General features: G+C 70.5%; 107 protein-coding genes, 4 tRNA genes and 1 other RNA gene (2 of these 112 running past the window's edge). 43 read left to right on the forward strand and 69 right to left on the reverse strand.

Annotated features, from left to right (window positions below):
* A protein-coding gene (locus CSIV_RS10985) for a sugar-transfer associated ATP-grasp domain-containing protein (RefSeq protein WP_077051468.1) crosses the window boundary here: on the forward strand, positions 1-858 show its 3' portion. It extends 177 nt beyond the left edge of the window; only the last 858 of its 1035 coding nucleotides appear in the window; its start codon lies beyond the left edge, outside the window; its stop codon occupies positions 856-858.
* A 36-nt stretch (positions 859-894) separates the two neighbouring features.
* Here the strand turns inward: CSIV_RS10985 and murJ are convergent, their stop codons facing one another.
* From murJ to CSIV_RS11005, 4 genes are all read right to left on the reverse strand, one after another.
* Positions 895-2487, reverse strand: a complete 1593-nt coding sequence (murJ, locus tag CSIV_RS10990) for a murein biosynthesis integral membrane protein MurJ (protein ID WP_077051469.1) — start codon at positions 2485-2487, stop codon at positions 895-897.
* A gap of 10 nt (positions 2488-2497) precedes the next feature.
* A complete protein-coding gene (locus tag CSIV_RS10995) occupies positions 2498-3199 on the reverse strand; it encodes a coenzyme F420-0:L-glutamate ligase (protein WP_077051470.1) in 702 nt (233 codons plus the stop codon).
* Positions 3196-4518, reverse strand: a complete 1323-nt coding sequence (locus tag CSIV_RS11000; RefSeq protein WP_077051471.1) for an RNA polymerase sigma factor — start codon at positions 4516-4518, stop codon at positions 3196-3198. The genes CSIV_RS10995 and CSIV_RS11000 overlap by 4 nt, the downstream gene beginning before the upstream one ends.
* A 297-nt stretch (positions 4519-4815) precedes the next feature.
* Positions 4816-5742 (reverse strand): proteasome assembly chaperone family protein, encoded by a 927-nt coding sequence (locus CSIV_RS11005; RefSeq protein WP_077051472.1) that lies wholly within the window; start codon positions 5740-5742, stop codon positions 4816-4818.
* An 85-nt stretch (positions 5743-5827) separates the two neighbouring features.
* On the opposite strand from CSIV_RS11005, the gene CSIV_RS11010 reads away from it, so the two are divergent.
* Genes CSIV_RS11010 through sucB form a run of 3 tightly spaced genes read left to right on the forward strand, consistent with a single transcriptional unit; the run spans position 5828 to position 10469 of the window.
* Positions 5828-7294, forward strand: a complete 1467-nt coding sequence (locus CSIV_RS11010; RefSeq protein WP_077051473.1) for a leucyl aminopeptidase — start codon at positions 5828-5830, stop codon at positions 7292-7294.
* On the forward strand, positions 7291-8664 hold the full coding sequence (gene lpdA, locus CSIV_RS11015) for a dihydrolipoyl dehydrogenase (RefSeq protein ID WP_077051474.1): 1374 nt from the start codon (positions 7291-7293) through the stop codon (positions 8662-8664). Before CSIV_RS11010 ends, lpdA begins: the two co-directional genes overlap by 4 nt.
* A 53-nt stretch (positions 8665-8717) precedes the next feature.
* On the forward strand, positions 8718-10469 hold the full coding sequence (gene sucB, locus CSIV_RS11020; RefSeq protein ID WP_077051475.1) for a 2-oxoglutarate dehydrogenase, E2 component, dihydrolipoamide succinyltransferase: 1752 nt from the start codon (positions 8718-8720) through the stop codon (positions 10467-10469).
* Positions 10470-10486: 17 nt separating this feature from the next.
* Here sucB and CSIV_RS11025 read toward each other — a convergent pair whose 3' ends face one another.
* Positions 10487-11578 (reverse strand): hypothetical protein, encoded by a 1092-nt coding sequence (locus CSIV_RS11025; RefSeq protein WP_077051476.1) that lies wholly within the window; start codon positions 11576-11578, stop codon positions 10487-10489.
* Positions 11579-11698: 120 nt separating this feature from the next.
* On the opposite strand from CSIV_RS11025, the gene CSIV_RS11030 reads away from it, so the two are divergent.
* Complete coding sequence (locus CSIV_RS11030) at positions 11699-12409, forward strand: DUF4191 domain-containing protein (protein WP_077051477.1); 711 nt, start codon at positions 11699-11701, stop codon at positions 12407-12409.
* Between the two features lie 44 nt (positions 12410-12453).
* Here CSIV_RS11030 and CSIV_RS11035 read toward each other — a convergent pair whose 3' ends face one another.
* Positions 12454-12882 (reverse strand): RDD family protein, encoded by a 429-nt coding sequence (locus tag CSIV_RS11035; protein ID WP_238592367.1) that lies wholly within the window; start codon positions 12880-12882, stop codon positions 12454-12456.
* Between the two features lie 132 nt (positions 12883-13014).
* Here CSIV_RS11035 and glnA point away from each other — a divergent pair, with 132 nt between their 5' ends.
* From glnA to CSIV_RS11055, 4 genes are all read left to right on the forward strand, one after another.
* Positions 13015-14439, forward strand: a complete 1425-nt coding sequence (gene glnA / locus CSIV_RS11040; RefSeq protein WP_076490424.1) for a type I glutamate--ammonia ligase — start codon at positions 13015-13017, stop codon at positions 14437-14439.
* A 155-nt stretch (positions 14440-14594) separates the two neighbouring features.
* On the forward strand, positions 14595-14957 hold the full coding sequence (locus tag CSIV_RS11045) for a DUF6507 family protein (RefSeq protein WP_139340689.1): 363 nt from the start codon (positions 14595-14597) through the stop codon (positions 14955-14957).
* A complete protein-coding gene (locus tag CSIV_RS11050) occupies positions 14957-16921 on the forward strand; it encodes an alpha/beta hydrolase (RefSeq protein WP_077051480.1) in 1965 nt (654 codons plus the stop codon). Before CSIV_RS11045 ends, CSIV_RS11050 begins: the two co-directional genes overlap by 1 nt.
* 185 nt (positions 16922-17106) lie before the next feature.
* Positions 17107-17580 carry a hypothetical protein gene (locus CSIV_RS11055; RefSeq protein ID WP_077051481.1) on the forward strand — a complete coding sequence of 158 codons (474 nt, stop codon included), beginning with the start codon at positions 17107-17109 and terminating at the stop codon, positions 17578-17580.
* A gap of 3 nt (positions 17581-17583) precedes the next feature.
* On the opposite strand, the gene CSIV_RS11060 is transcribed toward CSIV_RS11055, so the two are convergent.
* Complete coding sequence (locus CSIV_RS11060) at positions 17584-17898, reverse strand: DUF2277 domain-containing protein (RefSeq protein WP_077051482.1); 315 nt, start codon at positions 17896-17898, stop codon at positions 17584-17586.
* Between the two features lie 116 nt (positions 17899-18014).
* Here CSIV_RS11060 and CSIV_RS11065 point away from each other — a divergent pair, with 116 nt between their 5' ends.
* Positions 18015-19709, forward strand: coding sequence for a long-chain-fatty-acid--CoA ligase (locus CSIV_RS11065; protein WP_077051483.1), 1695 nt, complete (start codon positions 18015-18017; stop codon positions 19707-19709).
* Between the two features lie 6 nt (positions 19710-19715).
* Here the strand turns inward: CSIV_RS11065 and CSIV_RS11070 are convergent, their stop codons facing one another.
* From CSIV_RS11070 to CSIV_RS11080, 3 genes are read right to left on the reverse strand one after another with little or no spacing between them, the layout of a single operon-like run.
* Positions 19716-22706 carry a bifunctional [glutamine synthetase] adenylyltransferase/[glutamine synthetase]-adenylyl-L-tyrosine phosphorylase gene (locus CSIV_RS11070; RefSeq protein ID WP_077051484.1) on the reverse strand — a complete coding sequence of 997 codons (2991 nt, stop codon included), beginning with the start codon at positions 22704-22706 and terminating at the stop codon, positions 19716-19718.
* Between the two features lie 10 nt (positions 22707-22716).
* Positions 22717-24057: a glutamine synthetase family protein gene (locus CSIV_RS11075; RefSeq protein ID WP_077051485.1), complete on the reverse strand. Its 1341-nt coding sequence runs from the start codon at positions 24055-24057 to the stop codon at positions 22717-22719.
* A 27-nt stretch (positions 24058-24084) separates the two neighbouring features.
* Positions 24085-24291: a hypothetical protein gene (locus CSIV_RS11080; RefSeq protein ID WP_077051486.1), complete on the reverse strand. Its 207-nt coding sequence runs from the start codon at positions 24289-24291 to the stop codon at positions 24085-24087.
* A gap of 98 nt (positions 24292-24389) precedes the next feature.
* Here CSIV_RS11080 and ppgK point away from each other — a divergent pair, with 98 nt between their 5' ends.
* A complete protein-coding gene (gene ppgK / locus CSIV_RS11085) occupies positions 24390-25175 on the forward strand; it encodes a polyphosphate--glucose phosphotransferase (protein WP_077051487.1) in 786 nt (261 codons plus the stop codon).
* 62 nt (positions 25176-25237) lie between these two features.
* Here ppgK and rnpB read toward each other — a convergent pair.
* The 3 genes from rnpB to CSIV_RS11100 form a co-directional block, all read right to left on the reverse strand.
* Positions 25238-25602, reverse strand: an RNA gene (gene rnpB, locus CSIV_RS11090) — RNase P RNA component class A.
* A gap of 28 nt (positions 25603-25630) precedes the next feature.
* Entirely contained in the window at positions 25631-27340 is a 1710-nt protein-coding gene (locus tag CSIV_RS11095; RefSeq protein WP_077051488.1) for a bifunctional 3'-5' exonuclease/DNA polymerase, read from the reverse strand.
* 6 nt (positions 27341-27346) lie between these two features.
* Positions 27347-28075 carry a zinc ribbon domain-containing protein gene (locus CSIV_RS11100; protein ID WP_077052624.1) on the reverse strand — a complete coding sequence of 243 codons (729 nt, stop codon included), beginning with the start codon at positions 28073-28075 and terminating at the stop codon, positions 27347-27349.
* A 91-nt stretch (positions 28076-28166) separates the two neighbouring features.
* On the opposite strand from CSIV_RS11100, the gene CSIV_RS18410 reads away from it, so the two are divergent.
* The 7 genes from CSIV_RS18410 (at position 28167) to CSIV_RS11130 (ending at position 30797) form a co-directional block, all read left to right on the forward strand.
* Positions 28167-28310 (forward strand): hypothetical protein, encoded by a 144-nt coding sequence (locus tag CSIV_RS18410; protein WP_160897387.1) that lies wholly within the window; start codon positions 28167-28169, stop codon positions 28308-28310.
* Positions 28307-28636: a hypothetical protein gene (locus CSIV_RS11105; RefSeq protein WP_077051489.1), complete on the forward strand. Its 330-nt coding sequence runs from the start codon at positions 28307-28309 to the stop codon at positions 28634-28636. Before CSIV_RS18410 ends, CSIV_RS11105 begins: the two co-directional genes overlap by 4 nt.
* Complete coding sequence (locus tag CSIV_RS11110) at positions 28633-29907, forward strand: hypothetical protein (RefSeq protein WP_077051490.1); 1275 nt, start codon at positions 28633-28635, stop codon at positions 29905-29907. Before CSIV_RS11105 ends, CSIV_RS11110 begins: the two co-directional genes overlap by 4 nt.
* Positions 29908-29944: 37 nt before the next feature.
* Positions 29945-30017: transfer RNA gene (locus CSIV_RS11115), tRNA-Val, on the forward strand.
* 29 nt (positions 30018-30046) lie between these two features.
* Positions 30047-30226, forward strand: a complete 180-nt coding sequence (locus CSIV_RS11120; RefSeq protein ID WP_077051491.1) for a hypothetical protein — start codon at positions 30047-30049, stop codon at positions 30224-30226.
* 44 nt (positions 30227-30270) lie between these two features.
* A complete protein-coding gene (locus tag CSIV_RS11125; protein WP_077051492.1) occupies positions 30271-30543 on the forward strand; it encodes a hypothetical protein in 273 nt (90 codons plus the stop codon).
* Entirely contained in the window at positions 30540-30797 is a 258-nt protein-coding gene (locus CSIV_RS11130) for a hypothetical protein (protein WP_077051493.1), read from the forward strand. Before CSIV_RS11125 ends, CSIV_RS11130 begins: the two co-directional genes overlap by 4 nt.
* Before the next feature lie 61 nt (positions 30798-30858).
* On the opposite strand, the gene CSIV_RS11135 is transcribed toward CSIV_RS11130, so the two are convergent.
* From CSIV_RS11135 to CSIV_RS18420, 4 genes are all read right to left on the reverse strand, one after another.
* Complete coding sequence (locus tag CSIV_RS11135; protein ID WP_160897389.1) at positions 30859-32934, reverse strand: acyltransferase family protein; 2076 nt, start codon at positions 32932-32934, stop codon at positions 30859-30861.
* Between the two features lie 122 nt (positions 32935-33056).
* Positions 33057-33752: a DUF1345 domain-containing protein gene (locus CSIV_RS11140; protein ID WP_077051495.1), complete on the reverse strand. Its 696-nt coding sequence runs from the start codon at positions 33750-33752 to the stop codon at positions 33057-33059.
* A gap of 4 nt (positions 33753-33756) precedes the next feature.
* On the reverse strand, positions 33757-34839 hold the full coding sequence (locus CSIV_RS18415; RefSeq protein ID WP_160897390.1) for an acyltransferase family protein: 1083 nt from the start codon (positions 34837-34839) through the stop codon (positions 33757-33759).
* Complete coding sequence (locus tag CSIV_RS18420; RefSeq protein ID WP_160897391.1) at positions 34824-36839, reverse strand: hypothetical protein; 2016 nt, start codon at positions 36837-36839, stop codon at positions 34824-34826. Before CSIV_RS18420 ends, CSIV_RS18415 begins: the two co-directional genes overlap by 16 nt.
* Before the next feature lie 355 nt (positions 36840-37194).
* Here CSIV_RS18420 and aceE point away from each other — a divergent pair, with 355 nt between their 5' ends.
* The 6 genes from aceE (at position 37195) to CSIV_RS11180 (ending at position 44828) form a co-directional block, all read left to right on the forward strand.
* Positions 37195-39921: a pyruvate dehydrogenase (acetyl-transferring), homodimeric type gene (gene aceE / locus CSIV_RS11155; protein WP_077051497.1), complete on the forward strand. Its 2727-nt coding sequence runs from the start codon at positions 37195-37197 to the stop codon at positions 39919-39921.
* 4 nt (positions 39922-39925) lie between these two features.
* On the forward strand, positions 39926-41197 hold the full coding sequence (locus CSIV_RS11160; protein ID WP_238592368.1) for a PucR family transcriptional regulator: 1272 nt from the start codon (positions 39926-39928) through the stop codon (positions 41195-41197).
* An 82-nt stretch (positions 41198-41279) separates the two neighbouring features.
* Positions 41280-42200 (forward strand): ACP S-malonyltransferase, encoded by a 921-nt coding sequence (locus CSIV_RS11165; RefSeq protein WP_077051498.1) that lies wholly within the window; start codon positions 41280-41282, stop codon positions 42198-42200.
* Complete coding sequence (locus CSIV_RS11170) at positions 42197-43201, forward strand: beta-ketoacyl-ACP synthase III (protein WP_077051499.1); 1005 nt, start codon at positions 42197-42199, stop codon at positions 43199-43201. The genes CSIV_RS11165 and CSIV_RS11170 overlap by 4 nt, the downstream gene beginning before the upstream one ends.
* A 74-nt stretch (positions 43202-43275) precedes the next feature.
* Positions 43276-43524, forward strand: coding sequence for an acyl carrier protein (locus CSIV_RS11175; protein ID WP_022880558.1), 249 nt, complete (start codon positions 43276-43278; stop codon positions 43522-43524).
* 65 nt (positions 43525-43589) lie between these two features.
* A complete protein-coding gene (locus CSIV_RS11180) occupies positions 43590-44828 on the forward strand; it encodes a beta-ketoacyl-[acyl-carrier-protein] synthase family protein (RefSeq protein WP_077051500.1) in 1239 nt (412 codons plus the stop codon).
* Positions 44829-44972: 144 nt separating this feature from the next.
* Here the strand turns inward: CSIV_RS11180 and CSIV_RS11185 are convergent, their stop codons facing one another.
* From CSIV_RS11185 to CSIV_RS18425, 3 genes are all read right to left on the reverse strand, one after another.
* Positions 44973-45476 carry a DUF3145 domain-containing protein gene (locus CSIV_RS11185; RefSeq protein ID WP_077051501.1) on the reverse strand — a complete coding sequence of 168 codons (504 nt, stop codon included), beginning with the start codon at positions 45474-45476 and terminating at the stop codon, positions 44973-44975.
* A gap of 116 nt (positions 45477-45592) precedes the next feature.
* Positions 45593-46516, reverse strand: a complete 924-nt coding sequence (locus CSIV_RS11190) for a hypothetical protein (RefSeq protein ID WP_077051502.1) — start codon at positions 46514-46516, stop codon at positions 45593-45595.
* A 70-nt stretch (positions 46517-46586) separates the two neighbouring features.
* Complete coding sequence (locus tag CSIV_RS18425) at positions 46587-47144, reverse strand: hypothetical protein (protein WP_077051503.1); 558 nt, start codon at positions 47142-47144, stop codon at positions 46587-46589.
* Positions 47145-47291: 147 nt separating this feature from the next.
* On the opposite strand from CSIV_RS18425, the gene CSIV_RS11200 reads away from it, so the two are divergent.
* A complete protein-coding gene (locus tag CSIV_RS11200) occupies positions 47292-47966 on the forward strand; it encodes a response regulator transcription factor (protein ID WP_077051504.1) in 675 nt (224 codons plus the stop codon).
* Complete coding sequence (locus tag CSIV_RS11205) at positions 47963-49420, forward strand: sensor histidine kinase (protein ID WP_077051505.1); 1458 nt, start codon at positions 47963-47965, stop codon at positions 49418-49420. The genes CSIV_RS11200 and CSIV_RS11205 overlap by 4 nt, the downstream gene beginning before the upstream one ends.
* On the opposite strand, the gene CSIV_RS11210 is transcribed toward CSIV_RS11205, so the two are convergent.
* Positions 49390-49716, reverse strand: a complete 327-nt coding sequence (locus CSIV_RS11210; protein WP_077051506.1) for a DUF7882 family protein — start codon at positions 49714-49716, stop codon at positions 49390-49392. The genes CSIV_RS11205 and CSIV_RS11210 overlap by 31 nt on opposite strands.
* A 265-nt stretch (positions 49717-49981) precedes the next feature.
* Between CSIV_RS11210 and CSIV_RS11215 the strand changes: the two genes are divergently transcribed.
* Both CSIV_RS11215 and CSIV_RS11220 read left to right on the forward strand, forming a co-directional pair.
* Positions 49982-51385 carry a hemolysin family protein gene (locus tag CSIV_RS11215; RefSeq protein WP_077051507.1) on the forward strand — a complete coding sequence of 468 codons (1404 nt, stop codon included), beginning with the start codon at positions 49982-49984 and terminating at the stop codon, positions 51383-51385.
* A complete protein-coding gene (locus tag CSIV_RS11220) occupies positions 51382-52389 on the forward strand; it encodes a CNNM domain-containing protein (protein WP_077051508.1) in 1008 nt (335 codons plus the stop codon). Before CSIV_RS11215 ends, CSIV_RS11220 begins: the two co-directional genes overlap by 4 nt.
* Before the next feature lie 114 nt (positions 52390-52503).
* Here the strand turns inward: CSIV_RS11220 and CSIV_RS11225 are convergent, their stop codons facing one another.
* The 4 genes from CSIV_RS11225 to CSIV_RS11240 all read right to left on the reverse strand — a co-directional run bounded on the left by CSIV_RS11225 (position 52504) and on the right by CSIV_RS11240 (position 55032).
* The gene (locus CSIV_RS11225; RefSeq protein ID WP_077051509.1) at positions 52504-53370 is read right to left on the reverse strand and encodes a zinc-ribbon domain-containing protein; all 867 of its coding nucleotides are present in this window, start codon (positions 53368-53370) and stop codon (positions 52504-52506) included.
* 34 nt (positions 53371-53404) lie between these two features.
* Complete coding sequence (locus CSIV_RS11230; RefSeq protein ID WP_077051510.1) at positions 53405-53593, reverse strand: zf-TFIIB domain-containing protein; 189 nt, start codon at positions 53591-53593, stop codon at positions 53405-53407.
* Positions 53594-53698: 105 nt separating this feature from the next.
* Positions 53699-53772: transfer RNA gene (locus CSIV_RS11235), tRNA-Ile, on the reverse strand.
* A 297-nt stretch (positions 53773-54069) separates the two neighbouring features.
* Positions 54070-55032, reverse strand: a complete 963-nt coding sequence (locus CSIV_RS11240) for a DMT family transporter (RefSeq protein WP_175627605.1) — start codon at positions 55030-55032, stop codon at positions 54070-54072.
* A gap of 41 nt (positions 55033-55073) precedes the next feature.
* Between CSIV_RS11240 and def the strand changes: the two genes are divergently transcribed.
* Entirely contained in the window at positions 55074-55640 is a 567-nt protein-coding gene (def, locus tag CSIV_RS11245) for a peptide deformylase (protein ID WP_077051511.1), read from the forward strand.
* A gap of 74 nt (positions 55641-55714) precedes the next feature.
* Complete coding sequence (locus tag CSIV_RS11250) at positions 55715-56767, forward strand: hypothetical protein (RefSeq protein ID WP_077051512.1); 1053 nt, start codon at positions 55715-55717, stop codon at positions 56765-56767.
* 4 nt (positions 56768-56771) lie between these two features.
* Here the strand turns inward: CSIV_RS11250 and CSIV_RS11255 are convergent, their stop codons facing one another.
* From CSIV_RS11255 to recO, 10 genes are all read right to left on the reverse strand, one after another.
* Positions 56772-59111: an acyltransferase family protein gene (locus CSIV_RS11255; RefSeq protein ID WP_077051513.1), complete on the reverse strand. Its 2340-nt coding sequence runs from the start codon at positions 59109-59111 to the stop codon at positions 56772-56774.
* Positions 59112-59190: 79 nt separating this feature from the next.
* On the reverse strand, positions 59191-60123 hold the full coding sequence (gene glsA / locus CSIV_RS11260; RefSeq protein WP_077051514.1) for a glutaminase A: 933 nt from the start codon (positions 60121-60123) through the stop codon (positions 59191-59193).
* 132 nt (positions 60124-60255) lie between these two features.
* A tRNA-Asn gene (locus CSIV_RS11265) sits at positions 60256-60328 on the reverse strand.
* Between the two features lie 62 nt (positions 60329-60390).
* A complete protein-coding gene (locus CSIV_RS11270; RefSeq protein WP_077051515.1) occupies positions 60391-61164 on the reverse strand; it encodes an ATP-binding cassette domain-containing protein in 774 nt (257 codons plus the stop codon).
* Between the two features lie 45 nt (positions 61165-61209).
* The gene (dnaG, locus tag CSIV_RS11275) at positions 61210-63060 is read right to left on the reverse strand and encodes a DNA primase (protein ID WP_077051516.1); all 1851 of its coding nucleotides are present in this window, start codon (positions 63058-63060) and stop codon (positions 61210-61212) included.
* A complete protein-coding gene (locus tag CSIV_RS11280) occupies positions 63060-64376 on the reverse strand; it encodes a deoxyguanosinetriphosphate triphosphohydrolase (protein WP_238592369.1) in 1317 nt (438 codons plus the stop codon). The genes dnaG and CSIV_RS11280 overlap by 1 nt, the downstream gene beginning before the upstream one ends.
* A gap of 7 nt (positions 64377-64383) precedes the next feature.
* A complete protein-coding gene (gene dusB, locus CSIV_RS11285; protein ID WP_077051518.1) occupies positions 64384-65550 on the reverse strand; it encodes a tRNA dihydrouridine synthase DusB in 1167 nt (388 codons plus the stop codon).
* 70 nt (positions 65551-65620) lie between these two features.
* Positions 65621-66313, reverse strand: a complete 693-nt coding sequence (locus CSIV_RS11290) for a DsbA family oxidoreductase (protein ID WP_077051519.1) — start codon at positions 66311-66313, stop codon at positions 65621-65623.
* A 46-nt stretch (positions 66314-66359) separates the two neighbouring features.
* Entirely contained in the window at positions 66360-67166 is an 807-nt protein-coding gene (locus CSIV_RS11295; RefSeq protein WP_077051520.1) for an isoprenyl transferase, read from the reverse strand.
* Complete coding sequence (gene recO, locus CSIV_RS11300) at positions 67163-67891, reverse strand: DNA repair protein RecO (RefSeq protein ID WP_077051521.1); 729 nt, start codon at positions 67889-67891, stop codon at positions 67163-67165. Before recO ends, CSIV_RS11295 begins: the two co-directional genes overlap by 4 nt.
* 73 nt (positions 67892-67964) lie before the next feature.
* On the opposite strand from recO, the gene CSIV_RS11305 reads away from it, so the two are divergent.
* Complete coding sequence (locus CSIV_RS11305; protein ID WP_077051522.1) at positions 67965-68675, forward strand: trimeric intracellular cation channel family protein; 711 nt, start codon at positions 67965-67967, stop codon at positions 68673-68675.
* A gap of 127 nt (positions 68676-68802) precedes the next feature.
* On the opposite strand, the gene leuA is transcribed toward CSIV_RS11305, so the two are convergent.
* From leuA to lepA, 14 genes are all read right to left on the reverse strand, one after another.
* The gene (leuA, locus tag CSIV_RS11310) at positions 68803-70563 is read right to left on the reverse strand and encodes a 2-isopropylmalate synthase (RefSeq protein WP_077051523.1); all 1761 of its coding nucleotides are present in this window, start codon (positions 70561-70563) and stop codon (positions 68803-68805) included.
* A gap of 150 nt (positions 70564-70713) precedes the next feature.
* Entirely contained in the window at positions 70714-71301 is a 588-nt protein-coding gene (locus tag CSIV_RS11315) for a GNAT family N-acetyltransferase (protein ID WP_083735119.1), read from the reverse strand.
* On the reverse strand, positions 71298-72245 hold the full coding sequence (locus CSIV_RS11320) for a quinone oxidoreductase family protein (protein WP_077052629.1): 948 nt from the start codon (positions 72243-72245) through the stop codon (positions 71298-71300). The genes CSIV_RS11315 and CSIV_RS11320 overlap by 4 nt, the downstream gene beginning before the upstream one ends.
* A 31-nt stretch (positions 72246-72276) precedes the next feature.
* Complete coding sequence (era, locus tag CSIV_RS11325) at positions 72277-73170, reverse strand: GTPase Era (RefSeq protein WP_077051524.1); 894 nt, start codon at positions 73168-73170, stop codon at positions 72277-72279.
* Complete coding sequence (locus tag CSIV_RS11330) at positions 73167-74480, reverse strand: hemolysin family protein (protein ID WP_077051525.1); 1314 nt, start codon at positions 74478-74480, stop codon at positions 73167-73169. Before CSIV_RS11330 ends, era begins: the two co-directional genes overlap by 4 nt.
* Positions 74477-74944, reverse strand: coding sequence for an rRNA maturation RNase YbeY (gene ybeY / locus CSIV_RS11335; RefSeq protein WP_077051526.1), 468 nt, complete (start codon positions 74942-74944; stop codon positions 74477-74479). The genes CSIV_RS11330 and ybeY overlap by 4 nt, the downstream gene beginning before the upstream one ends.
* Complete coding sequence (locus CSIV_RS11340; protein WP_139340754.1) at positions 74941-75969, reverse strand: PhoH family protein; 1029 nt, start codon at positions 75967-75969, stop codon at positions 74941-74943. The genes ybeY and CSIV_RS11340 overlap by 4 nt, the downstream gene beginning before the upstream one ends.
* Before the next feature lie 49 nt (positions 75970-76018).
* Positions 76019-76366: an HIT domain-containing protein gene (locus CSIV_RS11345; RefSeq protein WP_077051528.1), complete on the reverse strand. Its 348-nt coding sequence runs from the start codon at positions 76364-76366 to the stop codon at positions 76019-76021.
* 47 nt (positions 76367-76413) lie between these two features.
* A complete protein-coding gene (locus CSIV_RS11350) occupies positions 76414-77148 on the reverse strand; it encodes a 16S rRNA (uracil(1498)-N(3))-methyltransferase (RefSeq protein WP_077051529.1) in 735 nt (244 codons plus the stop codon).
* A gap of 2 nt (positions 77149-77150) precedes the next feature.
* The gene (gene dnaJ / locus CSIV_RS11355) at positions 77151-78272 is read right to left on the reverse strand and encodes a molecular chaperone DnaJ (RefSeq protein WP_077051530.1); all 1122 of its coding nucleotides are present in this window, start codon (positions 78270-78272) and stop codon (positions 77151-77153) included.
* A 53-nt stretch (positions 78273-78325) separates the two neighbouring features.
* Entirely contained in the window at positions 78326-79360 is a 1035-nt protein-coding gene (hrcA, locus tag CSIV_RS11360) for a heat-inducible transcriptional repressor HrcA (RefSeq protein WP_077051531.1), read from the reverse strand.
* Between the two features lie 81 nt (positions 79361-79441).
* On the reverse strand, positions 79442-80659 hold the full coding sequence (gene hemW / locus CSIV_RS11365; RefSeq protein WP_077051532.1) for a radical SAM family heme chaperone HemW: 1218 nt from the start codon (positions 80657-80659) through the stop codon (positions 79442-79444).
* Positions 80659-81303: a DUF1990 family protein gene (locus CSIV_RS11370; RefSeq protein ID WP_077051533.1), complete on the reverse strand. Its 645-nt coding sequence runs from the start codon at positions 81301-81303 to the stop codon at positions 80659-80661. The genes hemW and CSIV_RS11370 overlap by 1 nt, the downstream gene beginning before the upstream one ends.
* A gap of 25 nt (positions 81304-81328) precedes the next feature.
* Positions 81329-83173 carry a translation elongation factor 4 gene (lepA, locus tag CSIV_RS11375; protein WP_077051534.1) on the reverse strand — a complete coding sequence of 615 codons (1845 nt, stop codon included), beginning with the start codon at positions 83171-83173 and terminating at the stop codon, positions 81329-81331.
* 78 nt (positions 83174-83251) lie between these two features.
* Here lepA and CSIV_RS11380 point away from each other — a divergent pair, with 78 nt between their 5' ends.
* Together CSIV_RS11380 and rpsT are read left to right on the forward strand one after the other, a co-directional pair.
* Positions 83252-83974: an alpha/beta hydrolase gene (locus CSIV_RS11380; RefSeq protein WP_077051535.1), complete on the forward strand. Its 723-nt coding sequence runs from the start codon at positions 83252-83254 to the stop codon at positions 83972-83974.
* 119 nt (positions 83975-84093) lie between these two features.
* A complete protein-coding gene (rpsT, locus tag CSIV_RS11385) occupies positions 84094-84354 on the forward strand; it encodes a 30S ribosomal protein S20 (RefSeq protein WP_077051536.1) in 261 nt (86 codons plus the stop codon).
* Positions 84355-84552: 198 nt separating this feature from the next.
* Here the strand turns inward: rpsT and holA are convergent, their stop codons facing one another.
* The 3 genes from holA to CSIV_RS11400 all read right to left on the reverse strand — a co-directional run bounded on the left by holA (position 84553) and on the right by CSIV_RS11400 (position 88643).
* A complete protein-coding gene (holA, locus tag CSIV_RS11390) occupies positions 84553-85590 on the reverse strand; it encodes a DNA polymerase III subunit delta (protein WP_077051537.1) in 1038 nt (345 codons plus the stop codon).
* Between the two features lie 129 nt (positions 85591-85719).
* Positions 85720-88026, reverse strand: coding sequence for a ComEC/Rec2 family competence protein (locus CSIV_RS11395; protein ID WP_139340693.1), 2307 nt, complete (start codon positions 88024-88026; stop codon positions 85720-85722).
* Positions 88023-88643 (reverse strand): helix-hairpin-helix domain-containing protein, encoded by a 621-nt coding sequence (locus CSIV_RS11400; protein WP_238592370.1) that lies wholly within the window; start codon positions 88641-88643, stop codon positions 88023-88025. The genes CSIV_RS11395 and CSIV_RS11400 overlap by 4 nt, the downstream gene beginning before the upstream one ends.
* A gap of 108 nt (positions 88644-88751) precedes the next feature.
* Between CSIV_RS11400 and CSIV_RS11405 the strand changes: the two genes are divergently transcribed.
* Entirely contained in the window at positions 88752-89252 is a 501-nt protein-coding gene (locus CSIV_RS11405; RefSeq protein WP_077051539.1) for a DUF2087 domain-containing protein, read from the forward strand.
* Between the two features lie 64 nt (positions 89253-89316).
* Here the strand turns inward: CSIV_RS11405 and leuS are convergent, their stop codons facing one another.
* The gene (leuS, locus tag CSIV_RS11410) at positions 89317-91893 is read right to left on the reverse strand and encodes a leucine--tRNA ligase (protein WP_077051540.1); all 2577 of its coding nucleotides are present in this window, start codon (positions 91891-91893) and stop codon (positions 89317-89319) included.
* 91 nt (positions 91894-91984) lie between these two features.
* Positions 91985-93229, reverse strand: a complete 1245-nt coding sequence (gene pabB / locus CSIV_RS11415; RefSeq protein ID WP_077051541.1) for an aminodeoxychorismate synthase component I — start codon at positions 93227-93229, stop codon at positions 91985-91987.
* A 42-nt stretch (positions 93230-93271) separates the two neighbouring features.
* Here pabB and CSIV_RS11420 point away from each other — a divergent pair, with 42 nt between their 5' ends.
* The 5 genes from CSIV_RS11420 (at position 93272) to CSIV_RS11440 (ending at position 96907) form a co-directional block, all read left to right on the forward strand.
* Positions 93272-93952, forward strand: coding sequence for a DedA family protein (locus tag CSIV_RS11420; RefSeq protein WP_077051542.1), 681 nt, complete (start codon positions 93272-93274; stop codon positions 93950-93952).
* Positions 93953-93957: 5 nt separating this feature from the next.
* On the forward strand, positions 93958-94989 hold the full coding sequence (locus CSIV_RS11425; RefSeq protein WP_077051543.1) for an App1 family protein: 1032 nt from the start codon (positions 93958-93960) through the stop codon (positions 94987-94989).
* A 190-nt stretch (positions 94990-95179) separates the two neighbouring features.
* Positions 95180-95890, forward strand: coding sequence for an SOS response-associated peptidase (locus CSIV_RS11430; RefSeq protein WP_077052631.1), 711 nt, complete (start codon positions 95180-95182; stop codon positions 95888-95890).
* Entirely contained in the window at positions 95887-96792 is a 906-nt protein-coding gene (locus CSIV_RS11435; protein ID WP_077051544.1) for a 3-methyladenine DNA glycosylase, read from the forward strand. The genes CSIV_RS11430 and CSIV_RS11435 overlap by 4 nt, the downstream gene beginning before the upstream one ends.
* Positions 96793-96834: 42 nt before the next feature.
* A tRNA-Ala gene (locus CSIV_RS11440) sits at positions 96835-96907 on the forward strand.
* 171 nt (positions 96908-97078) lie between these two features.
* Here the strand turns inward: CSIV_RS11440 and CSIV_RS11445 are convergent.
* Together CSIV_RS11445 and CSIV_RS11450 are read right to left on the reverse strand one after the other, a co-directional pair.
* Entirely contained in the window at positions 97079-97504 is a 426-nt protein-coding gene (locus CSIV_RS11445; RefSeq protein ID WP_139340694.1) for a hypothetical protein, read from the reverse strand.
* A gap of 144 nt (positions 97505-97648) precedes the next feature.
* Positions 97649-98590, reverse strand: a complete 942-nt coding sequence (locus CSIV_RS11450; protein ID WP_077051546.1) for a LysR family transcriptional regulator — start codon at positions 98588-98590, stop codon at positions 97649-97651.
* Between the two features lie 117 nt (positions 98591-98707).
* Between CSIV_RS11450 and CSIV_RS11455 the strand changes: the two genes are divergently transcribed.
* Positions 98708-99700 (forward strand): putative oxygenase MesX, encoded by a 993-nt coding sequence (locus tag CSIV_RS11455; RefSeq protein ID WP_077051547.1) that lies wholly within the window; start codon positions 98708-98710, stop codon positions 99698-99700.
* Between the two features lie 19 nt (positions 99701-99719).
* On the forward strand, positions 99720-100757 hold the full coding sequence (locus CSIV_RS11460; protein WP_077051548.1) for a methionine synthase: 1038 nt from the start codon (positions 99720-99722) through the stop codon (positions 100755-100757).
* 51 nt (positions 100758-100808) lie between these two features.
* On the opposite strand, the gene rsfS is transcribed toward CSIV_RS11460, so the two are convergent.
* The 9 genes from rsfS to rplU form a co-directional block, all read right to left on the reverse strand.
* Complete coding sequence (rsfS, locus tag CSIV_RS11465) at positions 100809-101186, reverse strand: ribosome silencing factor (protein WP_077051549.1); 378 nt, start codon at positions 101184-101186, stop codon at positions 100809-100811.
* The gene (locus CSIV_RS11470; RefSeq protein ID WP_077051550.1) at positions 101183-102502 is read right to left on the reverse strand and encodes a hypothetical protein; all 1320 of its coding nucleotides are present in this window, start codon (positions 102500-102502) and stop codon (positions 101183-101185) included. Before CSIV_RS11470 ends, rsfS begins: the two co-directional genes overlap by 4 nt.
* On the reverse strand, positions 102499-103095 hold the full coding sequence (gene nadD, locus CSIV_RS11475) for a nicotinate-nucleotide adenylyltransferase (RefSeq protein ID WP_076490350.1): 597 nt from the start codon (positions 103093-103095) through the stop codon (positions 102499-102501). The genes CSIV_RS11470 and nadD overlap by 4 nt, the downstream gene beginning before the upstream one ends.
* 10 nt (positions 103096-103105) lie before the next feature.
* Complete coding sequence (locus CSIV_RS11480) at positions 103106-103330, reverse strand: hypothetical protein (protein ID WP_077051551.1); 225 nt, start codon at positions 103328-103330, stop codon at positions 103106-103108.
* Between the two features lie 49 nt (positions 103331-103379).
* Positions 103380-104639 (reverse strand): glutamate-5-semialdehyde dehydrogenase, encoded by a 1260-nt coding sequence (locus CSIV_RS11485; protein ID WP_077051552.1) that lies wholly within the window; start codon positions 104637-104639, stop codon positions 103380-103382.
* 4 nt (positions 104640-104643) lie between these two features.
* Positions 104644-105480 (reverse strand): glutamate 5-kinase, encoded by an 837-nt coding sequence (gene proB, locus CSIV_RS11490; protein WP_077051553.1) that lies wholly within the window; start codon positions 105478-105480, stop codon positions 104644-104646.
* Positions 105477-107021, reverse strand: a complete 1545-nt coding sequence (gene obgE, locus CSIV_RS11495; RefSeq protein ID WP_077051554.1) for a GTPase ObgE — start codon at positions 107019-107021, stop codon at positions 105477-105479. The genes proB and obgE overlap by 4 nt, the downstream gene beginning before the upstream one ends.
* Before the next feature lie 121 nt (positions 107022-107142).
* Positions 107143-107400 (reverse strand): 50S ribosomal protein L27, encoded by a 258-nt coding sequence (gene rpmA / locus CSIV_RS11500; RefSeq protein ID WP_077051555.1) that lies wholly within the window; start codon positions 107398-107400, stop codon positions 107143-107145.
* 18 nt (positions 107401-107418) lie between these two features.
* Entirely contained in the window at positions 107419-107727 is a 309-nt protein-coding gene (rplU, locus tag CSIV_RS11505) for a 50S ribosomal protein L21 (protein ID WP_022878253.1), read from the reverse strand.
* A 212-nt stretch (positions 107728-107939) separates the two neighbouring features.
* Between rplU and CSIV_RS11510 the strand changes: the two genes are divergently transcribed.
* Positions 107940-108212: a DUF4031 domain-containing protein gene (locus tag CSIV_RS11510; protein WP_077051556.1), complete on the forward strand. Its 273-nt coding sequence runs from the start codon at positions 107940-107942 to the stop codon at positions 108210-108212.
* Between the two features lie 97 nt (positions 108213-108309).
* On the opposite strand, the gene CSIV_RS11515 is transcribed toward CSIV_RS11510, so the two are convergent.
* Entirely contained in the window at positions 108310-110838 is a 2529-nt protein-coding gene (locus tag CSIV_RS11515; RefSeq protein ID WP_077051557.1) for an Rne/Rng family ribonuclease, read from the reverse strand.
* Positions 110839-111227: 389 nt separating this feature from the next.
* Between CSIV_RS11515 and CSIV_RS11520 the strand changes: the two genes are divergently transcribed.
* On the forward strand, positions 111228-111827 hold the full coding sequence (locus CSIV_RS11520) for a vitamin K epoxide reductase family protein (RefSeq protein WP_077051558.1): 600 nt from the start codon (positions 111228-111230) through the stop codon (positions 111825-111827).
* 144 nt (positions 111828-111971) lie between these two features.
* On the opposite strand, the gene ndk is transcribed toward CSIV_RS11520, so the two are convergent.
* The 3 genes in view from ndk to CSIV_RS11535 are tightly spaced (at most 3 nt apart) and all read right to left on the reverse strand, a layout consistent with a single transcriptional unit that may run on beyond the window.
* Positions 111972-112388, reverse strand: coding sequence for a nucleoside-diphosphate kinase (gene ndk, locus CSIV_RS11525; RefSeq protein ID WP_077051559.1), 417 nt, complete (start codon positions 112386-112388; stop codon positions 111972-111974).
* Positions 112389-112391: 3 nt separating this feature from the next.
* Positions 112392-112796 carry a DUF4233 domain-containing protein gene (locus CSIV_RS11530; protein ID WP_077051560.1) on the reverse strand — a complete coding sequence of 135 codons (405 nt, stop codon included), beginning with the start codon at positions 112794-112796 and terminating at the stop codon, positions 112392-112394.
* A protein-coding gene (locus CSIV_RS11535) for a bifunctional folylpolyglutamate synthase/dihydrofolate synthase (protein ID WP_077051561.1) crosses the window boundary here: on the reverse strand, positions 112793-113399 show its final stretch. The gene runs 746 nt beyond the window's last position; the window shows 607 of its 1353 coding nt (coding positions 747-1353); its start codon lies beyond the right edge, outside the window; it ends in the stop codon at positions 112793-112795. Before CSIV_RS11535 ends, CSIV_RS11530 begins: the two co-directional genes overlap by 4 nt.

A 113399-nucleotide genomic window follows, 5' to 3' on the forward strand; every position in this document is an offset into this window, starting at 1 on the left:
GCGGTCTGGGACATCCGTCTCCTCAACGGTCGTGAACGACGGACCTGGATGACGCACCCCAAGGCGATCCGCCTGAACAACACGCTCAACGGCCCCAATTCGGCGGCCCTGCTGGGCGACAAGCCGCGGTTCTACCGCGACTTCGCGGACATGATCGGCCGCGAGTGGATCGACGCCTCCACGGCGACCGAGCAGGAGCTCACGGACTTCCTCGCACGGCATCCGCGTGTCCTGGTCAAGCCCGCGCTCGGCGAGGGCGGTCGTGGCATCACCACCTTCACCCGCGACGAGATCCCCGACGTCGCCGCGTGGCGCGCGACCCTGGTGTCCGAGAACCGTGCGTTGGTCGAGGAGATCCTCCCCCAGCACGCGGACATGGCCCGCCTGTACCCGGGCAGCGTCAACACGCTCCGGCTCATCACGTTCCGCCGCGACGACGGCAGCTTCCACCTCATCGCCTCCGTGCTGCGGATCGGCAACGGCGGGGTCGTCGACAACTTCGCCGGCGGTGGCATGTTCACCATGGTCGACGACGTCGGTGTCGCGCAGTGGGCCGGTGTCGACAAGAACTCGAACGTGTTCGCGCGGCATCCGGTGACGGGCGTCGACATCGCGGGATTCCAGGTGCCGCTGTTCGCCGAGGCGCTCGCCATGGTCGAGGAGGCCTCGCGTCGCCTCCCCACCGTGCCGTACGTGGGCTGGGACGTCGCCATCACGCCGGACGGCCCCGCGCTCATCGAGGCCAACCACAACTCCAGCGTGTTCCAGATGAAGCCGAGCGTGTCCGGCATCCGGACGGGGCTCCTGCACCGCTACCGCGACGCGATCGGTCCCGGCATCCTGGAACGTCGCCGCTGAGCAGCGTCGGCCAGCGGACCGCCCAGACCCGACGCGTCAGCGGCGCCCGAAGCGCCCGCGCACGAGCGTGATCGCGGACGTCAGCTCCGGCGTCCGCAGCCCCGCGAGGATGCCGAGGTAGATCGCCCCCGCGACGGAGCAGATGAGCGCAGTGCCGACCGCGCCGAAGAACAGGTTGTCGAGCATCCACCCCTGATCGGCGCCGGACCACAGGTAGATCCCCCACCCGGCGAAGGCGGCCGGGATCGCGGCGCCGACGAAGACCGCCAGCGAGGTGACGGCCTTCCGGATGCCGAGGGGGCCGATCTTCCGGCGGAGCAGCCAGATCGCGAGCAGGAGCTCGAGGATGCCGCAGAGCGTCTGCACGGAGGCGACCGTGGCCGTCAGGAACTCCTTCGGGACCATGACGGCCAGGAGCGTGAGGACGACCACGAGGACACCCTGAGCAAGAGTGAAGAAGAACGGGGTCCGCGTGTCGCCGTAGGCGTAGAACGTCCGCTGGATGATGAACAGCACGGCCATCGGTACCAGGCCGACGAGGAACGCGACGAGCACGGGCGCGGCCAGGAGCGCGTCGCCGGCGCTGCTGGTGAAGATGCGCGAGGCAGGAGCTGCCGCGGCGATGAGTGCGCCGGCCGAGATCACGACGAACAGGCCGAGGATGCGGATCGCGGCGCTGATGTCGGCGCGGACGTCGTCGCCGCGACCGGCCGCGGCGTGTTCGGCGATCCGCGTGAAGTACGGCGTCCCGATGGACAGCACGATCAGCGAGTACGGCACCATGTAGATCAGCCAGGCGTTGCCCCACACGGCGACTGACGCGTTCTCGCCGGACGCGGCGCTCATGACGTTCACCTGGACGAGCCCGGCGAGCAGCGTCACGACGACCATGCCGAACGTCCAGGTGGCGAGGCTCCCCATGCTGCCGAAGCCCACCCCGCGCCAGCGGAAGTCGGGACGGAGCGGGATGCCGGATCGGCGCCAGGCGACGGCGAGGACGACCGTCTGCGCGATGATGCCCAGCGTCGCCGTTCCGCCGACCAGCGCGATGGAGGACGGCGTCCACCATCCGACCTCGGTGCGGTGGAACCCGAACAGCACGATGAACAGCCCGAAGCCCGCGATCGAGACGATGTTGTTGATCACGGGCGCCCACGCGTACGGAGTGAACATGCGGCGGGCGTTCAGACTCTCGCCGATCAGCGCGAACATGCCGTAGAAGAAGATCTGCGGCAGGCACCAGTAGGCGAACGCCACCGTCAGGTCGCGCGTCGCGCCGTCGTACCCGCTCGCCATCACCGCGACGAGCGCCGGCGCGAGCGCGAGCGCCACCGCCGTGGTCAGGAGCAGGATCGCCGCCCCGGCCGTGATCAGCTTGGGGAGGAAGATCCGACCACCGTCGGCCTGCGCGCTCACCGCCACGACGCGGGGCACGATCACTCCGGTCAGCAGACCCGTCGAGATCAGCGTCAGCACCGTGTTCGGCAGCTGGTTGGCGACGTAGAAGGCGTCGGCCGATGCGCCCACCGAACTGATCGCGGCGACCAGGACGATGGTGCGCACCAGCCCCGTCATGCGCGACACCAGGGTGCCCGCGGCGATGAGGCTGCTCGCCCGTGCGAGATTCATCGAGTGCGCGTCAGGCCGCGGCGCGGACGATACCCAGCGGCGTGGACTCGTGTCCCTGACCGAGCGGGTTGTCCTTCAGGATCGCGACGAGACGCTTCTCTCCGGCCTTGTCCATCGTCGAACCGAGGATGTTGCCACCCAGGTCGTTGATGTCGACGACGGCGACCTCGAGATCGATGCCCAGCAGCGCCTTCAGGCGTGTCGCGACCTCGCGCGGACGCTCCGGACCCAGCACGACGGCCTGGTTGTACGGCGGGATCGTGCCCTTGGTGGGGCCGTCGATGGCGCGCGCCTTGTCACCGGCGATGCGGTAGAAGTCGCCCTTCCGCCCGAACGCCTTGGTCACGGCCGAGACGGCCGCGGCGAACAGGATGCGGGGGGTGCCGCATTCGCGCAGGGCCATCTCCATCGTCTCGGGCATGCCGAGTCCGATGCCGTACGGCGTCCGGGTGACGTACTTCGACAGGAACAGGGCGAGCTTTCGCGGCTTGATGCTGTCGAGCTTGAACGAACGACCCTGCGTGATCGCCACGATCTTCTCGGTGACGAACAGCAGGTCGCCCGGCTGCACGGCATCCTTCGCGTACTCGAGGATGAACGCGTCGAGATCGTCGCCCGGCATGACGACCCGGGTGCGGATCGGGATGCGGGCGTACGAGGTGCCCTCGACGGTGCGGGTGAGCGCCTTGCCGGCGTTGGCCTCCGCGCTCATTCGAGGTAGTCCCGCAGCGACTGCGAACGGCTGGGGTGCCGGAGCTTCGCCATGGTCTTGGACTCGATCTGGCGGATGCGCTCACGCGTCACGCCGAAGGTGTCGCCGATCTGGTCGAGCGTCTTGGGCTGGCCGTCGCCGAGACCGAAGCGCATGCGGATGACGCCCGCCTCGCGCTCGCTGAGCGAGTCGAGGAGCGACTCCAGCTGACGCTGCAGCATGGTGAAGCCCACCGCGTCGGCCGGGACGACCGCCTCGGTGTCCTCGATCAGGTCACCGAACTCGCTGTCGCCGTCTTCACCGAGGGGCGTGTGCAGCGAGATCGGCTCGCGGCCGTACTTCTGCACCTCGATGACCTTCTCGGGGGTCATGTCGAGTTCGCGGCTCAGCTCTTCCGGGGTGGGTTCGCGACCGAGGTCCTGCAGCATCTGGCGCTGGACGCGCGCGAGCTTGTTGATGACCTCGACCATGTGCACGGGGATGCGGATGGTACGGGCCTGGTCGGCCATGGCGCGCGTGATCGCCTGACGGATCCACCAGGTGGCGTAGGTCGAGAACTTGAAGCCCTTGGTGTAGTCGAACTTCTCCACCGCACGGATCAGACCCAGGTTGCCCTCCTGGATGAGGTCGAGGAACTGCATGCCACGACCGGTGTAGCGCTTGGCGAGCGAGACGACGAGACGCAGGTTGGCGCCGAGCAGGTGGCTCTTGGCGCGCTGGCCGTCGCGGGCGACCCACTGGAGGTCGAGGCCCAGCTGGCTGGTCTTCTCGGCCGCCGACATGTTCGACAGCTTCTCTTCCGCGAACAGACCGGCCTCGATGCGCATGGCGAGCTCGACCTCTTCGGCCGCGTTCAGCAGCGGGACCTTACCGATCTGCTTCAGGTAGTCCTTGACGGGGTCGGCCGTGGCGCCGGTGATCTGCGCCGAGTAGACCGGGACGTCGTCCTCGTCGCTCGAGGAGATGACGATCGCGCCGGTGGGAAGTGCCTCGGCGGGCGCGGCGGGCGACTCGTCGTCGTCGTCGCTCTCGTCGTCGGACTTCTTCGCCGCGGGCTTGGCCGCGTCGTCTCCGTCGGTGTCGTCGTCGTCGGAGTCGTCGGCGACCTCGATGTCTTCGTCGATGTCTTCTTCGACGTCGTCCTCTTCGAGGTCGTCGTCGGACTTGGCCTTGGACTTCGCCTTGGCCGGGGTCGCCTTCGCCTTGGCGGGAGCCTTCTTGGCCGCGGTCTTCTTCGACGCGGTCGTGGTCTCCTCGGCAGCGTCGAGGTCGGTGTCCTTCTCACTGCCGGAGCGGGTCTTGGTGTTCGTGCCTGCCACGTTTCGCCTTTCACCGGGAACGCATGTTGCACGGCCGCCGGTCGTTCTCGGACACTAGTAAGACCCTTGTCAAGTCCGATCCTGTGGAGCGGGCTCCAGGTTCGGCCGACAACGGGTCAGGTTCTTCATTGTCTCACATCCCCAGCGCGGGACTTGACGTGCACCGGGCATCTATGCGTATGCAACGACGCGTGATCCCTCGGTATTCCCTGTGACGCGGGAGCGATCCCACGTCACAGGCCCGTCGTTCCGACGTCCGGACCGCGAAAGGCGCTCCGCGCGTCGACTTCCTGTGCGTCAGCCCAGCCGGCCGCGGCGATCGTCGTCGCCCGGTCGATTCGCGAGGAAGCGCTCGAGTTCCGCCGCCAGTTCGTCGGCGCTCGGCAGATCGCCGGTGTGGATGATGGGCGTCGCCTGCGTCGAGCCCGCCATGTACGCGTCGTAGCGCTCCTCGAGGCCCTGCAGCATGCGCGTGAGCTCTTCGCTGCCCTCGACCTGCTCGGTGACCTTCCCGAGGAACTCGCGGTTCTCTTCACGCAGCACTTCGCCGGAGAAGACGAGTCCCGTGGCGACGGTCAGGCTGTCGAGACCGGCCAGCGCCGCCGCGGGGTACTCGGTGTCGCCGAGGTAGTGCGGGACGAGAAGGGCGAAACCGGCGATCTTCGCCCCGGCTTCGGCGAACCGGTACTCGAGCAGATGACCCACCGTGGAAGGGATCTGCGTGTGCGGGCGCCAGACCGAGTGCGCCTCGGCGAGGTCGCTTCGAGTACCGCTCACCGTGGTGCCGATCGGGCGGGTGTGGGGCACGGGCATGGGAATGGCGTGCACCCAGGTGATCGAGGACACCTGGAGGCCGGCGCTGAGTTCGAGCACGCTCTCGGCGAACGCCTCCCAGAGGAAGTCGGGTTCGTACCCCGCGAGCAGGAGGAACGGATGACCGAGCGAGTCGTGTGCGAGTGAGAGCTCGAGACGCGGGGGCCGGTAGTCCGTCAGGTGGTCTTCGACGAAGGTGATGACGGGACGCCGCGCGCGGTAGTCGAGCAGCGTGTCGTTGTCGAAGACCACGACGGGGTGGGGTTCGAGATCGTCGCGGAAGTACTCGACCAGACGGGTGACCGCTCCGCCCGCGTCGGTGAATCCGGTGAGCGCGATGACCAGCGGGAGCCCGGATGGCACCGGCGGCGCGGCGGGGGCGCGGTCGTACAGCGGTGCGGGATGCGGCATGCCTCCACTCTACGAGCCGTGTCCGACACGACGACGGCGGTGCGTCCCGCTGCTAGCGAACACCCGCGAACCTAGGATGGAAGCTATGCCATTCCCCTCCGTGACGTACTCCGATGTCCCCGTCCTCGACTCCGGCGCCGATGCGATCCTCCTGGTGGTCGCGAAGTCCGACGGCTCGGAGCCGGACCCCGCGGGATGGGACGGTCTGAAGGCTTCGCTCGCCGCCGTGGGTTTCTCCGGCGGCGCCGGTTCGTTCCAGCGGGTGCACGTCCCCGGTGTGACCCTCCCGGTCGCGGTGGTCGGCGCGGGCGCGGCGCCGGACGTGGCCGCCCTTCGGGATGCGGTCGGTACGGGCCTGCGCCAGCTGACGGGTTTCGAGCACGTCGCGGTGCAGCCGCTGGTGGATGCCGCCTGGGCTCCGCTCGCCGAGGGTGCGGCGCTGGGCGGTTACCGTTTCGCCGGGTACAAGAGCGAGACGCCGAAGGCCCGCGCGTCCCGCGTGAGCGTCCACGGGACGACGCCGCCCACGGATGCCGAGCAGACCGGGGTTGCGGCGGTCGCCGGTGCGGTCGCGCTCGTGAAGGACCTCGTGACGACGCCCGCCGAGTGGCTCGGTCCGGCCGACTTCGCCGACGCCGCCGTCGCGGCCGTCGAGGGCCTTCCCGTCACGGTGACCGTGCTCGACGAGCACGCGCTCGCGGACGGCGGCTACGGCGGCATCCTCGGCGTCGGCCAGGGCTCGGATCGTCCGCCGCGCCTGGTCCACCTCGAATACTCCCCCGTCGATGCCGACCGCCACGTCGCCCTCGTGGGCAAGGGCATCACGTTCGACACCGGCGGGCTGTCGCTGAAGCCCGCGGCATCCATGGTCGGGATGAAGTACGACATGTGCGGTGCCGCGACGGTGCTCGCCGTGCTCCGGGCCGCCGCCGAGATAGCTCTGCCGGTCCGGGTGAGCGCCTGGCTGTGCATCGCCGACAACATGCCGTCGGGTCGCGCGACGCGCCCGGGCGACGTGCTGCGCATGCTGGACGGCACCACTGTCGAGGTGCTGAACACCGACGCCGAGGGGCGCCTGGTGCTCGCCGACGGGCTCGTCGCCGCGAGCCGCGAGAACCCCGACCTCATCGTCGACGTGGCCACCCTCACGGGCGCGATCACGGTCGCTCTGGGCAACCGCCACACCGGGGTGATGGGCGACGACGAGGCGGTGGCCGAGTATCTCGCCGCCGCGGGCCGCGTGGCCGAGCTCGCCTGGCAGCTCCCCCTCCCCGCGCACATGGTCGACGAGCTGGACTCCCCCATCGCCGACCTGCAGAACGCCAAGATCGGCGACCCGGCGGGCGGGTCCCTGTTCGCCGGCCTCTTCCTGCGGCATTTCGTCGGGCGCGTCTCCGAGGATGCCGACGCTCCGCGCATTCCGTGGGTGCACCTGGACATCGCCGGTGTCGGGATGAACAAATCCGCCCCGCACGGGTTCACGGACAAGGGCGTGACGGGCGCCACGGTGCGTTCGCTCGTCGAACTCCTCTCCGCGGGGAGCGCGCGGTGACCGAGTTCACGGCCGACGTCGTCGTCCTCGGCGGGGGCAGCGGCGGCTATGCCGCCGCCCTGCGGCTCGCCGAGCTGGGCAAGGACGTCGTCCTCGTCGAGAAGGACAAGCTCGGCGGCACCTGCCTGCACCGGGGCTGCATCCCCACGAAGGCGCTGCTGCACGCGGCCGAGGTCGCCGACGCGGCTCGCGGTGCGGGCGACATCGGCGTCCTGGCGTCGTTCGGGGGGATCGACCCCGCCGGCGTCCGGGCCTACCGCGAAGGCATCGTCGCGAAGGAGTTCAAGGGCCTCGAGGGGCTCATCTCCGCGCGCGGCATCCGCGTGGTCCGGGGCGAGGGCTCGCTCGAGAGCGGCGCGACCGTGCGGGTGGGCGACGACGTCTACCGCGGGTCGGACGTGATCCTCGCGACCGGGTCCTACAGTCGGACGCTCCCGGGGCTCGACATCGGGGGTCGCGTCCTCACCAGCGAGCAGGCGCTCGACCTGGATGTCGTGCCCGAGCGCGTGGTCGTGCTCGGCGGCGGGGTCATCGGCGTGGAGTTCGCGAGCGTGTGGCGATCGTTCGGCGTCGAGGTGACGATCGTCGAGGCGCTCCCCCATCTGCTGCCCGCGGAGGACGTCTCCTCCAGCAAGTCGCTGGAACGCGCGTTCCGCAAACGCGGGATCGGGTTCCAGCTCGGGCGGCGCTTCTCCTCCGTGACGCAGACCGAGTCCGCCGTGACCGTGAGCCTCGACGACGGGACGAACCTCGAGGCCGACTACGTCCTCGTCGCGGTCGGCCGGGGGCCTGCCACCGCGGGTCTGGGGTTCGAGGACGCGGGTGTCCGGCTCGACCGCGGGTTCGTCCAGACCGACGAGCGACTGCGCACCACGGCCCCGCACGTCTGGGCCGTCGGAGATATCGTGCCCGGGCTCCAGCTCGCGCACCGCGGCTTCCAGCAGGGCATCTTCGTGGCGGAGGAGATCGCCGGTCTGTCTCCCGTCCTCGTGCCCGACGTCGACGTGCCGCGCGTCGCCTACTCGCACCCCGAGGTCGCCTCCGTTGGGCTGACGGAAGCACAAGCCCAGGAGCGCTTCGGTGCCGATGCCGTCCGCGCCTACGAGTACAACCTGGCAGGCAACGGCCGCAGTGAGATCATCGGGACCGCGGGCATCGTGAAGATCGTTCGCCGCATCGACGGTCCCGTCGTCGGGGCTCATCTCGTCGGAGACCGCGTCGGCGAACTCATCACGGAAGCGCAACTCGCCGTCGGGTGGGAAGCCCACCCCGAGGACATCGCCCCGTTCGTCCACGCCCACCCCACGCAGAGCGAAGCATTGGGTGAGGCCTTCCTCGCCCTGGCCGGCAAGCCCCTGCACGCACTCTGACCCCCAGCCGTCACTAAGCTAGACACCGCATCCGGTACGAAGGAGACATATCCATGAGCACTTCCGTCGTCCTCCCCGCTCTCGGCGAGAGCGTGACCGAGGGAACGGTCACCCGCTGGCTCAAGCAGGTGGGTGACACCGTCCAGGAGGACGAAGGTCTGTTGGAGATCTCGACCGACAAGGTCGACACCGAGATCCCCTCGCCCGTCTCCGGCGTGATCGAGGAGATCCTCGTCCAGGAGGACGAGACCGTCGAGGTCGGCGCCGTCCTGGCGAAGATCGGTGACGGCTCCGGCGCGCCGTCCTCGGACGACGCTCCCGAGGCCGCCCCGGCCGAGGAGGCCCCGGCCCCCGCCGCCGAGGAGCAGGCCGCGCCGGCCGCGGAGTCGGCCCCCTCCGACTCGGCCCCCGCCGAGCAGTCCGCCCCCGCCGCGTCGTCCGACGCGACCGAGGTCAAGCTCCCCGAGCTCGGCGAGAGCGTCACCGAGGGCACGATCACCCGGTGGCTCAAGGCCGTGGGCGACGACGTCGCGGTCGACGAGCCCCTGCTCGAGATCTCGACCGACAAGGTCGACACCGAGATCCCCTCGCCGGTCGCCGGCACGCTGCAGGAGATCCTCGTCCAGGAGGACGAGACGGTCGCCGTCGGTTCGGCCCTCGCCCGCATCGGAAGCGGCGCGGCCGCCCCGGCCCAGGCGCAGCCCGCCCCGGCCATCGAGGAAGAGCCCATCCAGCAGCCGCAGCCCAACGAGGTGCCCGAGCAGCCCGCTACCCCCGCGGAGCAGCCCGCCGCCCCCGCGCAGGAGAAGCCGGCCGAGCAGCCCGCCCCGGCGGCGCAGCCTGCCGCTCCGGCCGCGACGCCGTCGGCTCCCGCCTCCAGCGGCGACGAGGTCACGTACGTGACGCCGCTGGTGCGCCGCCTGGCCCAGCAGCAGGGCGTCGACCTCGCCACCGTCACCGGTAGCGGCGTCGGCGGACGGATCCGCAAGGAGGACGTCCTCAAGGCCGCCGAGGCCGCGAAGTCGACCCCGGCTGCCGCTGCCGCCCCCGCTGCTGCCGCCGCACCCGCTGCGCCGGTCGAGGTCTCGCCGCTGCGCGGAACGACGCAGAAGATGTCGCGTCTGCGCAAGGTCATCGCCGAGCGCGCCGTCGCATCGATGCAGGCCACGGCTCAGCTGACGACCGTCGTCGAGGTCGATGTCACCAAGGTCGCGGCGCTCCGGGATCGCGTCAAGGGCGAGTTCCAGCAGAAGACGGGGGACAAGCTGTCGTTCCTCCCCTTCTTCGCCCTCGCCGCCATCGAAGCGCTGAAGACCTATCCGATCATCAACTCGACGGTCGAGGGCGACGAGATCGTCTACCCGGCCCACGAGAACGTCGCGATCGCCGTCGACACCGAGCGCGGCCTGCTCACCCCGGTCGTCAAGGACGCCGGCGAGAAGAACATCGCCCAGCTCGCTCGCGAGATCGCCGACCTGGCGGCCCGGACGCGCGACAACAAGCTGAAGCCTGACGAGCTCGCCGGTGGCACCTTCACCCTGACGAACACGGGTTCGCGTGGTGCGCTGTTCGACACGCCGATCGTCTTCCTCCCGCAGTCGGCCATCCTCGGCCTCGGTGCGGTCGTGAAGAAGCCCGGTGTGGTCTCGGTCGACGGCAAGGATGCGATCTCGGTCCGTTCGTACGTCTACCTGGCGCTCTCGTACGACCACCGCATCATCGACGGTGCCGACGCGGCTCGCTTCCTCGGTGCGGTCAAGGCCCGTCTCGAGGCTGCGCAGTTCGAAGGCGACCTCGGGATCTGATCTCCGCCCTTCCCGGCTCATGATGGCTGGTCCGCGACGTCTCTGACGGAGCGGACCAGCCATCGGTCTTCCTGCCGGACGAGCGTGACGTACTGAGTCCGACCGTCCGCCGAGAGTCGCACCACCGCCAGCCCGCCGAAGTCGTCGACCACGTCGAGGTCGGCGACGGCGGGATCCCAGGGGGCCGGATCGCCCGAGCCGGCGGCGGACTCGCGGAGCCGCGAGGTGCACTCTTCGTCCGCGCACGCCGCAAGAGACGCCAGCAGGCTCGCCGCCGCAGCGCGCACGTCGTCGGTCTCCGACGCTGCCGCGCCCGCCCCGACAGCGTTCTCTTCGCTCGCGGCCGATGGTGATGCCGGGCGGTCGGAGGACGAGGCCGTCCCCGGCACCGGTGCCGCGTCTTCGGGATCGGGTTCCGCCGAGAGCGCACCTTCCGCGGTCGGCGTCGCGGAGGGCAGACGCCCGGGTGGGGCGGTCGCGGCCGCGGCCGACGCCACCCCGGCCGGGTGGTCCTCGCTCGTCGTGGCCGGCTCCACCCTCGGGACGAGCGTCATCGCCACGACGGCGAGCACGGCCGCGACGCCGACACCCAGTGCCAGCACGGGCGGTCGGATCCGGCGCACGGACGCCGCGACGCGCCCGATGAACGTCGGAGCGGTGGCATCCTGCTCGTCGCGTGCCGCGCGCGGCGCGACCGCCTCGGCGGGTGCCAGAGGACCGAGCACGAGCGGTTGTGGCTCGACGACGGCGAGGAGACGCTTCTCGAGGAGGGCCCACGTGGGCGGGGGCTCCGTCAGCACTCCGTCGCGCAAGCGTGCGAAGCCCGGCCGGACGTCGGCGCTCACGAGCGACGCCACTTCGTCGAGGACGGCGACCGTGGCGGCGAGCACGTCGTCTCCGCCCGGGTGGGCGACGAGGACCGGCCGCCCCTCGGGGGTCAGCCGCCACTCTCCGGGCGCGGCTCGTGACGGAGCGGTGGCGCATCCGCGCACGACCGCGATCGCCAGCGTCGCGGCTTCGCCCGCCGTCAGGGCGTGGGGGCTTCGGCCTCGACGGCGGAGGTAACCGGAGACGGTGTCGATCGTCGGCGGGGATGGCGTCGGCTGCATGCCTCGAGGCTGTCGCAGCACGCCGCAGACCGGCGGGCCGCCGAAGGCGTTCCGGGGAGGGATCCGCGATCACGGACGAAGGGGAGGAGGGGTGCTGAGGGCGAAGATAGAATCATCTGCATGGCCGCTCGCACCTCCACCCTCGAGAAGCGTCCGGGATTCTTCTCCCAGCTTCGCACCCTGTACACCTTCACGCAGAAGGAGTACCGCTGGCTGCCCTTCGCGCTGGCCGGCATCGTCCTCGCGGGCACCGGGCTCGGCGTGCTCGTCGGCTTCCTGATCCCTCCGGTCGCCGTCTGGAGCGTCATCCTGTGGGGTGTGACGGGTCTCCTGGCCGGCATCCTGGTCGGGATGATCATGATGACCCGTCTGTCCACGCGGGCCATGTACCGCCGGATGGACGGCATGCCGGGCGCGACCGGTCACGTCATCTCTTCTTCGCTCGGCCGCAACTGGCAGGCGTCCGAGACGCCCATCGGCGTGAACCCCCGCACGCAGGAGGCGGTCTACCGCGCGATCGGCCGCGGCGGCGTGGTCCTCATCGGTGAGGGTTCGCAGACGCGCCTGTCCCGTCTCGTCAATGAGGAGCGGGCGCGCGTCCAGCGGGTCGCCGCCGGTGTTCCGGTGACGGTGTTCTATGTCGGACACGGCGATGGCGAGGTCGAGATCAAGAACCTGGCCTCCGCGATCAAGGCCCTGCCGAAGAAGGTCGACCGCACGACGCAGGCGGCGGTCATCAAGCGCGTGTCGTCGGTGTCGCAGGGGTTGTCGTCGTTGCCGATCCCCAAGGGCGTCGACCCGACGAAGATGCGCGCCCCGCGTCCCCGCTGATCATCGACGAACGGCCCCGCTCCGGCGGGGCCGTTTCTCGTTGTTCAGCTGCGGACGAGCACCGTGCCGACGGCCTTGTCGTGGAGGCCGCGTTGGTCGGAGTCCCACACGACGGCGGGGATGATGACGCCCAACAGCAGGGTGCGGATGATCGGGCGCCAGACGCCCACCCATCCCCCGGATGCCAGCTCGAGACGCATCCCCAGCAGGCGGTGCCCCGGACTCCCGCCGATCAGCGGGATGAACACGATCTGCACCAGGAAGAAGATGAGATTGGTCGCGAGCGGGTTCGCGAACGGAACCCCCGTCACCGGATCCGGCGCCGAGAAGAACGCGAAACCGATGAGGCCGGCGCACGCGACGTCGATCAGCAGCGCGGCGATGCGCCGACCGGGACGTGCGATGGACCCGCGTCCCTCGCGGGGAAGGCCGAGCCGCTGGCCCGGATACTCGTTCTCGACGGGGACGGTCACGGCATCCAGCGTAATCGGGCCTCCGTAACATGCCGGAAACATCCGAGATATGACCGAGACACCGGTTCTGGATAGGGTCGAGGAGGTCGGCTCAGGCTGGCCGATCCCGAATGTTCTACCTCTGGAGTCTTCATGTTCAAAGATTCGTCCGAGGTGCTGAAGTTCATCCAGGACGAGGACGTCAAGTTCCTCGACATCCGTTTCACGGATCTTCCTGGCGTGCAGCAGCACTTCAACATTCCCGCGTCGACCGTCGACGAGGAGTTCTTCACCGTCGGACAGCTGTTCGATGGCTCGTCGATCCGCGGGTTCGCGAACATCCACGAGTCGGACATGCAGCTCATCCCCGACGTGACGACGGCGTACCTCGACCCGTTCCGCGAGGCGAAGACGCTCATCATGGTCTTCGACATCTACAACCCGCGCAACGGCGAGATCTACTCGAAGGACCCGCGTCAGGTCGCCAAGAAGGCCGAGAAGTACCTCGCCTCCACCGGCATCGCCGACACCGCATTCTTCGCGCCCGAGGCCGAGTTCTACATCTTCGACGACGTCCGCTACGAGGTGAAGCAGAACGCCAGCTTCTACTCCGTGGACTCCGAGGAAGGCGCCTGGAACACCGGTCGCGTGGAAGAGGGCGGCAACCTCGCCAACAAGACGCCCTACAAGGGCGGCTACTTCCCCGTCTCCCCCGTCGACAAGCAGGCCGACCTCCGCGACGACATCAGCCTCAAGCTGATCGACGCCGGCCTCATCCTCGAGCGCGCTCACCACGAGGTGGGTACGGGTGGTCAGGCTGAGATCAACTACCGCTTCGACACCATGGTGCACGCGGCCGACGACATCCTGAAGTTCAAGTACATCGTCAAGAACACGGCTCTCGAGTGGGGCAAGGTCGCGACCTTCATGCCGAAGCCCCTCTTCGGTGACAACGGCTCGGGCATGCACACCCACCAGTCGCTGTGGAACGACGGCAAGCCGCTGTTCTACGACGAGACCGGCTACGGCGGGCTCTCCGACCTCGCGCGCTGGTACATCGGTGGCATCCTGGCCCACGCCCCCGCCGTGCTCGCCTTCACGAACCCGACCCTCAACAGCTACCACCGTCTGGTGAAGGGCTTCGAGGCTCCGGTCAACCTCGTGTACTCGGCCGGTAACCGCTCCGCGGCCATCCGTATCCCGATCACGGGCACCAACCCCAAGGCCAAGCGCATCGAGTTCCGCGCGCCGGACGCCTCGGGCAACCCGTACCTCGCGTTCGCCGCGCAGCTCATGGCCGGCATCGACGGCATCAAGAACCGCATCGAGCCGCACGAGCCCGTCGACAAGGACCTCTACGAGCTCCCCGCCGAAGAGGCCAAGAACATCCCGCAGGTTCCCAACTCGCTGCTGGACTCGCTCGAGGCCCTCCGCGCCGACCACGAGTTCCTGCTCGCCGGTGGCGTCTTCACCGAGGAGCTCATCGAGACCTGGATCGAGTACAAGATCGAGAACGAGATCCAGCCGATCGCTCAGCGTCCGCACCCCTTCGAGTACGAGCTGTACTTCGGAGTCTGATCTCCGGATCATCCACGACCAAGCCCGTCCCCGCCGTTTCGCGGGGGCGGGCTTCGTCGTTGGCGGTCCGTGCTAGATATCGCAAGCCCTGTGCATAACCGTGCCAGACCTCGCGAGGTTTGGCAGGATGGTCGTCAACGATGAAAGGGGCCATCGTGGGCGACTATCGGGTGGATCCGGACCGAGTGATCGGCGTGCTTGCGGGCGTGGATGACGCTGGGGCTGGCATCGCACGGGCAATCGACGAGACCGAGACGCTCGCACTCGAGGGCTCGAATCTGGTCGTCGATGGTCGGCGCACTCTCGCGAGCGCGTGGAGCGATTTTCTCGACGAACGGCGTTACGTACCCGGAAAGCTCGCCAATATCGTTGCCGCATCCGCATCTGCGGTGAGCGAAGCCACGACCGCTGTCGTCACAGGTGACGTCGACATGTCCTTTACGACGGCGGAAGCGGAGTCACGCGCCGTGGACGAGTGGGGTATCGATTCGTCGGTGTCCTACGGGCGGGGGTATTGATGAGTACGCCGCGCCTCGATGATCTTCCGCAGGTGGTCGACCCCACGGTTCTGACGGACCTCGGGGAGCGTCTCGTATCCATCGCAAATGCGGCGCAATCGTCTATGGCTGACGTGCGCCAGCGATGGACTCTGCTGAGTGACTCCGAGGTGTTTAACGTCTCCGGCGCGGAAGCCGTGCCCCACATGCTCGACCGTCCGGCCGCCGATGCCCGTAGCTTCTCCGAGGCGCTGGTGGAGGCACGCAACGCATTGTGGGATGCGGGGTCGATGGAGTTCCCCGACTTGAGGCATCGTCGTGAAGAACTTGCATCCAGGATTCCGACCGTGGTCGCCGATTACGACTCCGCTGTAGACGCCTCGGCTCGCGCGGACACCGTCTATCGATCGACGCGCGGTGCCGACGTCGACGCCTCGGTCGCCGCGGACGCGTCGCTTGTGCGACTAAATGCGTCGGTAACGCTGCGGTCGGCGGAAAGCGCGCTGGATTCCCTGAGCACCGATATTGACCGATTTCGCCGGGACGTGGAGGACGCCGAGGATCGCCTCGCGTCGCGCCTCCGGAACGTAGCGGGCGGAACGGAGGTGATTAACGCCGCAGGCGAACCCGTGCGAGTCGGTCAACTGTTCTGGGGTCACACGGAATCGGCCTACCCCGGCGCGCCGTCCGCCGCCTCGGTCAACCGCACGCTTTCAGAGCAGCTGGCGTACGTCCTCGGGCGCGCCGCTGAGCGCCGCATCGACTGGCTCTCTGGAGCAGACCCGGATGCCGTTCATTCGTGGCTCGGCGATCACCCGGACTTCGTGCAGTCGGTCGCCTTCATCGACCCGCAGCGCACGGGACCGTTGTTCGCCGATTTGATGGCATCATCCACGTCCGCCCCGGGTGGGGAGTGGATCGAAGGGCCGCTCGCTCAGCTGATGGCACTCGCTCCCCTTGTCGTCGGAAACATGAATGGCGTCTCGGCTGCGCAGCGGAACAGCTTCAACCTGAAGGGGCTGTCCGACGCGCTCGTGCGGGACGACCTCGATGCGGAGGTAGCTTCACGCCTTGCCGCTCTCAGGCGTGCGCTAGACGTGCGAACTCGGGACGGATCACGTCCTCTGCTCGTGGGGTTCTTCTTCGATAGCGATGGCTCTCCTCGGGCAAACCTGGCGTTCGGAGACATCGACTCTGCTGACCAGGTCACCACGCTGACGCATGGTATTAACACGGATTTGGGTTCCGTCGCGGAATGGTCCACAGGCAGCTCTGACCTTCAGGCAGCCTTGGCGCGTGAACTGGAACGGACAGGCGAACAGGGCACCGCGGCGGTGCTCCTCGTGATGGATTGGGATTCCGGCGATACCTTCCAGGTCTGGGGAATCGACCGCCCAGATGCCGGCGCGGCCAGGCTTGCTGAGACGTTGCGCGGTGTGCGTGTCACAAACCCGAGTGCACAACTCAATGTCGGCGCGCACTCGCTTGGGACGACGATGACCAGCCAGGTCATCGCTGACAACCCGGGGTTGGTCTCACACGCGTGGTTCTTCGGTTCAGCGGGCATCACGCCTGACACGCGTGATGCGCTGGCCGAGCAGGCGCGCACCGGTCAGATGGTGTTGTCCGCCACGCACGCGGACGCGGACTTCATCGCCCCCTTCGGCCGCAAAACTTGGCTGGGAAGCTTGCATCCCGAAGACCCCCGAGGCGTACCTGGCGTGTCGTCGTTCGGATCTGATGGCGGCGTCGTCGTCGGGTACGGATCGGCGCAAGGCGAGTTCGGCGAAGCGACAGATAGCCACGACGCGCACAATAGTGTGAAGCAGGAATTCGTCGGCTGGGGGGCGTCGTGGGACGGGTCTCCCTCGCCCCGATACGAGCCGGTTGAACAGACGGGATATCTCGACCCATCGGCCGAATCGTTCAAGCATTTCGTGGTTGGCTTACGCGAGGCCCTCGAAACAACTGGAGCGAGCCAATGAGTCAACGTGGGTGGGGTGCTATCCCCGTCGTGGTCGCCAGTGGCGTTGTGGCCGCGACCATTCTGACCGGATGTGGAGGTCCGCAGGTGTCTCCGACTCAATCGCCCAATGGGGCGCCCAGCAGTACTGGGGGTTTCGACGCCGCAAAGGCGGTCAACCTGGAGTTCAAGGCAACGGTCGCGGCCGTGCAGAAACAGATCTTCGACGGGGAATGGCGCGTCGGCGCCTACGGCGACACGCCTCAAGCCTGCGCAGAGGGCTACGAATTCTCGTTACGACGTGAGCTTCCCGAGGGTTTCTCGTTCGACGGTCAGGGTCCCCAGCGGATGGAGGAACTTCGCACGTGGTTGGGCGACAACGGGTGGCAGCTTGCGCCGACGCCGACCTACGGCGAGGGGATCGAGAACATCGTGATCATGGCGGGCAAGCCGGAGGCGAAGGTGTCGCGTCTGGATGTCGACATGGTTCCGGCGAATCCGGCCGAGGGCACGATCGACGTGCTGGAGCTTCGTGCGACCTCCACGTGCGAGCCGGGCGACGCCGGCGCGCTCCTCGATGAGTTGCGGGGTCCGCTGACCGCGGTGCCGAGCGATGACGGCATCCCGGATCTGGAGAGCCCGGATGCCACTCCCCTGTTCGAGCGTTTCGACGAGGGGTGACCGTCAGGACGCCGAGCGCGCCGCGCGCTTCTGCTCCTGGAACACCCGGATCGCCTCGTAGCGGTCGGCGGATCGCGCCTGCCGCTTTGCCGCCTCGACCTCGCGCGTCTTGGGCGGCGCCGTGGTGACCAGATCGTCCAGCAGTCGGCGGGTGGCCGCGGCGATCTGGTCCACGGCGCGATCGAACACTTCCTGATTCGCTCGGGAGGGCTTCGTCGTTCCCGCGATCTTGCGCACGAACTGCAGCGCCGCGTCGTGGCACTCGTCGTCCGAGGCCGGCGGCTCGAAGTTGTGGAGGGGGACGATGTTGCGGCACATGCCGACAGGGTAGGCCGCTCCCCCGCGCGGCGAAAGGGACCGCTCGTCCAAGCTCCCGGCATCCGCACAGGCGTCGCGCCGCTTGCGTGTCGGTGGCGTCGGGAAAGATGGATGCCATGACCTCCCCCTACGCGTCGCGTCCGTGGTTGAGCTCGTACGCCGAGGGCGTGCCCGACGACATCGACGAACCGTCGCAGACGCTGCCCGAGATGATCGCGGACTCCGTCCACCGATACGGCAAGGGTGTCGCGCTCGAATTCTTCGGCGCGCAGACGACCTATCGCGAGCTGGGCGACCAGATCTCCCGCGCGGCCGAGGGGCTGCGGCGTCTCGGTGTGACGGCGGGCGATCGCGTCGCACTCGTGCTGCCGAACTGCCCGCAGCACGTCGTCGCGTTCTACGCGGCGCTGCGGCTCGGGGCGATCGTCATCGAGCACAACCCGCTCTACACCGCCCGCGAGTTGCGGCACCAGTTCGAAGACCACGGCGCGAGGTTCGCGATCGTGTGGGACAAGGTCGCCGATCTCGTCGCCGACTTCCCCTCTGATCTCGCGCTCCAGCACATCGTCAGCGTCGACATCACACGTGCCATGCCGTTCGGTACACGTCTGGCCCTGCGACTGCCGGTGAAGAAAGCCCGCGAGTCCCGCGCGCAGCTGACGGCCGCCCCGTCATCGAAGCGACCGACGCCGTGGGACGGACTGCTCACGCACGGCAAGCTTTCACGCAAGCACGAGGGCCCGCTGCTCGACGACATCGCCCTGCTGCAGTACACCAGCGGCACGACGGGTACGCCGAAGGGAGCGATCCTCACGCACGCGAACCTCCGCGCCAACGCGATGCAGGGGCGCGCGTGGGTGCCGGGCCTCCACGACGGCGAGGAGACGTTCTACGGCGTCCTCCCCCTCTTCCACGCCTACGGCCTCACCCTCTGCCTGACCTTCGCGATGAGCATCGGGGCGAAGCTCGTCCTGTTCCCGAAGTACGACCTCGACCTCGTGGCATCCGCGGTCAAGAAGAGCCCGCCGACGTTCCTCCCGGCCGTTCCGCCCATCTACGACCAGCTGGCCCGCGCCGCGTCCCGCGGCACCGTCGATCTCTCGACCGTGCGCTTCGCGATCTCGGGGGCCATGAGCCTGCCCGTGGCCACCGTCGACCGGTGGGAGAAGGCGACCGGGGGGCTGCTCGTCGAGGGGTACGGCATGACCGAGTCCTCGCCCGTGGCGCTCGGAAACCCGATCGGACCGTCGCGGCGCCCGGGCACCGTGGGCGTGCCGTTCCCGAGCACCGACATCCGCGTGGTCGACCCCGACGATCCCGAGAAAGACCTGCCGCTCGGTGAGGCCGGCGAACTGCTGCTGCGCGGACCGCAGGTCTTCGAGGGCTACTGGAACCGTCCGTCCGACACCGCGGCCACGCTCCTCGACGGCGGGTGGCTGCGCACCGGCGACATCGCTTCCGTCTCGACCGACGGCTTCGTCACGATCGTCGACCGGTTGAAGGAGATCATCATCACCGGCGGCTTCAACGTCTCACCCAGCGAGGTCGAGGACGTCCTCGTGTCACACCCCGACATCGAGGGCGCGGCGGTCGTCGCCCTGCCCAAGCCCCGCGGTGGCGAGGATGTCGCCGCCGCCATCGTCGTGCGAGACGGCGTCGCCATCGAGCCCGAGGCGATCCGCGACTACTGCAAGTCTCGGCTGGCCTCCTACAAGGTGCCGCGACGGGTGGTCGTCGTCGACGACCTGCCGCGGTCGCTCATCGGCAAGGTGCTGCGTCGCGAGGTGCGCGAGCGACTGATGGCATCCTGAGCCCGGTCACCCGTAGAAGAGCTTCTCGAACACGCGGCGGGCCCGCCGTGTCGCGCCGAGATAGTCTTCTTCGACCTGGGTGGCCGAGTGCGGCGGGTACTCCAGGATCCGCCCGATGCCGTCAAGCCGCGCGCGATCGGCGGGGAGGACATCGCTCGTCTGCCCCGACAGCAGGGTGTTGGCCGACCGCAGCCGGCTGGCGAGGTGCCAGGATGCCGCGAGCTTCTCGGCCGCGTCCGGAGCGATGAGCCCCGCCTCGACGGCCGCCTGCAGCGCGCCCAGGGTCGAGGTCGTCCGCATCGCCGGAACCGCCCGCGCGTGCTGGAGCTGGAGGATCTGCACGAGCCATTCGACGTCGCTGATCGAGCCCGGACCCAGCTTGAGGTGCCGGGCGGGGTCGGCCCCCTGCGGCAGACGCTCGTTCTCGACCCGTGCCTTGATCCGGCGGATCTCGCGCAAGCCGTTCGGGTCGGCGTTCGCGGGGTAGCGCACGTCGTCGGCGAGGGCGAGGAAGTCGGCGATGAGCTTGACGCTTCCCGCGACGCCGCGGGCGCGCAGCAGGGCCTGCGCCTCCCATGACAGCGACCACCGGCGGTAGTACTCGGCGTACGCGTCGAGGGAACGCGCCAGCGGACCACTCCGCCCCTCGGGGCGGAGCTCCGCGTCGAGGTCGAGCGGGAGCCGGTGGTCCTCGGCCTGTTCGCGGAGGCCGGCGACCAGCTTCAACGCCAACGTGCTCGCGCGGTGCGGGTCGATGCCGTTGGCGCGGTAGACGTACATCACGTCGGCATCCGATCCGAAGCCGATCTCGCGCCCGCCGAAGCGTCCCATCGCGATGACGGAGAAGTCGAGGGCGTCGTCCTCGGGCGGGACGACCTCGCGCCGGACGGCGCGCAGAGTCGCTTGGATCGTCACCTCGGTGATCGTCGACAGGGCGTCCGAGAGCTCCTCGAGCGAGACGACCTCGAGGACCGCCGCCATCGCGACGCGCAGCATCTCGCGCCGTCGGAGCGCACGCACCGAGCGCATCGCGCCGTCGATGTCGTCCCAGCGGGTCTGGATGGCCCGCGCCTCCTCCTGGAGGGCCGCTCCCGAGCGGGGACGCAGGAGCGCATCGTCGTCGAGCCACGCGACCGATTCGGGGATCCACTCCATCAGCTCGCCGATGTAGCGGGATCCCGACAGCACGCGGGTGAGGCTCTCGGCGGCGCCCGCCGAGTCGCGCAGCATGCGCAGGAACCACGGGGTGTTGCCCAACCGTTCGCTGATGCGGCGGAAGACCAGCAGCCCGTAGTCGGGATCGACGCCGTCGGCGAACCACCGGATCATGATCGGCATGAGGTGCCGCTGGATCGTGGACTTGCGGCTCAGGCCGCTGGTGAGCGCCGCAATGTGCCGGAGCGCACCGGCCGGGTCGCGGAAGCCGATCGCGGCGAGGCGGTCGCGCGCCTGCTCGGTCGAGAGCGTCCGCTCCCCCTCGGGGAGGGCCGCCACGGCCGACAACAGCGGCCGGTAGAAGAGCCGGACGTGGATGTCGCGGACTTCGCGCTTGATGCTCTCCCACGCGGCCTGCACCCCCGCCGCCGAATCCGAGAGGCCGGTCGCGCGGGCGAGGACGCGGAGGTCGTCTTCCTTCTCGGGGAGCAGCGCGGTGCGCCGCAGCCCCCGGAGCTGCAGCCGATGCTCGATCAGCCGGAGCAAGCGGTAGTCGCGGCCGAACGCTTCGGCTTCGCTCCGACCGATGTAGCCCTCGGCGACGAGCGCGTCGAGGGCCTCGAGCGTGCCGCGCTGACGGATGCGTTCGTCGGTGAGCCCGTGCACGAGCTGCAGCAGCTGCACGGTGAACTCGACATCCCGGATGCCGCCCGGCCCGAGCTTCACCTGCCGGTTCACCTCGCTCGCGGGGATGTGCTCGGTGACTCGCTCGCGCATGCGCTGCACGCCCTCGACGAAGTTCTCGCGGGCGGCGCTGTGCCAGACGAGGGGCTGCACGGCGGCGATGTACTCGGCGCCGAGCGCGGCGTCGCCGGCGATCGCCCGCGCCTTGAGAAGCGCCTGGAACTCCCAGCTCTTCGCCCACCGGTCGTAGTACTGCTGGTGCGCGCCGAGGCTGCGGACGAGGGCGCCCTGCTTCCCCTCGGGGCGGAGGTTCGGGTCGACCTCCCACAACGGGGGCTCGATCTCGGGGCCCGAGATGCCGCGCATCGTCTGCACGGCGAGGCGCGTGCCGATGTCGATCGCGCGGGCCTCCGACACGACCTCTTCGTCCGCGCTCCCGCCGACGAAGATGACGTCGACGTCGCTGACGTAGTTCAGCTCGCGCGCGCCGGTCTTGCCCATCGCGATGATCGCGAACCGGGTCGCGGCGACCTGCGCACGGGGAAACGCCGCAGGCCCGGTTCCGGCGACCCGCGACCGGGCGACGCTCAGCGAGGCCTCGAGTGCGGCGCCGGCGAGATCGGCGAGAGACGCCGAGACGACGTCGATCGCGGATGCGGGGTCGTCCTGGCCGAGGTCGTACGCGGCGATCCGCGCGAGCAGGCGCCGGTAGCGCACACGGAGCGCCACCCACGCGGCATCCGTCGCGTCGGCCGCGAACCCCTCGTCGTCTCCGACGGATGCCAGCAGCTCGACGCGCATGAGCTGCTCGTCGGGGACGGTCAGCCCGGCGCCGGCGAGGTGGGCGATCTCATCGGGATGCCGGAGGTAGAACTCCGCGAATCCGTCGGACGCGCCGACGATGTCCCACAGCGCCCGCCACGTGCCGGCATCCCCCGCAGCGGCGCGGATCGCGGCCGGGTCGCGGCGCGCGATCTGCACGAGCGCCGCGAGCGCGCGGTCGGGGTCGGCCACGCGCTGCGCCAGCGCCATGGCATCCGCCCGCTCGGCACCCGTCAGTTGCTCGAGCTCGCCCAGGCCCGCATCGGCTTCCTCGAGACGCGAGAAGCCGGTGCGGGCCAGGGCGGTGAGCGCCGTCGATCGATCGCCCGAGGTCATCACAGCCCGGTCAGAGCGCCTCGAGGTTGCTCTGCAGCTCGAAGGGCGTGACCTGCGCGCGGTACTGCTGCCACTCGCGGCGCTTGTTCAGGAGTACGTACTTGAAGACCTGCTCCCCCAGCGTCTCGGCGACCAGCTCGGATTCCTCGAGGTATTCGAGGGCGTGGTCGAGGCTCGCGGGCAGCGGAGCGTAGCCGAGGGCGCGACGCTCGGCGTCGGTCAGCGACCAGACGTTGTCCTCGGCCTCGGGGGGCAGCTCGTAGCCCTCTTCGATGCCCTTGAGGCCGGCCGCAAGCATGAGCGCGTACGACAGGTACGGGTTCGCGGCGGAGTCGAGCGCGCGGTACTCCACCCGCGTGGACTGACCCTTGTTCGGCTTGTACAGCGGCACCCGCACGAGCGCGGAGCGGTTGTTGTGGCCCCAGCAGATGAAGCTGGGTGCCTCGTCGCCGCCCCACAGGCGCTTGTAGGAGTTGACGAACTGGTTCGTCACGGCAGAGATCTCGTTGGCGTGACGCAGGAGTCCGGCGATGAACTGGCGTCCGACCTTGGACAGCTGGTACTGCCCGCCCTCTTCGTAGAACGCGTTCATGTCGCCCTCGAAGAGCGACATGTGCGTGTGCATGCCGCTACCCGGCTGGCCGCTGAGGGGCTTCGGCATGAACGTGGCGTACACGCCCTGCTCGATCGCGACCTCCTTCACGACCGTGCGGAAGGTCATGATGTTGTCCGCGGTGGTGAGAGCGTCGGCGTAGCGCAGATCGATCTCGTTCTGACCGGGACCGCCCTCGTGATGGCTGAACTCGACCGAGATGCCGAGGTCTTCGAGCATGCGCACCGAACGGCGACGGAAGTCGTGGGCCGTACCACCGGGCACGTTGTCGAAGTAGCCGGCGGAATCGACGGGCTCGGGACGACCGTCGGGGCCGAGCTGCGACGACTTCAGCAGGTAGAACTCGATCTCGGGGTGCGTGTAGAACGTGAACCCGGCATCGGCCGCCTTCGCGAGGGTGCGCTTGAGGACGTGCCGCGGGTCGGCCACGGCGGGCTGTCCGTCGGGCGTGGTGATGTCGCAGAACATCCGCGCCGTCGGGTCGATCTCGCCCCGCCACGGCAGGGTCTGGAACGTCGTCGGGTCGGGGTGCGCCAGCAGATCGGACTCGTACGAGCGGGTCAGACCCTCGATGGCCGAGCCGTCGAAGCCCAGGCCCTCGCTGAAGGCGCCCTCGACCTCGGCGGGCGCGATCGCCACCGACTTCAGGGTTCCGACGACGTCGGTGAACCACAGGCGCACGAACTTCACGCCGCGTTCCTCGATCGTCCGCAGGACGAAATCGCGCTGCTTGTCCATCGTTCTCCTCGTTCTCGGTCGGCGGGATCAGCGGCCGGAGCCGGAACCCCAGTCGGAGTCGCGGGCGTCGTCTTCGGCCCATTTCTTCGAACGTTCCTGCAGCAGCTGGGGGGCGCGCGCCGCTTCCTCTGCGGTGTCGAAGGGACCCGCGCGATCGACCGCCGGCGACTCGTACCCCTGCTCGACCTGACCGGTCTCGAGGTTGTACCAGTACTTCTTGTTGTCGTCGCTCACGATCGCTCCTTGCGTGGGTCTCGCTCCGCAGCGGACGTCTGGCGGGCGCTCTCCCGATCCTACTGATCCGGGCCCCCAGCCTGGATAGGCTGGAGGGTATGGCAACGAATGCGTCGCGTGCGGTCGGAGTGGACATCGGCGGAACCGGGATCAAGGCGGGAATCGTCGACCTGGATGCCGGTGAGCTCATCAGCGATCGGGTGAAGGTCTCCACACCCAAGGGCGCGGAGCCCGCCGACGTGCTCGAGGCGGTGAAGGAGGTCCTGCAGACCCTCGAGGCTCCCGACGACCTGCCGCTCGGTGTCGCTTTCCCGGCGATCGTGAAGAACGGTCGGACCCTGTCCGCCGCGAACGTCTCCTCGTCGTGGATCGGCTTCGAGGCCGAGAAGTTCTTCGAGCATGGCCTGTCCCGCGACATCCACTTCGCCAACGACGCCGACGTCGCCGGCATTGCCGAGGTCCGCTACGGGGCAGCCAAGGGGATCAACGGCCTCGTGATCCTCACGACGCTCGGCACCGGCATCGGGTCGGCGATGATCTACGACGGCGTCCTCATCCCGAACAGCGAGCTCGGTCACCTCCAGCGTGCCGAGCACAAGAAGGATGCCGAGGGCTACGCCGCCTACTCCGCCATGGAGCGCGACGAACTGTCGTGGGAGAAGTGGGCGAAGCGTCTGCAGTGGTACTACGACTACGTCGAGTTCCTCTTCAGCCCCGACCTCATCGTCGTCGGCGGCGGCGTGTCGAAGCACTCCGAGGAGTTCCTCCCGCTGCTGAAGCTGCGCGCCCCGATCGTGCCGGCCAAGCACCGCAACAACGCGGGCATCATCGGCGCGGCGTCGCTCGCGGTTCCGGTGCCGGAGGCTCTGCCCGCGGTGAAGTGACCGCAGGGACCCGAGATGACGGCCGAGCGGAACGCGCTCGGTACGTCGTCGACGGCTGGGTGCGAATGGGCCGGCCTGTACGCCGGGTTCTGTCCGGGGGCGTGAGCCCCGTGGACGGTCATCTCTCTCGGCGACACGTTGCCGTGCCGCTCCAGCGGCCTACCCGGGGACTCGGCGAGCCGCGTCGTCATCCCCTGTCTGGCCTTGCTCCGGACGAGGTTTACCTCGCGGGTCGTGTCACCACGACCCCGGTGGTCTCTTACACCACCCTTTCACCCTTACCCGCGCCGTGAAGCGCGGGCGGTCTGCTCTCTGTGGCACTGTCTCGCGGATTGCTCCGGGTGGGCGTTACCCACCGTCCTGCCCTGTGGAGCCCGGACGTTCCTCGGCACGGGCGAACCCGTGACGCGACCGTCCAGCCGACCCATTCGCATCGTCGAGTCTACGCGGGCGGCTCATCCCTTCTCGGCCGTCTCGCCGATGCGCAGGTCGAGGGGGAAGTCGATCGGGAACGTCCCGAAGAGCAACCGACCCGCGGATGCCGCGGACTCCCGCACCGCATCGGCGACAGCGTCCGCGTGTTCGACCGGCGTGTGCACGACGATCTCGTCGTGCAGGTAGAACGCCAGGTGCGGCACCCGCGCGAACGCCGGGCCGGATGCGGGCGCGGAGCGCGTGGCATCCACGGGTTCGAGGCCGGACAGGCGCGTGCGCAGATCGGCGAGCCACGCCAGGGCCCATTCGGCGGCGGTCCCCTGCACGACGAAATTGCGGGTGAAGCGACCGCGGTCGCGCGCGGCCCGGCGGGCTCGGGTCTCGTCGACGCCGGATGCCTCCGCGTCACTGGCCTGCGACTGCACCGCCCGCCACAGGTCGCCGGCGGGCGGTGAGGTACGCCCGAGCCAGGTGTGTACCCGGCCGCCCTCCTCGCCGACGCGCGCTGCGTCGTCGACGAGCGCCATCGCGCGCGGGAACGCGCGCCGCAACCGAGGAACCAGCCGCCCGCTCTCGCCGCTGGTCGCCCCGTACATCGCACCGAGCATCGCGATCTTGGCGTCGGCGCGGGTGCCGACGGCTCCGGCATCCACGATTCCGGCGTACAGATCGCGACCCGATGCCGCCTCGGCCAACGCCGTGTCGCGGGCCATCGCGGCGAGCACGCGCGGTTCGAGTTGCGCGACGTCGGCGGTGACGAGGGTCCAGCCCGGGTCGGCGCGGACGGCCGTGCGCAGCTGCCGCGGGATCTGCAGCGCTCCCCCACCCGACGATGCCCAGCGCCCCGTCACGACGCCGGCGGGCACGTACACCGGGCGGAAGCGGGAGTCGTGCACCCACTCGGCCATCCACGCCCAGCCGTTGGCGGTGTAGAGGCGCATGAGCTTCTTGTAGGCGATGAGCGGGGCGACGCCGGGGTGGTCGTGCTCGGCGAGCTCCCAGCGGTTGGTCGAATCGACGAGGAGTCCCGCGCGATGCAGCGCGCGCAGCAGACGGGGTTGCGAGTCGAGCGAGACCGTCGGGTCGCCGAGCGCCTCACGGACGGCGGCCGCAGCCTGCTCGATCCTCGTCGGAAGCCCACCGCCGACACGGGTTCCGAGCTGGTCCGCGAGCAGACGCTCGTGCGCGTCGACGCTCCACGGCAGGCCCGCGGCGTGCAACTCCGCAGCGATGAGGGCACCCGCCGACTCCGCGGCGGCGAGCAGACGCAGCGCCCCCGGCGTCGACGCGGCGGCTATCGCGGCTCGCTGCCGGCGATACTCGGCGGCGGCCGACTCGGCGTCGTCGGGCGGACCACTGCTGGCGGCGCCAAGGGAGAAGAGCGTGTCGGTGTCGTCGGACGTGGGGGCGGCGGCATCCCACTCCCGATGCGCGCGGAGGTCGTGATCGTCGACGACGGCTTCGGCGTCGCGCAGGACGGCATGGACGAGCCGCAGATCCCAGGCCCGGGCGACCCGGATCCCGGACGCAAGTACCGGGCCGTACCAGGTGGGGGTGTCGCTCCACACCCACCGCACGTCACCGGCCGTCTCGCGGTCGCGGATCGCGGCGGGCAGCTCGTCACGCGCGACCTCGCGCGAGCGGGCGACGGAGCCGTCGGCATCCAGGTCGGTCAACGAGATGGTGCCGGATGCCGTGCGCCCGACGACGACCTCAGTCGAGGACGCCAGGGCGGGTCACCGTGATTCTTCGGTGCGGACGAGGATCGCGCCGCACTCGGGGCAGAACACGACCTCGTCGGTCTGCGCGCGGCGGACCACGGCGATGTCGCTCGGCGGCAGCACCATGCGGCACGCCTCGCACGCGCCCGCGCGGAGGAGCCCCGCGCCCGTGCCGCGCGCGGCCAGACGCTCGTACAGAGCGAGGAGGTCGGCGGGGATGGCTCCGGCGACCGCGCCGCGGTCGCGGCGCGCAGCCTCGAGACGGTCGGTGGCCTCGGCGACGACGCGCTTGGCCTCGGCGCTGAGCTCCGCGCCCTGCGCGTTGGTCTCGGCGATCAGGGCCTCTTGCTCGGCGACGGCGGCGTCGGCGGCTTCGAGCTGCTCCATCAGCGCGATCTCGGCGTCTTCGAGGTCGCTCTTGCGCCGGGCGAGCGAAGCCAGCTCGGCCTCGAAGCCCTGCGCCTGCTTGGCGTTGGTGGCGGCGGCGAGCCGCTCGGCGTCGCGCTTCACACGCGCGTCCACGACCGCGACGTCGGACTCGACCCGGGCCAGTTCGGCCCGCAGATCGTCGCGGACGTTCGCGCGATCGCCCAGTTCTTGCGAGAGCGTCGAGCGCTGCGCGAGGAGCTCGCGCACCTTCGCGGCCTGCGGCGGGTTGCCCTTGACGTGCTCGTCGCGCAGGATCCGCGCGTCGAGGTCGGCGAGATCGAGCAGTTTGCGCTGGTCTGCGGGGTCGGCATTCACGGACTCCACGCTACCCCGGCCGTCCGACACGCCGGGACCTCGATTAGCCTGGGGCCACGGACCCCCCCCACCGATGAATGGATGCCATCCGATGACCTGGAGCATCGATCACGCTCATGCGCGCGGTATCCGCCCTCCCGTCGACGAGATGGATGCCGTGCGCGACGAGAACACCGCGATCATGGCCCGCTGCCCGCTGGGTACGGTCGAGCAGCCGGTGGGAGTCGTCCGGTGACCGCCGGGCTGCTCGGCGGCATCCTCTTCTTCGCCGGCGGGATCGTCGCCTACACCGGCACCTGGAAGGGCTGGATCCGCGTCCGTCGGGGGTTCGGTGCGACCATCGGATTCGCGTGGCTGTGGATCGGGCTCGCCCTCCTCGTGGGGGCCGTTGCCCTGCTGGTCGAGTCCGCCTCGCGTCCCGCCTTCTTCGTCCTGATCGGTGTGGCCGCGGTCCTGCTGTCCGTCGGAGCGGTCGGGCTCTTCTGGCTGCCGCGGTTTCTCCTGCCCGCGTGGTTCCGGGTCCTGCGTGGCGACGACGCTCGACCGAGCGGACGGGCATGAAATTCTTCGACGGCCGGGTCGCCCCCGAGCCCGCGATCCTCATCGCGGAGACGCCGCACGCGACCGTCACCTACCCGAACTGGCTCGAGACGTCGCAGATCGACGGTGTCGACCTCGTCCTCACGCCGACCGACAGCCCCCAGGGGTTCATCCCCACCCTCGTGTTGACCTCGGTCGCCGATACGGCTCCCTTGATGGATGCCTCGACGGCCGCGTTCCATGCCGCCCGGGCCCGGCACCCCGGGGCGTACGTGCTCGCGGTCGACCTGTGGCATCCGACGCGCGACGACTCCGCGCCGCGCGGACGGCGCATCATCTTCGTGTACCGCGCGGAGAACGGTCAGGACGTGGTCGTCGCTGAGTGGGTGTGGGCCACCGGCACGCACCACGTCCACCTATCGGCGAGCTGCTCCCCTTCGCAGTGGACGGGGTGTTCGCCGGTGTTCGACGGCATCGCCGCTCGGCTGACGCTGACAGCCGACCCGGCGGACGTCGCCGAGGCGGCCGGCGCGACGGGCGACGCGCCGCTCGATGCGGCACTGTCCGCCCGGGCGGGTCACCCCATCGAGTCGCTCGACGGGATCTCTGCCCCTACGTTCCTCTCGGCGGCCCCGCGCGTCTCGACCGAGGCCCTGCAGGCGCTCCTCACCGGAGCGACGAAGGCGCGCATAGGCGCGGCCTACGGCATCCTGGCCCGCGCCGACCGCGGCACCTCTCGGGCGCGGGAGCTGCAGAATGCCGGCTGGATCGACGGCGAGGGTCGACTGACGCGCGAAGGCGGCGCCGCGGGCACGGCTCTGGCGGCGAACCGGCCCGTCGTGACCGTCCAGACACGGCGAGCCGATCGGGCCGCGTTGCTGGTCGCCTACGCGGGTCCGCGCGGAGTGCTCGTCCTGCACGATCCTCCCCTCACCGAGGCGTCGGCGACGGAGGGCGCTGCGCGCCACGCGGTCGTTCTCGACCCGGATCACGTTCCCACCTTCGTCTCGGCGTGGCTCGGGCTCACCCCGGGCTGGCCGGTGAGCGAGGAGGACGAGCAGATCACGGTCGCCGACCTCGCCGCGCACGTAGCCGCCGCCGACCCGGCCGTCGAGCCGTGGACCGAGGTGCTCTTCCGCAGCGAGGACGGCCAGCTCGCCGACGCGATCTCCCCCTCGCGGGGCTGGCTGCACCTCGGGCCGCCGGTCGACGGCATCCATCCCCTTCGTGCCGAGCCGACGGCCGCCGTGTTCGACGCGCTGGCGGCGTCGGTCTCGCGCGCCCGCGCCTGAGGGCGCCGACCGTCTCGGGCTAGACTCGAGGCATCCAGGGCCTTTAGCTCAGCTGGTAGAGCGCCACGTTTACACCGTGGATGTCGTCGGTTCGAACCCGGCAGGGCCCACCCCTCTTCTTCGCCGATAGCCTCGCTGCATGAGTGGACGACGCTGGGCCGGCATCCTCGTCATGACGCTCGTGCTCGTGACGTCAACGGTGTTCGCCGTTTCGGAACTGTTGGCGGGATCCTTCCCGCGGCACGCGGTCGGCGCGATCGTGGCTTCGGCGATCGGTCTGGTGCTGTTCTGCCGGCCACGGGACGAGCCGGAACGCTGATCGCGACGGCTTGCGTCCGGGCGCACAGCTGACAGGGTGGTGCCATGGTATCCCTGATCCAACAGCGGCTGGCGATCGAACGCATCCGCGTGAGAGCACTGTGGATCGTCTGCGTCAGTGCCGGAATGTTCGTCCTGGGGTGCGCACTCGTCCTGAGCGGCACGACGAATTCGTTCTCGATTCCTCCTCTGGTCATCTGGGCCGGCGGGATCGTGACGGGCATCGTCGAGATGCGACGATATCGCCGCGCACTCCGCGAGTTCGAGGCGGAGCATGGGGTCGGTGCGGGCGACCAGACGTCGGGCACCGGCTCGTGACGGCGCCTCATCGGGGCGCAAAGCTCCACGGGCGCACCTTCCGACAGCACGGGGTCGCGCTGGCCGTGTTCTCGCTGTTGTTCGTCGGATTCGTCGTCCTTGCGCTCGTCAGCGTGGATCTGCTCTCCGCAACCCCGATTCGCTGGTTCGTCGCCGGATTCCTCCTGCTGTCGTCCGGGCTGACGGCCGCGTGGGAGCTGCGCCTGATTCTTCTCATGCGGCGAGGCGCGACAGACCCTCAACGCCCGAGGTGACCCTCGGTTGACGATGTCCACGCGGCGTCTCGCGTGGGTGGGCGATGGCGGGAGGCGATCGTCATCGGTCTTTCCCGTGGGTCGGAAGCGCGCCCTGGATGGCGAGGGTCAGGCGCGAACCCAGCGACGCCGCGAAGCTCGCGGTCAGGTGATTGGGGTCGCGGTACGCATTCCGGTTGTCGACCACCGGGCTGCAGACCGCGTCATCGCAGAAGACATCCGTGTTGTCGAGGACGTGAACAGACGGCCGCGCCTCCGCCGCGCGCGTCAGCGGATCGGGGGCAGGGGCCGCACTCTCACGCGACACGACACAGTTGCTCACGGTACGGTTCAGCAGGCAGAGATTCGGATTGGTGGGGAAAGCGGGGTTGTCGACCACCGCGACGATCGGAATCGCGGCAACCGACGGACTGTCCCAGGCGCCCGCGAACCCTGCCACGGCAGCGTCCGTCCGGGACGGATAACCCGCGACGGAATACTGCGTGCCCGAATAGGCCGAGGTGACGATCACCGCTGGTGTGTGGGTGAGCAACCAACTCGACAGATTCTCGCGCCACTGATCGCACACGCGTGCGAACGGAACCTCGGGGCCCAGCTTCGCCGTGCTCCACGGGCAACCGCCCTTGAGCGCCGTTGTCAGTCGCCACCCTTCGCGGTCCGCGATGTCGGCGAGGACGCCGAGGTACTGGAATGCGTGGCTGTCCCCGATCAAGAGCACGACGGGCGCCGCGGGGTCGTCCGAACCGAAGGTGCACGTGCGCGGTTCAGCGTCGTCGAACTGAGCGAGGCACTCCGGTGAATCCGGTGCATCCATGCCCGCGATGCTCGCCGCGGGCGCAAACCCGTCCGAGGAGAGGACGCTACAGGCATCCACGGATTCGTTCGATGGCGTGGAGCACATCGTCGGATCGGCGCGGAGATCCGCGAGCGCGGACCGGGCACTGAGGTAGTGCGGAAGATTCGTCGCGGCGAGTCCGATCGTGAGGACCACGACGGCCGCCATCGCCGAGCCGCCGACGGCCAACGTTCGACGGGGGCGGGCGCGAACGAGCCAGGGCCATGAGCGAAGCGGCTCTTCGACGAACCGCTGAGTCAGCCAGGACAGAAAGACGGTCACGAGGAGCAGCGCCGTTGTCTGCGCGATATCCCCGGACCACCACGGCAGGGCCGGAACCAGAAGGATCAGAGGCCAGTGCCAGAGGTACAGGCTGTACGAAATCTTGCCGACGAAGGTGAACGGCTGCAGTGAGATCACTCGTGTCGGGAACCACCATGACCCGCCCGTCGTTACGGCGAGGATGAGGGCAGTCGATGCGACGGGCAGGAGCGCGGCGTATCCCGGGAGATGGACGGTGTCACTCATCATCGTGAACGACACGGTCAACCCCGCGAGGCCGAGCCAGCCGCAGATCATTCGGCTGGACGAACCTCGCGCACGCAGCCGGGGAACGAGCGCGAGCATCGCCCCGGCCCCGAATTCCCAGACGCGGGTGAAGGTGGCGAAGTAGGCCGCTGCGGGGTTGACCTCGGTGAACCACACGCTCGCCCCGAAGCTCGTGAGCGAGATCAGTAGTACCGCACCGAGCATCCCGGCAGGACTCCGGCCGTGGAGACGGCGAGCGAACGCCACGCCGGCCAGGAGCGCCAGAGGCCAGACGATGTAGAACTGTTCTTCGGTCGACAGCGACCAATAGTGGCGAGCGAACGTCGGACTGTTCGAGTCTCCGAAGTAGTTGGCGGACGTCGCGACGAGATGCCAGTTCGCCACGTACGAGGTCGCCGCCACGATCTCTTTCACCCGAGCGGGGAGCGCCGACAGCAACGCGAGCGACGGGCTGGAGATCACCACGGCGCAGAAGCCCAGCACCAGCAGCGCTGCGGGCAGCAACCGACGCACGCGCCGCGCCCAGAACGCCGCCAGGCGAACCGTGCCGGTGGCGAGGAGCTCGCGTCGGAGGTGTCCGGTGATCAGGAAACCGGAGATGACGAAGAACACGTCGACGCCCACGAAGCCGCCCGGGAGCGCGGACGGCCAGAGGTGGAAGGCGACGACGCCCAGCATAGCTATCGCCCGCAGGCCTTGGATGTGGGGAACGAAGGACGAGCGATCGGTGCGCGGGGGCGAAGAGGTCGACACGCGCGAAAACATCTCATGTGAACATGCCCTCGCTGTGCGGGTCGCCGACGGAGGGGGAAGGGTGATGCGTCGGTCGTCACGACCACCCGAGGGTCACACCTCGAACCAGGCGGCCCCGACCCTCAGTTCAGGATGTTCACGCTCCGCGCGATCACCAGCGCCAGCAGCACGAACCCGGTGATCGCCTGCACCATCATGAACAGCTTCGCGCGGATGCTGAGGGGCATCACGTCGGTAGGGCTGAACGCCATCGCGTTGGATGCCGAGAAGTACAGGTAGTCGATGTAGCCGGGCGCCCAGTCGGCGGTGTTCGAGGAGCGGCGCTTCACTTCGCTCACGGCATCGCCGTCGGAGTCCTGCGGGAACTGGAAGTCGGCCGGCTGCAGTTGGTCGCGGGGGTCGCGCCGGCGGGCGACCGGACCGCCGCGGTCCATCTCCCAGTACACCGCGCCGTAGCCGATGACGTTGATGGCCCACACCTGCGCGGCGCCGAGCAGGGTGACCGCGCCACTCCCCTGGCCCGTGAGCAGTTGATGGACGAGCAGGACGAACGCGACCTGATTCGCCGCGAGCAGGATCGACACGAACCCGAGCGCGAAGGCACGCCCGATGCGCGAATCCCGGTCGAAGCGCGTGGGGTGGGCGATGAGCATCGCGATCGTGCACAACAGGCTCGCGCCCACGACGACGTAGCGGAGTTCGCCGGACACGTCGCTCGGGAGCACGGCGTACAGCACCGTGCCCAGAGCCAGGCAGATCAGCACCGGCCAGCGGTGCTCCGGCCGCGTGCGGAACCCCGCGTACTCGCTCGACGTCACGCGCTCAGGCTAGACCTGCCCTTCGGCGACGCGACGACCATCGACGGTGCGCCCGCATCGCGGGTCGCTCGACGAACAGCCAGCTTGCCCACGCCAGGGGCACGGTGACGACGATGGCGAGCACGAGGGGCACCACGACCGGGGCCCCGCGCTCGGCGAGGACGAGGGCGAGCATCTGCTGCACGGGGAAGGCGTAGATGTAGATCCCGTACGAGATGTCGTTCCGGGCCCCGATGCGGCGGCACGGGAGCACGATCCCCAGCGCCAGCACGAGGTAGGCCATCGCGGGCCCGGCGAGCGCCGTCGGCGCGCCCGAGATCGCCACCGCCGCAACGACGGCCGCGGCGGCCACGATGAGGCCCGGCCGAAGCGGGACCCGGTCCCCTCCGAGGAAGAGGAGCGTGCCGGAGAGGTAGAAGGCGAGCAGGGTCGCGAAGGTCGCCAGCGTTCCCGGGACCGGGAGGAGCCCCAGAACCGACAGGACGGATGCCGTCATCGCCCCCGCCCAGAGGGCGACCGTGATCCGTGCTCCCCACCGGACGGCGAGGCATCCGAGGAGCCCGGTCACCACGTAGCACGCGAACTCGAACGCGAGAGTCCAGAGGGAGCCGTTCCAGACCCCGGGATACGGGATGTCGGCGAGCATGCCCGGGATGGTGGGCTGCGCGATCCAGAGTCCCGCGTTACGCAGCACGTAGAGAACCCCGGCGCTGGGCGACCAGGGGCCGCCGCCCAGGAAGGCGGAGGCCACGGGGGCGAAGGCGAAGGCGACGACCACGAGGACGACGAGGAAGGCCGGATAGATCCGGACCGCTCTTCGCGCGAAGAACTCCCCCACGCCTCGACCGCGGGCTCTGCTGAGCGCGATGAGGTAGCCGGAGATGCAGAAGAATCCGGCGACGGCCCAGGGCCCCAGGGGCTTGGTCTGCAGACCGTACCCGCCCAACTCCCACGCGTGGGCGATGAGCACGAGCAGCGCGAGCCCCAGCCGCAGGGCGTTCAGACTGTTGGACCCGGGATCGAGTCGGCCGCCGATGGTCGCCGGAGCCCTGCGCGATCGGTCCCGGAGGATCAGATCTGGAACCACGCGGATCCCGAACCGAACGTGTAGAAGACGAACGACGTCATGTCGGCGGTCCCTGCCCGGAGGGTCTGCGTGCCCTTCAGGACGAGCAGTCCTCCGGCGAACGTGATCGGCTCTCCGTCCGCGACGACGCGGATCACCTGCCCGGCGTGGGCGTCGGTGAAGCCCGTGTACGTGCGGCCGCCCTGCACGCGCACCTGTTCCCTGCCGCACACCGACACCCGACCGTCGTCGTCGGGTTCGAGGATCGGGGTCGAGGTCCCGGTGAGAGCCTCCCAGGTGAGCGACGTCCCCAGCTGCGTGCGGTCGGGGTCTTCGTAGCGGACCGCGGCGATCGGCCCGGGCCGGCCGCTTCCGTCGCTGGGGAGGCCGTACCAGGCGGGATGCCACCCCGCCAGGCGGTTCGCGTCGCCGACGTCGCGCGCGAGCGTCGCCACGGACCCCGGCGAGGTGTGCACGCCATCCACCGGCGGCGGGAAGTAGATGACGGGGTTCAACACCCGCGAGGCGCCGCCGCGGAAGCGGAACAGGTCGGCCCTCGATCCAGGTACGGCGGTGCCGGCGTTCCCGTGCTGCAGCGAGCCGGTGACGCCGTCGTGCAGTTCGGCCACGGCGGAGAACCGGCAGTCGTCCAAGGTCACGTCGTTTCCGAGGTCGAAGCAGGCGGGTTCGCCGTCCGCGTTCCCGCAGCCCCCGAAATCGCACCCGACGAACGTCGTGTCACCGCCGGTGAACCAGCGCTCGCCGATGCCGTCCGGCACCGAGAAATGGCATCCGAGGAAAGAGACCGCCGTCTTCGCCGCCGACGCCCGTCCGCCCACGTACGAGACCTCGCCGACCACGATGTGGCTGGGGTGGCTTCCGGCGTGGGCGTACGTGTTCTGCACGAACATGCAGGAGGTGAATCCGATCTCGAGCACGCGGTCGACGGTGGAGCTGGGATTCGCGGGGAACCCGATCGACACCGGGGGGCGTTCGGATGTCGTCCCCCATCCGTGCTCGAACTTGCACCCGAGGAAGTCCACGTGGCGTGTGCCGCGGTCCAGGAACAGCTCCTGTTCGCAGAACTCGACGTGGGTGTCGACCACCCGCAGGGCGTTGGAGTTCTCGATGATCTCGCCGCCCGCGTTGCGAGTGCTGACGATCGACAGACCGTAGGGAAGCGGGTCGGGTGGGGACGGCAGCCGCGACGGGCGTCCGCACCACCCGATGACGGCCGCGTCGATCGTGGAGTCCATGACTCCCTCGAAGCGGATCCCTTCGCGCGCGAGTCCGAACACCGACACCCGCTCGAGCCGCACCTCCTGGCTCTGGTGGACCAGGATGCCGACGCGGTCCGCGACGTAGTCGGCCTGGAGCGAGTGTCCGTCGCTCTGCACGGTGAGGCCGCGGATGACGACCCGCTTGAGGAGGTCTTTGCTGCCACCGGGCGAATCCGGATTGCCGAGGTACACCACGGGGCTGCCCGCGACGGAGCCGGGGTGATCCTTCGCCACCAGCACGACACCGTCCGCTTCCACCGTGATCCGGACCGACCATTCGCCGTACTGCTGTCCGTCGGGTTCCGATCCCGGCAGTCCGAGATCGGCGGGTCGGGTCGCCATCGACCACTGATCGATGGCGTAGAACCCCGGCGGCACCCGCAGGACGACACCGGAGTTGGGGCGCCAGTTCACGCTGTTCCCCGACGCGGGCGAGTCCGCCGGCGCCGGCACCTCCGCGAGGCGCTGGAGAGCGCGCTTCCAGGCGTTCGTGAAGGCGTCGCTGTTGACCTGCGCTCGCCGCGAGTATTCGGCGACGTCCAGGATCGCGGTGCGGGTGCGGTACGGGATGCCGGGGATGGCGCCCTCGACCGTGATGACGTCGACGGGACCGGTCGGAGTGTCGGCGTGCGCGGACTCGGAGGGAGGGGCGGCGACGACGCTCGCGGCGGCGAGGGCGGCTCCGGATCCGGCTGTGGCGAGGAAGAGGCGGCGGTCGAGGGAGAGGGAGGGGCGGCTCACGAGCGTCACGCTAGGAGGCGTGTCGGGGGGCTGTCGTTCCGCCTCCGCCACCGTGCCGACACAGGTGAACGGGGCGGATGCGCGGGAACAGGGGCATGTTCGCATGCGCTTCCGCCCGGTCCACGGCGGGGCGTCTCGCAGATTTGGCCCGGACCTTCACCCGGTCGCCGTATCGGTCCGATGGTTCGACACCGAGGCATCCTTCGGACCCCGCGGAGGTGGCGCCGCGCGTGGGCATCCGGCGGGGCACGAACTGACTAGGCTGGACGACGGTGAATTGTGCGGAGCAGACAAGGGTTGCCGCACACGTATGGCGATTCTCTGGCATGACCTGCCAGACGACGAAAGGTCTTCCGTGACTGTTCACGATCAGGATCCGTATTCGCAGGGGCCGCAGGACAGCGACCCGGAAGAGACCGGCGAGTGGCAGGAATCCCTGCGGCAGCTCGTCCAGGCCAAGGGCCCCGGTCGAGCGCGCGAGATCATGCTGAGCCTGCTCAAGGGCTCGAAAGAACTGCACCTCAACGTGCCGATGGTTCCGACCACCGACTACATCAACACGATCGCGCAGAAGAACGAGCCGGAGTTCCCCGGTGACGAAGAGCTCGAGCGTCGCTACCGCAAGTGGATCCGCTGGAACGCGGCGGTCACGGTCCACCGCGCGCAGCGTCCCGGCATCGGCGTCGGCGGCCACATCTCGACGTACGCCTCGTCGGCCGCCCTGTACGAAGTCGGCTTCAACCACTTCTTCCGCGGCCTCGACGACCCGTCCGGCGGCGACCAGATCTTCATCCAGGGCCACGCCTCGCCCGGCGCGTACGCGCGCGCCTTCCTCGAGGGGCGCCTCACCGAGGCGCAGCTCGACGGCTTCCGCCAGGAGAAGTCGGCTGCCCCCAACGGCATCCCCTCGTACCCCCACCCCCGTCTGATGCCGGAGTTCTGGCAGTTCCCGACGGTGTCGATGGGTCTCGGCCCGATCAACGCCATCTACCAGGCGATGTCGAACAAGTACCTCAGCAACCGCGGCATCAAGGACGTCTCCGACTCGCATGTCTGGGCGTACCTCGGCGACGGCGAGATGGACGAGGTCGAGAGCCGCGGTCAGCTCCAGGTCGCCGCGAACGAGGGCCTCGACAACCTGACGTTCATCGTCAACTGCAACCTGCAGCGACTCGACGGCCCGGTGCGCGGCAACGGCAAGATCATCCAGGAGCTCGAGAGCTTCTTCCGGGGCGCCGGCTGGAACGTCATCAAGGTCGTCTGGGGTCGTGAGTGGGACGACCTGCTCGCCCGCGACACCGAGGGCGCGCTGCTGAACCTGATGAACTCCACGCCCGACGGCGACTACCAGACGTACAAGGCCGAGAACGGCGCGTACGTCCGCGAGCACTTCTTCGGTCGCGACCCGCGGGCCCTCGAGCTCGTGAAGGACTACACCGACGAGCAGGTCTGGGGCCTCAAGCGCGGTGGCCACGACTACCGCAAGGTCTTCGCGGCGTTCAAGGCGGCCAAGGAGCACAAGGGCCAGCCGACCGTCATCCTCGCCAAGACCATCAAGGGCTACGGCCTCGGCCCGCACTTCGAGGGTCGCAACGCCACGCACCAGATGAAGAAGCTGACGCTCGACGACCTCAAGTCGTTCCGCGACGCGATGGACATCCCCGTCACCGACGCGCAGCTCGACGAGAACCCGTACCAGCCGCCGTACTACAACCCCGGCGAGCAGGACGAGACGATCAAGTACATGCTCGAGCGTCGTCGTTCGCTCGGGGGCTTCCTGCCCGAGCGGCGCACGACCCACGTGGGTCTGGAGCTTCCCGGCGACCAGGCGTACGCCCTGCCCAAGAAGGGCTCGGGCACGCAGGAGATCGCCACCACGATGGCGTTCGTGCGCCTGCTCAAGGACCTGCTGCGGGTGAAGGACTTCGGCCACCGCATCGTGCCGATCATCCCCGACGAGGCGCGCACCTTCGGTATGGACGCGTACTTCCCGACGGCGAAGATCTACAACCCCAAGGGTCAGCACTACACCTCGGTCGACCGCGAGCTGCTGCTGGCGTACAAGGAGAGCCCGCAGGGGCAGATCATCCACGTCGGCATCAACGAGGCGGGCGCCCTCGCGGCGTTCACCGCGGCGGGGACGGCGTACGCCACCCACGGCCAGCCGCTGATCCCGGTCTACGTCTTCTACTCGATGTTCGGCTTCCAGCGCACGGGCGACGCCCAGTGGGCGGCGGGCGACCAGATGGCGCGCGGCTTCATCATCGGCGCGACCGCCGGTCGCACCACCCTGACCGGTGAGGGCCTCCAGCACGCCGACGGGCACTCGCAGCTGCTGGCATCCACCAACCCCGCGACGGTGTCGTACGACCCCGCGTACGGATACGAGATCTCGCACATCGTCCGCTCGGGCATCGAGCGGATGTACGGCGGCGAGCACTCCGACCCGAACGTCATGTACTACATCACGGTGTACAACGAGCCGTACGTGCAGCCGGCCGAGCCCGAGGGCGTCGACGTGGACGGTATCGTCCGCGGCATCCACCGCGTCTCGGTGGGCGAGGGCGAGGGTCCCCGCACCCAGCTGCTCGCCTCGGGCGTCGGTGTGCCGTGGGCGTACGAGGCCCAGCGCCTGCTGAAGGACGACTGGGGCGTCGTCGCCGACGTGTGGTCGGTGACCTCGTGGAGCGAGCTGCGCCGTGACGGTCTGGCCGCCGACGAGCACAACTTCCTCCACCCCGACGAGGAGCCCCGCACCGCTTACCTCACCGAGAAGCTCCGGGATGCCGAGGGCCCGGTGGTCGCGGTCAGCGACTGGATGCACGCCGTCCAGGACCAGATCCGCCAGTGGGTTCCGCAGCGCTACCTCACGCTCGGTGCGGACGGGTTCGGGTTCTCCGACACCCGCGCCGCCGCGCGTCGCTTCTTCAAGATCGACGGCCCGTCGCTCGCCGTGCGCGCCCTGCAGGGACTCGCGGACGAGGGCAAGGTCGACCGCTCGGTGATCGCCCAGGCGATCGAGAAGTACCGTCTGCATGATGTCAACGCCGGCACGAGCGGAAACGCCGGCGGCGAGGCCTGATCGCGTGACCGATCGCGCGGCCGTCGACGGCTCGGGAGGGAGCGGGCAGACCGCCCTCTCCCGGGCCGCCGAAGAGAAGGCCGAGACCCTGGCGTGGCTGCGCCGGATCTCGGGCGATCTCGCGACCGCGACGATCCAGCGTCTCGAAGAGACGCTGCCCTGGTACGCCGAGATGCCACCGGCCCGCCGCTCCGCGGTCGGGCTGGTGGCGCAGGCGGGCATCACCTCGTTCCTGCAGTGGTTCGAGGAGCCGGCCTCCACGCCCGCGATCGCCGCCGACATCTTCGCGGCGGCCCCCCGCGAGCTGCTGCGGAGCGTGAGCCTGACCCAGACGCTGCAGCTCGTCCGCGTCACCGTCGAGGTCATGGAGGAGCGCGTCGCGGGCCGCAGCGAACGGGTCCGCGAGGCGATGCTGTCGTACTCGCGCGAGGTCGCGTTCGCCGCCGCCGACGTCTACGCGCGCGCAGCCGAGGCCCGAGGCCTGTGGGACGCGCGGCTCGAAGCCCTCGTCGTGGACTCGATCCTGACGGGCGAAGCCGACGACGAACTCCCCAGCCGCATCGCCGCACTCGGCTGGCACGGCCACGGCGAGGTCGCGGTGCTGGTCGGGACGACTCCCCCGCAGCTCGACGTCGACCACGTCCGTCGCACCTCCCGCAAGCTCGGCGTCGACGTGCTCATCGGCGTGCAGGGCTCGCGGCTCGTCCTCGTGGTGGGTCGCGCGGATCTTCCGGTCCGCGGTCGCGACGACACCACCGAGCTGCCGTTCACCGAGATCGCGAAGCGACTCGAGCCGAGCTTCGGTTCGGGGCACCTCGTCCTCGGCCCTGCGGTCGCCGCCCTGGTCGACGCCGGGCAGAGTGCCCGCGCGGCCCTGGCCGGATTCGCGGTCGCACGCGCCTGGCGGCACGCCCCGCGGCCCGTCGAGGCCGATGACCTTCTGCCCGAGCGGGCCCTGGCCGGAGACGCGGTGGCCAAGCAGACCCTGGTCGACCGCGTGTACCGCCCGCTCCACGCCCACAGCGCCGACCTCGTCGCGACGCTGTGGAGCTACCTCGACAACGGACGCTCGCTCGAGGCCACCGCCCGCGAGCTGTACGTGCACCCCAACACCGTGCGGTACCGCTTGAAGCGCGTGTCCGAGGTGATCGGGTGGGATGCCACGGGCCCCCGCGAAGCGCTGATCCTGCAGACCGCGCTGATCCTCGGTTCCATGGGAACCGAGGCCACGCGTCGCCGCGGATCGGCGAACCGGCGCTCCGCCACGTCGCGCTGATGCACGGCGCGCACAAAGACACGCCGATTTCTTGTGCCGATATCTCCAGAACGCGTCGCCGGATCCTTGACAGGATGGGACGGTGATCATCGCCGTCTTCCCCGGGCAGGGGTCCCAGACCCCCGGGTTCCTCTCACCGTGGCTCGAGATCGACGGGACGCGTGAGCGTCTGGCCGAAGCCTCCGAGCACGCCGGAGTCGACCTCCTCGCCGCGGGCACCGAATGGGATGCCGACCGGATCCGCGACACCAGCGTCGCGCAGCCGCTGATCGTGGCCGCGAGCCTGCTGTCGTGGAGTGTCCTGCGTGACCGCGCGGCCACGGCCGCCGACGGCGTCGCGGGTCACTCGGTGGGCGAGTTCGCCGCGCTGGCGGCATCCGGGGTCCTCTCCGAGGCCGACGCCCTGCGCCTCGTCGGCATCCGCGGTCGCGCGATGGCCGAAGCGGCCGCGACGGTGCAGACCGGAATGAGCGCCGTCGTCGGTGGCGACGAGCAGACGGTGCTCGACCGCCTCGACGCGCTCGGCCTCACGCCCGCCAACTACAACGGCGGCGGGCAGATCGTCGCGGCGGGTGAGCTCGCGGCCCTCGCCGAACTGGCGGCCGAGGCGCCCCGCGGGTCGCGCGTCATCCCGCTGCAGGTGGCCGGTGCCTTCCACACCCGCTTCATGGAGCCCGCCGTCGAGACGCTGCGCGCCGCTGCGGCCGACGTGGCGGCATCCACCCCCGAAACGACCCTGTGGACCAACTCCGACGGCTCGGTCGTCGACGACGGCCGTCGCGCCGTCGACCTGGTCGTCTCGCAGGTCTCGTCGCCCGTGCGCTGGGACCGGAACATGGCCTCCTTCGCCGAGCACGGCGTGACCGGCATCATCGAACTCGCGCCCGCCGGTGCCCTCACGGGCCTGGCGAAGCGCGCACTGCGCGGCACGCCGACCGTCGCAGTGAAGACCCCGGACGACCTCGACGCGGCCGTCGCACTCCTGAAGGGAGAGCAGGCATGAGCACCCCCGTCCTCCGTCAGCTCCAGGGCCCGGCCCACACCCGCATCTACTCCTACGGCGCCGCCCGCGGGGAGAACTTCGTCCCGAACGACGACCTCGTCGGGCCGATCGACTCGAGCGACGAGTGGATCCGCCAGCGCACCGGCATCGTCACGCGCGTCCGCGCGAACAAGGAGACGGATGCCATCGACCTGGCCTCCGAAGCCGCCCGCGAGGCCGTCGAGCGCTCCGGTGTCGACCCGGCCGAGATCGACGCGGTGATCGTCGCGACGATCAGCAACCCGAAGCAGACGCCCTCGGCCTCGGCGATCGTCGCCGACCGCATCGGCGCGAACCCGGCCGCGGCGTACGACGTCAATGCCGCGTGCGCGGGCTTCGCGTACGGCGTGGGCCAGGCGGATGCGCTCATCCGCGGCGGCCTCGCGAAGCACGTCGTCGTCGTCGGCGCCGAGAAGTTGAGCGACATCGTCGACCCGACGGACCGCAGCATCTCGTTCCTGCTCGGGGACGGCGCCGGTGCCGTCGTGATCGGGCCGAGCGACACCCCCGGCATCGGCCCCACCATCTGGGGGTCCGACGGATCCAAGGCCGATGCAGTGGGCATGAACGCCACGCTGACGGACTTCCGCGACGGCGCTGCTCCGTGGCCGACCCTCCGCCAGGAAGGCCCCACGGTCTTCCGGTGGGCCGTCTGGGAGATGGTGAAGGTCGCCCGACAGGCCATCGAGGCCGCCGGCATCCAGCCCTCCGACCTGGCCGCCTTCGTGCCGCACCAGGCGAACATGCGCATCATCGACGAGTTCGCCAAGCAGCTGGGTCTGCCGGAGACCGTCGTGATCGGCCGCGACATCGAGACGACCGGGAACACCTCGGCCGCCTCGATCCCGCTGGCCACCCATCGACTGCTCGAGGAGCACCCCGAGCTCAGCGGCGGCCTCGCACTGCAGATCGGCTTCGGTGCCGGTCTGGTCTTCGGCGCGCAGGTCGTCGTCCTCCCCTGACGCAGCGTCGTCGAACTCTAGACTGATCGGGGCCCGGACGACTCCCCGGGCCGCCCCCAACAACAGGAGAAATCATGGCATTCACCAACGACGAGGTTCTCGCCGGCCTGGCCGAGCTCATCACCGACGAGACCGGCATCTCGGCCGACGAGGTCGCGCTGGAGAAGTCCTTCACGGATGACCTCGACATCGACTCGATCTCGATGATGACGATCGTCGTCAACGCCGAGGAGAAGTTCGGCGTCACCATCCCCGACGACGAGGTCAAGAACCTCAAGACCGTCGGCGACGCCGTCACGTTCATCACGTCGAACCAGTCCTGACCCTCCCGGTGGGGGCTCCGGCCCCCACCGGTCACGACCTTTCCGGCCGCACCAAGGATCCCACCATGAGCACACCCCGCATCGTCGTCACCGGTATCGGTGCCACCTCGCCCATCGGCGGGACGGCGCCCGAGAGCTGGAACGCGCTGCTGTCCGGTGCCTCCGGCGCGCGCACCCTCGAACACGAATGGGTCGAGCAGTACCAGCTGCCCGTCACGTTCGCCGCCGAGGCCCTCGTGCGGCCCGAGACCGTCCTCGAGCGTCCCATCGCCAAGCGCCTCGACCCTTCGTCGCAGCTCGCGATGGTCGCGGCGAAGGAGGCGTGGGAAGACGCGGGCGCCCCGGACATCGACCCCGAGCGGCTCGGCGTCGACTTCGCCACCGGCATCGGCGGCGTGTGGACGCTCCTGGATGCCTGGGACACCCTGCGTGAGAAGGGCCCGCGGCGTGTCATGCCGATGACGGTGCCGATGCTCATGCCCAACGCCGCAGCCGGCAACCTGTCGCTCCACTTCCACGCCCGCGCCTTCGCGCGCACCGTGGCGTCGGCGTGCGCGTCGAGCACCGAGTCGATCGTCAACGCGGTGCAGCACATCCGCGACGGCCTGGCCGACGTCGTGATCGCCGGTGGCACCGAGTCGGCGATTCACCCGATCACCATCGCGTCGTTCGCCTCCATGCAGGCGCTGTCCAAGCGCAACGACTCCCCCGAGACCGCGTCGCGCCCCGGCAGCATCGACCGTGACGGCTTCGTCATGGGCGAGGGCGCCGGCGTGCTCATCCTCGAGACCGAGGAGCACGCGAAGGCCCGCGGCGCCAAGATCTACGCCACCATCGTGGGCGGCGGCGTCACGGCCGACTCGTACCACATCACCGCGAACGACCCCGAGGGCCGGGGTGCGGCCCGCGCCGTGCGCATGGCGCTGGAGATGGCGGGTGCGTCGCCCGACGACGTGACCCACATCAACGCCCACGCCACCTCGACCCCCGTCGGCGACCCGAACGAGTACCAGGCGCTGCGCGCGGTGTTCGGCGCCCGCGTCGACGAGATCCCGGTGTCGGCGACGAAGGCATCCACGGGTCACCTCCTCGGCGGCACCGGCGCTCTCGAAGCCATCTTCACGGTGCTCGCGCTGAAGAACCGCGTCGCACCGCCGACCATCAACCTCACCGAGCAGGACCCCGAGGTGCCGTTCGCGATCTCGGGTTCGCCGGTCGAGCTCGGTGCGGGCGACCAGCTGGCCATCAGCAACTCCTTCGGCTTCGGCGGTCACAACGCCGTCGTCGCGATCGCCTCCGTCTGATCACGGCCGAACGCCCCCGGCATCCCCCGACTGCTACGGGGATGACGGGGGCGTTCGGTGTTGCATCGGGCCGGGGATACGCGGTCCCGGTGCCGGGAATGGTCACCGGCCTCCGGTAGTGGCGCCTCCCCCACCCGACATCTCTCAGCCGACCTTGTGCAACCAGACGATGTGCTGGTCGTCGCCGGCGTGGCGGAAGGGCTCGAGCTCGTCGTCCCAGGCGGACCCCAGGGCGACGTCGAGTTCGCGCTGCAGCTCGAAGGCGTCGCCGGCGGCGACCTCGAGGGCGTAGCGCACGCGGTCCTCGCCGATGACGACGTTCCCGGCCGTATCCGTCTGGGCGTAGTGGATGCCGAGCCCCGGCGTGTGCATCCACCGGCCGCCGTCGCTGCGGGGCGTCGGATCCTCGCTCACCTCGAAGCGCAGGTGCTCCCAGCCGCGGATCGCGCTCGCGAGGGCGGCGCCGGTGCCCACCGGACCCTCCCAGTAGAACTCGGCGCGACGGCTGCCGGCGAGCACCGGCTGGTCGGCCCAATCGAAGTTGACCGCACGGCCGAGGGCGCGTCCCACCGCCCACTCGAGGTGGGGGCACAACGCGCGCGGCGCCGAGTGGATGAGGATCACTCCGCGCGAAGACGTGGTCGCCATGGTCTCTCCTTCGTCAGGTACGTCTTCCCCTACGACCTGCGCGAGAGCGGTGGCGGCTGTTCGATTGTCTCGGTCATTATCGCCGGTTGATAACGAAATCACAACACTGTGATTCCTCAGCCGAACCAGAGCTTCCAGTAGAGCGCGAAGTTTCGGTTGCCGTAGGTCGAGCAGGCATCGCCCTTGTCCCATCGCGCGGCGATCGCCGCCGGGTTCGGCTGATACGGCGTGTAGTTGTACAGCGCCGCGGTGGCGTGGTTGCGGATCTCGATGTCCGTACCGCCGCACGCGGGGTCGGGCGAGTACGCGATGTAGTGGGTGCCGGGTTGCCGCATGAAGTCCGACGCCCGGTACGCCTTGAGGTCGGTCGCCCCCTGCGCCACCTGCGCGGCGAAGCCGGCCTGCCCGGGGTCGCACGCGGCGTCGTCGGGGCAGCGCGCACCCATCGCGGCACCGAGGGCCTCGGCCGACGGGGCGCGTGCGATCCGGCCGGACACGAGGCTCTGCTCCTTCTGCAGGGTGACCAGCAGCACCTTGGCCGAGATGCCGCAGGCCCGCTGGATGCGGTCGATGATCTGCGCCGCGGTGAGCTCGCCGCCGTCGTAGGCCTCGCAGACCGTCTCACCGGTGTCCTCCGACACGATCGCGTCACGGGCGGGGAGGTCGGCGCGCAGGACGGTGAGGCAGGAGTCGTTCGCGCAGTCGCCGACCTCGTCGTCGAGGAATCGCTGGATCTCGTCGGCATCCATCGCGTTGCCGTCGTAGAAGTCGGCGTCGTCGATCAGGAATCCCGGGTCGAAGCCGGTGAGGTCGATGGAGGCCTTACGGGTCTCGGCGTTCCAGGCGGAGACGAGGTGCACGAGCGGGATCGCGGCGGCCACGATCAGGCCGACGACGACGGTGGCGAGGAGGCCGAAGATCAGGCGTCGCCGCCGCAGTTCGCGCGCACGCGCGGCGGTGCGGCGGGGGCGGCGGGCGGCGGGGCGCTTGGACCGTGCCGGGGTCGGGCGTCGGCGTGCTCCCGTCCCCTGCTTCGCCATGCTCCGATCGTGCCGCACCGCGCTGACCGCGTGCTGGACGCGGCCCGCGCGGCGCGGCGGAATCGAGCGGTCAGCTGCCCTTCACCGCCGGAGCCGTGGTGCCGGGCGTCGGCGCGTCACCGGCCGCGGGCGGGGTGGGCGCCGTGCCGTCGGCGGGCGGGGTGGGGGCGGTGCCGTCGGCGGGCGGGGTGGGCGCCGTGCCGTCGGCGGGAGGTGCGGGCGGGGTGTGTCCGTCCGCTCCGGGACCGCCGGGGTGACCGGGGCCTCCGCCGGGGCCGCACTCGCCCTGCTGCGGCCCGCCCTCCGGCGCGGCCGGTGTCGTGCCGTCGGCCGGCGGGGTGGGCGCCGTGCCGTCGGCGGGCGGGGTGGGCGCGGTCGTGGGGGCTCCCGTGGGCACGCTGGTCGGTGCACCCGCGCCGCCGTCGGCGCTCGGGGCGTTGCTCGTCGCTGCCACCGTCGTGGGCGTGCTCGACTGGGCAGCGAGCGCCGCCGTTCCTCCGGTGAGCCCGACCGCGGCGACCACCGCGGCGGCGATCACCGCGGGGCGGACCCATCCCCGACGCTGCGGGGCGGGCGCCGGCTCGTCGTAGCGCGGAAGCGGCTGGGTGGGGTAGTCGTCGTCCGACATGGTGTTCCTCTCCGGCCGGCGCATCTCGTCGGCGTCGATGACCAGCCTTCGAACCGGAACTGAAGCCGACCTGAAGCGGCCGGAATGCGGGCGAATACCTAGCGCTCGCATAAGGGCCGTTCAGTGTCCGCCCGTATCGTCGGCCGGATGTCCGCCCCCGCCCGCGTGCTCGTCCTCGACGACGACGAGACCATCCGCCTCGCCGTCGTCCTCGCGTTGCGCGCCGACGGCTTCGTCGCCGAGGGGGCGCCCGACGGCACCGACCTGAGCGAGCGGCTGGAGAAGTTCCGCCCCGACCTCGTGGTGCTCGACTGGATGATGCCCGGGCCCAGTGGCATCCGGCTGCTCCCCGTCGTGCGCGCCGCCGCCGACACCGCGGTCATCATGCTGACGGCGCGCGACGAGGTCGACGACCGCCTGCGCGGCTTCGCCGAGGGCGCGGACGACTACGTGGTCAAACCGTTCACGATGGCCGAGCTCGTGGCCCGCACGGGCGCCGTCCTGCGGCGGCGCGGGCGGCTGCCCCAGACGGTGTCGGTGGGGGATCTCGTCGTGGATGCCGACGCCGCCACGGCGCACCGGGCGGGCACGCTGCTCGACCTCACCGCGACGGAGTTCCGACTGCTGCGCCTCCTCGTCGAGAGCCGCGGCCGGACGCTCTCGAAGGCGCAGATCCTCACCCAGGTGTGGGGGTACGACGACTACGACGTCAACCTCGTCGAGGTGCACGTGAGTGCGCTCCGCCGCAAGATGGAGACGCAGGGCCCGCGCCTGGTCCACACGGTCCGCGGACTCGGGTACCGCCTGAGCGAGCGCTCATGAGCGCGCCGCGGCCCCTCCGGTCGGGATCTCTCCGCCGCCGGACGATCGTGTCGGTCCTGGCCCTGGTCGCGCTGCTGCTCGTGGTCCTCGCGGTGATCGTCGACATCGCGCTCGGGGCGCGGCTGAGGGGTCAGATCGAGGACCGGCTGCGCGACCGCGCCGCCGCGACCGCGTCGCTCGTCGGGATCGTGGATGCCACCGACCTCGCCGACCGCCTGTCCGCTCAGGGCCTCGCGGTGCGCATCGACGGCGCCGAGGGCGACTCCGTCGTCGCGGGGCCGAGCCCCGACCAACTGCGCAGTGCGCCGGCGGGACCGGCCGGCGGCGGTCCGCGCGGTGGGGAGGCTCCCCCGACACCGTCGCCCGGGGCGGTGACCGTCACGGCCTCGGACCTCACCGGCGATGCGGACCTCGTCACGCTGCGCTCGACGCTCAGCGACGGGTCGACCCTGACGCTGACCGCCTCGGCGGCCGGGATCGGCGAGACGCTCGCCCAGGTCCGCTGGATCATGGCGATCGCGTCGGTCGTCGTGCTGGTGCTCGCTGCGGGCGCGGTGATCCTCGTCGTGCGGGCCTCGCTGAGACCGTTGGACGACGTCTCCGAGGTCGCGCGCGCCATCGGCGGAGGCGAGCGCGACCGCCGGCTGCGGCCCACGCACCCCGAGACCGAGATCGGTCGCGTCGCGAGCGCGCTCGACGACATGCTGGACGATGTCGTGGGTGCCGAGGTCGCCGCGCGCGCCGCGGAGGAGAGGCTGCGCGCCTTCCTCTCGGATGCCGCGCACGAACTGCGGACGCCGGTGGCCGGCATCCGCGCGGCCGCCGACACCCTCGTCCGCGCCCATCTCGACGGCCCCGAGCGCGAGATGCTGGCCGGGCACGTGGTCCGGGAAGCGACGCGGGCGTCTCGCCTCGTCGATGACCTGCTCCTCATGGCGCGGGTGGACCGCGGTCTCGAGCTGTCCGTGGCGATGACCGACCTCCGCGAGGTCGTGGCGGCCGAGGCCGACCGGGCCCGCCTCGTGCACCCGGTGATGACGGTGCGAACGAAGCTGCCGGATGCCGCGGTCCCGGTCGCGATCGACCGCGACCGGATCGCGCAGGTGCTGTCGAATCTCGTGGAGAACGCCGCCCGCGTCACCGACGGCCGCGGCCGTGTGGAGCTCGGCATCCGATACGAGGGCGCCGACGTCCAGGTGCACGTGCAGGACGACGGGCCGGGCATCGCCGTCGCGGATCGCGAGCGGATCTTCGACCGCCTCGTCCGACTCGACGAGGCCCGCACGACCGCCGGCGGCGTCGGACTCGGGCTGCCCATCGCGCGCGGGATCGCCCGCGCGCACGGCGGCGACGTGCACTGCCTCCCCGCGGACGCCGGAGCGTCGTTCGCGCTCCGGCTTCCGCTTCCGGCGACCCGTCCGGCTCAGCGCGCGGGCCGCGCCGGCGCGGCCTGAGGTGTCGCGATCCCCGATCCCGTGAGGGTGAGGCCGTCGGCGCCGCTCGCGTCGTGCATCATCTGGTCGACGAGCTCACGGTCGATCGCCGGTTCGCGCCCGCCGTAGAACTGCAGCACCAGGGCGTTCGAGGCGTGGATCCACAGACTCGCCTGGCGCACGCCCTCGTTCACCGGAACCTGGAGCATGAAGCCCTCGTTCCGGCGGAGCTTGTTCATGATCACGATGCGCAGATGCGCGAGCAGACGGTCGTCGATGTCGAACGTCGCACGGTCGCGGTAGATGAGGCGTCCCACGGCTGGTCCTTTTCTGGCGCGCCGAAGCGTACCGGTAGAGCAAGGGCGGGACCACGCCGGGAAGCGAGGCAATGCGGGGGTCACCATTCTGCCACCCCCGTGGCATCCCGGGGCACCACAGCGATTTCAAAGCGAGCGACGGTATCTTTCTGGTCACCGAATCGACGACCCACGAGAGAGAATCCCCCGTGAGCCATCCCCGCACCTCCCCCGACCAGGAGGGCCGATCTTCGAGCCCCCTCGTGACGCGAGGGGGTGAGATTCGATGCTGACGGCGGTTCTGACACTGCTTCTGGGTGTGATCGTGACGCTCGCGATCATCGCGGCCTGCGGTTTCTTCGTGGCCCAGGAGTTCGCCTACATGTCGGTGGACCGGTCGCGGCTGGCCGCGCGCGCCGAGAAGGGCGACGTGCAGGCGAAGCGGGTCCTCGCGATCACGCAGCGCACGTCGTTCATGCTGTCGGGCGCCCAGCTGGGCATCACGGTCACCGGGCTGCTGATCGGCTACGTGGCGGAACCGCTCATCGGCGCCTCGATCGGAACGCTTCTCGGAGGCGTCGGGATCGACCCCGGCGTCTCGGTCGCCATCGGAACGGTCGGAGCGCTGCTCCTCGCCACGGTCGTCACCATGATCTTCGGCGAGCTGTACCCGAAGAACCTCGCGATCGCGAACCCCGAGCCTCTGGCCCGGGCACTGGCGGTCCCCACCCGCATCTACCTGCTCGCCTTCGGCTGGCTGATCACCGTCTTCGACGTCGCCGCGAACGCCCTCCTGCGCCTGGTGCGCATCGAGCCGCTCGAGGACGTCGACGAGAGCGCGACCGCGCGCGACCTCGAGGCGATCGTCGAGGAGTCCCGCGCGAGCGGCGACCTGCCCGACGACCTGTCGATGATCATCGACCGCATCCTCGACTTCCCCCAGCGCGACATCGAGCACGCCATGATCCCGCGCTCGCAGGTCGACTCGGTGCGCCCGGACACGACGGTGGGCGACGTCCGGACGCTCATGGCGACCGGCCACACCCGCTACCCCGTGATCGGCGACGAGGACTCCCCCGTCGGCGTCATCGAACTCATCGACCTTCTCCGCGAGCAGCCGGATGCCGCGGACCCGGTGTCGTCGGTCATGCGACCGGCGGTCGTGCTCCCGACGTCGATGCTCCTCCCCGTCGCCCTGGATCGCATGCGTCGCAGCCGCAACGAGCTCGCGTGCGTGGTCGACGAGTACGGGAACTTCGACGGCATCCTCACGATCGAGGACCTCACCGAGGAGGTCATCGGCGAGCTCTCCGACGAGCACGACGTCGAGATCGACGAGGTCGCCTCGGTCGGCGCCGACGCGTGGACGGTTCCGGGCGACCTGCACCTCGACGAACTGGAACGCCTGATCGGGCACGACCTCGCCGAGGGCGACGTCGAGACGGCCGCGGGACTCGTGATCGAGGCGCACGGCGATCTGCCCGCCGCGGGCACCATCGTCCGCGTCGATCTGCCCGAGCGCGCGGGTGAAGTGGTCCAGGGGCTGAACCTGGAGCGCTGGCTCGACATCGAGGTCACCGAGGTCGACCGACACGTCCCCTCGCAGCTCGTCGTGCGCCTGCGGGAAGTGGACCGGGATGCCGATGCCGCCGTGCCGGCGGACTCGGCCGATGAGGAGGTGGCCCGATGAGCTGGTGGGTCGTCACCCTGATCACCGCGGCGCTCATCGTCGCCAGCGCGTTCTTCGTGATCGTCGAGTTCGCGCTGCTCGCCGCGCGTCGCCACCGGCTGGAGGAAGAGGCGGCGACGAGCGCCTCGGCTCGCGCCGCCCTGCGCGGAGTCAACGAGCTCACCGTGATGCTCGCGTTCGCACAGCTCGGCATCACCGCCTGCACGTTCCTGCTCGGCGCCATCACGAAGCCCGCGATCGACTACGCCCTGGCGCCGGTGTTCGAGCAGTGGGGTCTCCCCTACGTCCTCGCCGACATCATCGCGTTCATGCTGGCGCTGATCGTCGTCACGTTCCTCCACCTCGTCATCGGCGAGATGGCGCCGAAGTCGTGGGCGATCGCGCACCCCGAGACCGCGGCGAAGGCGACCGGCATCCTCGCTCGTGCGATGACCTGGCCGCTGCGGCCGTTCCTGCTCTGGATCAACCGCATCGCCAACCGCCTGGTACGCGCGTCCGGCGTCGAACCGGTCGACAAGGCGGCGGCGGGCGGCCAGGACGCCGACACGATCCGCGAACTCGTCGCGCACTCGCGGCGCGCGGGCACGCTGGACGAGCAGTACTCCGCACCGATCGCGCAGGCGATCGAGCTGGGCACGCTGACGGTCGGCGACATCGTCCGCACCGATCGCACGCCCACGGCGGTGCCGGCCGACGCGACCGCGGCAGACGTGCAGGCCGCGGCTGCGGCATCCACCCACCTCCGTATCCTTGTGGGTTCCGGTGCGTCGGCCCGGGTCGCACACGTGCGCGACACACTCGCCGTGGCACCCTCGACTCCGGCTTCCGCCATCGCGCGCGAGCCGCTCGTGCTCGCGCCGGACGCCTCGGCGTACGACGCGCTCGCGCGCATGCGCCGCGGCCGCGTGCAGCTGGCGACGATCGTCGACGGTGAGCGGCTGCTCGGCGTCGTCACGCTCGACGACCTGCTGAAGCAGATCCTGCCGGGGGTGGGCGCGGCCTGAGCCCCGCGTCACCGCGACGGTTCGGACCGCGCGACGGGCGCGTCGCGGGTTCGGGGCGCCCTTCGTGCATCGGGGCGGACATCGCCTGCCCCGGTGCACGAATCGCGCCCCGGTTCATCGCGAGTACGCGTCCACGAGCAGCGGACCCCGGATGCCGCGGAACGCCTCGATCAGCCGGTCGAGCGCCGCGCGATTCCAGGTGGCGAGCTGCAGGTCGTGGGGTCCGAGCGGCTCGAGCTTGCCGGTGCGCACGCGCACGACCTCCCACCCGACGGCGCGCAGCGCGCGATCCTTCCGCCGGTCGGCCTGCTCGCGTCGACCGACGTGCTCGAGGCCGTGCCGCCCGATCGAGTCGTACTCGACCGCGATGCGGAGTTCGCTCAGCACGAGATCGGGCCAGATCTCCCGGTGCTGGAAGAACGGCCGGGTGACGCGGACGGCGTTGAGCCCTTCGGTGAGGGCGAGCCGCGCGAACAGATCGGCGCGCAGGCGGTCCTCCACCGCGGATGCCGGACGCGGCGCGCACGACGAGACGAACGCTGCGCCGGGCGGCAGGTCGGGCGTCTTGTCGCACAGCGGCGGCGACTTCTTGGGCCTCCGGGGGCGCAGAACCCCTGTCGCGGACACCGGCGGCGCGTCGACGGACTCGCGCATCGGGAGCGCGGGGACGCGGGTCGGGGACGCCAGTTCGCTGCACTCCGGACACCAGGCGCTGCGGCGCCGCTCGCGACCGGGGCGGAGCCGTTGCTCCGTGGGCGTGGCGGCGAACCGGTGGCCGGAGTCGCACTGCCAGAGCAGCAGCACGTCGGCGGCGGGCGGGACCTGGCTCAGGGCGATCCCGCCGTTGAGGTCGGGGTGGTACTGCCGGATCAGCGCCGGGAAGGCCGCCCACGCTTCGCGGTACGCGCCGATCGCGTACGGGACGTCGACGCCCTTCGACCACTGCCGCCGGGCCCACCACGCTTCGACTCTCTCCGCCACGGGAAGACCGTAAGGGAGGCCTCCGACACCGGCCTCAGCCGTCCCAGCGGTCGTCGTCGCCCGCCGACTCGTCGGAGCGCGACCAGGCGAGCCGGAAGCCGCAGTCGCGGCACTCGTCGGCATCCACGCCCTCGTCCAGGAGCGGGTGCATCGTGATGCCGCACGACGGGCAGATGGGCTGCGCGGCATCCTGGTCGTCGTCGTACGGGAAGAGGAAGGTCATGGTCGGTCCGCTCGGGTCGGCGTCTCCGTCAGGTGCGGAAGACGACGGGGAGAACGCCCCGCGCTGTCGCGGTGTTCCCGCATCCGTCCGTGGGCGGGGCGTGAGTAGGGCGGGTGGGACTTGAACCCACGATCGTCGGGTTATGAGCCCGCTGCCTTGACCAGCTTGGCCACCGCCCCGTGTGCGTCCGAGCCTACCGGCATCCGTGTGCCCCGCCGAAGCCGCCGGATCACGTGATCTGGCCGACCGTACGCGCTGTGGGGCGTCATGGCGGGTACGTTCGGCCACATCACGTGATCTGGCGCCCCGTACCCGGCGAAAGCTCACGATCGGGTCGAGCGCACACGTTCGGGCCGACCCGGTCGTGTGCGCTCGAGCGGGTCGTGTGCGCTCGACCGGGTCGTGTGCGCTCGAGCGGATCGTGTGCGCTCGAGCGGATCGTGTGCGCTCGAGCGGATCGACAGCGCCGCGCGCGGTCAGTGCACGCGGGGCTTCTTCGGCTTGCCGTCGGCGGTGATCTGCGGGTGGTGACGGGTCAGCTGGATGACGCCCCACGTGGCGATCGCGCCGGCGATGACGAAGCCGATCAGCGCCCAGGCGGGAGCCGTCGAGGCTTCGCCCAGCACCGAGAGTCCGATGAGCACGGCGACGATCGGATCGATGACGGTGAGCCCGGCGATCACGAGGTCGGGCGGTCCGACCGAGTAGGCGGTCTGCACGAAGTAGGCGCCGACGCCGACCGCGGCGAGCAGGGCGATGACGCACAGCAGCGTCAGCCATTCGAAGTTCCCGGCCTGGATGCGGCTGATGATGACCTTCGCGAGCGTCGCGACGAAGCCGTAGATGACGCCGGCGGCCATGATGTAGAACAGCGCCTGCGCGCGGCGCCGGACGAGGAACCAGAACACCCCGAACACGACGACCACGACGGCGAGGATGCCGAGGATGATCCACAGCTCGCGCGAGGTGACCACGTGCTCGGTCGCGAAGAACGCGGCGATCGTGACGAAGATGAAGATGCCGCCGACGCAGGCCGCGATCGCGATGAGCGATTGGCGCGTCGGCTTGTGGTGGCTGACCCGGGCGTTCAGGACCGTCGTGATGACCAGGGCGATCGCGCCGAGCGGCTGCACGAGGATCAGCGGTGCGACCGACAGGGCCGCGAGCTGACACACGATCGCGAGGGCCAGCATCAGGGTGCCGGCGACCCAGGACGGGCGCGTCAGCAGCGACGTGACCTGCGATCGCGAGAGTCCGCCGGTCGTCTTGCCGGAGAGGCGTTCGACCTTCTGCACGCCGCGGTGCTGGTATTGCGCGCCGAACGACATGAAGACCGCGCCCAAAAGCGCCAGCGGGATACCGAGCAGGATGCGGGGATCGCGGAAGACTCCGACGAGCTGATCGATACCGTCGGTGAGGGAGACATCGAGCGGAATCACCCTCCGACGATAGCCGCCGCGTCGCCGCATAGGCTGGTGACGTGGCCGTTCTCCCTATTCGCATCATGGGCGATCCCGTCCTGCACTCCCCCGCCTCCCGCGTCGACGAGATCACCGACGAGATCCGTACGTTGGTCGCCGACATGTTCGAGACGATGGATGCCGCTCCCGGCGTCGGTCTCGCCGCCCCCCAGGTGGGCGTGGGTCTCCGCATCTTCACGTACACGTACGAGGACGACGAGGGCCAGCCGTGGCGCGGGGTCGTCATCAACCCCGAGTTGTGGATCCGTCCGCTCGAGCCGGGCTACCCCGATCCGGATGAGGAGTCCGAGGGATGCCTGTCCTTCCCCGGTGAGCGGTTCCCGCTGCGCCGGTCGGAGTCGGCGTTGCTCACGGGGGTCGACCTCGAGGGTCAGCCGGTCCGCATCGAGGTGTCGGGCTGGCGCGCCCGCATCCTGCAGCACGAGTTCGATCACCTCGACGGCGTGCTGTACGTCGACCGGCTCGACGAGGAGGACAGTCGGGTCGTCGCGAAGATCGCCAAGAAGCGCAAGTGGGGGAAGCCCGGCGCGTCGTGGATGCCGGGGGTCGACGACATCGACGCCTGAGTCCGGGAAACACCCCGAGCGCAACCCCTGTTCTCCGCTCCGGTGGCCCCGCTAGACAGTTCGCGGGGGTTGTCGTGGGTAAGCGTGTCGCGGGCTGGGTGTGGATCGTCGCGGGAGCCGTGGCGGTCGTGATATCCGCCGTTCTGCTGCCCCGCGGAGGCGTCGCGAGCCTCCTCGCGGCCCTGTGCCTGTCTGCGGGGGTCGCTGTGGCGGTGTTCGGTGTGACGGTCCTCGTGCGCGCGGAAGGCGCAGCCCTCCGCGCGGCGGTGAGCCCGGACGACGCGCGTCGGCGCGCGCGGCGGTCGATGTGGGCGATCGTCGTCATGGCGTTCCTGGTTCCGGTGCTCGCGGCCGTCAGCGTCCTGACGACGGTGCTGAGCGGGGCGGCACTCTCCCCCGCGAACGTCGTCTTCGTCATCGGCGGCGCGTTGGCTCTAGTCGGCGGGATCGTCGTGGCGATCGAACTCTCCCGCAGCCGACGCGGGGATCCGGACCCCGTGCAGCCCGGGATCGCCGCGCCGCCGGAGGGGGACGTCTGGGTGGTCGTCGCGAGGCGTGATATCGGGGCGATGCTCCTCTACGCCGCGTCGTTCGTGGGATTCGCCCTGCTGCTCGGGTTCACGTCGCTCCGGCTGATCGTGCTGCTCCTGGAGAACACGCCCGCCGCCTGGGTCGTCGTCGTCCTCCTCGTGGCAGCCCTGAGCGTCGCCGGCGGGTGGTGGTTGTGGCGTCGCTTCCCGGCCGTCAGCGTGAACCCGGGCCTCGGGCTCATCCGGGCCGGCGGCCGGGAGCTCGCCGCATCGGAGGTGTCGTCCGCACGTCTCACCGTGGCATCCACCGTGCCGGGCGGTCCTCGAACACTCTTCCTGACGCTGGAAGGCCCCCGAGGGTTCCGCGCCCCGCTTCTGCTGCGGCGGGGCGGCCGTCTCGTGATGACCGAGGTCGAGCGCGGCGCGGCTCTGTCGATTACTCGTGCGGCATCCATCCGGCTTCCGCACGCGCCGGAGGATCCGAAGGGCAAGTTCTCCCGCTTCAGCCATCCGGGCTACGTGGATGCCATGCAGGCGGCATCCGTCGTGGAAAGGCCTCCGCGCGACGGCGAGGAGCTGCCCGTCTCGCTGGTGTGACGCCTCAGTACAGGCCGCGCGTCTGCAGTTCCTGCTGGAGGATCGGCGCGAGGCGCTCGGCGAACGCCGGAGTCAGGTGCGTCTCGTCGTAGCGCACCGGTGTGTCGCCCGCGAAGGCGGGGCAGACGTTCTGAACGCAGGTGAACGGCAGCGCGCTGATGGCGGTGTTGCCCGTCGCGGTCGCCTCCGCCTCGGTCGCCGTCTCCATCTGCGTCCACACGTCGTCGACCGCGGCCAGGCAGGAGGACGGGCCGGTCAGGGGCGAATAGCACCGGTTCAGGTCGGCACCGTGCGGCGGCGGCGAGAGGAACACCGTTCGCCCGGTCGGTGCCCACGTGCCGACTTCCGCGAAGGTCGAGTTCGCCAGTTGCGCGGGGTCGAGAGACGCACCTCCGATCGCCGTCCCCAGAGTGAAGGCGTTCGAGACGATCACGAGGTCCGCCGGGTCCGCCGCGATCATTGCCCGCACCTGCGCCTTTCGTGTCTCGCACCCGGCGTTGACCGCGGGATCACGGCTCTCGATCATGACGTCGGTGAAGCGGCATCCGTACATCCCCACCGTGGTCGCGCGCCACGAGCCCCCGCTCTGCTCCGCGAGCTTCGCGATCGCCGGTGCGTAGGCCATGGCACTGGAGTCGCCCACGAGATACAGGTGATGGGATGCCGCGGGATCGCCGAACGTGCAGCGGCCGGGATCGGGCGCGACATCGGGGGTGAAGCAGTCGTGCGCGCGGTTGTCGGAGGACGACTCGCGGATGACCTCGTCGAGTCCGGGGTGGAGCTCGGGCCAGGTGGACGCGCTCACCGCGGCGGCGAGCTCCGCCTGCAGGGTGGGGAGGGCCGCGGCGACCTCGGCCTGGTCGGCGGCGGGAGGGGCGGCCACCAGCGCGGGCAGCTGCTGGACGGGGGCGCCGTAGGCCACGAAGATCGCCAGGACCGTGGCGCCCGCGCCAATCGTGAGCACGGCCGCGGCGAGGCCAATCCGCGCCGAGTAGCGTTCGCGCCACGCGGCCCACGTGGGCGGGCGCAACGGGGCGACCGCCGGTTCCGATCCCCGTCGTGGTTCGGATTCGGGTACGACGGGTGGAACCGGGACGGTCGGCGGTTCCGGGTCGACCGGCGCCGGGGGCGCGGCATCCGGCTCGCCCATCCGCGGTCGTGCCCCGGGGTAGTACCGCTGGCCCGGCACCCACCCCGCGGGACGGGAGGCGAGCGTCGTCGGCCGCGCGACCGGCTCGGGAACGACCGGCTCCTCCCCCACGGCACGGCGGCGCTCGAGCCACGGCGACCGGTGGATCGGCTGCTCGATACCGAGGTACGTCGCGATGGTGAGCACCGCGGTGATCAGCAGCACGATCGGCATCCAGGAAGGGCCCGGCGGGAGCAGGACTCCGGCGAACACGATCACGGGCAGATGCCACAGGTACAGCGAGTAGGACACGTCGCCCAGCGCCACGCTCAGCGGGTTGGTCAGCGGGAAGAGGTGGCGGTGGCGAGGGTCTCCCCCGATGCCGCCCGCGACGATGACGGCCGCGCCGGCCACCGGGAGCGCCGCCCACGGAGCGGGGAACGGAGACGCGGGTTCGATGACGAGGAAGGATGCCACGATCACCGCGAGACCGAGCCACGCGAATGCGCCGCGCAGCAGCGCGGGCATCCGCGCGAGTGGGGGCGCGAGGGCGGCGAGGATCGCGCCGACCCCGAGCTCCCCCGCGCGCGCGAGGGTCGAGAAGTACGCGCCCGCGGGGTCGCTCGCCGTGAGTTGGACCGCGGCGCCGGCCGAGGCCGCGACGACGAGGACCGCGATCACGCCGACGACCGCGCGGGTCACCGCTCCCCGGCGTCGCGCCACCGGAAGGACGGCCACCGCGATGACCAGCAGGAGCGGCCACACGAGCGAGAACTGCTCCTCGATCGACAGCGACCAGAAGTGCTGTAGCGGCGAGACGTCGGTGGCGGAGAAGTAGTCGCGTCCCTCGAGCCCGAACCTCCAGTTCGAGACCAGGCCGAGCGCCGAGAGCGCGTCGCCCAGGGTCTGTTCGGCGCGAGTGCGGTGGAACACGACGTACCCGAGGCTCACGACGACCGTCAGCACGAGGAGCGCGGCGGGCAGCAGCCGGCGAAGACGGCGGCCGAAGAACCCCCGCAGATCGACCGAGCCGGACGCTTCGAAGTCACGCAGCAGGATGCCCGTGACGAGAAAGCCCGAGATCACGAAGAACACGTCGACGCCGGCGAACCCGCCGGTCGGCCACCCGGTCAGGTGGCCGGCCACGACCCCCACTACCGCGAGAGCCCGAAGCCCCTGCAGGTCGCGACGCGGACGGCTCGCACTGCTGGGCACGGTGTGGCATCCTTCCGGGCCGCCGGGCGCAGCCGGAGAGAGCTTACTGGAACCGCTCCCACGACGCGGATCCGGGGCGTCACCCCATCGCGAAGCTGTGCAGTCCGAGATCCTCGCCGAGCGTCTCCGCGATGAGCCGCCCGCGGACGCTCGTCCCCTGCGCATCCAGCGGCGGACTCACCACGGCGGCCCCGAGCCGCCCCGGAACGGACAGGACGATCGCGCCCGACACGCTCGACTTCGCCGGGATGCCGACCGCCCGCATCCAGCGGCCGGAGCCGTCGTAGACCCCGCAGGTCGCCATGACCGAGACCACGTCGCGGGCCACGCGCGCCGGTACCACCCGCTCGCCCGAGCGGGGGTTCACGCCCCCGAGCGCGAGCGTCGCGCCCATGAGCGCGAGGGTCTCGGCATCCACCATGGTCGCGCACGCCCGGGCGTACACCGCGACGGCGTCGTCCGCGCTCACGCGCATCGTGCCCTCCGCGCGCATGAGGTGGGCGAGGGCGTGGTTGCGGTCGCCGAGCAGGTGCTCGTTGTGGGCGATGGCTTCGTCGACCTCCAGCGCGCGCCCGGCGAAGGCGGCCAGGCCGCGCGAGATGCGCTCCATCCGGCCTTCGACGCCGTCGCCGTCGACGAGCGACGCGGTGAGCAGCGCGCCGGCGTTGACCATCGGGTTCGGCGGGCGACCGGTCCCGCTCTCGAGCTTGAGGGCGTCGAACGCCTCGCCCGTCGGTTCGATGCCGACGCGGTCGAGGGCCTCGCCATCGGTGTCGAGCAGGGCGAGGGCGAAGAGGAACGGCTTCACCGCGGACTGCAGACTGAAGGCCGCATCCGCCTGGGCGCTCGATCTCACCCCGCCGTCGGGAAGCGCGAGAGCGATCGCGCAGAGGTCGGGATCGGCATCCGCCAGTTGAGGGATGCTGTCGTCGACGCGGCCGCCCCGGTCGGGCAGAACGCGGGCGCGGAGGCCCTCGAGATCGTACGAACGCGGATCGGAGGGGGATGCCATGCCCCCAGCCTGTCAGGCGGAGGCGCGGTCCGGGTCGCCCGGTGCTGAGCCGCGACCCGGGCAAAAGGTAAGGCCCGGGGTGGAAGCCCGGGCCTAGGTGAGAGGCGCGTTTAGATGGACGCGGATCTCTCGCTCCCCGGCTTGGACTCGAACCAAGAACCTATCGGTTAACAGCCGATTGCTCTGCCAATTGAGCTACCGAGGATCATGCCCGCCTGGCGGTGGGCAACCAGACGATACTAACAGCACCGCACCGCAGCGGAAAAATCAGCCCGCCGAAATCCGTCGGTCGGGCGCGCCGTCGGGAGTCCACTGGAGTCCCTCGGCGCCGTGGCCGTACGCGACGACGTGACCTCCGCGCAGCACCAGCACATCGGCATCCAGGTCACGGGGGGCGTCGGCGTCGTTGGTCACCACGAGAGAGGCCATTCCGCGCTCGTCCCGTCGACGCGTGATCGCCGTGCGCGCCGCCCGTCGGACCTCGACGTCGAGGTTCGCGTACAGATCGTCGGCGACGAACAGGCGCGGTTCCAGCACGAGCGCCCGGGCCAGCGCGACCCGCTGCCGCATCCCCGCGCTCAGCTCGTACGGATATTTCGGCGCCGTTCCCAAGGGCAGCTCCATCTCATCGAGCAGCGTCGCCACGCGCACCGCGAGGGCGCGCGTGTTCACGCGACGGTCGCGGGCCGTGATCGGTTCGGAGATGACCTCGTGCACGGTCAGCCGCGCGGGCAGGTTCGCGCCCGCGCCCTGGGGCAGATACCCGGTGTGGAACGTCCATTCGCGCACCCCCCGACCCGGATGCCGCGCCGAGATCCCGTGGACGCGCGCGTCTCCCCCGACGACGCTCAGCCCCTCGTCGGGGCGTCCGGCCAGGAGAGATGCGAGAGAGGTCTTGCCCGAGCCGGTCGGTCCCATCACCACGAGGCTGTGCGCCGCCTCGAGCGTGAAGGCGACTCCGTCGATGACGCGCACGCCGTTTCGGGCGAGCGAGAGGTCGTCGGCTCGGATGGCGACGGCGGTGTCGAGGGTCCGGGGCATGTGGACATCCTCCCTGACGGATGGCGCGGACGCCACCGCGACGCGTCAGGAAGCCGTCAGCCTCTGGCGATCGGCATCCAATTCGCGCAGTCGCAGGCGCAGTCGCCGACCCTCCTCGGAGTCGGCGGGGACGCGCTGGATGTCGCGCAGCAGCCCGTTCTTCTCCCGCTCGAGCTCGCGGACGAGGAGGCCCCGCGCGAGGTCGTTCGCGGAGGCCACCGCGCCCTCTTCGTTGCGCGCGGGGAACTCCGCCGTGAGCAGTTCGGCCGCGAGGGTCCGGAAGGGTTCGCGTACCGCTTCGACGGCGGCCACGGCCCAGCCCGGTTGCGACAGATCGGTGGATGCCAGGGTGCTCCGCACCGCCTCGAGGGCGGGGTGGCCGAACGGCGTCTGCAGGGCGCGGAGGAACAGATCCGGTTCGATGCGGTGCCCGTACTGCAGGAACGCCATCATCGCACCGCGCTCGAGCGCGACGTCGCGGGTGTTGGGGAGCTGCGCCATCGTCACGGACACCGCCACGGGGGCCGGAGCCTCAGCCGCTCCCCCGCGCTGCGCGTCGCGCTTCTCGGCCCGATCCGCACCGCGCGCCGCGCGTTCGACGGCGCTCTGCACCTCGGGGATGTCCAGCCCGAGACGCCGCGCGAGGACCCGCACGTATCCGGGGCGCAGGGCCGGGTCGCGGATGTCGGCGACGATCGGCGCCGCGGCTCGCAGCGCCCCCGCGCGGCCCTCGACGCTGGAGAGGTCGTAGTCCTTCAGGCGCTGGTCGATGACGAACTCGAACATCGGGGCCTTGTTGTCCATGAGCGCGCGCACCGCGCCGTCGCCGCGCTGCAGGCGCAGGTCGCACGGATCGAGGCCCTCGGGAGCCACGGCCACGTACGTCTGCGCGGCGAAGCGCTTCTCATCGGCGAAGGCGCGCAGCGCCGCCTTCTGGCCGGCGGCATCCGGGTCGAAGGTGAAGACGACCTCGCCCGACGACGTGTCGTCGCCCATCACGCGTCGGAGGACCGTGATGTGATCGCTGCCGAACGCCGTCCCGCACGACGCGATCGCGGTCGTGATGCCCGCCAGATGGCAGGCCATGACGTCGGTGTACCCCTCGACCACGACGACCCGGTGCTCGCGCGAGATGTCGCGCTTGGCGAGGTCGAGGCCGTACAGCACCTGCGCTTTCTTGTAGATCGGCGTCTCGGGGGTGTTGAGGTACTTGGGGCCCTGATCGTCGTCGTACAGCTTGCGCGCGCCGAAGCCGATGACCTGCCCGGTGACGTCTCGGATCGGCCAGACGACCCGCCCGCGGAAGCGGTCGTAGACACCGCGCTGCCCCTGCGACACGAGCCCCGCCTGCACGAGCTCGTCGCGCGAGAACTTCTGGCCGAGCAGGTGGTCCATGAGGGAGGACCATCCCTTGGGGGCGTAGCCGACGCCGAAGTGCGCCGCGGCACCCGCGTCGAACCCGCGGTCGCCGAGGAAACGGCGCGCCGTGTCGGCCTCGGGCGACATCAACTGCCCCCGGAAGTATTCGGCGGCCGCCGCGTTGGCGGCGTACAGGCGGGAGCGGCCGGTCGTCTCGGGAGCCGCTCCTCCGTCTTCGTAGTGCAGGGTGTAGCCGACGCGTGCGGCCATGCGTTCCACGGCCTCGGTGAACGACACGTGGTCCATCGCGCGGAGGAACGAGTACACGTCGCCCGACTCCCCGCAGCCGAAGCAGTGGTAGTACCCGACCTGGGGGCGCACGTGGAAACTGGGGCTGCGCTCGTCGTGGAAGGGGCACAGCCCCTTCATCGATCCGACGCCCGCGGGCTTCAGCGCGACGCGCTCACCGACGACGTCGGCAATGTTGACCCGCGCTTTGACCTCGTCGATGTCGGCCTGCCGGATGCGCCCCGCCATCAGGCATCCGCTCCCCGCGGCGGCCGGGCGCCCGGCGCCCAGATGCCGAGCTCGGCGGCATCCACTTCGCCCACGAGCCGCCCGTGCCACGCGATCGCGAGCTGATCGGTGAGACTCGCGACCTGGTCGACGACCACCCGGCGCCGTGCGACGTCGTCGACGGCGGTCTCGAAGTCGGGCGCGTGCAGGGTGTCGAGCGCGTCGGGGTGCTCCCACAGGGCGGACGCGAGTCGCTTCAAGACGCGTCGCTGCTCTCGGTACAGCGCCTTCCGGCCGTCGATCGAGACGACGGTCGCGCCGATGATGCCCTTCAGCACCGCCATCTCGGCCTCCACGACGCGGGGAACGACCACGTGCGCACGGTAACGCGTGAGGTCGCGGGCCGGGTAGGCCTCGCGGGTGGCGGTGGTGGCCGCGCGGGCGAAACGCCCGATGAGGTCGGACGTCAGGTTCTTCAACCGGGCGAGCGCAGGACGCGAGCCGTCGAACGAGCCGATCCACTCGGGCAGACGCATCAGGCGGTACAGCGCGTCGGCCAGTTCATCGCGCGCGAAGTCGTATCCGACCCACGTCTGGATCGCGGTGAGCAGGGACTCGTGGCCGGCCGGGGATGCCAGCAGCGCGGGGTCGATGTAGCGGTTGACGACCGCGTCCTCGAAGTCGTGCACCGAGTAGGCGATGTCGTCGGAGAGGTCCATGACCTCGGCCTCGATGCAGCGCACCCGGCCGGGCGCGCCGTCGCGCATCCAGTGGAAGACGGGCTCGTCGTCCGGATAGACGCCGAACTTCAACCGCCCGCCCGGGTCGGGCAGCGGCGCATCGGCCGTCCACGGGTACTTGCACGTGGCATCCAGGCTCGCCCGGGTGAGGTTGAGGCCGAAGGAGTGCCCGTCGGGACCGATCACCTTGGGCTCGAGCCGCGTGAGGATCCTCAGCGTCTGCGCGTTGCCCTCGAAGCCGCCGATGTCCTCCGCCCACTCGTTGAGCGCCCGCTCGCCGTTGTGGCCGAAGGGCGGGTGCCCCAGGTCGTGGCTGAGGCACGCGGTGTCGACGACGTCGGGAGAGAGCTCGAGCGCGGTGGCGAGCTCGCGCCCGACCTGCGCCACCTCGAGCGAGTGCGTCAGACGATTGCGGGCGAAGTCGGCAGGGCTCGCGGGGCTGAGCACCTGCGTCTTGGCGGCGAGGCGCCGCAGAGCCGCCGAATGGAGAACGCGCGCGCGGTCGCGCGCGAAGTCGTCGCGCTGGGAGCGGTGCTGCTCCTCGTGGAACCGGGCGGCGTCGACGTCGTTGTACCCGGACGGGCGTGCGACGCCCACCCCCGCTTCATCCGCCACTGTGGTGCAGTTCCGCGTCGGCGAGGGCGCGGCCGGCGTCGACGCCGATCTCACGGGAGTCGAGCCATCCGTCGGGCAGGGCGGGACGCTTCGGCGTGCCGGCGCGACCGCGCTGCCCTTCGGCCGCCTCGCCCGGGTAGGGCGCGTCGAGGTCCATCGTGGCCAGCAGCTCGTCGATCTCGTCCAGCGTCGACGCGGTCGCGAGGCTCGCGCGCAGCTCACCGCCGACGGGGTAGCCCTTGAAGTACCAGGCGACGTGCTTGCGGATGTCGCGGCATCCACGCCCCTCGTCCTCGAAGAACTCCACCAGCAGCTCGGCGTGGCGGCGGAACGCCCGCGCGACGAACCCGAGCGTCGCGTCGACGGGCTCGCCGGGAGCCGCGCCGGGGCGGCCGAGCGCGCGCGCCAGGTCGCCGAACAGCCACGGGCGCCCGAGGCAGCCGCGGCCGACGACCACGCCGTCGCACCCGGTCTCGTCCATCATCCGCACCGCGTCCGCGGCCGACCAGATGTCGCCGTTGCCGAGGACGGGGACGCTCGTCACGGTCTCTTTGAGCTTCGCGATCGCGCTCCAGTCGGCGGTGCCCGAGTAGAACTCGGAGGCCGTGCGGGCGTGCAGCGCGATGGAGGCGACACCGGCACCCTCGGCGACGCGTCCGGCCTCGAGGTACGTGAGGTGGTCGGCGTCGATGCCCTTGCGCATCTTGATCGTGAGCGGGAGGTCGCCCGCCGCGCGCACCGCGCGCTCGACGATCTCGCGGAACAGCGTGAGCTTCCAGGGCAGCGCGGCACCGCCGCCACGGCGCGTCACCTTCGGGACGGGGCAGCCGAAGTTGAGGTCGATGTGATCGGCGTGGTCTTCCTCGACGATCAGGCGCACCGCCGCTTCGACCGTCGCGGGGTCGACGCCGTACAGCTGGATCGAGCGCGGTGTCTCCGACTCGTGGTGGCGGATGAGGCGCATCGTCGTGTCGTTGCGTTCGACGAGGGCCCTCGTCGTGATCATCTCGCTGACGTAGAGCCCGGCTCCGTACTCGCGGCACAGTCGCCGGAACGCCGTGTTGGTGATTCCGGCCATGGGCGCGAGCACGACGGGGGCGTCGAGTTCGATGGGGCCGATGCGCAGGGTGCGCTCCGGGGCCAATGCCGTGGTCATCGTTCCATTCTCCCAGACCTCGCGCGGGGGCGGTGCCGCCCCGCGCGCGAGGCGGACTGGGGAGGAGGGGTCACGCCTGGGCGGTCTCCGGCTCGGTGGCCGCCGCGCGACGCTCGTCCCACACCTGACGGGCGATCTGGGTGAAGGCCTCGACGGGCTGGGCTCCGCTGACGCCGTACTTGCCGTCGATCACGAAGAAGGGGACCCCGCTGATGCCGTAGGCCTGGGCCTGCGCCTGGTCGGCGCGGACCGCGTCGCGGAAGCGACCCGAGGCGAGGGCCTCGCGGGCGAGCTCGGCATCCAGGCCGACCTCCACCGCGAGCTCGACGAGATCGTCGTCGCGGCCGACGTGCTTGCCCTCGAGGAAGTAGGCCGCCATCAGGCGCTCCGACAGGTCGAGCTGGCGACCCTGCTCCTTGGCGAAGTGCAGCAGCTCGTGCGCCTTCACGGTGTTGGTGTGCTGCAGGATGTCGAAGCGGTACTCGAGCCCCGCCTCGGCGGCGACGCCGGTGACGCGGTCGAGCATCTCCCGCGCCTGGGCGGGCGAGATGCCCTTGTGCTGCGAGAGGTAGTCCACCTCGCCGCCGACGAAGTCGACGGGGGTGTCGGGCGAGAGCTCGAACGAGTGGTACTCGATCTCGACGACGGGGGCGTCGTCGTCATCGGCGGTGGCGGCGAGGCCGTTCTCGAGGTTGCGCTTCCCGATGAAGCACCAGGGGCAGGCGATGTCGCTCCACACGTCGATCTTGATGGCATCCGTCATGTCGTGTGCAACCTTTCGGGTGAGGGGCTTATTCCGAAAACGGCATTCATCTCGCGGTCGGCGTGTCGACTGCGCCGCCGAAGCGTCGATCCCGGGACACGTACAGACCGATCGCGTCCCACAGGTGCCGGCGCCGGAAATCGGGCCACAGCGTGTCGAGGAACACCATCTCGGCGTACGCCGACTCCCACAGGAGGAAGTTCGAGGTGCGCTGCTCGCCGCTGGAGCGGAGGAACAGGTCGACGTCGGGCATGTCGGGAACGTAGAGATTCTTCGCGATCATCTTCTCGCTGATCGCCGACGGCTTCACCTTGCCGGCGGCGATGTCCTCGCCGAGGCGCCGCATGGCATCCACGATCTCGAGGCGACCGCCGTAGTTGACACACATCGTCAGGGTGAGGCCGTCGTTCCCCGCGGTGAGGCGTTCCGCCGCCTGCAGCTCGTTGATGACCGAGCCCCACAGGCGGGGCCTGCGCCCGGCCCAGCGGACCCGCACGTTCCACTCGTTCAGCTGGTCGCGGCGGCGCTGGAGCACCTCGCGGTTGAATCCCATGAGGAAGCGGACCTCATCGGGCGACCGCGTCCAGTTCTCGGTCGAGAAGGCGTACAGCGAGAGGTGCTTCACTCCCGCCTGGATCGCTCCCGCGACGATGTCGAGGATGGTCGCCTCTCCGGCCCGGTGCCCCTCGATCCGTGGGAGGCCCTGGCGGTTCGCCCAGCGGCCGTTGCCGTCCATGACGATCGCGATATGCGCGGGCACCGACCCCTTCGGGAACGCCGGCGGATACTCCCCGGTCCAATCCAGAGGGCGGTACGGGGCGGCGTTGCGGTGCGTGAACGGCTTCGGGGTCATCGATTCGATTCCAGGTGCGAGAGGGAACGGATGCCGCGCTCGAGATGGAACTGCGCGTAGGTGGCGACCAGGCCCGAGGCGGCGGCGGTGGTGCGACCGGGGGCCGCGTCCACGACGTCCCACTCCCCCGCGATGAGCGCGCGGAGCAGGTCGACGGTGTCGCGGGCGACGCGCGGCGAGCCCGCGGGCGCGCAGGATGCGCACACGACGCCCCCGAGTTGGGCGAGGAAATAGTCGTGCTCGCCGACCGTGCCGCATCGCGCGCATTCGCCGAGCCCGGGGGCCCAGCCCGAGAGGGCCATGGCGCGCAGCAGGTAGGAGTCCAGGACGCTGCGGGCGGCGTGGTCGCCGCGCGCGAGCGACCGGAGTCCCCCGACGAGGAGGAGGTACTGCTGCGGCGTGGCCTCGGCCTCATTCAGCCGGTCGGCGGTCTCGACCATGGCGCTGGCGGTCGTGTACCGGTCGTAGTGCTGCGCGATGTCGGCCCCGTAGGCGCCGAGCGACTCGGCCTGCTGCACGATGTCGAGGTTCCGGCCCTGGTACAGCTGCACGTCCGCGACCATGAACGGTTCCAGCCGCGAACCGAACCGCGACGAGGTGCGGCGCACGCCCTTCGCCACCGCGCGGATCTTGCCGTGGCGTCGGCTGAGGAGGGTGACGATGCGGTCCGCCTCCCCGAGCTTGTGGGTACGCAGGACCACGACTTCGTCGCGGTAGGTGGGCACAGTCCATTATCCGTCCGCGACCCCGGGAGTCGGCGGTGCGCCGCGCGCGGGCCGGTGCAGGCGGGGCGGGAGAATGGATGCCGTGAACCCGCCCGTCTTCATCATCCCGCTGTGGGCCGACCTCACCGCCGTCGCCCTGGGCGGCGTGCAGGGCGCGTTGTTCGCCGCGGGATTCCAGGGTCAGCGACGGCTCGACCTCCTGGGGGTCGCCATCATCGGCATCCTGCTCGGGATGGGCGGCGGACTCATCCGCGACCTCCTGCTCGGGGTCACTCCTTCGACCCTGCAGAACAACTGGTACCTGCTCACGGCGATCGGGGCCTCCCTCGTCGGGATGCTGCTGTCGGGGATCTTCCAACGCCTCAACCGCGCGATCGTCCTGCTCGACGCCGTCGTGATCGGACTCTTCGGCGCGTTCGGCACGTCCAAGGCGCTCGCCCTCGGACTCCCGGCGGTGCCGGCGGTGTTCGTCGGCGTCGTGGCCGCGGCGGGCGGCAGCGTGCTGCGCGACGTGCTGATGGGGCTGCCCGTGGCGATCATGCACGTGGGGTCGCTGTACGCGGTGGCGGCCGGGGGCGGGTGCGCCGTGCTCGCGACCGTCGCGGCGTTCGGCGTGCCGCTCCCGGTGGCGGCGGTGATCGGCGTCGTGGTCACGACGGTGATCCGCGTCCTCGCGGTGCTGTTCGACCTGTCGCTCCCCGAGCAGCGCAAGCTCTACCGCCGCAAGGTCGCGGTCGAGACGACCGGCATCCCGATCATCCGGGTCGACGACGCGGACGCGTGAGTCGCCAAGATTTGTCGCTTCGGGGCGCCCCTCGGCGACAAATCTTGGCGACTCACGCAGCTGTGACGGGGCAGGGCCTCGCCGCAGGGGACGGGAAACGGCGGCGAGGCGGCCCTGCCTCAGACGATCAGACGCCGGCGAGGGCGCCGGAGCGCTGACGCGTGCGGATGGCGCGGTTGACGCCCGACACGATCGCCTTGAGCGACGCGGTCGAGATGTCGTTGTCGATGCCCACGCCCCACAGGCGCTGGTCATCGACCTGCAGCTCGATGTACGCCGCAGCCTGCGCGTCACCGCCCGAGCTGAGCGCGTGCTCCACGTAGTCGTACAGCGTCACGTCGAAGCCCTGCGCGCGCACGATCTCGAGGAACGCGGCGACGGGGCCGTTGCCGACCGCCGACGCGGGATGCGTCGACTCGCCGTCGCGCAGCGTCACCTCGAGCGAGACGTCGCCGGACATGTCGCTCGAGGACCGGGTCGAGAGCAGCTCGAACCGTCCCCAGCGCTGGTCGTCCTCGGTCGTCGGCAGGTACTCGTCGGTGAAGATGTCCCAGATCTGGGCGCTCGAGACCTCGCCGCCCTCGGCGTCGGTACGGGTCTGGACGACACCGGAGAACTCGATCTGCAGCTTGCGCGGCAGGTCGAGGGCGTGGTCGGCCTTCAGCAGGTACGCGACGCCGCCCTTGCCGGACTGCGAGTTCACGCGGATGACGGCCTCGTAGGAGCGACCCAGGTCCTTCGGATCGATGGGCAGGTACGGAACCGCCCACTCGATGTCGTCGACGCTCTTGCCCTCGGCTGCGGCCCGGGCCTCCATCGCCTCGAAGCCCTTCTTGATGGCATCCTGATGCGAACCGCTGAAGGCGGTGAACACCAGATCGCCGGCCCACGGACTGCGCTCAGGCACGGGCAGCTGGTTGCAGTACTCGACGGTGCGCTTGACCTGATCGATGTCGCTGAAGTCGATCTGCGGGTCGATGCCCTGCGTCAGCAGGTTGACGCCCAGGGCGACCAGGTCGACGTTGCCGGTCCGCTCGCCGTTGCCGAAGAGGCAGCCCTCGATGCGGTCGGCGCCGGCCATGTAGCCGAGTTCCGCCGCGGCGACGGCGGTGCCCCGGTCGTTGTGCGGGTGCAGCGACAGGATCACGTTCTCGCGGTGGTTGAGGTTCCGTGACATCCACTCGATCGAGTCGGCGTAGACGTTCGGCGTCGCCATCTCGACCGTGGCGGGCAGGTTCAGGATGACCTTGCGCTCGGGGGTCGGCTGGAAGATCTCCAGGACCTCGTTGCAGATGCGCAGCGCGAACTCGAGCTCGGTGCCCGTGTAGCTCTCGGGCGAGTACTCGTAGTAGACGTCCGTCTCGGGGATCGTCGCCTCGTACTTCTTGCACAGGCGGGCGCCCTCGAGGGCGATGTCGACGATCCCCTGCTGGTCGGTGCGGAAGACGACCTCGCGCTGCAGCACGGACGTGGAGTTGTACAGGTGCACGATCGCCTGCTTGGCACCGGCGATCGCCTCGTACGTCCGCTGGATGAGGTGCTCGCGCGCCTGGGTCAGCACCTGGATCGTCACGTCGTCCGGGATCAGGTCTTCCTCGATCAGCTGACGGACGAAGTCGAAGTCGGTCTGGCTGGCACTCGGGAACCCGACCTCGATCTCCTTGTAGCCCATCTTCACCAGCAGGTCGAACATGACCCGCTTGCGCTCGGGGCTCATCGGATCGATGAGGGCCTGGTTTCCATCGCGCAGGTCGACGGCGCACCAGCGGGGTGCGGTCTCGATGCGCTTGCTCGGCCACGTGCGGTCGGGCAGGTCGACGCGGATCTGCTCGTGGAACGGACGGTACTTGTGGACCGGAGCGGACGTGGGCTTCTGAGTGTTCTTCATGAGGGGGTCGCTTCTCTTGTCTGTCTGATGGGGCCGACGACGAGCTCCGCGACGAGGAAGGCCCTTAGAACGAGGACTCGTCGCGGCAGCTAAGAAGAAGCAGGCCACCGAAGCGCATTCTGCGATCGTAGCACCCGCGCGCGCCGCGCCTCACGCGATCGGCGTCCACTCGCGCGCCAGCACCGCGTAGTCGACCTCGTCGCTCCACCGGTCCTTGAACCACCCGCTCTCGACGAGGTGCGCCTCGCGCCGCATGCCGAGGCGTTCGGCCAGGGCGACCGATCGGACGTTGTCGGGGTCGATGCGGGCGACCAGGCGCCGCAGCCCGTACACCGAGAACGCGGTGTCGATGAGGGCGCGGACGGCCTCGGTCGCCAGACCCCGTCCGGCGGCGGCCGGGTTGACGACCCACCCGATCTCGGCGGTGCCCGAGGCCGGGTCGAGGTGGAACAGCACGAGATCGCCGACCACGGCGCCGTCGTCGAGTCGCTCGATCGCGACCACCAGTCCCCCGCGCTCGCCCTCGAGGCTCGTCCCACCGAAGAGGTGGCCGATCCGCTCACGGATGTCGTCCGGGCTCTGCGGTTCGAAGGGGAGGAAACGGCACACGTCGGGGTCGCCTCGGTACACGACCATCGCGTCGACGTCGGCGTCCTCGAGGGGGCGCAGCCGCACGCGTTCGCGCACGACATCGACGCGCGCGGGCGCCGGAGGGAGCACGAACGGAGACCCGGTCACGGCAGCAGCGCGACCTTGCCGCCGGGGTGGCCCTGCATCACGAACTGCACGGCGTCCTTCGCGTCGGTCAGCGGGAACGTGCGCGCGACGGGGACTTCGAGATCCCCGGATGCCGCGAGCTCCAGGATGCGGGGCCGGGCGATGTCGCGGAACCGGGCGCTCTCCGGACGGGCGCCGGCGACCCACAGGATGCCGTCCGATTCGGCACGCTGCGGCGCCACGATCGTGACGATGCGGTCACGCTCCGCGACGAGCGCGAGCGAGACGTCGATCGCCTCGTCGGTGCCGACGGCGTCCCACGCCGCGGCGATCGGCGCGCCCGCGGCCGCCTCGACGACCCGCTCCTCGAGCCCGTCTCCGTAAGCGACCGGGATCCCGCCGTACCGACGGACGCGTTCCGCGGAGTCCGCGGAGTCGGGTCCGACCGTGCCGATCACGCGGATGCCGAGCACCCGCGCCTGCTGCAACAGACTCACGCCCACGGCGCCGGACGCGGCGTGCAGCAGCACGGTCTCGCCCTCGGCGGCGCGCGTGACCTGGATCATCTCGGCCGCGGTCGTGCCGGCGAGCAGCAGATTCGCGGCCTCGGCGTGTGACAGCGTCGCGGGCTTGGCGAAGACGTCGCGCGCGGGGACGTTCAGCTCGGTCGCGTAGGCGCCCTGGACGCGGAACGCGACGACCTCATCGCTGATCGCGAGCTCGCCCGAACCGCCGACCGCGTCGGGGCCGAGCGCGGTGATCTCCCCCGACAGCTCGTACCCGATCGCGGCGGGGAACTCCGCCCCGGATCGCGCGGATGCGACGTGCTTGGCATCCGCGGGGTTGATCCCGGCCGCGCGGACGCGGACCGTGACCTCACCGGGACCAGGCGCCGGCACCTCGACCTCGTCGAACGTCCAGTCCTCCACCGGACCGGGCTGATGCGCCCGCCACTGCTTCGCCATCATCGTCGTCCTCTCGTCGCGGAGGGCCTGCTCAGAATCCGAGTCGACCGAGCTGCTTGGGGTCGCGCTGCCATTCCTTGGCCACGCGCACGTGCAGGGACAGGTATACCCGACTTCCGACAAGCGGCTCGATGCCCTTCCGCGCGCGTGCGCCGACGCCGGCGAGTCGCGAACCCTTGTGGCCGATGATGATGGCCTTCTGACTGTCGCGCTCGACCACGATGTTGGCGAAGACGTCGGTGAGGTCGGTGCCCTCTCGCGGTGCGACGTCCTCGATGGTGACGGCGATGGAGTGCGGAAGCTCGTCGCGCACGCCGTCGAGAGCCGCCTCGCGGATGATCTCGGCGATCCGGTCCTCGAGCGACTCGTCGGTGACGACGTCGTCGGGGTAGAGCGCCGGCCCCTCGGGCATCAGCGAGAGCAGCTCGTCGCTCAACACGTCGAGCTGATCCCGCGTCACGGCCGACAGGGGGATCACGGCCGCCCAGTCCTCGCGCAGCGCGTCGACCTCGATGAGCCGCTCGGTGATCTGCTCGCGGCTCGCGGCATCCGTCTTCGTCACCAGGGCGACCTTCTTCGCCCGCGGGTATCCCGACAGGGATTCGGCGATGCGACGGTCTCCGGGACCGACCTTCTCGGTCGCGGGGACGCAGAACGCGATGACGTCGACATCGCCGAGCACCTGCTCGACCAGGTCGTTGAGGCGCTGGCCCAGTAGCGTGCGCGGGCGATGGATGCCGGGCGTGTCGACCACGACGAGCTGGCCCCCGGGGCGGTTGACGATGCCGCGGATCGCGCGACGCGTCGTCTGCGGCTTGTCGCTCGTGATGGCGACCTTCTCGCCCACGAGGGCGTTCGTCAGGGTGGACTTCCCCACGTTGGGGCGACCGACGAAGGTCACGAAGCCGGATCGGGTGGCGCTCATCTGTCGTTCCTCTCGCGAGCGGAGCCCGCGGGCGCCGTCTCGTCGTCTTCCTCATCGTCGTCGGCCCGCTCGACGATCACCGTCGCGATGCCGCGGTTGCGCCCCCGGGACGCGCCGCCGGTCATGACCAGGCCGGAGTGCTCAGCGGTGGCGCCGGGCTGCGGGATCCGGCCGAGCGCCTTGCCCAGCAGGCCGCCGATCGAATCCACGTCCTCGTCGTCGAGTTCCAGGCCGAACAGGTCGCCGACCTCGTCGAGACCGAGGCGCGCGCTCACGCGGTAGCGGCCGTCCTCCAGCGGCACGACCTCCGTCGAGGGCGCGTCGTACTCGTCGGAGATGTCGCCCACGAGCTCCTCGATGAGATCCTCCAGCGTGACGAGCCCCGAGACACCGCCGTACTCGTCGACGGCGAGGCACACGTGCACGGCATCCTTCTTCATCTGCTGGAGCAGGGTCTCGGCCTTCATCGTCTCGGGGACGAACACCGCCGGGCGGGCGATCCGGCGGATCGGCGCGTCGCGCCAGCCCTCCTCCTCGCGGAACGCGAACTGCACGAGGTCCTTCAGGTACAGCATGCCGACGATGTCGTCGGCCTCGTCGTCGGCGAGGGGCACGCGGGACACGCCCTTGTCGAGGAACAGGGCGAGCGCCTCGCGGGTCGTGGCCGCGGCATCCACCGTCACCATGTCGGTGCGCGGCACCATGACCTCGCGCACGTAGCGGTCGGTGAAATCGAACACCGAGTGGATGAGTTCGCGATCGTCCTCTTCGATGAGCTCGTTCTCGGCGGCCTCGTCGATGATGCTCAGGAGCTGCTCCTCCGACGCGAACGACGTCGAGCGGGCGAGGCCCGGCGTGATGCGGTCGCCGACCGCGACGAGCCCGTGCGCGAGCGGCCCGAGCAGGATGCGCATGCCCCGGATGATCGGCGCCCCGCCCCGCAGCAGGCCGGTGGCGTGCTGACGACCCACCGCCCGCGGACTCGCGCCCACGACCACGAACGAGATGCCGGTCATGAGGACGGCCGCCGCGATCAGGGCCAGCCAGATGTTGTCGAACAGGAGCATGAACGCCGCCGCGACGAGGACGGCCGCGGTGGTCTCGGCCAGCACGCGGATGAACACCACGGCCGTGACATGCGCGCTCGGGTCGTCGGCGATCCGCTGGAGCGCGCGGGCGTTGCGCCCTCCCGCGCCGAGTTCGGCCAGGTCGGCTCGGGAGGTGACCCCCAGGGCCGCCTCGGACGCCGCCATGAAGCCGCCGAAGGCGACGAGGACGAGGGCGGCGACGAGGAGGAGGGCCGCGGTCATGCGCGGCGGCGGCGCTCGACGGCCTGGAAACCGGTGATGAGCTCGCGCTGCAGGCCGAACATCTCGCGCTCCTCGTCGGGTTCGGCGTGGTCGAAGCCGAGGAGGTGCAGAAGCCCGTGAGTGGTGAGGAGGATCAGTTCGTCCTGCGTGGAGTGCTTCGCGGTGACGGCCTGGGTCTCGGCCACGGCGGGGCACAGCACGATGTCGCCGAGGAGGCCCGCGGGGGTGGGTGAGTCCTCGGTACCGGGGCGCAGCTCGTCCATCGGGAAGCTCAGCACGTCGGTCGGGCCCGGCTCGTCCATCCACTGCACGTGGAGGGACTCCATCGCCCCCTCGTCGACGAGCACGATGGCGACGTCGGCGTCCGGGCTCACGTGGAGCTCGGCGAGGTTGTACTCCATCAGACGCAGCAGTACCTGCTCGTCGACGTCGTGGCCGGATTCGTTGTTGATCTCGATGGTCATGAGCGGTTTCGTCTCGGGAGGTGATCGCGCGGACCCGCGGGACGGGCGGCGCTACGGCGTTCGGCACGGCTGGCGAATTCGGATGCCTCGTCGCGTTCGCGGCGGGCCACGAGACGCTTCTCGTCGTATTCGCTGTACGCATCGACGATACGGCCGACGAGCGTGTGACGCACGACGTCGGCGCTCGTGAGATACGAGAAGTGGATGTCGTCGATGTCGCCGAGCACCCGCGTGACCAGCCTCAGCCCGGACGCGCCCTGCGGCAGGTCGATCTGCGTGATGTCACCCGTGACCACCATGCGCGTGCCGAACCCGAGACGCGTGAGGAACATCTTCATCTGCTCGGGCGTGGTGTTCTGTGCCTCGTCGAGCACGACGAACGAGTCGTTGAGCGTGCGGCCGCGCATGTACGCCAGCGGCGCGACCTCGATGGTGCCCGTCGCCATGAGCTTCGGGACGATGTCGGGGTCCATCATCTCGTTGAGCGCGTCGTACAGCGGGCGCAGGTACGGGTCGATCTTGTCGGTGAGGCTGCCCGGGAGGAACCCCAGGCGCTCCCCCGCCTCGACGGCGGGACGCGTGAGGATGATGCGGCTGACCTCTTTGCGCTGCAGCGCCTGCACGGCCTTCGCCATCGCGAGGTAGGTCTTGCCGGTACCGGCGGGGCCGATGCCGAAGACGATCGTGTTCTCTTCGATCGCGTCGACGTACGCCTTCTGCCCCAGGGTCTTGGGGCGGATGACCTTGCCGCGCGACGACAGGATCGCCTCGCCGAGCACCTCGGACGGGCGGGGCCCGCCGTCGGAGCGGAGGATGCGGCTGGAGCTCGAGACGTCGGACGGGTCGAGGCCCTGGCCGTTGCGGGTCATCGTGAGGAGCTCCTCGACGAGACCCTTCGCCGCGGCCACGGCCGATGCGCCCCCGGTGAGGGTGATCTCGTTGCCGCGCACGTGGACGTCGACGTCGGGGTGCTCCTTCTCGACCACGCGCAGCAGTCGGTCGTGGGGGCCCAGGAGCTGGACCATGGCGACGCCGTCGGCGTACAGACGCTCGACGACGGGTTCTTCGGGGGTATCAGCCACCCGTGCTCTTTTCGTTCAGTCCGCCCGCGAGAACGTGGGCGTGTACATGGAAGACCGTCTGACCGGCACCGGCGCCGGTGTTGAAGACGAGTCGGAAGTCGCCGTCGGCGTGCTCGGCGGCCACGGAGTTCGCGAGCCCCACGATCTCGGTCAGAAGGTCGGGGTCGCCGGCGGCCAGTTCCACGACGTTGCGGTACTGCTCGGTCTTGGGGATCACCAGCAGGTGTACCGGCGCCTGCGGCGCGATGTCGCGGATCGCGAAGGCGTTCTCGGTCTCGGCGACGATCTCGGCGGGGATCTCGCCCTGGAGGATGCGTGTGAAGATCGACGGCTCGGTCATGGCATCCAGTCTATCGACGGGGTCCGGCGCCGGGCCGGGAGGAGGCGCTACCAGCGTCCCGTCGCTGCGGAGAGCACGGAGATCGCCGCCGCGCCCGCTGTCGAGGTGCGCAGCACCGTGTCGCCGAGGCGGACGAGCCGGGCACCCGCCGCCCGCAGCGCGGCCAGCTCCTCGGGCGCGATGCCGCCCTCGGGGCCGACGACGAGCACGACGTCACGATCGTCGGACGAATCGGATGCCACGGCGGTCAGCCTCTCGACGGCGGACGGCTCCAACACGAGAACGCGCGCGTCGCCCGCCCGCGTGATCAGATCCGACAGACGTGCGACGCCCTCGACCTCGGGGATCCACGCGCGATGCGCCTGCTTCGCCGCCTCGCGGACGATCGCGCGCCAGCGGGCGAGGCCCTTCTCGGCCTTGGCATCCCACCGCGAGACGCTCCGCGCGGCCTGCCAGGGGACGATCGCGTCGACTCCCAGCTCGGTCGCCGCCTGCACCGCGAGCTCGTCCCGGTCGCCCTTCGCGAGCGCTTGCACGAGGACGATGCGCGGCGACGGTGCGGGAACCTCGACGCGCGCGGTGACCCGCACGTCCACCTGCTTGGGCGTCGCGGCCGTCACGACACCGTCGAGCCACACGCCGCGCCCGTCGCCGAGCGTCACCGCCTCGTCGACGCGCACGCGCCGGACCGCGGCGGCGTGGTGCGCCTCCGGACCGGTCAACACGACGGCGTCGCCGACGCTCGCGGCCGCGGCGTCGTCCGTGACGAAGTGCAGCGCCACGGTCAGTGCCGGAAGCGGTCGCGGAACTTCGAGAACAGGCCCTGCTGGTGCTCGGCCAGGCGCGGCTGGGGGGCCTTCGTGCGCTTGGCGAACTCCTCGATGAGGGCGCGCTCCTTGTGGTCCAGTCGCGTCGGGGTCACCACGTGCACGCCGATCTTCAGATCGCCGCGCTGGCTGCCGCGCAGCGGCGTGATGCCCCGGCCCTTGATCGTCAGCACGTCACCGGACTGCACGCCCGGTCGCACCTCGAGGTCGACGCTGCCGTCGAGCGACTCGATCGTCGTGGCGGTGCCGAGGATGGCATCCGGCATCGAGACCTCGAGGGTCGCGAGCAGGTCGTCGCCCTCGCGGCTGAAGGCGTCGTGCGACTCGACGGTGATCTCGAGGTACAGGTCGCCGTTCGGGCCGCCCGCGGGACCGACCTCGCCCGAGCCGGGGAGCTGCAGGCGCAGGCCCGTCTCGACGCCGGCGGGGATGTCGACCGACACCGTGCGGCGGGCGCGGACGCGCCCCTGACCCTGGCACGTTCCGCAGGGGTACGGGATCGTCGTGCCGTGGCCCTGGCAGACGCTGCAGGGCTGGCTGGTCACGACGTTGCCGAGGAGGCTGCGGACCGTGCGCTGCACGTGTCCCGACCCGTGGCAGATGTCGCAGGTGACCTCGCCCGTCCCGGGCTGCGTGCACGCGCCCTGGCAGGTCTCGCACAGGACCGCGGTGTCGACCTCGAGGTCGCGGTGCACGCCGAAGACGACGTCGCCGAGCTGGAGCGTGACGCGGACGAGAGCGTCCTGCCCGCGCTCGCGACGGGACCGGGGACGCGGGCCGCGCCCGCCCCCGCCCTGTGCGCCGCCGAAGAACGTCTCGAAGATGTCGCTGAAGCCGCCGAAGCCGGCCGCTCCGCCGCCGCCGAAGGGGTTCTGGTCGCCGCCCATGTCGTAGCGGCGGCGCTGCTCGGGGTCGCTCAGCACGTCGTAGGCGTGGGTGACGAGCTTGAACCGTTCGGACGCGTCCTCGCCCGGGTTCACGTCCGGGTGGAGCTCGCGCGCGAGACGCCGGTACGCACGCTTGATGTCGTCGGGGCCGGCGTCGCGCGCGACGCCGAGGACCTCGTAGTGGTCAGCCACAATCGCCTTCCTGCCCGCTCACGCGGGGTCGTTCCGTTTCCGTGCGGTCCTCGTCAACGAGCGGTGTCGTCGTCTTCGAGCATCCGGGTGAGGTAGTGCGCGACGGCGCGGACCGCCGCGAGGTTGGAGGAGTAGTCCATGCGCATGGGGCCCAGCAGGCCCACGCGCGCGCCGCCCGCGGAACCGTCGTACCGGCTCGCGAGGACGGATGCCTCCACCAGACCGAACGGTTCGTTCTCGCGGCCGATACTGGCCGAAAGACCCTGCTCGTCGGCCACCATCTCGGTCATGAGTCGCAGCAGCGTGACCTGTTCCTCGATGGCCTCGAGAAGCGGGTAGATGCTGCCGCGGAAGTCGGATTCGCGTTTGGCGAGGGTCGCCGCGCCCGCCATGACCAGGCGGTCCTGACGGAACTCCTCGAGCTCTTCGCCGACGACGCGGAGCACCGCATCGGCGATCGCGTCGAGCGCGTTGCCGGGTCGCGGCCCGTCGGTCGTCGCGACCGTCTGCGCGCAGTCGGCGACGCTGCGGCCCACGAGCAGCGCGCCCACCCGCGCCCGCAGTTGGACGATGTCGCTCTCGGACGGCTCGAACGGGACCAGGGCGATCCGCTCGGAGACACGGCCGGTGTCGGTGACGAGGATGACCAGCACACGGGGGCCGCCGAGGGCGACCAGCTCCACGTGCGAGAGGTTGGCGCGGGCGAACGAGGGGTACTGCACGATCGCGACCTGGCCGGTCAGCTGCGTCAGCGCGCGCACCGTCCGCGCGAGGAGGTCGTCGAGGTCGCCGGCCTCGTCGAGGAAGGACGTGATAGCGCTCCGCTGCGCCGACGAGAGCGGGCGGAGCTCGGCGAGGTGATCGACGAAGACGCGGTAGCCCTTGTCGGTGGGCACGCGCCCCGACGACGTGTGGGGAGCGACGATGAGGTCTTCGTCCTCCAGCAGCGCCATGTCGTTGCGGATGGTCGCCGCCGACACCCCGAAGGCGTGCCGCTCGACGATCGCCTTGCTGCCGACGGGTTCGCGCGTGTCGACGTAGTCCTGGACGATCGCGCGGAGCACTTGCAAGCCGCGTTCGGACACCATGGCCGGCTCCCTCCTCCTGGCACTCCGGTCACCTGAGTGCCAATTCTAGAGCACGCGCCCGCCGTGGAGTCGGAAGCGCGCTCAGGCGGTGAGGGCGCGGACGACGGCGTCGGCGAGCAGTCGGCCTCGACGCGTGAGCACGATGCGCCCGCGCACGGCATCCGGTCCTTCGACGAGGCCGTCGGCGATGAGGGATGCCACCGCCTTCCGGCCCGCGCCGAGGAGTTCGGACACCGGCAGCCCCTCGCGGATCCGGCTGCGCAGGAGCACCGACTCCAGGCGCCGTGCGGTCTCGTCCGGCCGCTCGCGTGCCGCGGCCGGCGACTCCCCCGCCGCCAGACGCTGCGCATACGCCGCGGGGTGCTTCACGTTCCACCACCGGAGTCCGGCGACGTGGCTGTGCGCGCCCGGGCCGAAGCCCCACCAGTCGGTGCCGCGCCAGTACGCGAGGTTGTGCCGCGAGCGGTGGGACGTCTCGGTCGCCCAGTTCGACACCTCGTACCAGTCGTAGCCGGCACCGCCGAGGAGGTCGTCGGCGAGCTCGTACATGTCGGCCTGCAGGTCGTCATCCGGCATCGCCACGACGCCGGAGCGGATCTGGCGCGCGAGCTTCGTGCCGTCCTCGACGATCAGCGCGTACGCCGAGACGTGATCGGGCCGCAGCGCTGTCGCCGTCTCGAGCGACGCGCGCCAGTCGTCGAGCGACTCCCCCGGCGCGCCGTAGATGAGGTCGAGCGACACGTCGAGGCCGGCGCGGCGCGCCGACGCGACCGCCGTCGCGACATTGCGCGGGTCGTGGGTGCGGTCGAGCACCGCCAGGACGTGCGGCTGCGCGGACTGCATCCCGATCGACAGCCGTGTCACCCCCGCCGCCGCCAGCGTCTCGGCGACGCGGTCGTCGACGGTGTCGGGGTTCGCCTCCACCGTCACCTCGGCACCGTCGGCGATGCCGAACTCGTCGCGCACCGCTCCCAGCATCCGTGCCAGATCCCCCGGCGGCAGCAGCGTGGGGGTGCCGCCCCCGAAGAACACGGTGGATGCCGCGCGCCGCCCGCCCGCAGCATCCATCACCCCGCCCGCCAGGCGCACCTCGGTGGCCAGCGTGTCGGCGAAGTCCTCCTGGCGCGCACCGCGGAGCTCGCTGGAGGTGTAGGTGTTGAAGTCGCAGTAGCCGCAGCGCACCCGGCAGAACGGGACGTGGAGGTACACGCCGAAGTCGGCGGCGGGATCGAGCGGCAGGTCGTCGGGCAGTCGCCCGTCGACGGGGGCCGGGTCGCCGAGCGGGAGCGGTCCGCCCATCAGGACGTGTACAGCGGCGAGATCGCCCGCAGGTACCGCTGGAACAGCGCCCGCCGGCGACGGCGCACGAGACCGAGGAAGACCCGGTACGACGGCGCCGTGGGGCGGTCGAAGGCCCGCACGACGAACCACACCTCGTCGTTGTCGCGCCACTCGACCGAGAACAGTTCCTCGCCGCTGACGATCGAGTGTCCGACCGTGCCGAGGATGTAACCCACGCGCCGCGGCTCTTCGAACACCGAGATCACGCGCAGATGGGCGTCGGCGCGGTGGCCGTCGACCTTGCCGTGCAGGCGGACGCTCGTGCCGGGGCGGACGAACGGCGTCCCGTCGGCTGCGAACCGCTGCTCGGACTCGAGACGGCTGGGGGCGATCGGGGCGCCCTCCGCGTCGAAACCGACGCCCGAGTAGCCGCCGTCGGCCGCCGGGCGCACGTCGGTGATGCTCAACTCCTCGGACCGCAGCGGTGCCCACGACAGCAGGAGCTCGCCCGCCGCGACGAACCGCTCCTCGCCGCTGCCGATCCGCCACGCGTCCTCGGCGGGGACCGAGTGCTCCGGCGGATATTGCATCAGGTCGTGCGCCTGGGTGGCGCCGACCGCCGCGTAGTCGACCGTGTCGTCGGTGAAGTTCTGCCGGCGCATGATCCACCCCTCTCGGTTGTAAGCGCTACTTCTTGGTCTCGACGTCGCCGGACAGGGCGGCGATGAACGCCTCCTGCGGCACCTCGACGCGGCCCACCATCTTCATGCGCTTCTTGCCTTCCTTCTGCTTCTCGAGCAGCTTGCGCTTACGGGTGATGTCACCGCCGTAGCACTTGGCGAGCACGTCCTTGCGGATCGCGCGGATGGTCTCGCGCGCGATGATGCGCGCACCGATCGCGGCCTGGATGGGCACCTCGAACTGCTGCCGGGGAATGAGCTTGCGCAGGCGCTCGGCCATCAGCGTGCCGTACGCGTAGGCCTTCTCGCGGTGGACGATCGAGCTGAAGGCATCCACCTTCTCGCCCTGCAGCAGGATGTCGACCTTGACCAGGTCGGCGGTCTGCTGACCGGCCGGTTCGTAGTCGAGGCTCGCGTAGCCCTGCGTGCGGCTCTTGAGGTGGTCGAAGAAGTCGAAGACGATCTCGCCGAGCGGCATGTTGTACCGCAGCTCGACGCGGTCCTCGCTGAGGTAGTCCATGCCGAGCAGCGTGCCGCGGCGCGACTGGCACAGCTCCATGACCGTTCCGACGTAGTCCTTCGGCAGCAGGATGCCGACCTTCACGATCGGCTCGGACACCGAGGCGACGCGACCGTCGGGGTACTCGCTGGGGTTGGTGACCGAGACCGTCTCGCCGGTGTCGGTGGTGACCTCGTACGTCACCGACGGGGCGGTGGTGATGAGGTCGAGGCCGAACTCGCGCGAGAGGCGCTCGGTGATGATCTCGAGGTGCAGGAGCCCCAGGAAGCCTGCGCGGAAGCCGAAGCCGAGCGCGACCGAGGTCTCGGGCTCGTACTGCAGCGAGGCGTCGGAGAGCTTGAGCTTGTCGAGGGCTTCGCGCAGCTCCGCGTAGTCGCTGCCGTCGATCGGGTAGATGCCCGAGAAGACCATGGGCTTCGGGTCGGTGTATCCGGCGAGGGCCTCGGTGGCGGGCTTGCGGTGGTTGGTGATCGTGTCGCCGACCTTGGACTGCCGCACGTCCTTCACACCGGTGATCAGGTACCCGACCTCGCCGACGCCGAGACCCTTGGTGGGCACCGGCTCGGGGCTGGAGACACCGATCTCCAGCAGTTCGTGCGTCGCCGTCGTCGACATCATCTGGATGCGTTCGCGCGGCGACAGCGCGCCGTCGACCATGCGGACGTACGTCACCACACCGCGGTAGGCGTCGTACACGGAGTCGAAGATCATCGCGCGGGCCGGGGCGTCGGCCTTGCCGACGGGGGCCGGGATCTTCTCGACGATGAGGTCGAGCAGCTCTTCGACGCCCATGCCCGTCTTGCCGCTCACCCGCAGCACGTCTTCCGGCTTGCCGCCGATGAGACCTGCGAGTTCGGCCGCGTACTTCTCGGGATCGGCCGCCGGGAGGTCGATCTTGTTGAGCACCGGGATGATCGTCAGGTCGTTCTCGAGTGCGAGGTAGAGGTTGGCGAGCGTCTGCGCCTCGATGCCCTGCGCGGCGTCCACGAGGAGGATCGCGCCCTCGCACGCGGCGAGCGAACGGCTGACCTCGTACGTGAAGTCGACGTGGCCGGGCGTGTCGATCATGTTCAGGGCGAACGTCTCGCCGTCGATCGCCCACGGCATCCGCACGGCCTGCGACTTGATCGTGATGCCGCGCTCACGCTCGATGTCCATGCGGTCGAGGTACTGCGCGCGCATGTCGCGGTCGCTGACGACGCCGGTGATCTGCAGCATGCGGTCGGCCAACGTCGACTTGCCGTGGTCGATGTGGGCGATGATGCAGAAGTTGCGGATCTGCGCCGGCGGGGTGGCGGACGGCTCGAGGGGCTTCAGGGCGCGCGGTGACATGTTCCGTCGATTCTACGGGCGACCGGCGACATCCCCGTCCCGAGCCGCTGCACAGACGATGTTCGTAGGCTGGATGCCATGACGGTCCAGGTCGTGCTCGTGCACGGCATCCGGACGTCCGCGACGATGTGGCGGGCCCAGGTCGAGCACCTGCGAGAACGCGGCAACCCCGTCACCGCGGTGGATCTGCCGGGGCACGGAACCCGCCGCGGCGAGGTCTTCACCCTCGACGAGGCGTTCGCGACGATCGACCGGGCGGTTCAGGATGCCGCGACCCGGGGGCCCGTGCTGCTCGTCGGGCACTCGATGGGCGGGCTGCTGTGCGTCGACTACGTCGGGCGCGAGGATCCACCGCCGGTCGCGGCGTTCATCGCGGCGTCCTGCACCTCGATCCCGCGCGGGGTCGGGCTCGCGGCGTACCGCTTCCTCGCGCGGCGGTTCGACGGTCTGCCCGACCGGGGCCTCGGGTTGACCAACTACGTGCTCGACCGGACGCTGCCCACCGAGACGCGGCACGACTTCGGTGCGGGCGGATACGCCTTCGACGCGCAGGACACCGCGCTCGCGTCATTGTCGGTGCTCGACCTGCTGGCGGCCCTGCGTCGGATCGACGTGCCGATGTGGTTCATCAACGGGCAGTGGGATCAGCTGCGGGCCAATGAGAAGCTCTTCACGTCGATCGCGCGGGATGCGGAGGTGATCGTGGTGCCCCGCACGACGCACCTCGTCACGGCGATGCGACCGCGGGTGTTCAACGCGCTGCTCGACGTGGCGCTCACCACGGTGGAAGCGACGACCTGATAGACTCGGTCCTTGGCTTGCGTGTGGGGTTTTTCCCGACCTCCACGATCGCCGGTACAGCGCCCCTCTACCGCTCGGCCGGCACTTCCAACACTCACTCAAACGAAAGACCGTCGAACGTGGCGAACATCAAGTCGCAGATCAAGCGCAACAAGACCAACGAGAAGGCGCGCGAGCGCAACAAGGCCGTCAAGAGCGAGCTGCGCACGCACGTGCGTCGCACGCGCGAGGCCGTCCTCGCCGGTGACAAGGAAGCCGCCGAGAAGGCGCTCGTCCTCGCCGGCAAGAAGCTCGACAAGGCCGTGAGCAAGGGTGTCATCCACCAGAACCAGGCCGCGAACCGCAAGTCGGCCATCGCGAAGCAGGTCGCCGCTCTCTGAGCCGCATCCTTTCGACAGCCCGTCCCGCATCGCGGGGCGGGCTTCGTCGTTTCCGGGGGTGGGGTGCGGTGCGGGTTTGGGGCGCGAGATTCTGTTCGGGGCGAGGAATGCCGCGCCCCAGACGGCCGATCCCGCCCCAAACCCTGGCCGCCTCGGCCAGCTCGGCCTCGTCGGACCCGCGATCAGAGTCGGGCGCGGTCAGCGGCCGTAAGGCTGGCGGGTCGCGATGATCGTGATCATGCGCTCGAGGGCGAAGACCGCGTCGCGCGAGGCGCCCTTCACCTCGGCGTCGGCGCGCGCGGTGGCGTGGATCGCCATACCGAGGGTCGTGGCGCTCCAGCCGACGAGGTCGCGGCGCGCGCGGTCGACCTGCCAGTCCTTCATGCCGAGGCGCTGTGCCAGCGCGCCCGACGATTCGCGGTTGCCGGCGACGCGCGCCATCGTGCGCAGCTTCATCGCGACCGCAGCGACCAGCGGGACGGGGTCGGCTCCGGATGCCAGGGCGTGCCGCAGCGCGAGGAGGGCCTGGCCGTAGTGACCGGCGATCGCCGTGTCGGCGACGGTGAACGCGGAGGTCTCGACGCGGCCGCCGTAGTAGCGCTCGACGGTGCGCTCGTCGATGTCGCCGGGGACGTCGGCGATCAGCTGCTGGCACGCGGCGGCGAGTTCGGTGAGGTCGTCGGCGAACGCCGAGACGAGGGAGCGCAGCGCGACCGGGGCGATCTTCTTCTGCGCGGCCTTGAACTCGCCGACGGCGAAGTCGAAACGGTCGGAGTCGCGCTTGATCGCGGGGCACGCGATCTCGATGCCGCTCCCCTGGCCGGCACGGATGGCATCCAGCAGCTTCTTGCCGCGCACGCTCGCGCCGGTGTGCCGCAGGACGACGGTCGCCCCGTCTTGCGGGTGCTCGAGGTAGGCCAACGCCTCGGTGAGGAACGTGTCGGAGCACTTCTCGACCCCCCCGACGCGCACGAGGCGCGGTTCGCCGAACAGCGAGGGGGACGTGACGCCCAGCAGGGTTCCGGCGGTGTAGTCGTCGGCGCGGACGTCGGTGACTTCGAGGCTCGGGTCTTCGCTCTTGAGGAACTCGCGAACGCCCGCGATCGCGCGCTCGGCGCACACCTCTTCAGGACCTGAGACGAGCACGATCGGCGCGGGCTGCGGGGTGCGCCAGCCGATCTGCGGGATCGCCGACTTGGCCTTCGCGGGGGCGGAGCGTCGGGGTGCCGGGGTCACTCCTCCAGCCTACCGACCGGGTCGGACACGGATGCCGGGGGCGCGGCCCCTCCCGGCGGCGACCGTTCCGCGCCCGGAGGTTCGCGGCGCCGCCACGGCCGCGCCCGGCGGGCACCCGGCCCCCCACGATCACGGCGCCCGCTGGCGCCACAGCGTCAGCTTCCCTTCGTCGCCGCGCCAGACCGCGAGGATGCCGTCGGTGTCGGTGCGGGCAGCCACCGTCCCATTCGCCCGCAGGATGTCGAGAAGACGCTCCGTCGGATGCCCGTACGTGTTCCCCGCGCCGACGCCGATGAGCCCGAGGTCGGCGTGGAGACGCTCGTAGAGGGCGGGGTCCTGGTCGGCGCTGCCGTGGTGGGAGACCTTCACGATCTCGACGCGGGGAACGTCGATGCGGCGGAGCAGGGCGGCTTGGGGCTCGGCGCCGAGGTCGCCGAGCATCACGGTGCGGGGGAATCCCGTGCCCGTGACGTCGATCGCGACGCTGGCGTCGTTGCCCGGTTCCATGCCCGGCAACGGGCCGAGAGCCTGCCAGCGGGTGTCGCCGACCTGTCCCGTCATCCCGATCGTGGCGGGGATCACGCGGGCGCCACCGGTGGAGAACCGGTCGAGCAGCCTCTGGTCGGCGGCTTCGCCGGTGGGTCCGTGCACCACCACATCCGCCTTCCCGAGGATGGCGGCGGACCCGCCGACGTGGTCCTTGTCGAAGTGCGTGAGGACGACCAGGTCGAGGCGATCGATTCCGAACGTTTGAAGGCACGCGGCGAGCGGTTCGGGTTCTGGACCGGTGTCGACGAGCGCCACGGCGTCGCCGGAGCGCCAGAGCGTGGCATCCCCCTGCCCGACGTCGCACATGGCCACCTGCCATGTCGTCGGCACGGTGAGGGGGCCCGCGACCGTGCGGATCGTGCTCGTCCCCCCGGCCGCGCCGACGAGGATCGCGACGACCAGGGTGGCGAGCGAGGTCAGTCGCGGCACCCGCCGCGGGCGCGTGACGGCGACCGCGATCGCGGCACCGACCACCGCAAGGAGGGCCGCCCCCGGGAGACCGTCCGGCCAGGGGAGGTTCTGGGCCGTCGACGACGCCGTCGTGTGCGCGACGCCGGCGATCCACGCGGCGGGGATCCACGCCAGAGCCGTCAGCCCGTCGCGCAGCCACGGGAACGGCGCGACACACGCGAGCGCGCCGGCGATCGTCGCGGGCGCCGCCGCCGGGTCGGCGAGCAGGTTCGCCGCGATGCCCAGCAGCGGCACGTGCGGGTCGATCAGCACGATGAGCGGGCCGCACACCAGCTGTGCCGACGTCGGCACCGCCAGGGCGAGGGCGAGGGGGCGCGGCATCCATCGCCCGAGTCCGTCGGCCAGAGGCCGGGCGAGCACGAGGAGAGCGGCGGTGGCCGCGGTCGACAGCGCGAAGCCGAGGGATCGGCACAGCCACGGGTCGGCGATGAGGAGTGCGGTGACCGCGGCGGCGAGGACGGCGATCCCGACGGTGGGTCTGCCGAACCCGAGGGCCAGGATGCCGATCGCGCTCATCGCCGCGGCCCGCACCACGCTCGGCTCGGGCGTGACGAGGACGACGAACCCGGCGAGCACCAGGAGGGCGCCGGTCACCCGGACCCAGCGACGCGCACCGCACGCGGCCAGGAGTGCGAAGGCCGTACCGACCACGAGGGCGCAGTTGGCTCCGGACACCGCGGTGAGGTGTGAGAGCGAGGACGCTTTCATCGCCGTCTCGGTGACGGGGTCGAGGCTCGACGTGTCGCCCACGGCCAGCCCGGGGATGAGGCCGGCGCCGGGTTGCGGTAGTCCTCGGGTCGAGGCGACGAGCCCGTCGCGCAGATCCTCGAATGCCGCCCACACGCCTCGCGGCGGAGGGGCGCGCTCCACGTCGTCGGCCCGGAGCACGAGGATCGCCCGTTCGGCCGGATCGGCCGGGATCGCGCGCCCGGACACCACGACCTCGCTCCCCTGCCCCGCGGCGGACAGACGCTCGCGCTCCTCGGCGTCGACACCGATCCGCGCGGGAATCACGCCGCGCACGGTGATCTGGCCCGCGGAGACGCTCGTCACCGTCGCGTCGAACCACGCCCCGCCGTCGGCGCTGCCCGACACATGCCCGGTGACGGTGGCGGTCACGCGCAGATGACGGCCCCCGTTGACCTCGAGGTCGGCGACGGCCTGGCGCGTGGGGGTGAGCGCGGCGACGGTCCCTCCCGTGGCGGCGGCGCACGCCAACACGACGGTCGCGACCAGCAGGGCCGGGTGCCGGAGCCGGACGAAGACGGCGCCGACGGCCGCGGCGGCCAGACCGAGGCCGACCGCCACCGGCCCCGCCTCCGGCGTCGCGGTCGTGACGGCCGCCGCGATCCACGTGCCGACCGCCACGGCGACCGTTCGCCACGCCCGCCTCCGGAGGGCCTTCCGCTCGCTCACACGCGCACCAGATCGCGCAGGCTCGCGAGCATCTTGTCGCCGATGCCGGGAACCGATCCCAGGTCGTCCACGCTCGTGAAGCGGCCGTTCTCCTCACGCCAGGCGAGGATGCGGTCGGCCAGTGCCGGACCGATCCGGGGCAGGGCGTCGAGTTGCTCTCGCGTCGCGGTGTTGAGGTCGAGCGGACCGGAAGAGGCGGTGCTGCCGCCCGCCGCCGCGGTCGTCGGCTCGGCCCCCACGACGGGGACGACGATCTGCTCGCCATCGGTCACGGTGCGCGCCAGGTTCACCCCGTCCCGGGCGGCGTCGTCGGCGAATCCGCCCGCTCGGGCGATGGCATCCGCGACCCGGTCGCCGACCTCGAGCCGGTAGAGGCCGGCCGCGCGGACGGCACCGGCGACGTGCACGTACACGCCGGCGGCGGGTGCCCCGCTCACGTCCGGCGCCGGTGTGGACGACGCCGTTACCGTCTCTGCGCCCGTTGCGCCGCGGAAGATCCCGATGCCCACCGTCACCGCGAAGGCGAGCAGCACCAGCACGATCACGGCCCCCACGCCGAGCCGCCGTCGCGGAGGCAGCCGGAGCGACGGCGGATCGGTGTCGGGGACGGTGGCCACCCGAGCACGCTACGAAGTCGGACCACGGGCCCGGAGCCGAGGAGCCCCGAACGGTGGACAGCCCGCGGAATCAGTCCGCTGGGGAGGACTCGCGCCTAGCCTGGAGGGATGAACGAGAACGCCTGGCGCGCCATTCTCGCCGCGCTGGCCGACGACTCCGCCCGCGAGGTGTACGCCCGCGTTGTCCTCGGCGAGTCGGCCACCCCCACCCTCGACGCGCTGACGCCCGCGCGCGCCCGCCGGGTCGTCACGGCGCTCACCTCGGCCGGGCTCCTCACCGAGACGCCCCAGGGCTACTCCGCCTCGCCGGCGGTCTTCGCCGATGCCCTGAAAGCCGCACCCCGTGCCGCACGCCCGACCGGCGTCGACCGGTTCTTCACCGACGGCCGCCTCACGGACTACCCCTCACGGGCCGGCGACCGACGCGAGGTCCTCGCCGCCGTGGCGTCCCGGGTCCTTTCCGACGGCGAACGCCTCACCGAGCGCCAGATCAACGACCGGCTCGCCGACATCGTCGACGACGTCGCCGCGATCCGCCGCTACCTGGTCGACGAGGGCCTCATCGAGCGCACGCGCTCCGGCACCGAGTACGCCCTGGCGCGTCCGTGAACGACGGATGCCACGCCCCCGCGCTCCGCAGAGCGTCAGGGGACGTGGCATCCGGAACGACGAACTACTTCGTCGAGAAGCTGACCACCTTGGGCGGACGCACGACCGCACGCACGATCTCACGGTCGCCCAGTGCCCGCCGCACCTTCTCGTCGGCGCGGGCGGCGGCCTCCAGCGCGTCGGCGCCGATCTTGGCCGAGACCTCGAGCGTGCCGCGCACCTTGCCGTCGATCTGCACGACCGCGGTCACGGTGTCTTCCACGAGCAGCGTCGGGTCGGCCTGACGCCAGGTCTGCAGGCCGACGAACCCGTCGTAGCCGAGCGTCTGCCACATCTCCTCCGCGGTGTGCGGGGCGAACAGGTCGAGGGTCATCGCGATGACCTCCGCCGCTTCGCGGACGGCGGGGTCGCTCGCGCCGGCGGAGCCGTCGATCGCCTTGCGGGTGGCGTTGACGAGCTCCATGAGGCGGGCGACGACGACGTTGAACTTCGTCTGCTCGATGAGGTTCGGCGCCTCGGCCAGCAGGCGATGCGTGACACGGCGGAGAGCCTGATCGCCCTCGGCCCACACCACGTCGGTCTCGCTGTCGACGTCGTGCGCGATGCGCAGGGCGCGCGCGAGGAACTTCGCCGCCCCCGTGGTGGAGACGTCGTTCCAGTCCTTGTCGTCCTCCACCGGGCCGGCGAAGGCCAGGGCGACGCGCAGCGCGTCGGCGCCGTGGGCGTCGAGCTCCTCCTGGAAAAGCACCAGGTTGCCCTTGCTCTTGGACATCTTCGCGCCGTCGAGGATCACCATGCCCTGGTTGATCAGGCTCGAGAACGGCTCGGTGAACTCCACCAGGCCCATGTCGAACAGCGCCTTCGTGATGAAGCGCGCGTACAGCAGGTGCAGGATCGCGTGCTCGACACCGCCGATGTAGAAGTCGACCGGACCCCACTTGCGGGCCTCGGGCAGCGAGAACGCCTCGTTGGGGTCGTTGGGCGACAGGAAGCGCAGGAAGTACCACGAGCTGTCGACGAACGTGTCCATCGTGTCGGGGTCACGCAGCATCTTCTGGCCGGTCTCGGGGTCGGTGACCTCCACCCAGTCGGTGGCGGCGCCCAGCGGCGACGAGCCCTTGGGCTTGAGGTCGAGGCCCTCGACCGACGGCAGCACGACGGGCAGCTCGTCCGCGGGCACGGGCACGATGGTGCCGTCCTCGGCGTGCAGCATCGGGATCGGCGTGCCCCAGTAGCGCTGACGCGAGATGAGCCAGTCGCGCAGGCGGTAGGTCTTGGCGGCGCGGCCCACGCCCTTCGCCTCGAGCTCCTCGATCATGCGCGCGATCGCGTTGCGCTTGGACAGGCCGTTCAGCGATCCGGAGTTGATCATGCGACCGTCGCCGGTCAGCGCGACACCGGTCTTCGCGGGGTCGAGGTCGTCGACGTCGCCCAGCGGGTCGATCGGCACGCCGTCCTCGTCGAGCTCGATGACCGGGATCGCACCCGTGACCGGGGCGTTCGTGTCGACGACGACCTTGACGGGCAGGTCGAACGCGCGGGCGAAGTCGAGGTCGCGCTGGTCGTGCGCGGGCACGGCCATGACGGCTCCGTGACCGTAGTCGGCCAGTACGTAGTCGGCGGCCCAGATCGGCAGCTTCTCGCCGTTGATCGGGTTGATCGCGTAGTGGCCGAGGAACACACCGGTCTTCGGACGGTCGGTGGCCTGCCGCTCGATGTCGGTCGCGCGCTGCACCTCCTGCAGGTACGCCTGGAACTTCTGCCGCACCTCGATGTCGGCGGATGCCGCGAGCTCGGCCGCGAGGTCGGACTCGGGCGCCACGACGAAGAACGTCGCGCCGTGGAGGGTGTCGGGACGAGTGGAGAACACCGTGATCTTCTCGGCGCGGCCCTCGATCTCGAAGGTGATGTCCGCGCCGATGGAGCGACCGATCCAGTTGCGCTGCATCTGGATGACCTTCTGCGGCCAGAACCCCTCGAGCTGGTTCAGGTCGTCGAGCAGCCGGTCGGCGTAGTCGGTGATCCGCAGGAACCACTGGGTCAGCTTCTTCTTCACCACGACGGCGCCGCTGCGCTCGCTCGTGCCGTCGGGCAGCACCTGCTCGTTGGCGAGCACCGTCTGGTCGACCGGGTCCCAGTTCACCAGCGCGTCCTTGCGGTACGCGAGGCCCTTCTCGTACAGCTTCTGGAACAGCCACTGGTTCCAGCGGTAGTACTCGGGGTCGCTGGTGTGCAGCACGCGGCTCCAGTCGAACGAGACGCCGTAGTCCTTCAGGCTCTCCTTCTGCTGCGCGATGTTCGCGTACGTCCACTCGACGGGGTCGGCCCCGCGCTTGATGGCCGCGTTCTCGGCGGGCAGGCCGAACGAGTCCCACCCGATGGGGTTGAGCACGTTGTATCCGCGGTGGCGCCAGAAGCGCGCGACGATGTCGGAGTAGAGGTAGTTCTCGGCGTGCCCCATGTGGAGGTCGCCCGAGGGGTACGGGAACATCGCGAGCACGTACTTGCGCGGACGCGTGTCGCCGTCGCCGCCGGCGCGGAACGGGTCCTTCTCGGCCCACGCCTGCTGCCACTTCGCCTGGATCGCATGGGGGTCGAAGCCTCCGTCGACGGACGGCACGGAAGGAACGTTCTGTGACACGGGTGAGACCAATCGTGAAAGTCGGGAGACCACAAGGGCCAACGTCCAGGCTACCGGACCCCGCGACACGCCTTCCGGCGCCGGCGGGCGCTCACCATCCGGGCGGGACGACCGCGCCGACGGCGGCGAGCGGAGCCCGCGCCTTGATCCCCACTTCGGCGACCTCGGATGCCGCGACCGACCGCCACGTGATCCCTCCGCCGGCGCCGACCCAGGTGGCATCCGGTTCGACGACGATGCTGCGGATCACCATCGCGAGGTCGGCCGCGCCGTCGTCGCCGATCCACCCGAACGCGCCGGAGTAGACGCCGCGCGGTGCGCCCTCGAGGCCCGCGAGGATCTCCATCGCCGACGCCTTCGGGGCGCCCGTCATGCTCCCGGCCGGGAACGCCGCGGCCACGAGGTCGCCGACCGTCGTCCCGGCGCGCAGGGTGCCCGAGACCTCGCTGACCAGCTGATGCACCGTGGGGTACGTCTCGACCTCGAGCAGCCGGTCGACGCCCACCGACGACGGCTCGCACACCCGCGACAGGTCGTTGCGCATGAGGTCGACGATCATGACGTTCTCGGCGCGCTCCTTGGCATCCGTCCGAAGGTCTTCGGCGAGGGCGCGGTCGTGAACGGGGTCCGGATGCCGCGGGCGCGTGCCCTTGATCGGATGGGTGTGGACGCGGCCCCCGCGCACCTCGAGGAACCTCTCGGGCGACGCGCTCACGAGCGCCGTGTCGGCCTGCCGGACGAACCCGCCGTGGTGCGACGACGCCTGCCGTCGCAGGCGGCGGAACACGGCGAGGGCGTCGGCGGTCCCCGACAGCCGGAAGCGGGTGGTGAGGCACAGCTGGTAGGCGTCGCCGTCGGCGATGCGCTCCCGGCAGGCCGCGATGAGATCCGCGTACTCCTCGGGTGTGTGGCGCGCGGATGCCGCGCCCCGGTGTTCCGCATCCGGGACGGCCGGAGCGATCCCGGCGCCGTCCGCGGTGCGCGCGAGTTCTTCCGCGGAACCTGCCGCCGAGAACGCCCAGACACGGCGCGCGGCGTGGTCGAACGCGAGCAACTCCTCGACGCGGAGCCACGCGGGGACGCCCTCGTACGAGATCCAGCCCACCCAGCCGCCGCGGAAGGCGGGACCCTCGAGGTCCGCGTGGGCCGTGGCATCCACAGCCAAGGGCTCTGCGCCGGGGACGGGATGCCCGGTGCCGAGGTAGCTCCAGCCCGACGACGCGTCGGGGCCCGCGTCGAGCCAGAACGCGTGCGGTGCGGTGGCGAACAGGGTGGAGAAGACGTCGTCGGGGTCGCGCCACCGCGGCAGGGCGACCGGGGAGACAGAACGCGGCACGCTCCCAGGCTAGGCCGCGCGGACGCCCGTAGGCTGAGCGAGGTGAACGAGATCCTCACGTGGCTGCTCGACGTCGTCCAGAACGTCGACCCCGTGGTGCGCACGCTCGTCGCCGGAGTCGCGATGATGCTGGAGACCAGCGTGCTGGTCGGTCTCGTGGTCCCCGGCGACACCGTCGTCATCGTCGCGGGCACGGCGATCGCGTCGCCGCTGGAGGGGATCCTGCTCGGGGTGGCCGTCGTGATCGGGTCGCTCGCCGGCGAGAGCCTCGGCTTCTGGCTGGGACGCTACTTCGGTCCGCGCATCCGCGCCTCCCGTCTGGGGCAGAAGCTCGGCGACCGCAACTGGGAGCGTGCCGACCGGTACCTCCGCCGTCGCGGGGGCCCCGCCATCTTCCTGTCGCGCTTCCTCCCCGTGCTGCATTCCCTCGTGCCGCTGACGGTCGGCATGAGCGGCTACCGCTACCGACGGTTCCTGGCGTGGACGGCGCCCGCGTGCATCGTCTGGGCCGGCCTCTACATCACCGTCGCCGCCACGGCCGCGGGGACCTATCGCGAGCTCGCCGACCGCATCCACTACGCCGGGTACGTCTTCGTCGGGATCATCGTCGTCTTCCTCCTCCTGGTCTACATCGGCAAGAAGGTGTTGGAGCGCATCGAGCGCCGGCATCTCGCCGAAGAGCACGACTCCCTCGAACCGGCGGGCGACGACGTGAAAGACTGAGCGGGATGCCTCGCTCCCCTCGCGCCAAAGTGCTCTGGTTCGCCCGCCTGGAGTACCGCTTCCATGCCTGGCGCGAGCGTCGCGCGCGGGCTCGCGGTCTCCGCCCCTCCGTCACCGGCTTCCCGGGATACGGGACCGAGGAGTGGGTTCGCGTCCTGGGCCGCGTCCTCATCGCTCCCCCGGTCAAGCGCACGTCCACCGGCGACTTCGCGAGCCTGAGGGGATGGCGCAGTTTCGCCGCGGTCCCGGTCGGGTACGCCCAGGTCAGGGTGACGATCGAGGGAGTCGCGCACGAGGTCGTCGCCGACCGCGGCGGCGTCATCGACGCGAAGCTCCCCGCGTCGCTTCCTCCCGGATGGCAGACCGTGACGATGACGGTCGAGGGCAGCGAACCGACCGAGACCCGGGTGTTCGTCGTCGGCTCGGGCGTGCGTTTCGGCGTCGTCAGCGACGTCGACGACACCGTCATGGTCACGGCTCTCCCCCGCCCCCTGCTCGCCGCCTGGAACTCTTTCGTCGTCGACGAGCACGCCCGCCAGCCCGTCCCCGGCATGGCCGTGATGCTCGAGCGGCTCTCGCGTGAGCACCCCGGTGCCCCCGTGATCTACCTCTCCACGGGCGCGTGGAACGTGGCGCCGACGCTCACGCGCTTCATGCGCCGGCACCTCTTCCCCGCGGGCGCGTTCCTGCTGACCGACTGGGGGCCGACGCACGACCGGTGGTTCCGCAGCGGCCGCGACCACAAGGAGGGCAACCTCCGGCGACTGGCCACCGAGTTCCCGAACGTGAAGTGGCTCCTGGTCGGCGACGACGGACAGCACGACGACGCGATCTACACGCAGTTCGCGATCGAGCACCCCGAGAGCGTGGCCGCCGTCGCCATCCGGCGCCTGCTCCCCGCCGAGGCGGTGCTCGCCGGTGGTCGCACGGCCGTCGACGACCACTCCGCCGCCGACGTGCCGTGGGTCTCGGAATCCGACGGCGCCGGACTCCTCGAGCGTCTCGAGGACGTCGGCGTCATCGCCGGCGACGCCTGACGCCGCCGCCGCCGGGGCCGCGAGACTGCACCTGGCTGACGAACCCACTGCAGCCTGCAACGGAGATGTCAGGCGCGTGCTGTCTCAGGGCACAGACCGCGCCGCCGGACGGCTCGGACGGGCGATCCGCGCCGGCCACAACCCCACCCGCACCGCCGCCGATGTCGGAACCCCCGCGTACGGTGGAGGCATGTGCGGTCGATTCGTCGTGGCCAACGTGGCATCCGAGCTCGTGGGGGTGCTGCGCGTCGACGTCGAGACCGATGAGCTGCCGCCGCCGTCGTACAACATCGCGCCCACGGCATCCGTGGCTATCGTGCTCGACTCGGTGAAGACCGAGCCGCCCGTGCGGCGCCTCGAGGTCGCACGGTGGGGGCTCGTCCCCGGCTGGGCGAAAGACGTCAAGATCGGCGCGCGGGCGTTCAACGCGCGGTCGGAAGAGATCGAAGACAAGCCGATGTTCCGCAACGCCCTGATCAAGCGTCGCGCGGTGATCCCCGCCTCCGGCTATTACGAGTGGAAGACCACCGAGGCGGGCAAGACCCCGCACTACATCCATCCCGCCGACGGCTCGCCGCTGTTCTTCGCCGGGCTCTACGAGTGGTGGAAGGATCCCGCCAAGGCGGAAGACGACCCGACTCGCTGGGTCCTCAGCTGCACGATCCTCACGCGCGACGCGATCGGCCGCCTCGGGTCGATCCACGACCGGATGCCGCTGTTCATGGACCCCGACTTCGCCGACTTCTGGCTCGACCCGACGACCGAGAACGTCGGCGACATCCTGGATGCCGCGGTCGACGCCGCCCCCGACGTCGCTGAGACGCTCGACGACCATGTCGTGTCGTCCGCGGTCGGGAACGTCCGCAACGACAGCCCCGACCTCATCGAGCCGGTCGAATGACGACGCTCCTCGAGACGGACGTGCTTCCGCGCGCGGAGTGGACCGCGCGGGCGGACGCGCACGCCGAACGCGCCGACGCGCTGACGGCCGCTCACCGCGCCCGCGCGTCCCGGGGGCAGAAGCATCCGGTCGAAGACTTCCTCTTCACGTACTACTCGTACAAGCCGGCGATCCTTCGACGGTGGCATCCCGGTCCCGGCATCGTGCTGGCCGAGGCCGACGAGCGCGCGTCCTGGCGCTGGTACCGGGTCGCGCCGGAGGGGACGGAGGTGGATGCCGAGGCGTTCCGCCGCGACCGCGGTTCGCTGTACCGCGGCGTGGTGAACCTGTTGCGGGCCACCGCTGCCCGCCCGGCTCAGTTCGGGTGCTTCGGGCTGCACGAGTGGGCCATGGCGTTCCGCGCCGACGAGGTGCGCCACGCGGTGCCGTTGCGTCTCGGGCGCGACGGCACGGATGCCGTGGTCGAGGCGCACGATCTCAAGTGCACCCACTTCGACGCGTTCCGGTTCTTCACGCCCGAGGCGGTTCCGCGCAACCGGACCCCGCTCGCCCGCGAGGGGCAGATCGACGTCGAGCAGCCCGGATGTCTGCACGCCGGCATGGACGTCTACAAGTGGGCGGTGAAGCTCGGCCCGCTCGTGCCCGGCGAGATCCTGCTCGACGCGTTCGAGCTGGCACGCGACATCCGCACGCTCGACATGAAGGCGTCGCCCTACGACCTCGCCGACTGGGGCTACTCCCCCGTCGCGATCGAGACCCCGGAAGGCAAAGCGCAGTACGTCGCCCGTCAGCGCGCCCTGAGCGAGCGTTCGCAGGCGCTGCGGACAGCGCTCGTCGCCGCGGTCACGGAGGGCGACGACACGCCCGGTGGAGCCGATTTCCTGCGCCTGGAATCCGTGTAGTAAGCTCATGGAGTTGCCTCGAACGGGGCGAAAACAGAAAACGGGCCTGTGGCGCAGCTGGTAGCGCACCTGCATGGCATGCAGGGGGTCAGGGGTTCGAGTCCCCTCAGGTCCACCGAATCGAATGCCCCGCGAGTGATCTCGCGGGGCATTCTGCGTTTCCGGGCGCCTTGCAGTATCCGGAGTCCGAACACGCGATCGGCACGTCCATCGTCACGGAATGGGTCGAAACGCCGAACGACACCCGCGTGCGGACGGGGGTGTCGTTCGTCTCGCAGAGAAGCGGTCACGACGAGACGCGTGTCCCGAAGGCCACGCCCGCGACACAAAGATCGTCGGCCTCGCCGCGGAAGAAGAGAACCGCAGGTACTTCTCGACCACTTGCCCCCTCGTCAGGCCGCGACTGTGAGACGTTGATGAACCATGTCGGGGAGAGGTCGGCGTATTCCTCCCACTGCTCACCGTCGAACTTCTCCGGCTCGCCGGCCGACAAGCCGTCCCACGAGGTCGGATCCCCGAAGTCCACCGAAGCGTCCGCGCATACCCTTCCGTACTGCCCGGAGGCGGTGACCTCCGAGATGACGTCATTGCTGACGGCTCTCACGGCAGCCCCGTCGGAGCCGTAGACGGCCGCCTCCGGTGAGCAGGCCGTGCACGCGAGCATGAGACCCGATCCGGCGGCGAGTGTGGCAATCCGCGTACTCGTTCGCATATCCCTCTCCGTTCATGAACTCGCCGAATCACTCCGTGGGTGTCGTTGTGACAACCTAGCCCTCCGACGTGCCTGCTGCTCCGAATCCTGCGTGAACTCCCACTCCGGGCGCGGGTCGGCCACGACCGGATGCCCGTTTCCGACCTACCCCAGCACCACGACGTCGAACTCCCGCACGACGGCTCGCACCTCGTCGAGGTAGCGCTGCGCCTGTTCGGTGAGCGGGATCGCGGAGTGGGCGATCCACCCGATCTCGATGCGTTCGTCCACGTCGAGCGGCACCGCGACGATCTCGGGATCGAGGTCGTCGCTGATGATCCCGGTCGAGATCGTGTAACCCTCGAGGCCGATCATGAGGTTGAAGATGGTCGCGCGGTCGGACACGCGGATCTCCTGCTCGCTGGACAGGGTCGAGAGGATCTCCTCGGCGAAGTAGAACGAGTTGTTGTTGCCCTGGTCGAACGTGAGGCGCGGCAGGCCGGCGAGATCGTCGAGCGTCACGCGCTCGCGCGCCGCGAGGGGGTTCTTCCGCGAGACGAAGATGTGAGGATCGGCGAGGAACAGCGGATGGAACGTGAGCCCCGAGTCGCGCAGGAGCTTGTCGATGACGTCGCGGTTGAAGTCGTTGCGGTACAGGATGCCGAGTTCGCTGCGCAGCGTCCGGACGTCTTCGATGATGTCCCACGTCCGCGTCTCCCGGAGGGAGAACTCGTATCGTGCCGCCCCGCTGGCCTTGACCATGCGGACGAACGCGTCGACGACGAACGAGTAGTGCTGCGCCGACACGCCCAGGAGGCGTCGGGACGCCGGGCCGCCCAGGTACCGCTGCTCGAGGAGGGCCACCTGCTCCACGACCTGGCGCGCGTATCCGAGGAATTCCACACCGTCGGTCGTCAGCGCGATGCCGCGCGCCGACCGGATGAGCAACGAGCGACCCACCTTCGTCTCCAGATCCTTCATCGCGGCCGACATCGTGGGCTGCGATACGTAGAGCAGGTCGGCTGCGGCGGAGATGGAGCCCTCCGCGGCGACCTCGATGAAGGACTGGAGCTGCTGCAGCGTCACACCGCTGGAACGACGGGCCATAGGGAAAGACTATATGAGCGGATAGTCCAGACGGATTACCCGATGGATGCCGCAACCGAGGACCATGGTCCCACCGATGACCGCGGCGAGAGCCGACGAGCGAGAGGAGCCTCGGCGATGTCCACCGACTTCACCTACCGGATCTCGACCACCCGATTCGACGAGGACTACTCGCCGTCCGAAAGCTCGCGCGCCACGACGAACTTCGCCAACCTGGCCCGCGGTGACGACCGCCGCGAGAACCTGCGCAGCGCGCTGACGATGATCGACCGCCGGTTCAACGACCTGGCACGATGGGACAACCCGGCGGGCGACCGCTACACCCTCGAGCTCGACATCGTCTCGGTCGACGTGGAGTTCGCGGCATCCGGTGACGACCAGGTGTTCCCGCTGCTCGAGGTGCTCGACCTCGTGATCGTGGACCGAACGACCGGTGCCCGCCACCACGGGATCGTCGGCAACAACTTCTCGTCGTACCTGCGCGACTTCGACTTCAGCGTGCTGCTGCCCGCAGCCAGCGCCTCCGCCGGGTCGTTCACCGTCCCCGACGACTTCGGCGCGCTCCACGGCAAGCTGTTCCAGGACTTCCTGGAGTCCGTCGCGTACCGCGAGCGCTTCATGGTGTCGCCGGTCATCTGCATCAGCGTCTCGACCAGCAAGACCTACCGGCGCACCGACAACCATCACCCCGTCCTCGGTGTCGAGTACGCGCAGGACGACTACTCGCTCACCGACGAGTACTTCGGGAAGATGGGGCTGCAGGTCCGCTACTTCATGCCGGCCGGCAGTGTCGCTCCTCTCGCGTTCTACTTCCGCGGCGACCTGCTCAACGACTACTCGAACCTGCAGCTCATCGGCACGATCAGCACGATGGAGACGTTCCAGAAGATCTACCGCCCCGAGATCTACAACGCCAACGCCGCCGCCGCACACGTGTTCCGTCCGACTCTGGACAGCGGCGACTTCTCGCGCACGCGGGTCGACTATGACCGCGAAGAGCGCTCGCGTCTCGCGGTCACCCAGGGGAAGTACACCGAGGAGCACTTCGTGAAGCCCCACGGCGAGCTTCTCGCCCGCTGGGCCGGCCTCTCCCCCGCCCTCGTCCACTGACCCGTCGGAGCCCTCACCCATGAACGCACTCCTCCCCACCGCGGTCGTCGGCAGCCTGCCCAAACCCTCGTGGCTCGCCGAACCCGAGAAGCTCTGGTCGCCGTGGGCGCTCGAGGGCGATGCCCTCGTCGAGGGGCAGCAGGACGCTCTGCGCGCCGCCGTCCACGAGCAGCGACAGCGCGGCATCGACATCGTCAGCGACGGCGAGCAGACCCGCCAGCACTTTGTGACGACGTTCATCGAGCATCTCAGCGGTGTCGACTTCGAGAACCGTGAGACGGTCCGCATCCGCAACCGGTACGACGCGAGCGTGCCCACCGTCGTCGGGCCCGTCGAGCGTCCCGAGCCGGTCTTCGTGGCGGATGCCGCCTTCCTCCGCGCGCAGACCGACCAGCGGATCAAGTGGGCCCTGCCCGGGCCGATGACGATGATCGACACCCTCTCGGACCGCTACTACAAGAGCCGCGAGAAGCTCGCGTGGGAGTTCGCCGGCATCCTGAACCAGGAAGCCAAGGAGCTCGAGGCGGCCGGGGTCGACGTCATCCAGTTCGACGAGCCCGCCTTCAACGTGTTCTTCGATGACGTGCGCGACTGGGGCATGGCGACGCTCGAACGCGCCGTCGAGGGTCTGCGCGCCGAGACGGCCGTGCACATCTGCTACGGCTACGGCATCAAGGCGAACACCGACTGGAAGGAAACGCTCGGCCCGGAGTGGCGGCAGTACGAAGAGTCCTTCCCCCTGCTGCAGAAGTCGAGCATCGACATCGTCTCGCTGGAGTCGCACAACTCCCGCATCCCGATCGAGGTCATCGAGCTCATCCGCGGCAAAAAGGTCATGCTCGGTGCGATCGACGTGGCCTCGCACGAGATCGAGCGCCCCGAAGAAGTGGCCGACACTCTCCGGCGGGCCCTGGACTTCGTGGATGCCGACAAGCTCATCGCCAGCTCCAACTGCGGCATGGCCCCGCTGCCCCGCGACGTCGCCCTGGCGAAGCTCAGCGCGCTGAGCGCGGGCGCGGCGATCCTGCGCGAGGAACTGGCCGGCGCGCTGGTCTGAAACGCCGAAGCGCCGCTCCTGACGGGGAGCGGCGCTTCGTTTCGATGAGCGTCAGTCGGCGGACGCCGGAGCCGGGATCTCCAGCGGCACGACCGGGCAGTCCTTCCACAGGCGCTCGAGGCCGTAGTAGACGCGTTCCTGCTCGTGGAAGACGTGCACCACCAGGTCACCGAAGTCGAGGAGCACCCAGCGCGATTCCTGGCGTCCCTCACGGCGCAGCCGCTTGTGACCGGCTTCCAGGAGCTTCTCCTCCACCTCGTCGGCGATGGCGGCGACGTTGCGCTCGTTGCGCCCCGTGACCAGGAGGAAGATGTCGACGAGCGGCAGCGGCTCGGACACGTCGAGCGCGACGAGGTCTTCGCCCGCTTTCGAGTCGGCGGCGATCGCGGCGATGCGCGCCATCTCGATGCCGTTGGGGCTGGCTGTCATCCGAAGACTCCTGTCGTGAAGGCGAGGACCAGCGCGACGGCGACCGCCACGGCGAGAGCGCCGGTGGTGATGATGAGACCGATGACGAGCTTGCTGCCCTTCTCCGGTGCCGGGGGGCGGATGATCTCACCGGGTTGCTTGACGGTGCTGATCGCGGCGCTGGCCGCGATCGGGGTGGGCGACGACGCGGGTGGAAGCTCGCCGTCGAGGAGGACGGCGTCGATATCGCGGCCGTCGGTGGTCCCGGGAGCGTGGCCGGCGGAGCCGAGCCCCTCGGGGAGTTCGAACGTGCCCGTGATCAGCACCTCACCGGTCGACGTGACCGGACCGACGAGCGGGACGCCCGCGGGCGTCTGCGACAGGATCAGCGCGTTCGGCGTCGACACCGACCCCGTGGTCGCGCCTCCGCGCGAGATGAGCTGATCGAAGGACGGCGGCAGCGTGATCTCGGGAGTCTGGCCGCTGAGCAGATCGGAACCGAGGGCGGGGTTCACGGTCGAGAGCGGTGCCTCCGCCTCGGCGGCGGGCGCTTCCTCCGGAGCTGCGGGACGGAAGATCGCCGGCGCCTCCGCCGGGCTCTCGTGCTCGAGCGGGGCCGCCGGTTCCTCCGTGACCTCGGCGGCCTCGGACTCGGGCGACGCGTCCTCGGTGGTGTCCGGGGCCTCGACCAGCGCGGCATCCGCGGATCCGGTCTCGGATGCCGTGACGTCGGTCTCCACCGGCTCAGCCGACGCGGCGGCGGCCGGCGTCTCCTCGCGCACCGCGGGCACGCCCGGCTCGTGGTCGGGCGCGATGATGGGCACCGAGGCGGTGCGGATGCGCTCCTGGGCACGCGCCTGACGACGGGTGAGGCCGGTCACGCCGAGATCGCCACCGTCGGCGGGCGGGAATGACGCCGGGACGATCGGCGGTACGGGGACGGGAGCCGGCTCCGCGTCGACAGCGGGAGTCTCGTCGACCGGCGCTGCCTCGGCCTTGCCCCGGCCGAAGAGTCCGCCGAACATGCCGCCCTTCTTGGCGGGCGCCTCCTGCGCGGCAGCGGGCTCCGCGGAGGGCGCCTCGGGCTCGGCGGCAACGGCCTCGGGCTCGGCGGCTTCGGGGGTGGCGCCGGGCGCCTCCGCCGCGGCGGGCTCCTCGGCTGCGGCGACTGCCGCGGCGGTCGCGTCCGTGGCATCCGCTGCCGCAGGCGCCTCGGTCAGGGCCGCGTCGTCGGCGTCGAACTGCGGGTTGATGATCGGCGTGGCGCCGGTGTTGCGGAGTTCGCGCAGCTGACGCCGCGTCAGCGGCGGGGTCTCGGGGTTCTCGGATGTGCTCATGCAGGGCTCCGGTAGAGGTGATGCTTCGCGATGTACTGCACGACACCGTCGGGCACGAGGTACCACACGGGGTGGCCTCGGCGCACTCGGGCGCGGCAGTCTGTGGACGAGATGGACAGCGCCGGGATCTCGAGCTGACTGACGTCTTCGGTGGGGAGACCCTCCGTCGTCAGCACGTGCCCGGGTCGGGAGACGGCGACGAAGTGAGCCAGGTCCCACAGCTCCTGATGATTGCGCCACCCCAGGATCTGGGCCACGGCGTCGGCGCCGGTGATGAAGAACAGGTCGGCGCCGGGACGTTCACGCTTCAGATCGCGCAGCGTGTCGATCGTGTAGGTCGGCCCCGCGCGATCGATGTCGACGCGACTGACGGTGAACTGCGGGTTGGAGGCGGTCGCGATGACCGTCATCAGATAGCGGTGCTCGCTCTCGGTGACGTCGGCTTTCTGCCACGGTCGACCCGTGGGGACGAAGACGACCTCATCGAGATCGAACGACTGAGCGACCTCGCTGGCCGCGACCAGGTGACCATGATGGATGGGATCGAACGTCCCACCCATGACCCCGATGCGAGGGGCGCGTGTCACCGACATACAGTGGGCCTCAGTGGCCGTGCGCCTCGGGGGTGGGCGTGCCGTGCTTGGCGGTGTAGGCCTCCGCCTTGTGCGCGTGCCGGTTCGAGACGTTGCGGTACGACAGGGTCACGAGGCTCAGCGTGATGAACCCGGCGAGGGCGATCGCACCGATCCACCACGTCTCGGCCTGCGCGTTGCCGCCGTGGTGGGCGCCCTCTTCAGCGGCGAGGGCGATCAGCGAGGCGATAGTCATCAGTGCTCCGTTCGAGATTTCTGCGCGACGCGCAGGGCCATTTTAGCGGTCAGGCCCGGACCTGGCCGTCGCCGCGCCCGAGCCACTTGGTGCTCGTGAGCTCGGCGAGACCCATCGGGCCGCGCGCGTGCAGTTTCTGGGTGGAGATCCCGACCTCGGCGCCGAAGCCGAACTCGCCGCCGTCCGTGAATCGCGTGGACGCGTTCACGAGGACCACGGCGGAGTCGACCTCGGCGAGGAACCGGGCCGCGGCCTCGTCGTCGTCGGTGATGATCGACTCGGTGTGGTGCGTGGAGTACCGACGGATGTGCTCGAGCGCGGTGTCCAGATCGTCCACGACCCGGACGGCCAGGTCGAGGCTCAGGTACTCGGTCGCCCAGTCGTCCTCGGTGGCCGCGACGACGCGGGGGTCGTATCCGGCCGCCGTCTCGTCGCCGTGCACGCGCACCCCGGCGGCGGCGAGCGACCCCAGGAGTTCGGGCAGCAGTCGATCGGCGGCGTCCCGGTGGACGAGGACGGTCTCGACGGCGTTGCAGACGCTCGGACGCTGCGTCTTCGCGTTCAACACGATGTCGCGCGCCCAGTCGGCTCGGGCCGTGGCATCCAGGTAGACGTGGACGACACCGGCACCCGTCTCGATCACCGGCACCGTGGACTGCGTCACGACCGTCTCGATCAGCCCGGCGCTCCCGCGCGGGACGAGGACGTCGACCAGGCCCCGGGCGTTCATGAGGGCCCGGGCGCCGTCGCGGCCGAAGTCGTCGACGGTCTGGATCGCCTCGGGCGAGACGCCCTGGCTCTTCAGCGCACCGCGCATGACCTCGACCAGGGCGGCGTTGGAGTGCTGCGCCGCGGAACCCCCGCGCAGGACCACCGCGTTGCCCGAGCGCAGCGCGAGCGCCGCGATGTCGACCGTGACGTTGGGCCGCGCTTCGTAGATGGACCCGACGACGCCGAACGGCACCGCGACCTTCTCGAGCGCGAGACCGTTGGGGAGCGTGCGTCGGTCGAGCACGCGGCCGACCGGATCGGGCAGGTCGGCGACGTCGCGGACGGCGGCGGCGAGGGACGCCACCCGCCCGGCATCCAGCCGCAGGCGATCCAGCAACGCGTCGCCGATGTCGGCGGCGCGACCGCTCTCGAGATCATCGGCGTTGGCCGCGACGATCGCGTCGCTCGAGGCGTCGATCGCGTCGGCGATCGCCCGCAGCATCGCGGTCTTGGCCGCGGAGTCGAGGAGCCCGACCTGGCGGGCGGCGTCCTTCGCGAGACGCAGGCGTTCGTCGACCGAAACGGCGGTGAGGGTCATCGCGTCAGTCTATCGCCGCGGGCACCGCGCCCACGGGGCCGGTGGCGAGGGTGACGGGGTCGGGATGCGGGGCGAACCACGTGCCGACCGAGGCGCCCGAGAGGGCCTCGGCGACGAGGTCGGCGCTCGTGACCAGCACACCCACGCCGGCGGCGGAAGCGAGCTTCGCGGCGGAGGCCTTGGTCGCCGCTCCCCCGGTGCCGACGCCGTTCACGGTGACGGAGCCGAAGGTGTACTCCGAGAGGTCGTCGCCCCACTCCACATCGGTGATCGGGCGCGCTCCCGGTTCGCTCGGCGGCGCCGTGTACAAGCACTCGATGTCGCTCAGCAGCACGAGGGCGTCGGCTCCGATGAGCTGCGCGACGAGGGCTGCGAGCCGATCGTTGTCGCCGAAGCGGATCTCGTGGGTCGCGACGGTGTCGTTCTCGTTGACGATGGGCAGGATGCCGAGCCCCAGCAGCCGCTCCATCGCCCGGCGTGCGTTCGACCGGTGCGTCGCGTTCTCGAGGTCTCCGGCGGTGAGCAGCACTTGCCCTGCGAGCAGCCCGAACCGGTCGAGCGAGGTCTGGTAGCGCCACATCAGCACGTTCTGGCCGACGGCCGCCGCCGCCTGCTGCGTCGCGAGGTCGTTCGGACGCCCCTGGAGGTCGAGCAGCGGCAGCGCCGTGGCGATCGCCCCGCTCGACACCAGGACGACCTCGATGCCGCTCTCGCGGGCGCGAGCGAGGGCATCGACGATCAGGTCGATGCGGAACGCGCCGTCGCCGCTGATCGACGACGACCCGACCTTCACCACGACACGGGACGCCGAAGGGAGATCGGCGCGCGAGCGCGCGGTCATCGCTCCTCGTCCTCGAAGGTCAGAGCGGACGAGTCGCCGTCGGGCGAGATCCCCGCGGCACGCGCTGCGCGGCGCTCGGCCTCGAGCTCGGCGCGGGCGTCGGCCTTGGCATCCATCCGCTCGTGATACTGCTCGCGGCGCTCCGACGAGGTGCGGCGGTTGCTCTGCAGAAGACGCGGGTCGGTACCGCGCGGCGCCGTCATCAGCTCCGCCGTGGAGCTGAGCGTCGGCTCCCAGTCGAAGACGATGCCGTTCCCGGGGCCGATGACGACGGTCGCACCCGCGACGGCTCCGGCGCGGAAGAGCCCGTCCTCGACTCCCAGACGCGCCAGGCGGTCGGCGAGGTAGCCGACGGCCTCTTCGTTCTGGAAGTCGGTCTGCTGCACCCACTTGACCGGCTTGTCGCCGAGGATCCGGTACACCGGTCCGTAGGTTCCGCCCTCGACCTTGATCTCGAAGTCCTTCTCGGACCCCTTGGGGCGGATGACGACGCGCTCGGCGGGAGCCTCGGCGATCGTGGCGAGGCGGTGCTCCTCGACGATCTCGCCGAGGGCGAACGTGAGCTCGCGCAGCCCGGCGCGGCTCACCGTGGAGATCTCGAACACGCGGAAACCGCGCGCCTCGAGGTCGGGGCGGACGAAGTCGGCCAATTCGTGCGCCTCGGGCACGTCGATCTTGTTCAGCACGACGATCTGCGGGCGCTCGAGCAGCGGAAGCTGACCCTCGGGGACCGGATAGGCGGCGAGTTCGCCGAGGATGACGTCGAGATCGCTCAGCGGGTCGCGGCCCGGGTCGAGGGTGGCGCAGTCCAGCACGTGGACGAGCGCGGTGCAGCGTTCGACGTGACGGAGGAACTCCAACCCCAGGCCCTTGCCCTCGCTCGCGCCCTCGATGAGGCCCGGGACGTCGGCGATGGTGTAGCGCGCATCGCCCGCCTGCACGACGCCGAGGTTCGGGTGGAGGGTGGTGAAGGGGTAGTCCGCGATCTTCGGGCGCGCGGCGGACACCGCGGCGATGAGGCTCGACTTCCCGGCGGAGGGGAAGCCCACCAGGGCCACGTCGGCGACGGTCTTGAGCTCGAGGACGACGTCGCCCTCCCAGCCGGGGGTCCCCAGCAGCGCAAAGCCCGGGGCCTTGCGCTTGGGCGAGGCCAGCGCCGCGTTGCCCAGACCGCCGAGACCGCCGGGCGCCGCGACGAAACGCATTCCCGGTGTCAGCATGTCCACGAGCACGTTGCCGTCGGCGTCCTTCACGACGGTGCCGAGGGGAACCGGGAGTTCCTGGTCCTCGCCCAGGGCGCCGGAGCGGTGGTCGCCCATGCCGAACCCGCCGTTCCCGGCGGACCGGTGCGGCGAGTGGTGATACGACAGCAGCGTCGTGACCTGCGGGTCGGCGACGAGCACGACGTCGCCGCCGCTGCCGCCGTTGCCGCCGTCGGGACCGGCCAGCGGCTTGAACTTCTCGCGGCGCACCGACACGCAGCCGTTGCCGCCCTTGCCCGCACGCAGGTGCAGGGTGACGCGGTCGACGAAGGTGACCATGAGAGATCCTTCCGGAAGGGGGCCGGTGCGGCCGGGACGGGTCCGGCGCTGCCGGTGCGGAGAAAAACGACGAGGGGGCGGGCCAGTGCCCACCCCCTCGGGAACGCCGTGCGCTGCGGGATTACTCCGCGGCGGCGACGATGTTGACGACCTTGCGGCCGCCCTTCTGGCCGAACTCGACGGAGCCGGCGGCGAGGGCGAACAGCGTGTCGTCGCCACCGCGACCGACGTTGGCGCCGGGGTGGAAGTGCGTGCCGCGCTGACGGACGATGATCTCGCCGGCGAGGACGGCCTGGCCGCCGAAGCGCTTCACGCCGAGGCGCTGTGCGTTGGAGTCACGACCGTTGCGGGTGGAGCTTGCGCCCTTTTTGTGTGCCATCTCTGCGTCTCCTGGCTCTTACTTGATGCCGGTGATCTTGACGCGCGTGAGGTCCTGGCGGTGGCCCTGGCGCTTCTTGTAGCCGGTCTTGTTCTTGAACTTCTGGATCACGATCTTCGGACCGCGCTCCTCACCGAGGACCTCGGCCGTGACCGAGACCTTCGCGAGCTTGTCGGCGTCGGTCGTGACCGTCTCGCCGTCGACGAACAGGACGGCGGGCAGCTGGATGCTCTCGCCGACCTTCGCCGCCTGGCGGTCGAGCACGACGATCGTGCCGACCTCGACCTTTTCCTGCCGGCCGCCGGCGCGCACAACTGCGTAAACCACTTCACACCTGTTTCGTTCGGGAGCGCACGGCTCCGGTTGTCTGATGACGTCGGGAGGGCTTGACGCCCTGAGTCTCGGTGCGATCCGGCCGGCCTGAGCCTGCGGGGTCTCGCGTCAATCGCGCGGACACGACGCACCAAAGGACGAGTTTAGCTCACCGGGCGGCATCCGGCAAAAGCATCGGCGCCGCGTGTCGGCCGTAGGATCGCCGGGTGGCCATTCTCATCGACGACCCGCAGTGGCCGGCGCACGGCAGACTCTGGGCGCATCTGGTGAGCGACGCGAACCTCGACGAGCTCCACGCCTTCGCCGCGGCGGCCGGTATCCCCCGCCGGGCCTTCGACCTCGACCACTACGACGTCCCCGACGATCGCCACGCCGACCTCGTCGCGGCCGGCGCCGAACACGTCGGAGGTCGCGAGCTGGTGCGCCGCCTCCGCGCGTCCGGCCTGCGCATCACCGCTCGCGAGCGTCGCGCCCGCTGAGGCGCATGCGTGAGGGGTCAATATCTGTCGCCTCTGACCTCGGTCAGGCGACAGATCTTGACCCCTCACGCGCGCGGAGACGCGGGCAGGAAGCGGCCTACGCCTGGTCGGTGGGCTGGGCGTTGACCGGAGTCCCCGTCAGGGCGGCGGTCGTCACGCGGCGGCGCGAACGGCCCTGACCGGGAGCCTTGGGCTCGGGCAGCGCCTCGAGCACCGACTCGAGCAGCGCGTCCTTCTCGGTGCGCGGGGCCCGCGGTTCGCGCTTCTTGCGCGGACGCTTCTCGCGCACGGGCGCCTCGACCTTGGCATCCAGGACCGCCTCCACCGAGGCGACGACCGCCGCCTCGACGACGGCCGGGTCATCGACCGTCGGGTGGATCGTGGATGCCGCGATCTGCGCCAGGGCGGACTTCACGCCCTCGGTGATCACGTGCGTGCCGCCTGTCGGAGCCGTCTGCGCACCGTTGCCGTTGCCGCCGTTCGCACCGTTGCCGCTCGCGGAGCCGTTGCCGCCGCGGCCGCCGCTCCGGCGGTTGCCGTTGCCGTTCCCGTTGCCGTTCGTCGACGGCGCGGAACGGTGCTTGACCACGGGGTCGTGGTGCACGACGACACCGCGCCCGGCGCAGACCTCGCACGCCTCGCTGAACGTCTCGAGCAGGCCCAGGCCCAGCTTCTTGCGGGTCATCTGCACCAGGCCGAGGGAGGTGACCTCGGCGACCTGGTGCTTCGTCCGGTCGCGGCTGAGGCACTCGATCAGTCGACGCAGCACGAGGTCGCGGTTGGACTCGAGCACCATGTCGATGAAGTCGACGACGATGATGCCGCCGATGTCGCGCAGGCGCAGCTGGCGGACGATCTCCTCCGCCGCTTCGAGGTTGTTCTTGGTGACCGTCTCCTCGAGGTTTCCGCCCGACCCGACGAACTTGCCGGTGTTGACGTCGACGACGGTCATCGCCTCGGTGCGGTCGATCACGAGCGACCCGCCCGAGGGCAGCCAGACCTTGCGGTCGAGGGCCTTCTCGATCTGCTCGGTGATGCGGAACGCGTCGAACGGATCCTGGTCGCCCTCGTACTTCTCGACGCGCTCGAGCAGGTCGGGGGCGACGCCCGCGAGGTAGTTCGAGATGGTCGTGAGAGCTTCGTCGCCCTGGATGAGCATGCGCGTGAAGTCCTCGTTGAAGACGTCGCGCACGATCTTGACGAGGAGGTCGGGCTCGGAGTGCAGGAGCGCCGGAGCCTGGATCGACGAGACCTGGGTGCTGATGTGCTCCCACTGCGCGGTGAGGCGCTGGACGTCGCGCGTGAGCTGATCCTCGGTCGCGCCCTCCGCGGCGGTGCGGACGATGACGCCCGACGACTCGGGCAGCACCTCCTTGAGGATCTTCTTCAGGCGCGCGCGCTCGGTGTCGGGGAGCTTGCGGGAGATGCCGTTCATCGACCCGTTCGGCACGTACACGAGGTAGCGGCCGGGGAGCGAGATCTGGCTCGTCAGGCGTGCACCCTTGTGGCCCACCGGGTCCTTCGTGACCTGCACGAGCACGCGGTCGCCGGACTTCAGCGCCAGCTCGATGCGGCGGGGCTGGTTGCCGGTCTCGACGCCGTCCCAGTCGACCTCGCCGGAGTACAGCACGGCGTTGCGGCCGCGGCCGATGTCGACGAACGCGGCTTCCATGCTCGGCAGCACGTTCTGCACGCGACCGAGGTAGACGTTGCCGATGAGCGAGGCGTCCTGGTTGCGGGCGACGTAGTGCTCGACGAGCACGTTGTCTTCGAGCACACCGATCTGGATGCGGCCGGACTTCGACCGCACGACCATGACGCGGTCCACAGCCTCGCGGCGGGCGAGGAACTCGGCTTCGGTCACGACGGGGCGGCGGCGCCCGGCCTCGCGGCCGTCACGGCGGCGCTGCTTCTTGGCCTCGAGACGCGTCGAGCCCTTGATGCGCTGCGGCTCGGTGATGAGCTCGACCGCGCGCTGACGGACGGGAGCGGCGGGGGCTTCGGCCTGCTCGTCCGCGCCGGAACCCGTGGCCGCTCCCCCGCGGCGCCGGTTGCGGCGCCGGGCGTTCGCGGACGTCCGCTCCACGGGCGCATCGTCGTCGTCCTGGTCGTCGACCTCGTCGCGCGCGGGGAGCGGCGGGAGCTCGGGCGCGTAGAAGTGCAGCTGCGTCGACACGGCCGACACGAACACCTCGGGAAGCAGACCGAGCGAGACCGCGGTGGGGAGCGCGGGCTTCTCCGGTTCGGCGGGGGCTTCGGGCGCTGCCGCAGGCTCGGGCTCAGGCTCGGGCGCTGCCGCAGGCTCGGGCTCGGCCTCGGCGGGCGCCTCCGCGGCTGCCTCGGTCTCACCCTCCGCGGCTGCCTCGGCCTCAACCGGGGCCGCGTCGATCTCGGGCTCCACGGCGTCAGTCGCCGTCACGGCGGCGGCGTCCGCGGCATCCACCGCGTCGATCTCGAGGACGGCGGGCTCACCGGCGTCGGTCGCGGCGGCGGCCTCGGCGTCGTCCGCCGCGACCTCGTCGTCGGGATCGGCGTCGACCGTCGGCGCGTCGGCCGTGGGGTTCTCTTCCTCCACCGACTCGGGGGCGTCGGTCGTGGGGGTCTGATCTTCTGTTGCGTCAGCCATATCGGGCGTACTCCCTGGCGGGCGACACCGCGCGTCGCCCGGCGAAATCTCGTGCGGCGCCGCACCCGGCGGGGCCGCGAACTCACTCGGTCTGCAGCAGGCCTGCGGCTCGTGCTGCGAAGGGCGGTCATCGCCCGAAGTCTTCTGGTGATTCGCCTGCGGCGCGGCCGCGGCTCATCGAAGCTCCATTATCGCACGGTCGGCCGGATTCGCTCACAGGCGCGTGGGGTCATCCTCCGCGAGAAACGCCATCCGCCGCGGGAAACGGCGGGAGACGCCGTTTCTGCACGCCGATCGCGTTTCTCGCCAGGTGGGCACGGGGCGCCGGCATCTCGACGACGAGGCATCCCACAGCAGCCGCACCGCCGGACGGTGGAAGAATCGCGAGCATGAGTGAAAGCGTCGCGCCGCGCCGGCCCACAGTCCTCGCGGTGTGGTTGATCATCGCGGGAGTCGTCGGATGGTGGGCGGCGTTCTCGCTCACGATGGAGCGGTTCCGTCAGCTCATGGACGGCGGGCAAGCGGCATCCTGCGACTTCAGCGTGCTCGTCCAGTGCACCGCGAACCTGAAGTCGTGGCAGGGCAGCGTCTTCGGTTTCCCCAACCCGATCATCGGGCTCGCGGCGTGGATCGCACCGATCGTCGTCGGCGTCGCGATCCTCGCGGGCGCCCGGTTCGCCCGTTGGTTCTGGATCGTCTTCTGGCTCGGCATCGTCGGGGCGCTGGCGTTCGTGATCTGGCTGATCTCGCAGAGCATCTTCGTGCTCGGCACCCTGTGCCCGTGGTGCATGGTCACGTGGTCGGTGGTGATCCCCACGTTCTTCGCCGTCACCCTGCACGTTCTGCGGGAGGGGATCCTCCCGGTCGGCCGGAAGACGCGGGATGCCGCGGCCTCGCTGATGGCCTGGGTGCCGCTCATGGCGCTCGGCGGCTACGTGATCGTCGCCGTCCTCGCGCAGCTGCGCCTGGACGTCCTCGGCCAGCTCTGACGTCGGCGATCCGCGGACGGAAGTCCGTGTCGCGCGGATGCCACTGAGCCGGTGCGGATCGCGGAGCCGGTGCCGACCAGTCGCCGCAGACGAACAGAACGGCCGCCGCCCCACGGGGGACGGCGGCCGTCGTGGCATCCGGGATCAGTCGAACCAGATCGCGAGCTCGCGCGCGGCGGACTCGGGGCTGTCGCTGCCGTGGACGAGGTTCTGCTGGACCTTCAGGCCCCAGTCGCGACCGAAGTCGCCGCGGATCGTGCCCGGGGCCGCGGTCGTGGGGTCGGTGGTGCCCGCGAGGGAGCGGAAGCCCTCGATGACACGGTTCCCGGCGAGGCGGATCGCCACGGACGGGCCGGAGAGCATGAACTCGAGCAGCGGCTCGTAGAACGGCTTGCCCTCGTGCTCGGCGTAGTGCTGCGCGAGGGTCTCGCGGTCGGGTTCGACGAGGCGGATGTCGACGAGGGCGTAGCCCTTCGCCTCGATGCGGGCGAGGATCGCGCCGGTCAGGCCGCGCGCGACCCCATCGGGCTTGACCAGGACGAGGGTCTCTTCGGTGGCCATGGGTCATTCTCCGTTCGAGAGGTCGGGGTCGGCGGCCCTCCGCGCATTGGCGCGATCGAGAGCTGCTCCCTTGATCGTCGCATACGCCCACATGCCACCGAAAATGAGGGCGACGACGGCGAGAGCCGGGACCAGGATGCCACCGAGGGCGAGGATCACCTGGAGGGCCCACCCGACGACGACGGCCCAGCGGTGGCGGAGCAGACCCGAGGTCGCGACCATGGCGACGGCCATGACGGCGCCGCCGACGATGCCCCACCACGGCTCGATTCCCCAGGGCAGAGCCTTCAGGCCGTAGACCACGAGTCCGCCGAGGAACACGACGATCGACTCGAAGCCCAGGACGACCGCCCCGAGCGACTCGAGGGCTCCGCGGGTGCGGCGCGGGCGCCGCTCCCGGGCGCTCATCCCTGCCACCCGGCCTTCCAGTCCTCGAGGTCGGCGAGACGGATCGCCTCGCCGGCGAGAACCACCGATCCGGCGATGATCACGGCGCGGCGGTCGGACTCGGCGGCCCACGCACGGGCCGCGTCGGCCGCATCCTCGAGCGTCGGGTGCACGGTGACGGGGACGTCGGCCGCCTCGGCCACGTCCGCGATGAGGTCGGGGTCGCCTGCGCGCTCGCTGTCGGGCGCGGTCGCGAACACGCGCGCGACGGCCGGGGTCAGCGTCGAGACGATGCCGACGGTGTCCTTCCCCGCCAGGATGCCGACCACCGCTCCCCACTCGTCGATGTCGAACGCCTCGTCGAGGGCGGCGACGAGGGCGCGGGCCCCGTGCGGGTTGTGCGCGGCGTCGACCAGCACGGTCGGCGCGGTGCCGAGGAGCTGCAGACGGCCGGGCGAGGTCGTGGCGCCGAGGCCGTCCGCGACCACCTCGGCGTTCAGCGGCTGGTCTCCCCCGCCGATGAGCGATTCCACGGCGGCGATGGCCAGAGCGGCGTTCGCCCCCTGGTGCGCACCGTAGAGCGGGAGATACAGCTCGGGGTAGCTCCCCGCGATCCCGCGCACC

It is taken from the genome of Microbacterium sp. CSI-V, from assembly GCF_001984105.1.
In the GTDB taxonomy this organism is placed as follows: Bacteria; Actinomycetota; Actinomycetes; order Actinomycetales; family Microbacteriaceae; genus Microbacterium.

Coding starts and splice junctions, on each gene's coding strand:
- murJ (WP_077051469.1), bottom strand. CDS start 2,487: ATGAATCTCGCACGGGCGAGCAGCCTCATCGCCGCGGGCACCCTGGTG.
- CSIV_RS10995 (WP_077051470.1), bottom strand. CDS start 3,199: ATGAGCGCGGAGGCCAACGCCGGCAAGGCGCTCACCCGCACCGTCGAG.
- CSIV_RS11005 (WP_077051472.1), bottom strand. CDS start 5,742: ATGCCGCATCCCGCACCGCTGTACGACCGCGCCCCCGCCGCGCCGCCG.
- CSIV_RS11010 (WP_077051473.1), top strand. CDS start 5,828: ATGCCATTCCCCTCCGTGACGTACTCCGATGTCCCCGTCCTCGACTCC.
- sucB (WP_077051475.1), top strand. CDS start 8,718: ATGAGCACTTCCGTCGTCCTCCCCGCTCTCGGCGAGAGCGTGACCGAG.
- CSIV_RS11025 (WP_077051476.1), bottom strand. CDS start 11,578: ATGCAGCCGACGCCATCCCCGCCGACGATCGACACCGTCTCCGGTTAC.
- CSIV_RS11030 (WP_077051477.1), top strand. CDS start 11,699: ATGGCCGCTCGCACCTCCACCCTCGAGAAGCGTCCGGGATTCTTCTCC.
- glnA (WP_076490424.1), top strand. CDS start 13,015: ATGTTCAAAGATTCGTCCGAGGTGCTGAAGTTCATCCAGGACGAGGAC.
- CSIV_RS11050 (WP_077051480.1), top strand. CDS start 14,957: ATGAGTACGCCGCGCCTCGATGATCTTCCGCAGGTGGTCGACCCCACG.
- CSIV_RS11060 (WP_077051482.1), bottom strand. CDS start 17,898: ATGTGCCGCAACATCGTCCCCCTCCACAACTTCGAGCCGCCGGCCTCG.
- CSIV_RS11065 (WP_077051483.1), top strand. CDS start 18,015: ATGACCTCCCCCTACGCGTCGCGTCCGTGGTTGAGCTCGTACGCCGAG.
- CSIV_RS11070 (WP_077051484.1), bottom strand. CDS start 22,706: ATGACCTCGGGCGATCGATCGACGGCGCTCACCGCCCTGGCCCGCACC.
- CSIV_RS11075 (WP_077051485.1), bottom strand. CDS start 24,057: ATGGACAAGCAGCGCGATTTCGTCCTGCGGACGATCGAGGAACGCGGC.
- ppgK (WP_077051487.1), top strand. CDS start 24,390: ATGGCAACGAATGCGTCGCGTGCGGTCGGAGTGGACATCGGCGGAACC.
- CSIV_RS18410 (WP_160897387.1), top strand. CDS start 28,167: ATGACCTGGAGCATCGATCACGCTCATGCGCGCGGTATCCGCCCTCCC.
- CSIV_RS11110 (WP_077051490.1), top strand. CDS start 28,633: ATGAAATTCTTCGACGGCCGGGTCGCCCCCGAGCCCGCGATCCTCATC.
- CSIV_RS11120 (WP_077051491.1), top strand. CDS start 30,047: ATGAGTGGACGACGCTGGGCCGGCATCCTCGTCATGACGCTCGTGCTC.
- CSIV_RS11125 (WP_077051492.1), top strand. CDS start 30,271: ATGGTATCCCTGATCCAACAGCGGCTGGCGATCGAACGCATCCGCGTG.
- CSIV_RS11170 (WP_077051499.1), top strand. CDS start 42,197: ATGAGCACCCCCGTCCTCCGTCAGCTCCAGGGCCCGGCCCACACCCGC.
- CSIV_RS11175 (WP_022880558.1), top strand. CDS start 43,276: ATGGCATTCACCAACGACGAGGTTCTCGCCGGCCTGGCCGAGCTCATC.
- CSIV_RS11180 (WP_077051500.1), top strand. CDS start 43,590: ATGAGCACACCCCGCATCGTCGTCACCGGTATCGGTGCCACCTCGCCC.
- CSIV_RS11185 (WP_077051501.1), bottom strand. CDS start 45,476: ATGGCGACCACGTCTTCGCGCGGAGTGATCCTCATCCACTCGGCGCCG.
- CSIV_RS11190 (WP_077051502.1), bottom strand. CDS start 46,516: ATGGCGAAGCAGGGGACGGGAGCACGCCGACGCCCGACCCCGGCACGG.
- CSIV_RS18425 (WP_077051503.1), bottom strand. CDS start 47,144: ATGTCGGACGACGACTACCCCACCCAGCCGCTTCCGCGCTACGACGAG.
- CSIV_RS11200 (WP_077051504.1), top strand. CDS start 47,292: ATGTCCGCCCCCGCCCGCGTGCTCGTCCTCGACGACGACGAGACCATC.
- CSIV_RS11205 (WP_077051505.1), top strand. CDS start 47,963: ATGAGCGCGCCGCGGCCCCTCCGGTCGGGATCTCTCCGCCGCCGGACG.
- CSIV_RS11215 (WP_077051507.1), top strand. CDS start 49,982: ATGCTGACGGCGGTTCTGACACTGCTTCTGGGTGTGATCGTGACGCTC.
- CSIV_RS11220 (WP_077051508.1), top strand. CDS start 51,382: ATGAGCTGGTGGGTCGTCACCCTGATCACCGCGGCGCTCATCGTCGCC.
- CSIV_RS11230 (WP_077051510.1), bottom strand. CDS start 53,593: ATGACCTTCCTCTTCCCGTACGACGACGACCAGGATGCCGCGCAGCCC.
- glsA (WP_077051514.1), bottom strand. CDS start 60,123: ATGGCATCCCCCTCCGATCCGCGTTCGTACGATCTCGAGGGCCTCCGC.
- CSIV_RS11270 (WP_077051515.1), bottom strand. CDS start 61,164: ATGCCCCGGACCCTCGACACCGCCGTCGCCATCCGAGCCGACGACCTC.
- dnaG (WP_077051516.1), bottom strand. CDS start 63,060: ATGGCGGGGCGCATCCGGCAGGCCGACATCGACGAGGTCAAAGCGCGG.
- dusB (WP_077051518.1), bottom strand. CDS start 65,550: ATGACCACGGCATTGGCCCCGGAGCGCACCCTGCGCATCGGCCCCATC.
- CSIV_RS11290 (WP_077051519.1), bottom strand. CDS start 66,313: ATGACGGATGCCATCAAGATCGACGTGTGGAGCGACATCGCCTGCCCC.
- CSIV_RS11295 (WP_077051520.1), bottom strand. CDS start 67,166: ATGACCCCGAAGCCGTTCACGCACCGCAACGCCGCCCCGTACCGCCCT.
- CSIV_RS11305 (WP_077051522.1), top strand. CDS start 67,965: ATGGATGCCGTGAACCCGCCCGTCTTCATCATCCCGCTGTGGGCCGAC.
- leuA (WP_077051523.1), bottom strand. CDS start 70,563: ATGAAGAACACTCAGAAGCCCACGTCCGCTCCGGTCCACAAGTACCGT.
- CSIV_RS11320 (WP_077052629.1), bottom strand. CDS start 72,245: ATGGCGAAGCAGTGGCGGGCGCATCAGCCCGGTCCGGTGGAGGACTGG.
- era (WP_077051524.1), bottom strand. CDS start 73,170: ATGAGCGCCACCCGATCCGGCTTCGTGACCTTCGTCGGTCGCCCCAAC.
- CSIV_RS11330 (WP_077051525.1), bottom strand. CDS start 74,480: ATGACCGCGGCCCTCCTCCTCGTCGCCGCCCTCGTCCTCGTCGCCTTC.
- ybeY (WP_077051526.1), bottom strand. CDS start 74,944: ATGACCATCGAGATCAACAACGAATCCGGCCACGACGTCGACGAGCAG.
- CSIV_RS11340 (WP_139340754.1), bottom strand. CDS start 75,969: ATGGTCCAGCTCCTGGGCCCCCACGACCGACTGCTGCGCGTGGTCGAG.
- CSIV_RS11345 (WP_077051528.1), bottom strand. CDS start 76,366: ATGACCGAGCCGTCGATCTTCACACGCATCCTCCAGGGCGAGATCCCC.
- hrcA (WP_077051531.1), bottom strand. CDS start 79,360: ATGGTGTCCGAACGCGGCTTGCAAGTGCTCCGCGCGATCGTCCAGGAC.
- hemW (WP_077051532.1), bottom strand. CDS start 80,659: ATGGGCGGACCGCTCCCGCTCGGCGACCCGGCCCCCGTCGACGGGCGA.
- CSIV_RS11370 (WP_077051533.1), bottom strand. CDS start 81,303: ATGCGCCGGCAGAACTTCACCGACGACACGGTCGACTACGCGGCGGTC.
- lepA (WP_077051534.1), bottom strand. CDS start 83,173: ATGTCACCGCGCGCCCTGAAGCCCCTCGAGCCGTCCGCCACCCCGCCG.
- CSIV_RS11380 (WP_077051535.1), top strand. CDS start 83,252: ATGACGGTCCAGGTCGTGCTCGTGCACGGCATCCGGACGTCCGCGACG.
- CSIV_RS11405 (WP_077051539.1), top strand. CDS start 88,752: ATGAACGAGAACGCCTGGCGCGCCATTCTCGCCGCGCTGGCCGACGAC.
- CSIV_RS11425 (WP_077051543.1), top strand. CDS start 93,958: ATGCCTCGCTCCCCTCGCGCCAAAGTGCTCTGGTTCGCCCGCCTGGAG.
- CSIV_RS11430 (WP_077052631.1), top strand. CDS start 95,180: ATGTGCGGTCGATTCGTCGTGGCCAACGTGGCATCCGAGCTCGTGGGG.
- CSIV_RS11435 (WP_077051544.1), top strand. CDS start 95,887: ATGACGACGCTCCTCGAGACGGACGTGCTTCCGCGCGCGGAGTGGACC.
- CSIV_RS11445 (WP_139340694.1), bottom strand. CDS start 97,504: ATGCGAACGAGTACGCGGATTGCCACACTCGCCGCCGGATCGGGTCTC.
- CSIV_RS11450 (WP_077051546.1), bottom strand. CDS start 98,590: ATGGCCCGTCGTTCCAGCGGTGTGACGCTGCAGCAGCTCCAGTCCTTC.
- CSIV_RS11455 (WP_077051547.1), top strand. CDS start 98,708: ATGTCCACCGACTTCACCTACCGGATCTCGACCACCCGATTCGACGAG.
- CSIV_RS11460 (WP_077051548.1), top strand. CDS start 99,720: ATGAACGCACTCCTCCCCACCGCGGTCGTCGGCAGCCTGCCCAAACCC.
- rsfS (WP_077051549.1), bottom strand. CDS start 101,186: ATGACAGCCAGCCCCAACGGCATCGAGATGGCGCGCATCGCCGCGATC.
- CSIV_RS11470 (WP_077051550.1), bottom strand. CDS start 102,502: ATGAGCACATCCGAGAACCCCGAGACCCCGCCGCTGACGCGGCGTCAG.
- nadD (WP_076490350.1), bottom strand. CDS start 103,095: ATGTCGGTGACACGCGCCCCTCGCATCGGGGTCATGGGTGGGACGTTC.
- CSIV_RS11480 (WP_077051551.1), bottom strand. CDS start 103,330: ATGACTATCGCCTCGCTGATCGCCCTCGCCGCTGAAGAGGGCGCCCAC.
- CSIV_RS11485 (WP_077051552.1), bottom strand. CDS start 104,639: ATGACCCTCACCGCCGTTTCGGTCGACGAACGCCTGCGTCTCGCGAAG.
- proB (WP_077051553.1), bottom strand. CDS start 105,480: ATGACCGCGCGCTCGCGCGCCGATCTCCCTTCGGCGTCCCGTGTCGTG.
- obgE (WP_077051554.1), bottom strand. CDS start 107,021: ATGGTCACCTTCGTCGACCGCGTCACCCTGCACCTGCGTGCGGGCAAG.
- rpmA (WP_077051555.1), bottom strand. CDS start 107,400: ATGGCACACAAAAAGGGCGCAAGCTCCACCCGCAACGGTCGTGACTCC.
- CSIV_RS11515 (WP_077051557.1), bottom strand. CDS start 110,838: ATGGCTGACGCAACAGAAGATCAGACCCCCACGACCGACGCCCCCGAG.
- CSIV_RS11520 (WP_077051558.1), top strand. CDS start 111,228: ATGAGTGAAAGCGTCGCGCCGCGCCGGCCCACAGTCCTCGCGGTGTGG.
- ndk (WP_077051559.1), bottom strand. CDS start 112,388: ATGGCCACCGAAGAGACCCTCGTCCTGGTCAAGCCCGATGGGGTCGCG.
- CSIV_RS11530 (WP_077051560.1), bottom strand. CDS start 112,796: ATGAGCGCCCGGGAGCGGCGCCCGCGCCGCACCCGCGGAGCCCTCGAG.